The organism is Pseudoalteromonas sp. SCSIO 43210 (assembly GCF_054133285.1).
On record NZ_CP087225.1, the window covers coordinates 115,343 to 230,685 of the forward strand.

Below are 115,343 nucleotides of genomic sequence, written 5' to 3' on the forward strand. Positions count from 1 at the left end.
AATAAGTAATATATGTATTTCAATAATAGATACAAAAAAGCACGGAACGGTTAACCGTTCCGTGCTTTTTTATTACTTATTGTTACTTCATCAAGCAGCTAAAACAATAATAATTAATCTTTAAATTGTTTATGGCAATCTTTACAGCCTTTAGCCCATGCACCAAAAGCTTTACCGATTACGGCTTTATCGCCTGATTGAGCAGCTAACGCTAGCTTATCTGCATTTACTGCAAAAGCATTCGCTTTTTCAACGAAGGTTGCATTTTCAGCCCAAACAGCAGCAAGTGCAGCTGTGTCGCCTTTATCGGTTCCTTCGTAAAACGCTTCCCATGGCATTTTTGAAAGTGCAGCTGCGTTGTTAGCACGCTTTTTAAATTGCTCTGCGTCAAAAGGTACTTTGCCTTTTAGCATTGCACCCATATCGCTTATTTGTACTGAGATCATTGAAAATGCAGCTTGGCGATACTCAATTGCGTCACTTGGCTCTTTAAATGCAGAATTTGCCGATACACTAAATACACACGTTGCTAGCGCTATTGTTGCTAATACGTTTTTTAATTTCATGTTTGCCCCTGTTGGAAATTTTAATTATTAATTAAGTATATTGTATCTAACATCGTATTTATTCAAGCAAATGCGATGGGTTTAATTAAAATTTAATCGTTTATGTCTATGTCAGCAAATATCATCCCGCGACGCATGCTTCGAGTTGCTAAAAATACCTCGCCAAGTAAAGACATAAAGGCACATATAAGCAATGCCATTGCTGCAACAAAGCAGCAGGCAATTGTAACGCCTAAATTTATAGATTGAATATGTGATAAAAACAACAGCATAACAACGGCACATACAAGCAAAGCACTTAAAACACTCAAGCTAAAAGCGATATGTATACATCGAGAGCGCTTTAAAAGGGCGCGAAGTTCTGTAGCCAGTGATTTATTGAAATCTTCATCTGTACTTACCTTTAACCTGCGTTCTAATTGACGTGCCCTATCGGTAATTCGTGCTAAGCGATTAGATAAAACACCCAGTGTGGCAGCAATCCCGGTTATGAGAAATACAGGAGCCACTGCGGTTTGAATTACTTTAGCCATAGTTAAGATGTTAATCACTTCATTATTCATATTTGTCTCAAAAAGGTCGGTTTGTTTACACTTGTTTACAAATTTAGATTGAATTATTGTTACTTCAAATCAATTGCTTAGGCTTGTTTTCTGTCTTTGTGTAGACGCATTGTAATTTGTTTGTAATCAAGGTGTTGCTCAGGGTGGGTGTAAAGTTTTATATTCTAGTTACAAACCAATTACGATTGGTATAAGCACAATAATATAAAACTCGTCCCAGGGGAAATAATGTCTAAAAACATAATAAAAAGAACTGCAATAGCAACTGCAGTATCAAGTGCGTTTATTGCAACATTCGCAAGTGCAACAACTTTACCTACAGTTACTATTGCTCATCACCAAGCAGAGCAAGTTAAAGATACTGTTTCTGCACAGAAAGAACCATCAGCATATATGATCGTACTTCGTGCGACGACCTCTGTTGATGGATTTGTAAATGGTACTTATCAGGCATCAAACAACCGTGAAATTACGGCAAATATTGAGCAGCTTCAAGATACAATGACTTTAGAGCTCAATAGCTTAGATTTTGATGCGAAAGTAATTGGTAAAACTAAAATACTAGCACCAACACTAATTGTTCAAGCATCACCAGAAGCATTAGCTAAAATAGCAAAAGACTCACGTGTAGCTAAAGTATTACCTATGTTTGATAACGAGTTACATGTAGCTGCAACGTCGGACTATATTCATGCTAAACCTTTAATCGATGAGGGTATTGTAAGTGGTAAAGGCCAGCGAGTAGCTGTTTTAGATACAGGTATTGATTATACTCACAAAGCATTTGATGGCGCGGGTACTGTTGAGGCATATGATGCTGCTCAGGAAGATCCTGCCGCAGTTACTTGGCCACAAGGTATTGTAAAAGGTGGTTTCGATTTTATTCGCAATGATGCAGACCCAATTGAAAACGATCCTGTTGTTGTTATTCCTGATGTTGATGAGCCAACAAATCACGGTACATCTTCTTCACACTCAGTAAGTGGTATTGCACCTGATGTAGAGCTGTATGTTTACTCTGTTTGTGGTGGTGGTTGTCCAAGTGCGGCACAAGTTGCAGCATTAGAAGCTGCGATGGATCCTAATGGAGATGGTGACATTTCTGATCGTGTAGATGTAATGAATATGTCACTCGGTGGCGAGTTTGGTGATACATACACAGGTGGTGGTGCGCAGTATTTAATTCAACGCGCTGTTGATCTAGGTGTAAATATGGTTATCTCTGCTGGTAATGACGGCGATAACCCATTTCGTGTTGGTGGTCCAAGTACAACACCGAATGCACTATCTGTAGGCGCGATGACGCATCCAACAACTCAAGTTAGTATAGCTACTGGTACTGTTGCGGGTGTTGAAGGTAATATCCAAGGTTCAGGGTTTGGTTTGCAGGCTGACTATGCTATTTCAGGCGCTGATATTGACTTAGTTTACCCTGATGCTAACCAAAATGGTTGTGACGAGTTTGCCGCTGATGTTGATTTTACAGGTAAAGCTGTATTAATTGACCGTGGTGCATGTGCATTTACAGTTAAAGTACTTAATGCGCAGAAAAAAGGTGCTGAATTTGTACTGATTGCTAACAATACAGATGATGGTACCCCTGCACCAATGGGTGGCAGTGACGCTGCTGTTACGATTAAAAATGTAGGTATCAATTTTGCTGCAGGTGCTGCTTTAAAAGCGCAATTAGCGGCAGGTAATACGGCAACATTTGATATTGATGTAAAAGTTAAAACAACATCGGGAGCCGTAGCAACATTCTCTTCTCGTGGTCCTTCTATGGATGGTTTATTAAAGCCTGAAATTACAGCTCCAGGTACAAGTATTGAAGTAGCTGCAGCTGGTACGCAAACTGAGAATAACCCTGTATCTGGTACGTCTTTCTCTGGCCCTATAACTGCCGGTGCCGTTGCGATGATTCGCGAAGCTCACCCTGAGCGAAATGCATTTGAAATTAAAGCTACGATCATGAATGCAGCTGATCTAAATGTAACCAACGAGCCGCTAGCAACTAACCCTGACTCAAAGCTTGCTCCAATTAGTATGATTGGTTCAGGCTTAGTTGACGTAACTAAAGCAGTTAATTTACCAGTAGCTGCATGGGTTAATAATACACAATTTAATACTAAGCAAGCTGCGCTTTCTTTTGGTCTGGTGTCTATGACTGAAACAGAGTCGTTAACGCAGACTGTAACGGTTAAAAACTTTTCATCAGACGCTAAAACGTATGCACTTCGCACTGAAGCGCGTTACCAGAATGATGAAGATACAGCAGCAATTAGTTGGGATTTCCCTGCATCAGTAACAATTCCTGCAGGTCAGTCAATGAATTTTGACGTGGTACTAACTGTTGATCCTACAAAACTGCCAGTATGGGAATTAGAAAACCCGTTTAGTGCTGACGATATTGCAGCAAGAAGCGCAGCACTTACTTCAGTAGAGTTTGATGGTGCATTAGTATTTGATGATGCAAGTACAGATACAGATCATGATTTACACGTTGTGTATCACGTAATGCCAAAAGCAGCGACAGCGCTAAGTGTTTCATCTCAAATTATAGACAACGAGATGGCACTTATCGTTGAAAATAGTGGTCAAACAGAAATTACGCCGTTCGCAGAAACCATTATTGCAATGGGTACTGAAAAAACACGAGAAGAAGCTGAATTTAATATTATTTCGACTACTTTCTCTGCTTTTGCTGATGACTCTTGTGATTCGGGTATCTTTGTAACATCGTCTATCCAATTACGTGACCCATTAACTCATGTATTCCAAGCTGGCGTTAGACTTGAAATAGATACAGATAATGACGGCGTATATGATCAAATTATGCAAAACTATAACGACCGTGGTCGTCAAACTGCATTCCCAGGTCGTAGCCGTACAGTAATTGGAACAACAGATGGTGCGGGTAACGACTCTTTAGCATGGGTTACTCCGATGTTTCATTCAGCGGGTGAGAACACGGTTACATTCTCTGCGTGTACAAACTTATTTAACGTAGATGCTTCGCTAATTGGCGAGCAAATGAACTTTAAAGCTTCAGTAGGTAGCCCTGCTTATCAAACGGGTGTGTTTTCTGAAACAGACAGCGTTGAAGGTTCAACGTTATTTGGTACTTCTCCTACTGTAGCATTAACGTCATTAGAGACAGGCGAAGTGGTTTCATCACTTAAACCTGGTGAAAAAGCGATTGTTGAAGCTAGCGGTCCATTTGCATTATCGCAAACATCTGGCCTGGGTGTTGTTAAAGCAATGGCAAGTGCTGATTTAGAGCTTCCTGCAATTGAAGCTCCAATGTTAGTTGGTGGTGAATTTACAGTTTCTGAAGATGCAGAAAATGGCACAGTTGTTGGTAAATTAACAATTACGGAGTCTGATTTTGACTTAGACGTTTCGGAGTACTTCGTTCAGTCTAATACCAATATTGGTCTAGGTGTTGATGAGCAAGGTCAAGTAGTTGTTGTAAATACAGAGTTATTAGTTGGAAATTCATCAGCTGAAATTCAAGTTGTGGCAATTGATGTACGCGGTAATGTTTCTGAACCTGTAATGGTTAACGTTAACGTTAGCGTTGCTGAAGTGGTAGTACCTCCAGTTGTTGAGACTAAGAAGAAAAGCTCTTCTGGTTCTCTTGCATGGTTAACATTACTAGTAGCGCCGTTTGCATTTATGCGTCGTCGTAAACAAAAGTAATTTTATAACTTAACTGTTATATAAAGGGAGCTTCGGCTCCCTTTTTACATGGCTTCTCAAATTAAATAACGACAAATTCTAATTTTAGATATATTTATACCAATCTGCTTAATTAAATGAGCTACTTTGAGTTAAGAAAATCCTGTCGATAACAAGGCAAAAATTTCGTTATTTAGTTGTTCTATATCAGAAATTTTTAACACAGTTAGCGTCAGGTTTAATCTCTCAAATTGATTAAGTTGGTATTACTTAATAAAAATTAAATACAACAAGGACTTTGACTGATGAAACGTACTCCATTCGCACTTGCTGCATTATCGCTAGCTATTTTAAGTGGCTGTAATCAAGCCCCAGAAGAGACTCAAAAAAGTAATACACAAGTTAAAACGGTTCAAGTAGTCCAAGCTGCAGCCCCTATTGCTAAAAAAGTGCCTCATGAGATGACTATTCATGGGGATACGCGTATAGATGATTACTATTGGTTACGTGATGACGAACGTAAAGCGCCAGAGGTGATTAACTATTTAGAAGCTGAAAATACATACACAGATGCAATGCTTGCACATACTAAAACGCTGCAAAGTGAATTGTTTGAGGAGCTAAAAGGGCGTATTCAAAAAGACGATGATTCAGTCCCAGTTAAAAGCGGTGATTATTTTTACTCAACGCAGACACGTGGCGATAACGAGTACACTACTTATTTACGCAGCAGCGATTTTGCAGGTAACGATCAGCAAGTTATTTTAGATGTAAATGAGCTTGCTAAAGGCCATGATTATTATGCGGTAAGTGGCTTAGATGTAAGCCCGAATGGCAATTTAATGGCTTATGGCGAAGATACTGTTAGTCGTCGTATTTATAGTATAAAAATAAAAGATTTAACAACCGGTAAATTACTCGAAGACACACTTGAGGGCACTAACGGTGGCATTGTGTGGGCAAACGATAATAAAACGGTTTACTACATTAAAAAAGATTTACAAACTCTACTAGGTTATCAAGTTTATCGTCATACATTAGGTACACCACAAGCTGATGATGAGCTAATTTACGAAGAAACTGATACCAGTTACTACATGGGTATGAGTAAAAGTAAAGATGAGTCAGAGATTTATATTTGGCACAGCAGCACGGCTGCATCAGGTGTGTCGGTATTGAGCGCTGATGATGCTAAGGCAATGCCTAAGCGTTTAATTGAGCGCGAAGTAGGGCTTGAATATGAAATATCTAAACTAGGGAATACTTACTATATTGTAACTAACTTAGATGCTGTAAATTTTCAGTTGATGAAAGTGGATATTGATAGAGCAGGCGACAAAGCAAATTGGCAAAGTGTGATCCCAGCGCGCGACGGTATTAAACTCGAAGGCATTGATTTATTTAATGACTACTTAGTTTACCAAGAGCGTGAAATGGGTCAGTCAAAACTTATTGCGCGTGATTTAAAAACAGGTAAAGAGTTACCACTGAGCTTTAACGATAGCGCTTATACAATTGGTACTTATGGCAATAATGATATAGATAGCAGCACGTTACGTGTTTACTACACAAGCATGACAACGCCTGATTCATCATACGATGTAAATTTAGCAACAGGCAACAAAACATTACTTAAACAACAAACTGTATTGGGCGACTTTAGTGCTGACAACTATGCCTCAGAGCGCATTTTTGTAACTGCACGTGACGGTATAAAAGTACCGGTAAGTTTGGTTTATCGTAAAGATGCGTTTAAAAAAGACGGTACAAATCCATTGCTGCAGTACGGTTATGGTTCGTACGGGGCAACGATGGATCCAACGTTCTCCAGCTCACGCTTGAGCTTGTTAGACCGTGGCTTTGTATTTGCAATTGCCCATGTACGTGGCTCGCAAATGCTAGGTCGTCCTTGGTACGAAGACGGCAAGCTTCTTACTAAAAAGAATACGTTTAATGACTTTGTTGATGTAACCAAAGCATTGGTTTCTCAAAAGTATGGCGCAAAAGATGAAATATTTGCGTTAGGTGGCAGTGCTGGTGGCTTATTAATGGGCGCAGTAGCAAACCAAGCGCCTGAGCTTTATAAAGGCATGGTTGCTGCGGTACCGTTTGTTGATGTAGTAACCACGATGCTTGATGCGAGTATTCCGCTTACAACAAATGAATATGGCGAATGGGGTAATCCGAACGAAAAAGCGTATTACGATTACATGCTATCTTACTCGCCATACGACCAAGTATCTAAGCAAGCATATCCTAATATGCTAGTAACGACTGGCTTGCACGATTCACAAGTTCAATACTTTGAGCCAGCTAAATGGGTTGCTAAGCTGCGTGACTATAAAACTGATGACAATAAATTATTGTTTAAAATAGATATGGAAGCAGGGCACGGTGGTGCATCGGGTCGCTTTAAGCGCTTAGAAGATACCGCGCTAAACTATGCATTTATGCTTGATTTAGCGGGTATTAAAAAGTAGTTAATTTATATATTTAAAATAAATAAAAATGTAAGGTGCTTTTTAAGAAAGCACCTTTTTTTGTGGCAAATTAAAGCTAAACATAGTGCCTTTGCCAATTTCACTTTGCACGTATATTTCGCTATCCATCAGTTTCAATAACCCCCGACATATAGCTAGCCCTAAACCACCTTGCTGACGCCCCTCTTTATTAGAATTACTTGCTTGATAGTGAGGATTAAAAATAGCACTCAGTTCATCTTGTTTTATTCCAACGCCAGTATCTGAAACATGCACAAATAGCTGATTGTCGCCACTGCGCTTTACATGTACTGCAATGCTACCACCGCTAGGCGTATGCCTAATAGCGTTATCAATTAAGTTACTTAATACGCGTTCTAATTTTGCGATATCGGCTACAACAGGGAAATCACAAATTGCAGGTTCTACCGATAAATGAATACCCTTTTTATTTACAGCTAAGCTAAATTTAGCAATGCAGTCATAAATTAACTCGCCTAAATTAAAGGTTTCTTTATTTATGTTTATTTCGCCATTTTCTAAATGGGCAAGTTCAAATATTTGTTCTATGAGTAATTTTAATTGTCCGCAATTATTAAGCGACACTTGTAAGTATTCTTGTTGTTCTTTTTGACTTAATTGCTCACCAGATTGATTTAAAACCTCTAAAAATCCTTGCAGTGATGCAAGTGGTGTACGTAGGTCGTGCGATAAGTGAGTGAGTAACTCTTTGCGTTGTTTATCGCCCTCTTCAAGTGCTTTAAATTGCTCATTAATACGGGTAAGCATTGCTTGAATGCTGCGACCCAAACTATGTACTTCATTGCTTTTTTGTGTTGAATAGTTACTTAATTTTGTATCTGTAAGGCTGTAATTGGCCGCTTCAATATTGCTTACATCACGGGCTAAACGCTGTATTGGATTGGTGAAAAAACGCAGTAAAATTAGCATTGCAATGAGTAAAAAGGCTAAAGCGGAGCCAAGCCATAAAGCGGCTAGCCATAGCCTGTCATTATTTTTTATAGTATTGAGGGAGGTATCGTAGGCTTCACCGCCAATAATTACATATAGGTAACCTTGTAACTTGTTGTGATTAAATACAGGCGCAACCGAAAATATTTTTTTTTGGTCTTTATTGCGCGGATTATCACCATAGATAGGTGCTGCTTTAGGGTCATTAATGAGCTTTTTTAAAGGCGCTAAATCGATATAGTTACGCTTAACTTTTCCTGGCTTTGCTGAGTAAGTAAGAATTTTTCCGGTTTCGTCTACAAAATAAAATTCAAACGCAGGGCCTAATAGCATTAAAGTATGAAAAAGGTTTTCGAGCGCTTTATAGTCGTAAACACCTTCTTTTATCAATGGGTTATCTTGTACTAAATGCTCAGCTAATGCTAAATGCAGATTTTGCTCACCATGGTGTTTTGAAGTAAGTTCTAATTGTTTGCTCCAGCCATAAACAAGTGCACAAATAAAACAAAATATAACAACTAACGATATGGCTAATTTTTGGTACAAAGATAATTTCATAATAGGAGTCTTAATTTAGTTGGCTAGGGTTTAGTTTATAACCCACGCCCCAAACTGTTTCTATAATGGGCACTTTCTGGTGCTCTTCTAGCTTGGCGCGTAAGCGGTTTATGTGCGAATTAACTGTGTGCTCGTAACCACTATGTTGATATCCCCATACTTTATCGAGTAATTGTTGGCGACTAAAAACATGATTAGGGTGGCGTGCAAAATAAACAAGTAAATCAAATTCGGTGGCGGTAAGGTTGAGTGCTTGCTTGCCTAAATAAACTTGGTGCGAACTGAACTCAATGTGGAGTGACCCTACGTTTAGCGTTTGTTCGCTATCAACGGGTGAGTTATCGTTATTCTGACTGGCAAGTAATTGTGCTCTGTGGCGCAGTTGGGTCTTTACTCTGGCTTGTAACTCACGCGCAAAAAAAGGTTTACAAATATAATCATCTGCGCCCATTTCAAGACCAATCACTCTGTCCATATCGCTACTGAGCGCGGTCAGTAAAATCACAGAAGTAGTAGGATAATGTTCTTTTATTTTCCGGCATAAACTCAAACCATCCATTTGCGGTAAGTTTATATCGAGTAAAATGAGTCCGTAGGGGTGCTTAGCTATTTTTTTTAAAGCAAGCTCGGCACTCACAACATGATCAACATGTAAGTTAAGTGAAGTAAGCTGCGTGGTAATTAATTTACCTATTTCTCTGTCGTCTTCTACTACTAATAATTTTTCGTGACGCATGTATAACCTCGTAAAAAGGGGGGCATCCGTGCTCCCTTACTTCCCCATTACAAGCTGGTATGTCAACGCGTAAATATCGTTAATATTAATTACTGAGTTCGAGTAATGACAACTTTCGCCAATGGATTATCAAATTTATGTTCAGGGCTTAGCACTGAACTTGATAGCCCGTCTTCATTAGTAACTACACCAGGGTGTCTTGCTACAAAATCAACATCATCGCGGGCTTCATTAAAGCCTTCGCCGCCATCCACAGGACCCGGTAATGTACCAGCTGCTTCTGTATTTGCTTCCGTACCTGCATCATAAGCAACGGTGGTGCGCATAATAGACTCACCAACGGCTAATGTAGATACATCTACAGCACTAAGACCGGTAAACCCATCATTTGTATTCACCATCATAGTGGCAAGCGATAGTTTTAGTACTTCAAGCGTGTCGGTAGTAATTGTGATTGTGGTATTTGCACCAGGTCCAACTGGGCCTTCACTCGATGCATTAGCAATACCATTTTCAAATGTAAGGAGTTGGCTGTTATCCCCGCCTTCAGCCATTGTTTCTAATGCCACTGATGAAGGACTGCCTATTTGCCATAGCGTACCTTCATGGTGTGCAATAACGGCAACTGGTGAAAATGGTTGACCAGCAGTTAAATTACTTACAGTAACGTTAAATTCATAGCTGGTAGCTGTCGGTGCTGGTGTTGGTGCAACTACTTGATCAGGCTCGTTGCTATCATTGTCGCCACATGCTGCAAGAGTAGTTGCAAGCGCTAGTATTAAAGCGCTTTTTTTAAAGTTTTTAAAAGATGACATTATAGCGCTCCTACTTAACCGTAACGGTTAGTTTTGCTACTGGGTTTAACCATCTGTGCACTGTATTGCTTAAGTCACTATTACCAGCGGTTAGATCGTCATCACCTAAGTTACCAGGATGAATATGAATATTAATATTGCTATCGGTGCTTGTTAAACCAGCACCACCGGTACCAGCATTACCACCAGGAGCAGCTGGAATACCAGGCGTACCTGGTGCACCTGAACCTTCTACTACAAGTTCATTATTTTGTTCAGTACCTGCATCGTAAGCATTTAAAAACACAGTATACGTTCCAGCTTCGGTTGGAATTTTCCAGCTATCAAGACCGACAAAACCGTCATTTGTAGGAAGTAGCATTGCGGCAACAGAAAGGTATTCGTTACCATCAGATGTCGTTAGGGTTGCCATTGCAGATACTGTTGGCGCAAGTAGACCTTCAGCCGGGTTTGCAGCCATATCACTACCTGCGGCAGTTGCTTGTGCAACTAGTTCTGCAATATTTCCGCCCTCAGCCATTGTTTGTAATGCGGTAGAGGCTTCCGTTGCTACTTCGAACAGTTTATCTTCACTGTCGTGAGCAGTTATTAATACGGGTGTAAAATGGATGCCTTGAGTTAAGTTGGTTATTTTTAAATCTAACTCTGCGGCCATAGTTGATTGGCTAGCTGCCGCTAAAAGAGTTGCAATTGTTAATGTAGAAGCTTTCATTATTATTTCCTGTAAGTGATGATTCGAGTTAAGTATTGAATAATCGTCTCCAGAAACTCTCACAAACTTATCACTTTTTTATCACAAGATTTTACGTTGTGATTTTTTGCTAATACAGCAGTTGATTTATGGACATTTGTTTAATTAAAAGGCAACATACATGAAACAAAAAGGAGAGTATTATGGAAGAAAATCAACAGGTTGAACCAGTTAATAAAGATGACCGTACGTGGGCTATGCTATGTCATTTAAGTGCATTAGCTGGATTTATTGTGCCGTTTGGCTCAATAATTGGGCCATTAATTGTGTGGTTAATTAAAAAAGATGAAATGCCAGTTGTTGACGTGCACGGTAAAAAGGCGCTTAACTTTCAAATAACGATGGCAATTGCATATGTAGTTTGTTTTTTACTGATGTTTGTAGCAGTAGGCTTAATATTACTACCTTTAGTGGCAATTTTTGGGTTTGTAATGGTTGTACTGGCGAGTATTAAAGCTAACGAAGGAAAAGAGTTTAATTATCCGTTTAGTTTAAATTTGATAAAATAAACACACAGTTTATTTTTATACCCATTGCATTAAATTAGTGATCTATTATAGCGATGAGAAAATAGCTCAATAACAAGGCTAAAATTATGATACATAGTTGTTCTATATAAATAATTTAAACGTAGTTAGTGAGTTATTTAATACGCTAGAATGATCATGTTTTTAATAAAATTGGTATTATAAACCCAGCTATAGGCTGGGTTTTTACGTTTAGCTATAAGGGCATTATGCTTTATCTCACGTTATTTATTAGCGCATTTATATCTGCCACATTATTGCCCAGCTCTTCTGAGGTGATAATGGTGGGAATGATTGCCCAAGGTAAAGTTAATTTATGGCTTATGTGGTGCGTAGCAACACTTGGAAATGTATTGGGAAGCTGCGTTAATTACTGGTTAGGCACGCAGGTACTGCGTTTTAAAGATAAAAAGTGGTTTCCTGTATCGCAAAAAGGGCTTGATAGCGCACAAAAACAATTTAATAAATATGGTGTATATAGTTTGTTATTTGCTTGGTTACCGGTTGTGGGAGATCCATTAACAGTAATTGGAGGCATATTTAAAGTACGGTTTAGTGCTTTTTTGTTGCTAGTAATGCTAGGCAAAGGCGCGCGCTATTTAGCGGTTATCGCCCTTGCCGTTGGATTCGAAAAACTCATTTAGATACAAAAGTTATTTCGCCCAATCAAGTGTTAACGACACTGAGTCGGCAAAACGCAGTGCATGCGGTTTATCAACACGTGCTTTAGCGTAATGAACACTTGGGTGCGAGTGACAAACCGCAAGAATTTCAGCAACTAATTTCTCGAGCAGTAAAAAGTGCCCTTGCTCTACTAAACTAATCACTTCTTTGGTGATCACTTTATAATTTAGTGCTTGGTCTACTTCATCCGTTTTACAGGCATCATCAGCAGGGTAGTGAATCTCCAGATTGATCACTACGTCTTGCTTTTTTTCACGCTCATCGGGGTTAAAGCCAATAAATGTACGCAGTCGCAAATTAGTAACGTTAATAATTGCATTAGCCATAGGTTAACCTTTTATAAGCTGCAAAAATTCGTTACGCGTTTTAGGATCGCTTCTAAAGTTACCTAACATTACTGATGTACGCATGCTTGAATTTTGCTTTTCTACACCACGCATCATCATACACATGTGTTTTGCCTCAACAATAACGCCTACGCCCTTAGCGCCTGTCACTTCTTCAACTGCTTTAGCGATTTGATGCGTTAGCTGTTCTTGAATTTGAAAACGGCGTGAAAACATATCAACAATACGGGCAAATTTAGACAAGCCTAATACTTTACCGTTTGGTATATAAGCAATATGGCAACGGCCAATAAAAGGCAGTAAATGATGTTCACACATAGAGTAAAGCTCTATGTCTTGCACTAACACCATGTCGTCAGCATCAGACGTAAATACCGCTTTATTAGTTATTTCATCAAGTGTTTGACGATACCCCTGCGTTAAATATTCCATTGCTTTTGCAGCACGTTTCGGCGTATCAAGTAAGCCTTCGCGGTTAGCATCTTCGCCTACTGCGGTGATGATTTTTTGGTAACTTTCTTTTAATTCATTATGCATAAATATCTCAGTTTATTTAGCTTATTTACTTTAAATGACGACCGCCATCTACAGGCAAAGAGCGCCCTGTGATGTATTGGCTTTGTAATAGTAAATCAATGCTATTGATAATTTCTTGGCATCCGGGTTCAATGCCCATTAATGATTTTTTAAGGGTCTTAGCTCGATATTGCTCATCGTCATGTTCATTAAAAATAATGAGCGATGGAGCAACCGCATTCACTTTTATGTTTGGCGCATATTTAGCGCTAAACGATTTAGTTAGGTTGTCGAGTGCTGCTTTACTTGCTGCGTAAGCTAAATGTTTAGGGCTGCCTGTTTCAACTACATAATCAGTAAGATGTATTATATCGGCAGGTACTTTTTCATTTTGCTGATGTTTTAAAAGCAGCTCTGCGCACATTAAATTAATTAAATACGGTGTTTTGGCATGTATACGCATCATATTATCAAACAGTGCTGCAAAGTCAGGGTTGTTAGCTTCGCAGTCCCAGCTTGATGCGTTATGTACAATAGCGCGCAGCGATGTTGTATGCATATTAAGCGTATTTATAAATGCACTAATACCGTCATCGGTACTAAAGTCAGCATAAATACATACAGCGCCTTGTTGCTCTAATTTATCAACAGCGTCGTGACGAGTACGATACGTAATAATAACAGCCTGCCCTTCGGCTATATAATGCTGAGCTAGCGCTAAACCAATACGTTGGCCTGCGCCGGTAATTAAAATGGGCGATGTCATATAATGCAGTGTTCTCTTTGGCGGGTAATTAATAAATATTAGCGTGTTAATTTAGTAAAATATACGCAGTCTCTTGATCTGTCGATCAAAAAAGCAATTAATCATTAATGGTATTAATTGCTTTATTTTATTTACTAAAACATTAATCGTAAATTGTCGGAATTGGTTGGCGCTTATGTTGTGTACGCGTGTAAATACTCACAAGTTTTTGTTCAACATCATTAGACACAGGTTTACCTTCTAAAAAGTCATCAATTTGCTCATAGCTTAAACCAAGTGCTTCTTCATCTGTTAAGCCTGGGCGGTCACTTTCTAAATCAGCTGTAGGTGCTTTATCTACTAATAAAGCTGGCGCACCTAGTGCAGTTGCAAGCGCACGAACTTGGCGTTTTGATAAACCAAAAAGCGGCGCTAAATCGCATGCACCATCACCAAATTTGGTATAAAAACCAGTAATGTTTTCAGCACTATGATCAGTACCTACGACTAAACCTTGGCAAAAACCTGCAATTTCATACTGAGCAGCCATACGTTGGCGTGCTTTAACGTTGCCTTTAATAAAATCTATCTGAGCTTGCTCAGGAAGGGCTTCGCCGCTACCAACTATAGCTGCAAGCGCTTGCTCATGCAGCGCATCGGCTGCCGGTTGTACGTTAACGGTCATACGTTTACTTGGCTGAATAAAATCAACCGCCATTTGGGCTTCGTCTTCATCGGCTTGTACGCCATAAGGCAAGCGAACAGCAATAAATTGATACTTATCAGTGTCTAGCTCTTCATTTAGCTGGTTGACTGCTAATTGGCACAAACGTCCACAAGTTGATGAGTCAACGCCACCACTTATACCGAGCACTAACGACCTTGAGTAAGCTGCCACTAAGCGTGCTTTTATAAAATTAACTCGACGGATTATTTCTGCGTTTATATCAATTGTTGGCTGAACTTTCATTTCAGCCATAATTTCGGCGCGCATGGCCAGCTCCTATAGTCTTATATAAACTTATTATGTGATTAAGCGTTTAATAATTAAAGCCCTAAATGGGCTTTAATCTGACGTAGTTCTGTTTTTAGTTGCTCAACTTCTGCGAGTAGTTCGTCTAACTCACTATTTTTAAGTGCATTAACTTTTGGCTCATGAGTATTATTTGTTAAGTTAGTTTGCTGGTCTGCGAGCTGATGTATATAGCGACTTTCTCGCTTACCAGGTTCTCGTTCTAACTTTATTACGTAATCATTTTCAATAAGCTCATTTAGTGCACTCTCTACTTCGTTTACATTATTAAACTCAGCAAGTCGAGTACTTCGAGTTCTCAGCTCTCCTGGTGTCTGTGCGCCGCGTAATAGCAGTAAACAAACAATAGCGCGCTGTTGCTGTGAAAATTGTAAATTACTAAATTCAGTATTACAAAAACGATGGTCGTATTTATTTACGCGACCAGAAAGGCCTTCGTCTATTGTAACCAAACGCAGTTCGATTAGTTCATCAAGTATATTTTGTACGTCGTTTTCAGTGAAATTTACAACAGGATCGCGATTAGACTTTTGATTACATGCATTTGTAAGGCCATTTAACGATAGCGGATAATGCTCTGGCGTCGTACTTTGCTTTTCTAGTAAGCAACCAATAACACGTTGTTGATTTGCTGATAACTGCATAAATAATCTCAAATTAGTAAGCGTATTTTATTAGCTTACACTTTTATTGGGTATCAAGCCATTGGCTAAGTTTAGGTTGTAAAGCGGCTAGATCGAGAGGTTTACTCAAATAGTCGTCCATTCCAGCGGCAAGGCATTTATCTTTATCGCCCTGCATAGCATTTGCGGTTAAGGCTATTATAGTAATATTTTTATTATGCTTACCTGCATCGCCTTTTCTTATCGCTTGTGTTGCCTGATAACCGTCTATTTCTGGCATCTGGCAGTCCATTAAAATAAGCTCATAAGGCTCGCCTTGCTTTGTATTGAGCTTAACAATTGCCTCAAACCCATTTTGTGCAATATCAAAGCTCACTCCAGCCTGTTTTAATAACGCTGAGGCGACTACTTGGTTTACTTTATTATCTTCCACTAATAAAATTTGTGGTTGAGAAAAGTTAGTGGCGACCATTTTTGTGAGTTTGTTTTGCAACTGAGCTTGCTTTTGTTGTAGTTCTATAAACTGATCATTAGTGAGTGAATCAAATAAATCAGAAGGCGTTAGCGGTTTGAAAATCATACAATCAATCTTTATCGCTAGCTTTGATTCCTCTTTTGAGTAGCTCATAGGTGCCATTATTACTAATTTACAGCCTTGTATATTTATAAATCCTTTTAGAGCAGCAATGCATTCTGGCGACGCTTTTTCAAAAAAGTAGTAATCAATTAAAATGGCATCAGTATTTTGAACCTCATTATGTGAGTAATTCAATATTTTTTGATAGTCATTGATGCAATCTACACTAGCGCCCCAAACAGAGAGCTGCTTACTTGCTGTATTAGCATTTAAGCTGCATTCATCAATTATTAAAATATGCTTATCTTTAATTAAATGACTCGGTAGATCTTGCTCTTTACTGAGTCGAGGTTGTATCTTTATTGTGAAAGAAAAAGTGCTGCCTTGGCCTTTCACGCTGGTTACACTAACCTCTCCGTTCATGAGTTCACAAAGCTGTTTTACTATCGCAAGGCCTAATCCTGTACCACCAAACTGACGCGTTGTTGAGGCATCTGCCTGTGTAAAGGAGTTAAACAATGTCGCTTGTTTTTTAAAGTCGATACCAATACCAGTATCAATAATAGAGCATTGTAAAAATGAACCGTTGGTTGTGTCATTTATTTTTGCCACAATTATTACTTCACCATTTAAGGTGAATTTAACAGCGTTACCGATCAAGTTATTTAAAATTTGACGTAGCCTGTTTGGGTCGCTAATTATTTCGCTGACTGTAATTTGAGTGGCATCTAAAATAAGCTTGGTATTGTTTTGCTCTACTTTTAAGGCGAACGATTCAACCACCTCACCTAATAATTTAGGTAAGTTAAATTGTACATTGTCGATATCGAGTTTACCGGCTTCTATTTTTGAAAAGTCTAAAATGTCATTAATTATATTAAGTAATGATTGAGCAGATGATTGGGCTAACTCTATATGGTGTTCTTGTTGTTGATCTAATTTTGTTTGCTTTATTATATTTAACATTCCGAGCACGCCGTTCATTGGGGTGCGAATTTCGTGACTCATACTCGCTAAAAACTCACTTTTTGCGGCAACTGCTTGTTCTGCTGTTTCTTTAGCCGTTACTAGCTCTTGTTCAGTTTCAATACGTTGCTGGCTAGAATGTAGGCTACCTATCAATGCGGCGACAGCGATTAAAAAACTTTCCTCATTTTTAGTCCAATTACGTTTAATTCTACATTGCTCAGCACAAATAATACCCAATACACCACTGCCTGCAGGTATAATTACACACAGCATAGATTTGATCTCTAACGGCAGTAAATAATGTGTGGAGAGAGGCGCTAAGGTTGAATTTTGTAAAACATCAGAAGCATTAAATACAGCTTGATGGTCAATAGTATTAAAAAAGTCTGGGAGGTTTTTCCTAAGCCAAAGTAACTCTATTTTATCTGCTGAGTTCAATTCACTGTGCACGGCAAATGGAATTAGTTGGCTTTTGCCTTTATCAAAAAACCGTATGCTGGCGCGCTCAATTTGAAATGCTTGGCAAATAGATTGTGTAATTATGTCCTTGGATTGGCTTAGCTGGCCGTTTAAAATTAATTTATTTATAGTAAGCGAGGCTAAAATTTCGTTATGCAACGCTATAGAGCTACTTTCTAATTCAACTTTTTTTCGGGTATCTATATTCTGTAATGATCCAAAAATTCTTACACATCGTCCGTTTTTTTGCTCTGCCTCACCATGCACAAGCACCCAAATTGACTCTCCTTCTGCATTCATTACCTCCAGCTCAACTTCGTATTTTTCGCCGTGTTTTATAGCACGTTCAATCAAAGGTTTAATGGTTTCTCTGCTCGTGCCTTTTTTAAAGTAGCTCAAATCTATTGGCCACTTAGGTTGGGTATTTAATGGGTATTTGAATATTTTTTTGGTCATATCTGACCAATACACTTGCTGAGTTTCTAAATTAAATGACCATGCGCCGATTTGTGCTAAATCACTCATTGTTTCGAGCATTTTCTCGTTTTGTTGTTGGCGATTAAGCATTTTTAAAAAGAATAAAAACGCCCAAGTCAGTAATCCACAAATAATAATAATAGCCAAACGCAATGGCCAAATAGCTGAATGAGGCGGATTCCAACCGAGCTTTGGGGTAACGTATAGTTGCCAGCTTCCACCTTGGAAGTTCAAAGTGAATTCAAGAGGGTTTTGTTCAATAATATTTGAGTTCCCATAAAAAAACTCCCCTTTTTTACCTAAACCATTGCGACCTTGTATGGCAACGAGATACTCCTTTTCAAGTTCATAGATTCCAGAGTTGGTATAAATTTTTTGAATATCGAGCACAACTGATAACAAACCCCAAAATTCATTTTTAGGAGGGGTGTATACAGGGACTCTGGCTATTAATGCCTCACCTCCTTGCACTAAAGTGAGTGGCCCAGCCATGATGATCGTGTTTGTGTCGCGGGCTCTAATTGCATCTGCACGTTGATTTTTGTTATTTAAAAAATTAAGACCTATCGCTTTTTCATTTCCTTTTAAAGGATAAGTCATTTGAATAACCATATTTGGGGCGCCGCCAATATTACGCAGTTCTTTTGAGGTATTAAAAAGAGGGGCGGCAATCTGTGCAAAGCGTTCTTGCTCTAAGTTTGGTTCTACGGCTACAGCAACACCTAAGCCACGCACTAGTTGGATATTAGAAACTAAAGTCGATTCAAGCTGGGCGCGATAGGTGCTTACTTCGGAGAGGATTTGCAATCGATGGGCGTCTTTTGCTCGATTATAGTTAATACGCTCAAGTACCACACAAACCAATACAGTTAATGTAAGCGATAGCCAAAAGGTCAGCTTAAAGTTATGAACATTCGTTTTTTTATTATTAATCGATGGTGGCATTAGCTGCATGTTGGCGTTAATTAAGGCAAATTAACTATAGCTAATTTATTACGAAAATGAAAACAGCGCTAGAGCCTGTTGGTCTTTCGAGGTTAAAAAATTAATCTTGAAAGGTCAACATGCCCTTAAATACGCCGTTTATTTTTTATAATTAGTTGTTTAACTAGTTACGCATCGCTCACTTCACGCGCCCAATGATTTTGCTTTGCTACATGTAGCTTGCGGTAACCATCAAGTAGTGCCGCATGCTTTTTAAAGCCTTCAAGCGATAAACCTGGGAAAGTTAAACCGTTAAACTGCTTTTCACCTTCGGCAATTTCTATAGCCAGGGCTACATTATTAGCACCAAACATTAAGCCTAATGCATCTTGGTAATCGGCGTATTCGCGCTCGTCATCGTATTTAATTTCAAGAATCGCTTTTAAACAGCGGAAGTGGCGCATTGCCTCTTCGTTTACTTGGCCTGTATGAAGTATCCAGTCAACCCAATCAATGGCTTCTTCGCTGCCTGCAGCTAAACATAGGTGCGCTTTAAGCTCACCTATGCGCAGTGTGTGCCATGGCGTGTCGGCATCGGTTGCAAGGCCAATAAATTCTGCGGCGCGGATAATATCGCTGTGACCTGCTTCTTCAAGGCTGTCGTAAATGTCCATCCATTGCTCTGCATCGTACTGATCAAGCGATAAGAAGGTTTCGCGGAATTTAGCGCCTTCGTTGTTGTTGCGCCAAATAAGCTCATCAACAGGGTAAATGTCTGACATGCCCGGTACTAAAATACGACATGCGTATACGTTTAGATGCGTGTAATCCATGATGTAGATATCATGATCCATGCTGTGAATTAGGTCTGTACAGAAGTTATATTCTTGCTCTGTTGTGCCGCTAAAGTCCCAATGGACAAATTCAAAGTCAGGTTTTGCACGGAAGAAATCATGCGAAATCAAACCACTTGAATCAATAAAGTGCAGTTCAATGTTCTCTGGTGTTGCTACTTCGTCGTTATCAAAGGTAGCAGGTTGGAATACATCTAGCTGATCAAGACGACGACCTTGTAGTAACTCAGTCACGGTACGTTCAAGCGCAACTTCAAATGATGGGTGAGCACCAAAAGAAGCAAATACAGAACCATCTGTTGGGTTAATAAGCGTTACGCTCATTACAGGGTATTTGCCCCCAAGTGATGCATCGGCAATACGTAAATGAAAGCCATGGCTGCGAAGTTCTTCACACGCTTCGTGAATTTTAGGGTATTGCTTAACAACGTCTTCAGGCACGATTGGTAAACAAATACCTTCGGCGATGATGCGGTTTTTAATCGCGCGTTCAAATACTTCTGATAAACCTTGTACGCGCGCTTCAAATTTCGTGTTACCAGCGCTCATACCGTTAGATACAAAAATATTACCAATAACGTTTACCGGGATGTATACGTCTTGGTTATCGCGTTGGCGAGTGTAGGGCAGGGTACAAATGCCACGATCAATATTGCCTGAGTTAAAATCAAAAAGGTGTGATGCGTTAAGTTCGCGCTCTGGGTCAAAGTAATCCCATAAGCTTTCATCCATAATACCTTGTGGTACTTCATCGCCTTCAACTTTAAACCATTTTTCACTTGGGTAATGAGTAAATTCGCCATTAGCAAATTCTTCACCTAGATAAAAGTCTGCAAAAAAGTAGTTACAGCTTAAACGCTCAAAGTATTCACCGAGTGCTGAGGCAATAGAGGCTTTGTCGGTTGCGCCTTTACCATTGGTAAACATAACACCGCAGTCGCTGTCTTTTATATGAACCGAATAACAGTTAGCTACAGGGTTAAGCCAAAGCGCTTCTTCAACATTAATGTTTAGGGCTTTAAGCTTGTTTTGCATGGTAGAGATTGACGATTCTAGGTCGCGGTCTTTACCTTTGATAAATGTTTTTTCAGTCATATTGATCTCAACTAGTTCTGCACGATGTGTGGAGCTGACATTATCGTGGATTTTGATGTTTATTTCACCCTTTGCGAGCAAGAACATTATTATTTAATAAAACTGTGGTTATTATATGCTCTCAACGCTTGGTGAAAATTATCAAAGGAAAGGCCGATGTTTAAATTAATCAAATGGTTACTGTTATTGACTGTTATTTTAGGGTTGGCGAGTACCGCTGTTGTTTATGGGGTACTTAGTTTAAGTTTACCCGCTCTTGATGGAAACGGACGCAGTAACGCGGTAGTAGAGCCTGTAAAAATTTCGCGCGATGCACTAGGGCAAGCAGTAATAAACGCCAATAGCCGAAACGACGCTGCCTATGGCTTAGGTTATGCGCATGGGCAAGACCGATTTTTTCAAATGGATTTACTAAGGCGTAATGCCGCAGGTGAGTTAAGTGAATTATTTGGCCAAGCAGCGCTGGGGCTCGACAAAAAAATGCGTTTTCATCAATTGCGTAAACGCAGCCAAATTATTTTACAAACGCTGCCAGAGGCAGATAAGCAATTACTTAAAAGTTACGCTCAAGGTGTAAACGAAGGTTTAGCGCAAGTAGGGTATTCGAGCTTTGAGTATTTACTAACCGGTGCAACACAAAAGCCATGGCAAAGTGAAGACAGCCTACTTGTGATATTTAGCATGTACCTAGATTTACAAAGCGCCACATTTGAGCGCGACCAAGCACTCATTCAAATTGAGCAAGCGTATACAAAGCAAATGGTTGATTTTTTAACGCAACCAAGTAAGTACCAAGCCGCGCTTAATGGCAGTAGATTAGCGCCTTATAGCGGCGGCATACCTACTTTGCCCACTCAAACACAACACACAGTTAAAAGTATTGAAGCCAATCAAGAGCGCGGCAGTAATAACTGGGCAGTCACGGGAACGCTTACTAAAACAGGCGCAGGTATGGTGTCGGATGATATGCATTTATCGATGGCAGTGCCTGTAATTTGGTACAGAGCGCAATTAACTTATATACAAAATGGTGAGCAAACTCAGGTAACCGGTGTATCGCTGCCAGGCGCACCTGCCATTGTAGTGGGCACAAACAATAATATTGCATGGGGATTTACGAATGGCTATTTAGATACAGCCGATTGGATTGCCTTAAATGATGACAGTAAAACATGGCAAGTTGACGAACTTATTGCATTACCCGATGGGGAGGTTGAAAACTATTCATTAATACTCAGTGAATACGGACCTGTAAAATACATTAACAAAAAACCTTATGCACTTAGCTGGGCTGCACATCAATCTTATGCCGTTAATATGCAGCTAGTGAAGTTAGAACAAGCCAAAACAGTAGATGATGCACTTGCTGTAGCAAGCGATGTGGGCATTCCGGTGCAAAATTTAATGGTGGTAGACAGCCAAGGTAGCGCCGCGTGGAAAAATATCGGTGGTATACCGGCTCGTAAAACACCAAGTGAGCTTGGCGTAAATGCCGATGATTACAGCGTGCTTTGGCAGCAAAACGAATTACAACGGCCCTTTGTTAAAAATCCACAAAGTGGGCGATTATGGACTGGTAATTCTCGCGTGGTATCGGCTGAGGATGACGCGCGTTTTGGTAATGGTGGTTATGCACTCGGTGCGCGTTCAAGTCAAATTCGCGATAGATTATTTGAAAAACAAACATTTGCTGAGAGCGACTTTTACGCATTACAACTTGATAATCAAGCTCGCTTTTTAATGCCTTGGCATGCTCTGCTATTAAAGCAATTAAAAACCGATACAACTAAAAATCAGCAATATATAACAGCACTCGAAAATTGGCAGCGATGTGCATGTTCAAACTCCATAGGGTATACCTTGGTTAAGCGCTACCGCGATGAAGTGATTAATATTTTATTTAGTAATATGGAAGACGAATTAAATAAACAACAAGGCACACTTAAATACGTAAAACGAGATTTAGAGCCCGCAGTTTGGCAGCTTATTAACAACAAACCCAACACATGGATAAACCCACAATTTAAGAGCTGGGATGCACAATTACACGGTGCATTTAGCCAAACTATCACTAAGCTTACAGAACAATTTGGCAATAACGTACAAAGCTGGCAGTGGGGCAAGGTAAATGAGTTAGTGATAGAGCATCCATTTGCAAAGCAAATGCCGTTACTTGCTAAGTTATTAAATATGCCTACAGCTACGGGTTTTGGTGATAGTTACATGCCTGCTGTACAAGGGCGTAGTTTTGGCGCATCGCAACGCTTTATTGCTCAACCTGGGCATTTAGAGCATGCAATTATGGCTATTCCTGGTGGGCAATCGGGGCATCCATTATCTGAATTTTATAGAGCGGGTTTTAGTGATTACGTTGAGGGCAAACATACACCTTTATTGCCGCAAGAATTAATACATCAAATAGTAATAGAGCCTGCGCAATGAACTAAAGTATAGCTAAACACGTTCTATATAATTACTAATAAAACAACAGAGAACTAAAATGAAAAAAATATTACCCGCATTAATAACAGGTTTATTACTAAGTACAGCAGTGCAAGCAGATGAAGGTCCAGTAACAGCACAAAAATTAAGTGACCATGTATACGTACTATTTGGGCAAGGCGGTAATATTGCAGCAAGTGTAGGCGATGATGGCATATATATTATTGATGATCAGTTTGCCAAGTTATCAGACGACATCAAAAAAACCATTAGCGATTTAAAACCAGGTAGCGCAGAGTTTGTTATTAATACGCACCATCATGGCGATCATACCGGTGGCAACGAGAACTTTGCTAAAGCGGGCGCGCACGTTATAGCGCACGACAACGTACATAAACGCTTAAAAGAAAAGCATGGAGAAGGGTCCGATTTTTTACCCCGCATTAGCTTTGGTCACGATTTAAAACTGCATTTTAATAACGAACACGCCCATGTGGTGCATTATGAACATGCACACACCGATGGCGACTCAGTTATCTTTTTCAGTAACGACAACATAGTGCACATGGGCGACATTTACTTTAATTTTGGCAGTTTACCGTTTGTTGATGTAGATAGCGGCGGCAGCGTTGATGGTATTTTAGCGGCAGTAGACGATGTAGTTAAACAAATTGACGACAACACTAAAGTAATACCAGGACACGGTAAGGTAAGTGACCGTTCAGGACTGATAGCGTATGGTAAGCTAGTTCAAAACGCGAAAGACGTAATGCTAAAAGCAATGCAAAATAATGCAAGCTTAGAGCAAGTACTTAAAGCCGATCCATTGGCTGAGCTGAATCTTGAATACGCAGGCTGGTTACCAAAAGAGAAAGTAACCACACTTTTTTATCGCAGCTTAAAGTAGTACATCTAAAGTAAAAAACATGATACAAAGCTGAGTGTATTCTTGATTTAATCGAGCGTGCATTCGGCTTTTATTTTCTTATGCCTAAAGGAGTTGTGTATGTCGGCAGAAAAAACCCATCTTGAAATTTGTAACTTAACCAGAGAGCAATATCCGCAAATTAAGACCTTGATGGATCAAGCGTATCCCGACTTAGGTGGTGCGTGGCCAAGTCATACCATTTTTAGGTTAATAGACCAATTTCCTGAAGGGCAAATAGGTATTGTAGATGACGGCGTGCTGGTGGGCTTAGCGCTGAGCGTACAAGTTGATTACACACGTTTTTCAAACCCGCATACATACGAAGACATTGCAGATGGTCACGACCGTGTATTTAGCGATACCGACGGCGATGCACTATACGGCTTAGATGTTGCCATTAGCGAAACTCACAGAGGCATGCGTTTAGGTCGTCGCCTTTATGATGCCCGTAAAGAACTGTGCCGCCAATATAACCTACGCGCTATTTTAGCGGGTGGTCGTATTCCACGTTATTACAATCACAGCAGTGAAATGACGCCAATGGAATACATTGCAAAAGTAGATCAGAGAGAGCTATACGATCCTATTTTAAGCTTTCAGCTATCTAACGATTTTCAGGTAAAGCGTTTGCTTAAAAAGTACTTACCAGAGGATCAAGAGTCAGTTGGTTACGCCACTTTACTTGAGTGGAATAACATTATGTATGAGCCAACCGACACGGTACTTGAGTCAACTAAATCGATAGTGCGCGTAGGTGCAGTGCAATGGCAAATGCGTTGTGTTGAATCGGTTGAAGAAATGCTAAAGCAGGTTGAATACTTTGTAGATACCGTATCTGACTACAAAAGTGATTTTATACTCTTCCCTGAGTTTTTTAACGCGCCATTAATGGGCTTAGGAAATCAAAGCAACCAAACTGAAGCAATTCGTTATTTAGCTGAATATACCGAAACATTTAAAAACGCGATGTCGCGTATGGCAATAGAATACAACGCCAATATTATTACCGGCTCTATGCCACTTGCCGAAGATGATAAAATTTATAACGTGAGTTATTTATGCCACCGCAGCGGTAAAATAGACGAGCAACGTAAAATACATATTACCCCGCATGAGCAAAACGATTGGGTTATTCAAGGCGGCGATAAAATTGCCGTGTTTGATACCGATGCCGGTCGTGTAGGTATTCAAATTTGTTATGACGTAGAGTTTCCTGAGCTTTCACGCATATTGGCCAAACAAGGTTTAGATATTTTGTTTGTGCCATTTTGGACCGATACCAAAAATAGTTATTTACGTGTGCGCCATTGTGCACAAGCGCGTGCAATAGAAAACGAATGTTATGTGGTTATTGCAGGCTCGGTAGGTAACTTACCACAAGTAGAAAGCCTTGATGTGCAGTATTCGCAATCAGCTGTATTAACGCCATCGGACTTTTCGTTCCCGCACGATGCAACACTTAACGAAGCCACGCCAAACACCGAAATGCTATTATTTAGCGATCTTGATATGGATAAACTTAAAATTCTTCACAGCGAAGGCACTGTGCGTAACTTAAAAGATCGCCGCGAAGATTTATACGAAGTTATTTTGAAAAAGAGAGACGTTTAATGGCGTGGGTGTACTTAATTATTGCTGGGTTACTTGAAATTGGCTGGCCGATAGGTTTAAAAATTTCGCAAAACGATGATACTCGCTGGCAGGGTATAGCAATAGCTGTGGCATTTATGGTCGCTAGTGGCTTTATGTTGTGGCTTGCGCAAAAGCAAATATCAATGGGCACATCATACGCCGTATGGACAGGTATTGGCGCTGCAGGTACGTTTTTGGTGGGGATATTGTTTTATAACGATGCCGCTACATTTGGTCGTATTGCGGGAGTATTAATGATTATTAGTGGTGTGATAACACTAAAAATCAGCTCTTAGAATCAGTTCTTAAAGCTATAAAAAATTATAACAGCGCAGGTATAAAAGCCTGCGCTTTTTTATGCCCTTAATTCGGCAACATAACCAAAACAGCGGCAATGGCTATGAGGATTAAGCCTGCGGTGTCTTGCTTTTTAAGCGGTTGTTTTAGCCAAAGCACAGCAATTAGCATGGTAAAAAACACTTCAACCTGTCCAAGTGTTTTAACGTAAGCAACGTGCTGTAAGCTCATTGCACTAAACCAGCCAATAGAACCGACACAACTAAAAACACTAATTGCGGCTGTAGTGCCTTTGTATTGCCAGAGTTTACTAAGTGTTTGCGGCTCTTTTAATAATAAATAGCCCAGTAGTATTAGTGTTTGTAGGCTAATTACAAACAGCAAAACCCAAGCAGCTGAGTGAGGAAATAGTAATCCTGAGTTTAAGCTCGCTTCACGTACCCACAGCGAGGTAAGTGCAAAGCAAGTACCACAAGCCAGTCCTAGTAATGCTGTTTTAGCATTAAAGTGTTTAACGCTTGTTATGCCGCTGAGTAGCAATACGGCAATAGCGCCAAAAAACACACCAAGCCAACCGAGTAAAGAAAGTGCCGAGCCAAAAAATAATACGCCTAAAATGGCAGCTACTAACGCCTCGCTTTTGGCAAGCCCAGCACCTACGGCGTAATTATTCATTTTAAATAGCTTAACCATTAAACCAGTGGCAAGTATTTGCATCACACTTGCGCCTACAATAAATGCCCAAAAGGCATTATTAAACGTAGGCATGGCGGTATCTTGATATTGATACAAACCATATAAATACACGCCAGCAATAGGGCCTGCGATAATAAAGCGGGAGAGGGTTACGCCAGCAACACTCACATCGTTACTTAATTTACTTTGCAGGGCATTACGCCATGCTTGCATGAAGGCGGCTAAAAAAGTGAAAAATATCCAGGTCATGGTCGTCATCGTTAAAATGTAAGGCAGTAAAGTTAACAAGCTTTGAGAAGTAAAGCGATGCATTAACCGTGATGTTGAATATTCATCATCTGCGACATTATGTCGCACAAGATTGAAGATAAATTTAGTTATAGTAAGCCTGATGTTATTGCTAGCCGCTAGAGTTTGCCATAAAACGCATCTGGCGGCTTTTTTACATTGGTTGTGTTATTTTATCTAATTAACAATAACTCAGAATACCACTATGACTATTTTAATTGTTTGTGCTTTATTGGCTGTACTAATGCCATACATTGCTAGAATCCCTGCCGTAATTGAGTTAAATAAACTCGGCGGATACGATAATAAACATCCTCGACAACAACAAACTCAATTAATCGGTTTGGGAGCACGTGCTTTGGCAGCTCATCAAAATTGCTTTGAGTCGCTAGCTGTTTTTGCGGTCGCGCTTGCGGTAGTTTTAGGTACTAACAATGCAAATGCAGTGACTGAAACCCTTGCCATGACACATATTATTGCACGTGTTTTATTTTGTGTTTTTTATTACTTAAATCTTGATATTATTCGCTCAATTATGTGGTTTATTGGTTTGGGGTCAGCCATTGCCATGATTGTGGTGAGCTTATAACTTTATAGCGTAAAACCACAAAGCAAGCAGCCTAAAAGGGCGCTTGCTTTGTAGTCTTGAAAAATCTAATAAAGTTAGTGCGATACTTTAATTCGCTCTATTAAATCGGTATTAGCAACTTCATTGTTTATTGCAAAATCGAGCTGTACAAGTACGTTTTGATAACCCATTGATGAGGGTTTATATTGCCACTGTCTTAGCGCCTTTTTAGCTTCACGGTCAAATATGGCTTCAGGCTTTGCACTAACAACAGAAACATTAGCGGTTTCACCATTGGGAGTTATATCGTACTTTAATACCACTGAGCCACTGATGCCTTGTTGAGCTGCTTGTTTTGGATAAAGGGGTTCAATACGCATTGTCGGTGAAATGTGATCCTCTTTAGTCATTGCCTCTGGTTGCTTTGCAATCGCCAATCCACTTAGCATACTTGCTGCTACAAGTAATAAGCCACCTTTAGCAAACTTTGAATGTTTTCCGCTGTTTTTTATATTAGTAAGTCGTTGTAACATCGTTTTTTTATCTCCGTAGTGTGAATAAGCCATAAGTCCTGTGGGCGCATTTGCCGCACAGCTTATTAAGGCTTTGCTGTATAAAATGTGTTGTTGTGTGGTTTTATTGGCAAGTACCCGTTCATCACAAGTTAGCTCTTGTAGTCGGCGCACGCTTGCGTAACAAAACCAAGCTAGTGGGTTAAACCAAAGTAAAATAGTAGGCAGTAATATAAGTGCGTTTGTTAGGTTGTCTTTGCGTTTAATGTGTACGTTTTCGTGCTCTAAAATAAGCGCTAATGTGGCTTTATCGAATTGCGCATTATAGTTACTCGGTAACACTAGCTTGCTGTTTAAAATCCCGATCACCATTGGCGTGGCCACATATTGGCTGGTATAGGCATTAACACCAGCGGTAAGAGTGCCTTCAAATTGGGTTAACTCAGTTAACTGCAGGCTTTTAACAAAACGGGTATGTGTAATAAAACTAGCTATTAATAACCCTGCGGTAATAAGTAGATACATGAGCGCCCAGCTAATACCTACCTCGTTTGTAAAAGATTGGTTGGGGGTGATTAAGTAGTGACTAATATTACTGTTTTGCAGTGGTTTAATTGCGTTTGGTAAATTAGCAATAACCAATGCTGCAGGTAATAGCCATGCTAATTTATATACAAATCGCGAGCCAAGGGCTTTTAAACCAAATCGCTCGAGTAAAATAAATCCACAAAACAAAATACTTAATAGTAGTTGCTGCTCAATCAACCAATTAAAACCAGTTTGAATAACCATGTTAATCCCTTACTTTTGGTTTTTTTCCCAGTCATCTATAACTTTTTTAAGCTCGTTTATATCTTGCTGAGAAAGCTGCTCCGATTTAGCAAAGCCACTTACAAGTGGCGCAATACGCCCACTAAAAAATCGCTCAATAAAGTTTTGGCTTTCTTTTAGGGTGTAGTCGGCGCGCTCCATACAGGGAGTATAAATATATTGGCGACCTTCTTTTTCAAATGTAAGTGCGCCTTTTTTTACTAGTCGACCTAGCAGGGTTTTAATGGTTTTTTCGTGCCATTGCTTATCGTCGCTTAAGCGCTCAATTATTTGGCTCGCGGTGGCGGGGTAGTTAATCCAAAGTGCGTCGAGCACGTCAAACTCTGCTTTTGATAACTCAATCATGCTATTGCCTACAAATGTAATCTTTAATTAAAGACTACACCTGTAATCTATAATTGCAAGTTTATTTTTAACTTTTTGAGATGTAGTTAAGTGACTTGGTATTAGATTTTTGAAATGTCGGTTTTATTAATTTGTATATATTGGTTTTCAGGTAGGTTTAGTTTTGAAAGGGTGAGGTCACTAAATTGCGATCTATATAAATCAATAACTTTGTATCCGCAGTAATGCGCCATTTTACGTATTTGCCTGTTTAGCCCTTGTTTTAAAACAATACTAAACTGATTACTGGCTATTTTATTTACTTCACAAGGCAGGGTTATGTGTTTATCAACGGGTACGCCTGCTGCCATTTTGTCACAAAAAGCATCGTCTAAAGGCTTATTTACGGTGACTAAATAATGTTTAGGCTGGTGGAAATCAGGATGTATTAGTTGGTTACAAAAATCCCCATCGTTGGTCAAAATAAGCAAACCACGAGAGTCTTTATCTAATCGACCAATAGGGTAAACACGGGTAAGTGTAGGCAAATGGTGAATAAGGCTGGCAGGGTCATCAATATTTAATTTGCAGTCAATGCCTACCGGCTTGTGATACGCAAAATAAACTAAATCGGCCGCGCCTTTAATTTCTTTTTCGTTCACTATTATTGTGTCTTGCTCATCAACGTGATCAATATGATTCGCTGGGCGATTATTTACAGTCACCACACCTTCATCAATTAAACGCGATGCTTGTTTACGAGAGCAAATACCTGCATGGGCAATATATTTAGCGAGTCGGATTTTTGTGCTCATAACGTGTGACGCCAGCGGCTAATAAAAATTTGATCGCGATTATAGCAAAGCTGCGTATCTATGAGGTTACTTTTAAAAAAGGTGGTTGTTATGGGTATGAAATTCTCAGAATTAAAAAAACATGAGCCATTACAAAAGGTGGTTGCGCATTCTCTTGAAATGGCATTATACCAAGTCTCTGTAATTATAAATAATGTCGAATACTATGTGACAGAGGAAAATGGTGAGTTTATAAAAGCACTAAGCCCACTGCATATTCAAAAGCGTTTTGAAAAAATAGCCTATGCACAAATGATGCTACGCCATACAAGTGCTTACGATGAAATGTGCGGTCAACCCGAAAAAACAGCCAGTAATATGCTTGAAGTCCCATTTGGAAAAAATAATCTGTTTTGATTGAGCTAGTTTGCTAGTATCAGCTCTTTAAGGGCGGCACATGTATCAATTAACAGCAGATAATACTGATGCGTTAAACGTAGCGCTTCGCGCGTAAATGGTTGAATTTAACGCCCAGCATTTTGATGCGCAAAGAGTGCCATTAGGTTATAAATTTACTGATGAGCAAGGCGAGCTTGTTGCCGGTATTAGTGGGTGTGTGTTTGGTAATTGGCTAATGATTAACTGGCTTTGGTGTAGCGATATTGCGCGAGGTAAAGGGCTTGCAGATAAATTGCTAACGGCACTTGAGCAAGCTGCTATTGAGCTAGGAGCAACAACTGCTCAGCTTGACACACTTGATTTTCAAGCAAAACCTTTTTACGAAAAGCGCGGTTATAGTGTTAAGTATCAACTTAATAATTATCCACGCTCAGGTACGCGTTACTTTATGGAAAAGCCACTTTGATTTTTTGCTGATTATTTTGCTTTTAGTGGCTTGCCTTCAAAGGTAATACCTAAAAAAGGTGTTGTCTCTGGTGCTAACATAAACGTGCGAATGTTTATGTGATCATCCCCTTTAGGGTTTTGCAGTACGTCTTCTCGGTAAAACTTACCAAAACAATCCAACGTATTTTGTTTACTTAAATCGTTTAATTTAGCAAACGCAAAAATTTTACACGAGCCGTTGTTCTCACTCGCAGCGCTAAGTAATCCATGGTTATTAAAGCCACATGCAGTAAAGTCGTAATTTGCTTCTATCACCGCCATTGTATCGGTAAATTGAATGCTTTTTGGGTTTTCAGCAAGTGCTTTTAAATAGTTATTTAGTGTCATGTGTTACCTTTGGATTTTTAATTATTTAGCGCTCAACTCTAGCTCATCTGTTTGCTGATTTATATTGAATTTAAATCGCGATAAAAAGTTCATTCCTAGCAAACCTTGCCCACGAGTGTTTTCAATGCTCAACACTTCAAAACCATAAATAATTTGCGAGCCCACTTTAAACGATTCAATTTGATAACGCTTTACAACAATTTGGCCGTTAGCTGTGTTGACTGTTACATCGCCTAAATATAAAGGTTGTGGCGAAATTTGCTCAATTATACTTGTAGGTAGTGAGGTTACGCTTGCGCCTGTATCAATCATTAGTTCGGTTGATACATTATTATTTATTTCGGTGTTTATTAAGTAGTGCGCGCCGTAAGGCGTTAAAGCAACGAAGTCGTCTTGCGATTGTGCTTTATTGATCATAGCTTGCAGTGTTTGCACTTGGCTTTTCAGATTGTGCTGGTTTGGCATTCGATCGAGGGTTGCTTGTGCGCTAATTAAATCGCCTTGCTGATAGTAGGCATACGCAAGCGGATATAAAAACTGTGCGTTATCGCTTTTATAGTCGAGCCAAATTTGTGTTTGCTCAATAATAGCTTGCCAATTTTGTTGCTCAGTTAATGTGTGTAATTCGTTTTGAGTGAGCGTATTTAAACGTGTATTTACGTTACTTTGCTGATCAGCAGGCAGTAATGAATTAAGCTCAAATAAAGCAATAATGGCATTTTGTGTTTGCTCGCTATTTATTAAATACTCAACCTGTAAATTAAGTAACTCTACGTTATAAGGGTTGTTATTTAATAGCGCATTGAGAAATGATTCGCTAAGTAATAAATTGCTATTTAGCCATGTTTTAAGCTGCACTAGCCATGATGAATAAAGGTTTATTGCGATTTCTGGATTGCTGCTTTTGAGTTGTTGATAGCTACTAAGTGCGGCTTCAAATTGGTGTTTTTTAAACTGCTGCTTTGCCGTATTTAATAGCGTATTTTGCTGTTTAGGCGATATGCTTTTTTCAGCACCTTGCGTTTTTTGTACTTGAGTTAACGCAGGCTGCGGCCATAATAAATAAGCGTTAAGGCTAAGTGAGCCAATTAATAGCAAGGTGATTAGCTTGGTATAGTGGCTCATTGTGACCTCTTATTTAATGCAATTGGTATTATTTAATAAAGTGCGTTAGGGCATGAATATTGGCTATTTCAATATCAGCTAGCCCTTTATAAGCATAATTGGCGTCTTGATCGTTTAACCATACCGATTGGCAACCGGCATTATTTGCGCCTTGTACGTCGGTATCTAGGCTATCGCCAATGTGTAAAATTTCACTTTTAGCAACGTTTAAGTGCTCGGCAGCTTTATCAAATAAGGTGCTGTGAGGTTTTGCTTTACCGTGCATACCGGCTTGTAACACGAGCGAAAATTTATTGTGTAAGTTAAAGCGTTCAATTTCAACATTACCATTAGTTATAGCAACCAGCGTAAAGTGCTGGGCTAAGTTATCTAGCAGCTTTAGTACGTCATCGGTTACCACTATTTTACTGCGCGCATCGGCAAAGGCGTTGTAGGCAGCATCGGCATGATGCTCTACCTCTTCCTCATTCAAATCTAGTTTAGAAAGGGCTAAGCGCAATGTATGTTGGCGCCATTTAGTGACGTTATCAGCAAGTTCAGGTAACTGTAATACGGCCTCATTGCGGCATTGTTGCCAGTATTTTGGGCCTTGGGCTAAGTAGCTAGGGAGCGCATTTAAATAATCTTGCTGCGCTTTAACCGCTGCTTTTATAATGGGGTGATTGTTGTAAAGAGTGTCGTCTAAATCAAAGCTCATGACAGAAAATGGCTTAATAGCACGATTAAATCGGATCATTTTTATTTACCTAATCAGTTCGTTTTTTTGCACGAGGGTGAGTGTTGTCGTACACCTTGGCTAAATGTTGAAAATCTAAATGCGTATACACTTGTGTAGCCGACAAACTGCTGTGCCCTAGTAACTCTTGCACGGCGCGTAAATCACCAGATGATTCTAAAATATGTGACGCGAACGAGTGGCGCAGCTTATGCGGGTGAACCTGCGAGCTAATGCCTTGTTTTATTCCCCACTCTTGCATGCGTAGGCGTACTTGGCGAATCGAAATACGGTTTTTTTGGCTACTTAAGAATACTGCTATTTCATCGGGCTTTGCAAACTGAGGGCGTATTGTGAGCCATTTTTTTAATGCGTCTAACGCTTTTTTGCCCACCGGAATTAACCGCTCTTTATTGCCTTTACCACGCACTAAAATTTCGCCATTGGCAGCGCTAATATCTTGCATGTTAGCGCCAACTAACTCGCTTATACGCAGCCCTGATGAATACATCAACTCCATCATTGCTTTATCTCTAATAGCGAGAGGTTCGTCGTCGGGTATTTCGAGCAAGCGTGCCATTTGATCTACATCGAGGTTTTTAGGTAAAGGCTTTGCAAACTTAGGGCCTTTTATACCCACTGCCGGATTATGGTAATGCGATTGCTCGGCAATGTTTTTTGCTTTTAAAAACTTATACAAACTGCGAATGCAGCTGAGCTTTAAGCTAATAGTACGGCCACTTAATTGTTTTGAACGCAGTGCCATGCTGTAGCGGCGAATATGCTCGCCTTGCACGCCAAACCAGTCATCACATAATTTGTTAAAATAAAGAGCTGCAAAGCTAAGCTGGCTTACGTATTGATTAACTGTGTGCGCTGAATATTGTTTTTCAAACTTTAAATAGTCGCTAAATAGCATTATGGGTGTGCGCCAATTGTCGCTTAATTGGGTAATGTTAGGCGCGTCTTCACTCATGCTAGTTCAAGTAAGCGTAGTTGTAATGAACGTACAAAATCGAGAGCAAATAAATTATCTTGTGTGGGCTCAAAATGGTTAGCATTATTGCTACCAAAAGCCAATATGGCGATTGGGTTTACAGCCTCTCCAATTAAGTAAATAGCCGTTGATTGTGTTGTTTCATTAAATAACAACAGGCTTTCTTGTTGATCTATGCGGCCTAAATAATGGCTTGAATTAGTTAGGCGGTGAGCAATCAGTTCATCATAATTTTTGTTGTACTTTAATAATTTACAATTGCTTATTGTTGGGTTTGTGCAAATAATATTTTGTAAGTTACTTGCTAATGTATTGAAGTCGTAGTTACTCCAAAGCTGGCGATGACATTGACTAAATAAGCGATAAACAAACTCGTTTTGAGTAGCGTGTTGGCTCATGGTCTCTATTTGGTTTTTTAAAAGCGTATTACGCTCGCGTAGCTGGCGTTGTTGAATATGTACTAGCGATGTTGCACCTTGAGTTTGCTGCTGCAGTTCAAGTTGGACTAGTAGTTCTGGATGCTGAATTAAAAAATCAGGGTGTTGCTGCAAGTAATCAATAACTTGCTCTTTATTTAGCTCGGTCATAGCGCGACTTGTCCATCGAATACATGCTCTGCTGGGCCTGTCATACGTACTGGGTGACCTTCGCCACTCCAGCGCACTTGCAAACTTCCACCTGGCAAATCGACTTGAACGGTTGTTGATAATTTATTTTGAATATGACCAATAACCATTGCGGCACATGCGCCAGTACCACACGCTAGGGTTTCGTTAACGCCGCGCTCCCAAACTCTTAATTTAATGTGCTCTTGCGATACAACCTGCATAAAGCCAATGTTCGCTTTTTGCGGAAAGCGTTCATGGTTTTCAAGCAATGGACCCAATATATCAACTTGGGCGGTAGTGATATCGTCAACTTCCAGCACACAATGCGGATTACCCATAGATACCGCGCCACTAAATACCGTGTGCTCTTGCGTTCTAATAATATAAGTAAGCTCACGCTTGCTGGCTTTTAAAGGGATTTTACTTGGCTCAAAGTTAGGGTGGCCCATGTTAACCGTTACTTGACCGTCTTTTTCTATGTAGAGCGTTAAGTTGCCCGACTTGGTCGATACACTAATTTTGTGCTTGTTAGTAAGGCCTTTCATACGTACAAAACGGGCAAAACAGCGTGCGCCGTTGCCGCATTGCTCTACTTCGGTACCGTCGGCATTAAAAATTCGATAATGAAAGTCGAGATCGGGAGAGTACGGCGCTTCAACCATCAGTAATTGGTCAAAGCCAATGCCAAAATGGCGATCTGCCAGTTTTTTGATTTGATCTCGCGACAAAAAAACATTTTGTGTAATGTTATCAATCACAACAAAGTCGTTGCCTAAGCCGTGCATTTTGGAAAAATTAACTAACATAGCGCTCTAATTCGGTTTTGCTCTGTGCTAATCATGCCACAGAGCAGCTAGTAGACAAAAACGTTTATGGTAAAACTTTCTCACCTTGATAAAGGCTTTCAATAGTTTCGCGTTCGCGAATAAGATGATGCTGCTGACCATCTACCATTATTTCTGCAACACGCGGGCGCGAGTTGTAGTTTGAGCTCATGGTAAAGCCATATGCCCCCGCACTTCTTTGTGCGAGTAAATCGCCTTGTTTTAGGGCAAGTTCGCGGTCTTTTCCTAAAAAGTCGCCGGTTTCGCACACCGGCCCCACAATATCAAAGTTGTGAGTAGGTGTTTCGTCATCGCGCACGGATACCGGAATGATTTTTTGCCACGCTTGATAAAGCGCAGGGCGAAGCATATCGTTCATACCAGCATCGACAATGGCAAAAAATTTGTCTTGGTTTTGTTTAATAAATTCAACTTGAGTAACTAAAATACCTGCGTTAGCTGCAATAGCGCGCCCTGGTTCAAAAATTAGTTCAAGGTGTTTGTAATTAGCTAAGCGCTCGGTAACTTGCGCTGCATATTCACTTGGGTGCGGTGGTTGCTCGTTGTTGTACGGTACGCCTAAACCGCCACCAATATCTAAATGAGTTAGCTCAATACCGTTAGTTTTTAGCTCATCAATAAGCGCCATTAGTTTATCAAGGGCTTCTAAAAAAGGTCTGACTTGCGTTAATTGAGAGCCAATATGACAATCGACACCAATTACTTTTAAACCAGGTAAAGCCGCTGCTTGTTGATAAACACTCACTGCTGTTTGAATATCAATACCAAATTTATTCTCTTTTAAACCGGTAGAAATATACGGATGTGTTTTTGCATCTATATCGGGGTTTACGCGAATAGAAATAGGCGCTTCTAGGTTAAGCTCGCAAGCCACTTCAGAAATACGTTCAAGCTCAGAGGCAGATTCAACGTTAAAACATTTAATACCCAGCTTTAATGCATACGCTATTTCGTCAGACGTTTTAGCCACGCCTGAAAAAACCACTTTAGAGGCGTCGCCACCTGCTTTAATTACACGCGCAAGTTCGCCTTTGGATACAATATCGAAACCCGAACCTAAGCGCGCTAATATATTAAGTACGGCAATATTTGAGTTTGCTTTTACAGCGTAACATACTAGGCTTTTGTGATTTTTAGTGGCGTTAGCAAACGCTAAGTAATGGCGCTCAAATGTAGCACGCGAGTAAACATAACATGGCGTACCGTATTGCTGCGCTATGCTTGCCACACTGACGTCTTCGGCAAATAATTGGTTGTTTTTGTAATTAAAATAATCCATTTATTGCTCCTGACTTTGCTGTGCTTTGGCTTGCTCTGCGGTAGTGGCTGGCTGAGCTGTATTTTGAGGTTGGTTTTGCTCTGTTTGTGGCTCTGGTAAATATAACGGACCGCTTTGTCCGCAGCCAGCTAAGGCGCTTAACAGTACAGTGCTTATTAATAGTCTTTTTAATTGTAAGGTATGTGTCGCTTTCATTAGATTAATACGGTTGCTGGCTTTATAATCGCAGAGTAACAGAATATCTAAAAAATGCAGCTATTCGCGGATGATTTTATTCCTGTTACACTAGCTGCACATTTTTAAAGCTAAAACGTACCCAATATTAGGCGGCTCGCCTGCAAAGGAAATAACAATGACTGAACACGAATATCACCAATTAGCCGAAGCTCTTATGTTCACTATTGAAGAGCAGGTTGATGATTGCGAAGCTGATTTAGACTACGAATCGGCACAAGGTATTTTAGAAATTATTTTTCCTGATAAAAGTAAAATAGTGATCAATAAGCAAGCACCTCTTCATCAAGTATGGGTTGCAACTAAGTTTAACGGACATCATTTTGAAATGCGTGATGGGTTATGGATTGATAACCGCTCTGGCGCTGAATTTTGGGCATTTATTAATGAAGCGTCAACGCGCCAAGCTGGCCAAGAAGTTAAATGGCAATCAACACTATGAGTTTAGAATTTGTAGAATACCCAGCCCAAGGTGAGCACAAAGCGACCGTTATTTGGTTACATGGCTTAGGCGACTCTGGTGATGGTTTTGCACCAGTAGCACCGCAATTAAACCTACCAAGCGAGCTTGGTATACGGTTTATTTTTCCGCATGCGCCAGTGCAACCGGTCACCATAAATGGTGGTATGGAAATGCGCTCTTGGTACGATATTAAATCTATAGAGTTAGATAAACGCGCTGATGAGCAAGGTGTGAGAGATTCGGCTGCTAAAGTAGAAGAATTAATCAACACAGAAATAGCAAATGGCATACCTGCTAATAAAATTATTTTAGCTGGTTTTTCTCAAGGTGGTGTTGTGTCGCTGCATTTAGCGCCGCGCTTTGAGCAAAAGCTTGGCGGTGTTATGGCGCTTTCTACTTATATGTGTGTGCCACAAAAATTTGCTGATGAAGCAAAACATACCGATTTAAATGTATTTATGGCGCATGGTAGTCAAGATAATGTTGTACCTTATAGCGCAGGTAAAAGTGCGTTTGAAGTATTAACAGCACATAACATGGATGTAAGCTGGCAAGAATATCCGATGGCTCATCAAGTTTGCGCAGAAGAACTGCAAGCTATTCGCCAATGGTTGGTTGCTCGTTTAAGTTAATTTTGGAATCGCTGAGGTCAATATGAGTCAAAAAATAGTTATTAAAGCAAATGTTAAACGCGAACTACAAGAGAGCTTACCAACGGTAAGCTACGAGTGGAATTGGCGTCGTATTGTGAGTATTGCTATGTTGGTATTAATGACCTCTGCAGCTGTTGTGTATGGTTTAACAACGTCAGTCAGTGCAGAGCAAGGCGAGCATCCAAATGAGCAAGAGCACTTTTTAAGTTTTAGTAATAACGCAGAGAACCAGACAAGCGATGAAGTAACGGATGTTGAGCCAGAATTATCGGTAAACAATATCCCTGATGAGTCTGTGGAGATAACGCAGACGAGTATCGAACCGTTGTCAGCTGCGCAAAACGAAAATCAAAAAAACATCTCAAGTAAAACACTAGGCGAAGTCGAACTTGTAAATAATAATACGGTTTTATTAGCTAACAACGATATTGTTACTGATCAAAGCGAAAGCATTAATATAGAGTTAAACTCAAATATTGATAATGAAGTACAAGAAGAAATCGCAGAAGCTCAAAATGAAGCTGAGCTAGCCAATCAGAGCGACTTACTCTTAGAGCTAGAAAACGATGATGGCGCATTGAGTGGCACGGAAGGTTTTTCGCCTACCGCGCAAGTTGCAAGTGTGGCATTGGGCGCGCAAATAGACACGGGTAAAATTAGCCGTGCAGTACTTACTCGAAAAGTAAGCCGACGTGAGCCTACTAATGTGTTTGCTGCTGACATTCGTTTAAGTCAGTTTGAGGAGTCATTATCATTTTTTAGTGAACTTAAAGGCTTACAAGGTCAGCAGGTAAAGCATGTGTGGTCTTTTGAGGGCACTACGATGGCTGAAATTTCGCTCAATGTAACCTCTACTCGCTACAGAACATACTCAACGAAAAATATTATGGCCACGCAAACAGGTCACTGGCGTGTAGATGTCGTTGATGGGCAAGGTAACTTGATAGCTCAAAAAGAATTTAGAATTTTAGCAGACTAAAACTAGCTAAACGCAGTAATTAATTGGATACCCTTATGACAGAAAAAACAAAATTAGTACGTATCGCAACGCGTAAAAGCGCCTTAGCACTTTGGCAGGCCGAATTTGTGAAAGCAGAGCTTGAGCGTTTTCATGCAGATGTGTGCGTAGAATTAGTCCCTATGTCGACGCAAGGGGATATAATTTTAGATACGCCATTGGCTAAAATTGGCGGTAAAGGCTTATTTGTTAAAGAGCTAGAGCAAGCTATGTTAGATGGTCGCGCTGATATTGCTGTGCATTCTATGAAAGACGTGCCAGTAGAGTTCCCAGAAGGATTGGAACTACATACTATTTGTGAGCGTGAGGATCCGCGTGATGCGTTTGTATCAAATAACTTTGCTAATTTAGGCGAGTTACCACAGGGCGCTATTGTTGGTACTTCGAGCTTACGTCGTCAGTGTCAAATTAAAGCGCTTCGCCCTGATTTAGATATTCGTGATTTACGCGGCAATGTAAATACGCGTTTAGGTAAATTAGATGACGGCCAATACGATGCTATTATTTTAGCGGCAGCGGGGCTTATTCGCTTAGAAATGGAGTCGCGTATTGCTGATTACATTGAGCCAGAAGTGTCATTACCAGCAAATGGTCAAGGTGCTGTAGGTATTGAGTGTCGTATTGATGATGAAGTAACAAAAGCATTACTTGCACCACTTGAGCATACACAAACACGTATTCGCGTAAACGCAGAGCGCTCTATGAACCGCTATTTAGAAGGTGGCTGCCAAGTTCCTATTGGTGCTTATGCATTAGTTGATGGCGAGCAAGTACATTTACGTGGTTTAGTTGGCGCTGTGGATGGCAGTGAAATTTTACGTGACGAAGTAACAGGTCATGTAAATGACGCAGAAAAATTAGGTATTGAGCTTGCTAAAAAATTACTAGCTCAAGGTGCAGATAAAATATTAGCTGAAGTTTATAGAGACGCATAAATGACACATATTCTGATAACTCGGCCCGAAGGAAAAGGCGCAGCCCTTGCTCAGCAACTTGAGCAGGCGGGTTATCAGGCGTCTTTGTTTCCGGTATTAAAAATAACGCATTTAACACCCTCTAGCACTGAACTTAGTCCGCTGTTAAATGCAGATAAAGTAATATTTATATCGCAAGATGCAGTTAGTGCACTTTCGCAATTAAAACCCGATATAAATACTAAAGCTCAATTTTATGCGGTTGGGCAACAAACAGCCGACATTATATATGAGCAATTTGGTGTACGCGCAGCATTACCAAAACAGTATGATTCAGAAGGGTTGCTTGCGCTTAAATCACTCGCAGAGGTTGATGGCAGCAATATAGTGTTAGTTAAGGGGCAAGGTGGCCGCCCTGAGTTAGCTAAAACGCTCAAAGAGCGCGGTGCTTTTTTAAATAATTGTGTTGTGTACAAACGTGAACCCACAGAGAGTATTCTCCCTAACTGGACAGACCACTGGAAAAGCCAGAATGTACACGGTATAGTCATAACAAGTAATGCTGCAGTTGATGCTATATTTAAAAGCCTTGCTGCACACCAACTACAATGGTTACAACAGTGCCAATTTTATGTTGCCAGCGAGCGGATAGCCGCTTATTTAAAGCTGCAACAAGTAAGCTTGGCTAATATACATATTGCAGCAGGGGCTAGCGATGATGCTATGTTTACCTGCATAAATCAGCAAGGTAGCAACATGAGCGAACAGTCAAAGCCAGTTACGGCAGAAAAAGCCACACCAACAACAGCTAACACAGCCTCAGCTAAATCAACAAAGCAAGAGCCTGCAGCTACAAAAAATACGGCAGACAAAAATAAACAAAAGGTAAGTAAGGTTGCAGCACTTGCGCTTTTGATTTCGTTAATTGTGGCCTCTGGTGTTGGATACGAGTTTTATCAAAAACTAAATGCTGGTAAGGCGCAAAACCTAGCCGTTAATGAGTTAAGCGAGCAAAATAAGTTACTCGTTCAAGAGCTGCAAGCACTTAAATCGGCGCAATCTAATTTACAGCAAGCGCTGTTTAATAGTGAGAAAAAAATTGCCACAGCCCTCAGTGAAAGTACAGCTCAAAATCAGCAAGAATTGAAAGCCGCTTTGCAAAAGGCGCAGCAACAAGGCTCGTCTCTAAACCCACAAGAAGTAACCAGTTTACAACGTATGGCTGAGTTTAAACTATGGGCTGAAAAAGATTACCAAGGCACTAATGCTGTTTTAAAACGCTTAGATGGATTACTTAGTGAGCATCCAGGAACAGTTGAAGTTCGCCAAGCTATTATGCAAGACATACAAACACTTGATAGCCTTAAACCTGTTGCAACAGAGGCTATTTATTTACAGCTAAACAGTGTACTAAGCAGTATTGACGACTTAGTTTTTAATGCAGTTAATTTGCCAGAAGAAGTTACCGAAGTAGATGAAAATGTATTAAGTGAAGACATAAATGATTGGCAGCAGAATTTAAATAACAGCTGGGGTCGCTTCTTAGACAGCTTTTTAACACTTCACCATCGAGAAGGAGGAGTAGTTGCTCCATTTCTTGATGAGCAAGAGCGTCACCTCGTTAATCAACGTATTAAGCTTTATATTACTCAGGCACAAGATGCGTTACTTAGTAAACAAGCTAGCATTTACTTTAGTACTTTAAGTGAAGCAAAACGCTTAGTTGATGAGTATTTTAAGAAAGACGATAACGCTACACAAAGGGTTTTAAAATCAATAGCTAGTCTTGAAAAAGAATCACTTAACTTTAACCCTAAAGTAACACTTCAAAGTACACAGCAGGTTAAGGAGTGGGTGCAATGATAGGGCTAATAATACTGGTTATTGCGTTAGTACTTGTTATTGGTGTAGCTCCTTACGTTATAAATGAGAAAGGTTATGTCCTTTTCTCATTTAATAACTATACAGTTGAGGGCACTATGATTGCTTTTTGCGGTACAGTGATTGTTATTACTGCGATCGTATTTATTACATATAAGCTAATCCGCTACTTATTATCGATTTATCATAATACTAAACATGGCTTTTTTGCACGTAATCAAGAGCGCAAACAAGCAGCTATTGAGCAGGCTCTGTGGAGTGCTATTAACGATGATTATGAGCATGTAGAGCAGGCTTTATCGGGTAATAGTGTGCCAGATAAGTTTGAAGATATTCGCTTAGCATTACTTGCAAAAGCAGCGCTTGCTAATAATCAAACAGATAAAGCACTTGAGCGTTTATTTGAAATAAGCCCTGAGCATCAACTAAAAGTCGCGAAACTTTGGCTAGCAAGTGGCGATAGTAGCGCAATTGAATCGCAGATGCGTGTAAGCGCCGAATCTAAAAAAGCTACTGCGCTTGAGTTAAAGCTGTATACCGAAGTGTTGGTGCAACAGCAGCACTTTAGTGCTTTAGAAGACATTTTACCAAGATTGTTGCGCAAAAAGGTGTTTTCAAGCGAGCAGTGGACATGTGTTTTTAATGCTTACTTTTCAGCTCTGCCAATTGAAGAAATTACACATAAATATAAACAGCTTCCTAAAAAGCTACAAGCTTATGCGCATACTGCTTATTTAGCGAAAATGGCAGCGATAGGTCAGCTAGCTGTAATTGAGGGCGACTTGATAAAAATGGTTAAACACAACGAACAGCACAATCAACTTGCCCATATCTTAAATGGCGCAGCCAATGCTGATGCAATCAAGTTGCAGACCTGCATTCAAGAGCGCCTTAAAAAAGATGAAAGTAATAATGCTTTATTACTAGCACTTGCTTGCCTTGCCAATGCACAAGGTGACTATGATTTAGCCGCAAGGGTATTTGATAAAGCGTTGAACTCTGAAAATAAAAAACAGTACGCGGAACAAGCTGCGCTAAGCTATAGTAAAAGTGCACAAACTGAGAAAGCACTGGTTTTGTATCAATGAGCTTAAATATGAAAAACTAAACTAAACTAAACTAAATGTAAGTACAGGTATAGGAGCTGAGTATTGAAAAATTTATTCGTATTAACTTTCAGCCTAGCCAGTGCTTACTTTTTAACTGGATTTGCTAGTAATCTTCTTCTTTCTATTGATGGTTATGCCGTTGCTTCATGGCCTCCTTCGGGCATTGCATTGGCTGGACTTTTACTGTGGAATCGTAGAGCTTTACCTGGCATCATTATTGGTGCGTTATTAACAAATATAGTTAACCTCGATAGCGCATCTGATATCTTCAATTGGCAAATTGCCATTCAAGCCTTGTTAGTTACTACAGCGTCTGTGTTGCAAGCATGGATAGGCGCTCAATTTATTACAAAAGTTATAAAAGCCCCCCTTGATCTCTCTTCTTTAAAGCATTGTATACAAAGCTTATTTATAGCTGGTCCAGTGTGTTGTGTTCTGGCTGCAGGAGTCGGTACGTTTTTATTAGTTAGTAATCACGTAATACCAGCACATGGCGCTATTGATAATTTTATCGCATGGTGGATAGGTGATAGCGTTGGAGTATTAATTTTTACTCCGCTGGTGCTTGCTGGGTTTAACTATCAACAAGTTCAAAATAGGCTGCAGGTTATTATTCCTTCTCTAATGATATATATCATTATTAGTGCAGGATTTTATACTGCGTCTAATTTTAAAAAAGAAAAAGAAATACAAAAACAAGAGCTTAAAATATTGTCTGTTCAAGATGCTATAAGCCAACGAATTGATGAAGTGTCAGCCCATCTAAGCTTGCTAGCAACATTTTTTGCAAGTAGTGATGAGGTGACTTTTGATGAATTTAAGCTATTCACTTCTAAACAGCTTAGTTATAGTCAAGAAATTGTTGCATTTGAATGGGTACCTTACATTTCAGCAGAGCAATTAGCCGATTTTGAACGCTCAGAAAACACTCAATACATTGATGATTACTATGTAAAAGAAAGATGGTCAGAAGGGGTATGGGAGCCAGTAAGTTCACGTGACTTTTATTACCCTGTACTTTATGCATACCCATTGATTGGTAATGTAAGTGTTATTGGTTTTGACTTAGCCTCAAATAAAGGGAGGGCGGCAGCATTACACAAAGCAAAAATTTTAAATGAGCTAGTGCTGAGTGAGCCAATCGATTTAGTACAAAATACGCAAGAAAAAGGTGTGTTATTTTTGCACCCTGTTTTTGGAAACTCCACTACTGAAGATGACTTTAAAGGGTTTGTTGTTGCAGTAGTAAGCCTTAAAAAATTATCGCAATCGTTATTATTTGATCAAAATAACCTCGTTGCAGCTAGCTTTTTAGATGTGACTTTACCCAATCAAAAACAGAGTATTTACACAGCCGATACTCATTCTTTTGAACTATTAAAAGAATACCAATTACTTATTGGCAAGCGGATCTGGCAAGTGCAATTACATGAGCCTGTAGTTAGAACATCATGGTTAATGTATTGGCTTGCACAAATAGTAGGTATGCTATTTGTGTGGTTATTAATAACTTTTTTGATTTCGGTTACTGGTACAAATATACAAATTCGTGAGCAAGTGGCAAAACAAACTCGTGTTTTACGTCAAGAAAAGCAAAAAGCTGATGAAGCAAGCCATATTAAAAGCCAGTTTTTAGCTAATATGAGTCATGAGGTGCGCACACCTATTAATGGTATAAAAGGACTGCATTATTTAGCGCTGCAGCAAAATGATTGGCCACAGGCTCGAACTTATATAGAGCAAGCGGATGGTGCGCTTGGTGTGTTACTGAGGGTATTAAACGATGTACTCGATTTCTCTAAGATGGAAGCTGGCAAACTTGATTTAGTACAAGAACCCATTAATGTGGGTCGCTTAGTGGATGAAGTGACGAATTTAATGCAATTTGAAGTAGATGTTAAGTCACTGGAATTGCATCTCGATTACGATAAAACAACAAACTTAACTATTCATACCGATCCTATTCGTTTAAAACAAATACTTTTAAATTTACTTAATAATGCAGTTAAATTTACAGCGCAAGGCTGCATAACACTTAAAGTATGGCAATCAAAAAAGATGACTTATTTTAGTGTTAACGATACGGGTATTGGTATTAGTGAAGCAGCTCAAAAACAGTTGTTTAAACCTTTTTCTCAAGCCGATAGTTCTACTTCTCGACAATATGGTGGCACAGGACTAGGTTTGAGTATTTGCAAAAAACTGGTTGAGTTGATGGGAGGGGCTATTGATTTAGCTAGCCACGAGGGTAAAGGCTCTACTTTTACATTTAGTGTGCCGTTGAATTCCCCCCTACCAAAAGCAGAGCAGGTACAGCAACAATATAATGAGATAGATGTTGAGAGCTTATCGTTTACTGATTATAAGCTGCTTTTAGTTGAGGACAATTCTTTAAATCAACATGTTGCTAGTGCAATATTAAAGACCAAGGGGTGTGTAGCTGATATTGCGAGTGATGGGTTTGAAGCAATAAAAATGTTGACTACCAATAGTTATGACATTGTGCTGATGGATATTCAAATGCCAAATATGGATGGTTTACAGGCAACCAAAGTTATCCGTAATGATTTAGGGCTGATTGATTTACCTATTATTGGTTTGTCTGCCAACGCGCATGATGATGATGTTAAAAAAGCAGTTGCTTGTGGAATGGATAACTATATAACCAAGCCAATTGATGCTAATACGCTATTTAAAACACTGTGGCATCATTTATCACATAAATAAGTTACGTTATTTTTGCTCGAAAAGCAGACATATGACCGCTTAAACTTACCGCAAACCATATAGACTTGAAAAATAACTATATCTGCGTATCATGCGCGCAAATTTAACTAAACTGGGTTGCTATTATGATCAATAGAAAATTACCTTTGCTAGATATTCACCGCCATTTAGACGGTAATGTACGTGCGCAAACCATATTAGAACTTGGTCGTCAGTTTAATATAGAGTTACCTGCAGATAATGTTGAGGCACTCATTCCTCATGTTCAAGTTATTGATCCTGAGCCAAATCTTATGGCTTTTTTACAAAAGTTAGATTGGGGTGTTGCAGTACTTGGCGACTACGATGCGTGTAGGCGCATAGCGATTGAAAACATTGAAGATGCTCAAGCCCAAGGCCTTGATTACGTAGAGCTTCGTTTTAGCCCTTACTATATGGCACAAAGCCAAGGTTTACACCCGCAAGGGGTTGTAGAAGCGGTTGTTGATGGTATTAAATCAGCAACAAAAGGCGCAAACATAAAAGCGAATTTAATTGGTATTTTATCGCGTACTTATGGCGTAAAAACATGCCAGAAAGAGCTTGATGCATTACTCGCATTTAAAAATGATTTAGTAGCGGTTGATTTAGCCGGTGACGAAATTGGCTTCCCGGGTGAGTTGTTTGTAGCGCACTTTAAACAAGTACGAAATGCCTATTTAGCATCGACTATTCATGCTGGAGAAGCCCTTGGTGCTCCGAGTATTTGGCAAGCAATTAATGAATTAGGGGCGAGCCGAATAGGGCATGGCGTTAAAGCCATTGAAGATCCAAAGCTCATGGATTACTTACGCGATAATCGCATTGGTATTGAGTCATGCTTAACAAGTAATATTCAAACCAGTACAGTGAGCGACCTAGCTAAGCATCCACTTAAGCAGTTTTTAGATCACGGTATTTTAGCGTGTATTAATACTGATGATCCTGCTGTTGAAGGGATTGAAATTGAGTATGAATATGCAGTTGCAGCACCTCAAGCTGGTTTATCTCAAGCTGATATGGAAAAAGCCCAAGCAAATGCATTAGAAATAGCATTTTTAAGCGATGGCGATAAAAAAGAACTTTCGGCAATCGTTAGCGCACGTTAATTTAAGAGTATTAAAAATGCCGCTTTATATAAGCGGCATTTTGTTATCTGCAATTTAGTGTGTTTGGCAGCTCATGTAATTATCGTACAGTGCTTTAAGTACATCTGCCCGGCTGATCATACCGATTACTTTAATGCCATCTACAACTGGGTAGTTTTTTGGTTTACCAGGCTGCATTTTTTCAGCAAGCTCAATAATATTTGTATCACCATCTATAGTAACGACTCCTGTTTGCATAAGCTGCGATACTTTTACTATACCATCACAAAAATAACTGCTTTGCATAAGTGGCTTTAAAAGCTCTTGTTCGGAAATAAATCCGACTAGGCATTTATCTTTATCGAATACTGGTGCACCAAGCAGTTTAAATTTTTGTAGTTCTGCTATAGCGGTGGTCATTTCTGTATCTGGTGTTATGTTTGGTAACTTGCGTTGCATAAAATCTTTTACTTTTGTATTTAGCATTTGGGTCTCTCCCGCTGATGTTCTATACAAAGTATGGTTTATAGATAGGGATTTAGGAAATTGTTTATACTGATGAGATTGATAGATTTTAACTATTGAATTTTTGTTATTATAAAAATAAAGGCACTAGGTGCCTTTATTTATAAGTAAAAGTTAATTTTAATTACTTTATAAATGCGAATGCGTCGGCGTACATGTTTTCACGAATTGCACCATGGGTAATAAAGTCATCGCGGACAATACCTATCATGTCAAAACGACCCGCCATATAAATATCATATGGGGCAAGTGATACGATATCTTGCATTACGGCTTTGTGTACATAGCCAGTATGACCTTGCCAATTAGCAGATGGGTTTTCTACCACAGGGATAAACTCAAAGTTTTTATGGCTATCGGCCCATGTTTGCATTTCTGTGTGCGCGTATAAAGCTGATTCTTCTTTTACACCCCAGTAAAATAATACAGGACGGTCGCACTTAATTTCAGCTAAGTGATCAGCCATTGATTTTGCGTATGAAAAACCAGTACCGCCGGCGAGTAAAATAATAGGGCGCTCACATTGCAGGCGCAACTGTGAAATACCTAGGCCAGCTTCAATGTCTACTAACTGCCCTGTGGTATGGGCATTTCGTAAATGTTCTAACGATTGCATTGCATAAGAATCGGCACCAGATGCGCCAATATGCAGTTCTATTGCATCGCACTGTGAAGGGCGGCTAGCAATAGAAAAAGCACGTTTGTCTTTTTCGCCTAATACGAGTTGCATGTATTGGCCAGCTTCAAAGGTCACAGGTTGTTGTGGCTTTAAAATTACTTTATGAACAAATTCTGTAAGTGGGCTGATAGCTACAACTTCAGCTTTTAATGTTTGCATTTTTTACCTTTTAGCAGCGCTTTTAACAGCAGATACGCAATCGAATGACTCGATTCTAGCATATCTGCAGGGTTATTTTATAGCCTGTTATGTACTTACATATAAACACTTAAACAATATTAAGGCTTTCCCAAATATCATCTACGCGGTCTTTGGTGTCTTTATCCATAACAATAGGCTCGCCCCATTCGCGGGTGGTTTCGCCAGGCCATTTATTGGTAGCATCCATTCCCATTTTTGAACCAAGGCCAGAGACTGGCGATGCAAAATCGAGATAATCAATAGGTGTGTTCTCTATTAATGTTGTATCACGCGCTGGATCCATTCGGGTTGTTATAGCCCAAATAACATCTTCCCAATCACGGGCATTAATATCGTCATCGCACACAATTACAAACTTGGTATACATAAACTGACGTAAGAACGACCAAACCCCCATCATCACGCGCTTGGCATGGCCAGGATATTGTTTTTTCATTGTTACAATCGCCATACGGTACGAGCATCCTTCTGGCGGAAGGTAAAAGTCGACAATTTCAGGAAATTGCTTTTGTAATATAGGCACAAACACTTCATTAAGTGCTACACCTAAAATCGCAGGCTCATCAGGCGGTCGGCCAGTAAATGTACTGTGATAAATAGGGTCTTTACGATGCGTTAAGTGAGTGACCGTCATTACTGGAAAGTCATCTACTTCATTATAGTAACCGGTATGGTCACCATAAGGGCCTTCTGGCGCCATTTCACCAGGCATTATGTAACCTTCAAGTACTATTTCTGCACTGGCAGGGACTTGTAGGTCATTTGAAATAGATTTTACAACTTCGGTTCTGCTACCACGTAATAAGCCAGCGAATGCATATTCGCTTAGAGTGTCAGGTACAGGCGTTACAGCACCTAATATAGTGGCAGGATCGGCACCGAGTGCTACCGATACAGGGTAGGGTTGCCCTGGGTTTTCTTTACACCATTCTTGAAAATCAAGCGCGCCACCACGATGTGACAACCAACGCATAATTATTTTATTTTTTCCTAATAATTGCTGGCGATAAATACCCAGATTTTGGCGTTTTTTATATGGGCCTTTAGTGACCGTAAGGCCCCAAGTAATTAATGGCGCTGCATCACCTGGCCAGCAATGCTGAATGGGCAACTTAGTTAAATCGACATCATCACCTTCTAAAACTACTTGTTGGCAAGGCGCTTTTTTAACTTCTTTTGCTGGCATATTAAGCACTTGCTTAAAAATAGGTATAGCGCCTAGAGCTTCTTTAATGCCTTTTGGTGGCTCAGGCTCTTTTAAAAAAGCGAGCAGTTTACCGACTTCACGTAGCTCGCTAACTTCTGTTTGGCCCATTCCCATAGCAACGCGCTTTGGTGTACCAAATAAGTTGGTAAGCACCGGCATATCGTAGCCTTTTGGATTTTCGAATAATAACGCAGGACCTTTTGCACGCAATGTGCGATCAGATATTTCGGTCATTTCAAGATACGGGTCGATTTCTTGGGTGATACGTTTAAGTTCGCCTTTTTTCTCAAGTAAATCGATAAAATCACGTAGATCTTTATATTTCATTGTGGGCCGCTATTAAGCTAAAGAGTTGAAGTATTATACCCATTTCATGCAAGGCAAGTCATTACTTGTGCTTAAAACTTAAAGCGCTCTACGGCACTCGTTAGAGAGTGTGCAAGTTGATTTACGTCTTCACTTTCGCTTGCTAGGGTTGTCGCGTTTTTGGCATTTAAGGTGGCTTGCTCTGTTACCTTTGCCATTATTTTTTGGATGTCGTTACTATTAGTTAGCTGTTCATGAGAGGCCTTTGCTATTTGTTCGCTCATTTGATTAACCGATAGTAATGTGCTTTTTATACGCTCTACAGCTTTATTTAGTTCAGCACTATTTTCAACACATTTTTTGGCTTGTTGTTGGCCATCATTAATTTCACTTTGTGTTGTTTTAGTATGCTGTTGTAATGTTTGGATCATGGTATTTATTTCGCTTGTTGAGCTTTGTGTACGCGCAGCTAGTGAGCGAACTTCATCAGCGACAACTGCAAATCCTCGTCCATTTTCACCAGCTCTTGCCGCTTCTATTGCAGCATTGAGCGCAAGCAAGTTTGTTTGCTCAGCAATACTACTAATAGTCTCTACAATGGCACCAATGAGTTCGGTAAATTCAGCAAGCTCTTTTGTGCTACTAACTGCCTTATCTAAACGGCTTAATAGTGCCTCAATACTTTGGCTATTTTGATTGGCTATTTGGTTAACGTCATTAGCAAACTGTGAGGCGTTAGTTATTTCATTTGATGTGCTATCAGCTTGTTCGTACACGACTTGTGAATTATCTAGCATACTTTGTGCAAGCGCAGTTGCTTGTGCGCTCCGCTCTAGCTGTAGTTGGGCTACAATGGTCATTTGCTGGCCTTTTTCACTGGTTTGAATCGCTGATTTGTCCAGTTCATGTGCATCGTTACTAATTGCTTTTATTAAATGGCTTAAGTCGTCACTAAGTTTATTAATATTGTTAAGTAAAGTGCCAAACTCATCTTTACTGCGTGGATGGCTGCGCTTAGAAAAGTCACCTGAGGCTATGCAAGCTAAATCACGATTTACTTTATTAAGGGGCTTTAGCATTGCATTGGTGGTAAAAATTGAAATTATGATCACCAGTATAATCAGTACAAGGGCGATTATAATTACCGAGCTTGAGCCCATATTAATGGCTGATTTGGCATTATTTTGAAGGGTGTTAAATCGTTCATCAGCAAGTTTATTAAGTTTAAGTAATTGGTTTTCTGTGTTTATAAATTCTTGTTGAAAGCGTTCAAATTTTTGTTGCGCCGTTGTTTTGTTTTCAATCGTTTTCTTTTGTTTTACGTAAATACCATTTGGCGCATTTAAGAGAACCCTTAAATCGTTGAACTCAATAGTAAGTTGGCCGATGTTTAGATCATTACTGAAAGGTGTCGCCTGCTGCTCTAGGTAAGTAAAGTTAGGCTGAATATTATCGAGTAAAAACAAAGTATCTTGTTGGTGATTACTTAAGTCGCTAGTACTTGTAGTTTGAGTGATGCTTTTAACATTGTTACTTAAATTAAATAGTAGATCATCAATACGTGTTGCCGTACCAAACATAGAATCGAGTAGAGGCTGTTGTGTTGAGGGTACTTCTAATAGCTCTATATCAAGCAAACGATTACTTAAGCTACTCAATTGCTCAATGAATTCTTTAATAAGTGATAGGGCCGAGTTTTGTGCTTTAAATCGTTGTTCCTTTGCACTAAACATTGCAGTACTTATTTTGCTTAGTTGATTAAAGTTATCAGTTGTTGCTGCAAGTAAAGCTTGCATATTTTGCTGCTGAAACAGTTGAGATTCAAGCGCATTAAGCATTGTTAGAAATTGCTCTTGCTCTGCGTATGCTTGGTCTTTATTTCGTAATAGTGAATCTGGTTTGGTCTGGCTGTAAGCAACAGCATTAAATTTAGTTATGGAAAGAAGTGAAAGCCTTAAATCTTTACTAACTTGTTGTACTGGAACGGCTAAGGTTTCTATACGTGAAGTAGTAATACTAATTTGGTTTAACGACCAATAAAAAAACACACAGCTAGTCAGCATTAACAGCCCTATGGCAGAAAAAGCTAAGATTATTTTATGTTTTATAGCAATAGAGCGCATAACTTCATCAACAAAATTAACACTTTATTTAGTGTAGCAGTGTTTTTTAGATGTTGTTAATTGGTGGCTAATTAATAATGCATTGCTGCTTTTTCCCTGAAATTATAAGCATGGCGTGATTATCTTTACCCCAAAACAGTACATTTTCGTTTATGTACTTATTCCCTGATGCACTTTTTTCATGATTAATTAAATGCGTTTCGTTGTTAAAAGTAAGCTCAGCATATTTATCGTTGATAATACTTAGTGTTAGTTTTTTTTTACCACATAGATAGGTAGTATTTACTTGCTGTTCGCTACATGCGATTAAGCTAAGTAAGCTGACTATAATTGCTATATTTATTTTCACTCTTACCTCCATCTACGTTCAAAATGATCATCTTTGGGAAGCCCTGCCCTTAATTCTAATTAGAGATTAACAAAATTAAATTAACCGTTGGTGAAAGTAATGCTTTACGTTATGTTTATAGCAATATTTTTTGAGCTCGGAAGCTTTATGGCTGGTACTAACCTTTTAACATTATTAGACGATATAACCACTTTGCTCGATGACATTGCGACAATGAGTAAAGTAGCAACAAAAAAAACAGCGGGTGTATTAGGCGATGACTTAGCGCTCAATGCACAGCAGGTTACAGGTGTAGCAGCAGAGCGTGAATTACCGGTTGTTTGGGCTGTGGCAAAGGGCTCATTTTTAAATAAAGCGATACTCGTACCCGCTGCTTTATTAATAAGCGTATGGCTGCCTTGGTTAATAACACCGCTTTTAATGATGGGTGGTTTGTTTTTATGTTTTGAGGGAGCTGAAAAAGTATTTGCTAAGTTTTTGCCTCATAACAGTGAAGCGGTAGACGAAGATGAAAAGTTAGATTTAGTTGAGTACGAAAAACAAAAAATAAAAGGGGCAATAAGAACCGACTTTATTCTTTCTGCCGAAATTATTGTGATTACTTTAGGTACTGTGGCAGGTGCTACATTGCTTAATCAAGCTTTAGTGCTTTGTGTTATCGCAATTATAATGACTATTGGTGTTTATGGCTTAGTGGCAGGTATTGTAAAACTGGATGATGCCGGGCTTTATTTACTCAACCAATCAAAGGTAACAGCTAATAAATTTAAAGAATTACTTGGGAAAGGCTTACTCGCAGCAGCGCCTAGGTTGATGCAGTTTTTAGCATTTGCGGGCACCATCGCGATGTTTTTAGTAGGTGGCGGGATTTTAGTACATGGTGTTGAGTTACTACATCATACTCAAGTCGATGTAACAAACTATGCCCAATCTGTTGCTGGCGGTACAGGAGAAGTATTAGCTCCTCTATTGTTTGATGGTTTGCTAGGCGTGATTGCTGGCTTAGTTGTTGTGCTTATACATGTAGGTTATACAAAGTTATTTAAAAAATAGCAGACACATTTAGTTATCATTTTCGTTACATTTCATAAGGCTTTATATATTATGACTTCTTGTTGTTAATACAGGGAATTATGATGAATTTTCTTTTAAGATGTAACTTGTTAGTACTTCTGTTATTTGTAAGCTTTTTTAGCTTCTCAAAGCAGCCCCAAATCCCCGTGGAGTACTTCAGTAAAAATAAAGAGTTTAATCACGCTACTATTTCTCCAGGCGGCGAGTATTTAGCGGTTATAAATAAAGTTGCAGGTAAAAATGCGCTTGTTATTTTTGATACTGAAAACTTTAAAATGCTTCATGCAGTTGCCTTTGAAGGAAATGCTCAAGTTGGTGATTATCATTGGGTTAATAATGAACGAGTTGTTGTTACTAAAGAGTATTTAAAAGGGTGGCAAGACCACCCTGAATATCATGGTGAGATATTTGGCGTAAATGCTAATGGAGCTAGAGGTAAATATCTAATTGGTTACCATGGTGAAATGCAAACAGGTACACGCCTTAAAAGGCAGACTCCTTTATACGGAACTTCATTTGTATTAGACCCCTTAGTTACTAACAAAAGAAAAATGTTAGTAGTTACCTATCCTTGGACCTCGAGTAATGAGCCGCATACTATTGTCTATGAAGTAGATGTATATACGGGCAAAAGGAAGCAAGTTACTTTGTCTCCATCACGTATGGCTGAATTTTTAACTGATCATGATGGTAATGTTCGAGTTTCAGTATCTACAGATAATTATATAGATGCAAAAATACATACCAAGGCAAAAGATGGCGGTGACTGGGAGAAATTAAATTTAGGAGAGGTTAGTTATGGCGATATTAGACTAAAAGCTTTTGATAAGTCTGGTGACAGCATTTATATGACTGCTTCTGTTGGTGGAGAGGCTGAAGGGTTATATAAACTAAATTTAAATACTAAGGAAATTGAATTAGTTCATCAAGAACAATATGTATCTCCAAAAAGAGTGTGGGTTGATGAAGTTTCAAAAGAATTATTTGCAATAGAAAGTGAGTTAGGTTATCCAAACTATGCTTTTATAGATAAAGACTCTCATAAAAGTGTTCGTTTAAAGTCTTTGATAGAAGCATTGCAAGGCGACCAAGTGCAGTTATTCAGTAGCACCTCTAATGGCGATATTAATGTTATTTACGCATCAAGTGATACCAACCCTGGTAAATATTACTTATACGATGGGGTACAAAATAAGCTAAGAATATTATTTTCAGCGCGTGGCTGGCTGAACGAAAATGAGCTTTCAAAGACAAAACCTATTCAATATAAAACTCGGGATGGTTTAACTATTTATGGGTATTTAACTGTTCCTAATGGTCTTGAAGATAAAAACTTACCTCTAGTTGTAATGCCTCATGGCGGTCCACATGGCCCTCGTGATTATTGGGGGTATGATTCTGAGGTACAGTTATTAGCAAGTAGGGGAATGGCTGTACTAAGAGTTAATTTTAGAGGTTCAGGTGGGTTTGGTCGAAACTTCGAAGAAGCAGGTTACCAAAAGTGGGGTTCTGATATTCAGTTTGATATTATTGATGGTGTTAATTTTTTAATTTCTAATGGAACGGTAAACAAAAACAACATTTGTATAATGGGATCAAGCTTTGGTGCTTATTCAGCTTTGCAGAGCGCCATTTTAGAGCCAGACATGTTTAAGTGTGCAATTGGAACAGTTGGTATTTATGACCTACCGCTAATGTTTGAAGAAGGTGATATTTCAGGGCGTAGTACAGGACAAAACTATCTTGAAAACGTTTTAGGCACTGATGAAACGCTTTTGAAGGCATTTTCACCTAGCTATAATATAGATAAGCTTAAAGCAGCTGTGTTCATAGTTCACGCAGGTGAAGATGCACGAGCCCCTATTGAACAAGCCGAATCATTAATTGCTGCATTGAAAAAAGCTAACCATCCTTATAAGTACGTGTTATTGGAGGATGAGGGCCATGGTTTTTACAAAGAAGAACACAGAACTGCTTACTACAAACAAGTAATTAATTTTTTAGATAAACATTTAGAGTTATAAAATATTAAAGCAGCAAGTAACATACTTGCTGCTTTATTCACAGCTAGCTATTTTACAAAGAGATTCCAATTCAAATTGTGCTTTAGTATTTTTTTGCTTAATAGCCTTTTTGTACCAATAAATAGCCTGCTGTTGATCCTGATCTATTCCCTGACCATCACGATACATTTGCGCTAAATTTAATTGCCCCCATTGAGAGCCCGCTTCAGCAGCTTGTTTAAAGCTATTAAATGCTTCAACAAACAAACCATCTTTAAAATAAATAATGCCTTGTTGATTGTTTTTATCGAGCTTTAAGCCTTTATATAGTGGCTTAGGTTTGGGAGGATGCATCACAAACCCACCATAAAGGATGTTGGCATAGGGGCGCAGCACGTCGTAAATAGCTTCGTCGTTGTAAAGGCGTGCTACTTCATCACGAGGGAGGGTGATTGTTTTAGTGGAAAAGTAATTGTCTTGAATTAGCTGGCTAGTACGCATTGCCAAAGTAATACTATTATTACGTTTATAGCTGTAGTTGCTTATCTGAAAGGTAATAAATTGTTCGTCAAAATTTAAAACTTGAGCAATTTTTAAATTGGTTAGGGTCCAGGGCTCGTGTGTAAATTTGTCGGCGTGTACTAAGTAGGTATCATATATTTTAGGCGTATTTAAATAGCCTTCCTTTCGAGTCTCGCTATTAAGGTGCTGTTGATAAAAAAATAAAACAATCCAAAGTAATAAAAATACACCAATAAAGTATTTAGGTAGGCTTAGTTTTTCTATTAACGGTAGTTGCGATATTTTAACCGGTTCGCTTTTTCCGCATTGATAGCACTCGCGTTTATAGCTTAATTTTAAGGCAAGCATAGGTAAAATGCTAAATCGTAAATAGCGGCTTTTATTTACTAAATGGTAGGCGTCGCTTTGACAATGAGGGCAGCGTGTTGTTTGTGCAAAATGTGGAAATGATTCACTCGTGTTGAAAAGTAACATAAAGCACGCTCCTTGTTTAATTACCTAAAGGTAAAACAAGAAGCGTGTTAGTTAAAGCCACAAACTGTAAGTAAGTATGTCTGTTATTACTTATTTTGAGCTTTAGGCTTAATTGTTGTTTTTGCATCAGCAGCCATTAGAGCAAATACAGCGTATGCAGCGGTATTTTGACGAAGCTTAGCAGGTGTTACTTTATCAAGTGTATCGTCAGCTGTATGGTGGTAATCAAAGTAATCTGTTCCATCTTGAGCAAGTTCAAAAATAGGTGCTGAGGTTGCTGCTTTAAGTGGAATTAGATCAGGGCCACCATTCGCTTGGTTTTTACCAATATGCTCAATATTTAACGGCGAAAGTTCTTTTGCAATAGCACGCACTACAGGAAGTGACTCTGCGCTTACGTTCGATTCAAAAGCATATACAACATCGGCGCCAAAATCAGACTCAGCTGCTGCAACAATATTGCTTAGCTCGTTTTTATGCTCTGCAAAATAAGCTTTTGCACCCCAAAGACCTAGCTCTTCAGCTGCAAAAAGTACCACACGAATACTGCGCTTAGGACGCTTTACATCGCTAATATGTTTAGCGGCTGCCATTGTTAGCGCAACGCCTGCACCGTCATCTAGTGCGCCAGTCCCTAAGTCCCAAGAATCTAAATGCCCGCCAATTAATACATATTGCTCAGGGTTTTCGGTACCATTAAATTGGCCAATAACGTTATAACCTGTGCCTTCACCAAGGCTTTCGGTTTGCACATTAATATTTACCGATACGTCTTTATCTAAAGCAATGAGTCGTGCTATTTGATCGGCATCTGGATTAGCAATGGTTACATTAGGTATTTTTGTAACACCTTCTTTGTAGTAACTACCGCCAGTGTGTGCAAAACGATGATGACCAGTACTTACCGAGCGCATCATGTAGGCAACAGCCCCTTTTTTAGACGCTTCTATAGCGCCTGTGCCACGTGCTTTTACAGCAGGTCCGTAACCATTCCCGTCTATATCGCGGTTCATGCGGTAATTAATATACGCAATTTTACCTTTTAGGCTATTTGCTGGTGCTGCAATTAACTCATCAAGTGTTTCGAACAAGACTACTGATGCTGTGATCCCACCTTTAGGCGTGCTTATACTGTTACCTAATGCAGTTAAATGTAGAGGTTGCTCGCTTGGTGTTAGTATTTTTCCGCTTTCGCTATAACGGCGCCATTCAGGAAAAGTCGCTTCTTCAAGCCATACTTTATCAAAACCAAGCTCATTAAATTTAGCTTTAGCCCATGCCACTGCTTTTTTATCATTTTCAGTACCAGGTAAGCGAGGTCCTACTTCAGTTGTTAATGACTCTAGTAATTTATAGCTTAAATCACTATTTAGAGCAGAGGTGCGCACTTCATTGACTTGTTGTAATTGCTTTTGGGTAAATTCGGCGTTGTTAGCGTTTGCAGCCATACTGCTAGTAAGCAGCAGTGCGGTAATTAATTTTTTCATTTGGGTAAGCCTTTTTAATAATTAGCGCTATTAGAACATGTAACAAACATGATAAAAAATAGATGAGATGAATAGGCTTTGTAATAGGTTTAATGCTGTTAGGTATAAACGTTTAGATATAAAAAAAGCCCGCATAAATTTACGCGGGCTATCTTTTAACACTGTTATTTAAGGTATTTAATTAAAAGCTAAATTGCGCAGCTAAACGAAGATTTGTACCCTCGCCAACAGTTACATTACTCGTGCCGCCACCACCTAAATAGCTTTTATCAAATAAGTTTTCGATGTTAAGGCGTAAGTTAATATCGGTATTGCTTAAGTTAAACTTATAAGTGGCGCCAACATCAACACGTGTATATGCATCTTTAGTAATTGTATTATCGCTATCTGCAAAGCGCTCGCCTTCGTAAAAAGCGCCAGCGTTAATGGCAATGGCGTCGTTTAATTCATAACGAGTCCACAGAGATGCCGACCATTTTGGTGCATCGGTAGGGCGCTTACCTTCCAATACTTCATCGCGTTCAAAGTTAGCATCTAGATACATAGTTGATGCCATAACAAATAAGCGGTCAGTAGCAGCACCTTGTGCGCTTACTTCAACACCTTTATGGCGTTGTTCACCCACTTGGTTTGTTTCACTTGTGAATGAGCCAATAGGTGTCTCAAGCTGTTCGCTAACAAGTGTGCCTTCTTTACTAATATCAAAAAGTGCACCTGTAAGCAGTAAACGGTCATCAAATAATTGCCATTTAATACCAATCTCTCTTTGCTCTGAGGTAATGGCATCTAGCTTCATGCCATTATTTACATCGGTTTCATCAATCAGAGTTTCACTACCTTGAGGCTCAAAACCTTCTGAGTAACTAGCATATATAGTTGCCGAAGTATTTGGATGATAAAGCACACCTACCTTTGGTACAAATGACTCGTTATCTGCACCTTCTCGTGTTTGTTTATCGTAACGGCCACCTAGCGATAATTGCCATTGTGGTGAGAACGAAATTAAGTCCTGAACGTAAATACCGTAATAGTCGTATTCAGTTTCGCTTACTGTATCATCTGTTTTATAACTTACAGATGGGCGTGATGGTTCTGCTTGTCCTGCAGAAAAATCAAAGTAGTCAGCAGAAGTACGGCGTTGCCCGTAGTAGTAATCTAGCGAGTTTGCGCCAATTAAAAACTGATGCTGTAAGCTACCTGTTTTAAATTCCCCAATAAAATCAATAAATGCAGTTTTAAATTGCCAATCGTCAAAACGGTCGTAAGGACGAGATTCATAGCTGTCACCTTCAGCAAAGCCACTAGGCATGCGAGGTGCTGACTCAAAGCGTTGGCGCTCAAACGTTTGTTCGTTATAGCCAAGTTTTACTTGCCAGTTATCGGTTAAAAATACTTCTAGGTCTACACCTAGGTTTTCTACGGTAATATCGGTAAACGCCCAAGACATATCACGGATTGTTTTATCGCTACCAATTACATTAGCATTATCATCTATCCATGCACCAGTATCTAAACCTGCTTCGTCATCTGTGCGGTCGTAATGCACACGGACTAATGCGTTATCGCTAATATCGTAATCTACAACTAAAGCACCTAAAAAGCGGTCACGCTCACGGTTTTCACCATTTTGGTATTCACGCCAGTAGTCAACGTCTTGCTTTACTAAAATCCCGCGAGCACGTAAATCTTCTGATTCAGTTAATGCACCTGCAGCATCAACCATAAAGCGCGTTGACCCATGCTGATCTACATCGGCACTGGCATTAAATAATGTTTGTGCTGTAGGCTTTTTAGTTACCATGTTAACCAAGCCACCTGGGCCTGACTGACCATATAAAATGCTTGATGGGCCTTTAATTACTTCAACTTGTTGCAAAATTTCGATTGGTTGCTGATAGTGCGACCAATGCTGATGACCGTCGCGTAAATAACCTGTCGATGAGCTCAGCTCAAAGCCGCGTAAGTTAAATACTTCACGATTTCGTTGTTGTGAGCCTGCAGTTAAGCTTGCGTCATTTGTGAGTACTTCGCCAAGTGTAGTGGCAAGCTGTTCGCTAATAATAGTGTCGGTTATTACAGTGACAGATTGTGCAGTTTCAAGTAATGAAGCTGATGTTCTCATTGCGCCATTAGCGTTATCTACTTTGTAATCGTTAAAGTAGCTTCCCTTTACTTCTATGCGTTCAAGGTCGGTAGTGTTTGCATATGTGCTTGTTGTAATGCTTGCTAATAGTGCTATGTAAATAGAATTCAGTTTCATTAATTGCTTCCAGCGCAGGTATGTAAAAAACAATCGCGATCTTAATGCAAACTACTATCATTTTCAACACCTTTCATTAACATGTTTTATAATGTGTTTGTTAATGGTTGCCAATTACGAATTCTGCTATTATAAGCTGCATATTAGTGGGGCTTTCTCCCATGTTATTTTATTGCTATGGAACTTACTGTGACTTCAACTGCTTTTTCATCTTTGGCTTTACCGGCTGGACTCGTTGATAACTTATCAACACTTGGCTATGCCCACATGACACCTGTACAAGCGCAAAGTTTGCCGCCTGTACTTGCTGGTAAAGACATCATTGCTCAGGCAAAAACCGGTTCAGGTAAAACTGCTGCGTTTAGCTTGGGTGTGTTAGCTAAATTAAACGTAAAACGCTTTCGTATTCAATCTTTAGTCTTGTGTCCGACTCGCGAACTTGCCGAGCAGGTTGCGGTAGAAATGCGTAAATTAGCGCGCGGCATTCATAACATTAAAATATTGACGTTATGTGGTGGTGTTTCAATTGGCCCGCAAATAGGTTCACTTGAACATGGTGCGCATATTATTGTTGGCACGCCAGGGCGTGTTGATGACCATATTCGTAAAGGTACTTTACGTTTAGATGATGTGGAAACATTGGTGCTTGATGAAGCCGATCAAATGCTTGATATGGGTTTTCAAGACACACTTGATGCAATTATTGAGCGTATTCCACAAAATCGTCAAACATTGTTATTTAGTGCTACATTCCCAAGAGCCATTGAAGCAATTGCTAAGCGTGTACTTAAAAACCCAGAAATGGTTAAAGTAGAAGAAGAGCAAGCCAAAAGCACAATTAAGCAGTACTTCTACAAAATGGATAACAATAAGCAGCGCTACCCAACGCTTAAATTATTGCTACTTAAATTTACGCCACAAAGCTGTGTTGTATTTTGTAATACCAAAGTAGAAACACAACAAGTGTGTGATGATTTAGCTGACGAAGGCTTCAGCGCTGTTGCATTGCACGGTGATTTAGAACAACGCGATCGTGAACGTACGCTAATTCACTTTGCAAATAAAAGTGCTTCAATACTTGTTGCCACCGATGTTGCAGCGCGTGGTTTAGATATTGATGATATGGACATGGTTATTAACTACCATTTAGCACACGACACGCAAACACATGTACATCGTGTTGGTCGTACAGGTCGCGCTGGTAAAAAGGGCATTGCATGTTCGATTTATGGTGAAGCCGAAGCGTTTAAAATTGCACAAATAGGCGAACATTACGAACGTGATATTACGCCTGAGCAAATGCCGCCGTTTAATTTATTAGATAAGCCGCCGTACCGACCTGAAATGGTTACTTTGATGATTGATTCAGGTAAAAAGCAAAAAGTGCGTGCAGGCGATATTCTTGGTGCTCTAACAGGTAAGGATGGGGTTGCAGGTCGTCAAGTAGGTAAAATTAACGTACTTGATAACGTAGCATTTGTTGCTGTTGAACGTAACTCATCAAAACCAGCACTTCGTAAATTAACTGAAGGCAACATTAAGGGGCGTAAAATACGCGCTCGTCGCCTTACTCGTTAATTTATATTTGAATGAATGTACTAACGAGCAGCTGCTTTTAGTTGCTCGTATTCTCCTTTTACTTTTTTAAATTTTATTTCGCAGCCGCTAGGCTTGTCGGGATGATTTTTGAGAGCTTGTTGCCGCCAGCGTTTTTGTAGCTCTTTAAGGGTAAAGTTAGTTGGCAGTTCCCATTTAGCAGTGAGCTCATCATAATTTTCTTTTGTTAACGTTACTGTTGTATCTGCATGTTTTACCTTCTCCCAAAAACTAGTCAAGAGTGCATCTACTTCTTGTGCTGAGGCATCGTAATTTTCCCAGTTTAGATAATAGTCCTTCAAATTTGTTTTAATTGTTAGTGGGAACTCACGCTCTTTTTCTAAAAGTTCTATATGCAAAGCTGAAACTAACAATGTTTGTGGATGAAGCTGAGTTTGAAGTTGATACAGTGCATTCATGATGAGAAAGTTGCGCTTAAATAAATCACGATCAGGATTTTTATCAAGTGATTTAATTGCACCACTATTTATAAGTTCTGATGCTAGAATATGAACTTGCCAAACTTGCTTTGTTAATATTAAATCAAATATCTGGTCAATCAGTGGGTTAAGCATTGTTTACGCCCTAGTAATTGGTGTATCTTCGATAAAGATTACATTGTTATAAGTAACAATCTGAAGGATTAAAATTATGCGAGGCAAGTTTAAGTGCCTTTTATTCATTGTATGTAGTGCGCTAGCTCCACCGAGCTGTGCACAAAATGCTACTTTGTTACTTGACGAGTTTAAACAACAACAGCAATGGAGTGCAAAGCTTCAATCTGGTAATACATTGCTGGAAATGCAGGCAACCACCGCTAAAGATCGTGCTTTAGTGTATTCAGAGTTGGGTAACTTAGCATTTTCTAACGGCCAATATCCTGATGCATTACACTATTTTAAACTACTCGAAAAAGAAACATCCCTCTCATTTTTACCTACAGAAAATTTTCGCGCAATAAAAATGCAAGGGGTGATACTGTTTTATCAAGGCTTATTTCAGCAGGCTATTGTTGAATATAGTCGTGCATTGGTTATTGCTGAAAATAACAATGAAAAGCTTGAACAAGCTAATATATTAAATAATATAGGTTTAGCCTATTTTGATATGCATAATTTAAAGCTCACTCTTGATTATTATTTAAAAGTACAAAGCCTCTATGAAACTGAAGGTAGCGATCAGGATAAGGCTGATATTTTGCTTAATATCGCTGGAGTTTATGTGCGGTTATCGCGCTATGACAGTGCATTCGCTATCTATAAAGATGTTCTTCAAGTTTACCAAAAGCTAGGAGATCAAAGTGGTATTGCCCAAGTATATAACAATATGGGTGTGGCTTCTTTTGAAAGTAATCAATTCGACTTAGCACTACATTACTACGAGTTAGCACTGCATTATTATTTATCTGTTAATGACTATAACCACTTATCAACTCAGTACACCAATTTAGCGAATATTAACTTAATATTAAATAAAGTGGATGTTGCCTATGAACAAGCAAGATTAGGTGAGAAATTTGCACTTAAAATTTCAAATCAAAGTTTGGAGCTTAATGCGCTATATGCTTTGGGAAAGGTACAATTTGTAAAAGGGGAACTCGATAAAGCTAAAGTGAGCTTGGAGCGTTCAACAGCGCTTGCCCACGAGTATAAAAGTGAGCGGATGATCCGAAATGGTTTAGGCACCAAGTCATTACTTGAAGCAAGCCAAGGTAATTACTCTAGTGCAATGATCCTTCATGAAAAGTTTATAGGTGAACTAAGACTATTGAGAAGCGATAGTATTATTAATGCATTGGCTGCATTGCAGGATCAATTCAAAGCAACTCAATTAAACCAAGAAATAAAGCAACTTAAGCAAGATCGCAAAGTACAAGAATTAAAAATGGCTCAGCGCTCTCAGCTCACTTTGTTTGTTTTTGTATTGTTATTCTTGGTTGTTGTGACTGGTGTGGCACTATATCGGCGTGGTGCAGAAAAGCGGGCGAAACATCACCTAGCTGAGCAGGTTGAGCAGCGTACAGCTGAATTGCAAGCAGTGGCGCAAGAATTAAGAGAAGCTAATGATGTAAAAAGTCAGTTTTTAGCAAATATTAGTCATGAAATTCGCACTCCTCTGACCGCAATTTTAGGCCAAACTGATGATTTAATTAACGGACTGTATGAACCTGAGCAACTTCAAGATGAATTAGAGATAATTCAACGCCATAGTGATCATTTAAAGAGTTTAATTAATGATGTGCTCGATTTAAGTAAAATAGAAGCAAACAGATTAGAGCTCAGTATTTCTTGTTTTGATATTGTGCAGTTAATAAATGATGTACACGCTATGTTTATTACTCAAGCGACAGCAAAAAACCTACGCCTTATTTTAGACAATCAAGTGGGTAATGAGTTTTACACTAAGCTGGATTTAATACGCGTAAAACAAATTCTTATAAATTTATGCGCTAATGCGATCAAGTTTACCCATTCAGGCCAAGTAGTGATTGTTCTAAATAAGACAGAACAAGGAGTCGTATTGGTCATTAAAGACACCGGAATCGGTATGAACTCAACACAATTAAAACTGATTTTCGAGTGCTTTAGCCAAGCTGATAACAGTATTAGTCGCCGATTTGGTGGTACGGGGTTAGGTTTGAGTTTGTCGCAGCAATTAGCCTCTATGATGGGAGGTTATATTAGTGTGCAAAGCGAATATAAGAAAGGCAGTCAGTTCTCATTCTTTTTACCGTGTGTAAAAGTTTCGAAAGAGCAGGGTCTTGCCGAATTACAAGCTCCAGTTTTAAAAGACAAGCAGTTAAGTGGGAGGGTTTTACTTGCTGAAGATCACCCTGATAATCGAAGGCTAATAAGTCGTTATTTACGCTCAATAGGACTCGAAGTTATTGCAGTTGAAAATGGTGAACAAGCCGTTGAACAATGCTTGCAAGAAGATCCAGATATAGTCTTACTCGATATACAAATGCCAGTGATGGATGGACGAGCTGCCTTTCAATTATTACAACAATGCGGTTTTCAACGTCCTATTTTTGCTTTAACTGCGAATGCAATGAGCCATGAGGTGGATGATTATTTAACACTAGGGTTCAGCGGATATCTAGCCAAACCTATCGATAAAGATTTATTTTATAAAACGTTAACTCAGTATCTTGGTTACACTAAAACGCCACAACAAGTTGAACAAAGTGATATTGATATGAGTGACTTGGTTATTAGTTTTAAGCAGAGTTTTACTTTAGAAAATGAGACTATAACACAGCACTTTATATGTGAAGATTTTGAAGCATTACAAAAAGATAGTCATCGTATTTTAGGTGCAGCGCAAATGTTTGGGCTGGATGAAATAGCGCAAGCAGCTAAAGATCTAGACAGAGCTTTATTACAAAAAGAAGATAATAGGAATAAGCAACATATCAAAGAGTTAGTGTTTAACCTGCAAGCTATTCTTCGAAAATACATGAAGGTTAACACATAAGTCAAATTGTTATTTATGGTATTAAAAAAGCGCCAAAAGGCGCTTTTTATTTTGAGTTTGGACGCTTCTTATTGACGTCTCATCGAATCAAAGAACTCATCGTTGGTTTTGCTCATTGATAGTTTATCGATTAAAAATTCCATCGCATCAATTTCTGACATGTCATGAACAATTTTACGTAAAATCCAAAGCTTCTGTAGCTCATCTGGCTTAGTTAGTAATTCTTCACGACGAGTACCTGAGCGGTTAAAGTCGATAGCAGGGAATACACGTCTTTCCGCAATTTTACGGTTAAGGTGCAGTTCCATGTTACCAGTACCTTTAAACTCTTCGTAGATAACTTCATCCATTTTAGAGCCAGTGTCGATAAGCGCTGTAGCTATGATTGTTAAGCTACCGCCTTCCTCAACGTTACGTGCAGCACCAAAGAAACGCTTAGGTTTATGAAGTGCGTTAGCATCAACACCACCAGTAAGTACTTTTCCTGATGAAGGAATAACGGTGTTATAAGCACGTGCTAAACGAGTGATTGAATCTAATAAGATAACAACATCTTTTTTATGCTCAACTAAACGTTTTGCTTTTTCGATAACCATTTCGGCAACTTGTACGTGACGAGAAGCGGGTTCATCGAATGTAGAGGCAATAACTTCGCCTTTAACTAAGCGCTGCATTTCTGTTACTTCTTCCGGACGCTCATCAATTAACAATACCATAAGCGTTGCATCTGGATGATTGTGTGTAATCGATTGCGCGATATTTTGTAGTAGCATTGTTTTACCCGCTTTTGGCGGAGCCACTAACAAACCACGTTGACCGCGGCCAATTGGCGATGCTAAATCAAGTACACGGGCTGTAATATCTTCTTTACTGCCGTTACCGCGTTCCATACGAAAACGTTCGTTAGCATGTAACGGAGTCAGATTTTCGAAAAGAATTTTAGTACGAGAGTTTTCAGGTTTATCAAAGTTAACTTCATTTACTTTAAGTAAAGCAAAGTAGCGTTCACCGTCTTTCGGTGGACGGATAAGACCTGAGATTGAATCGCCAGTACGCATGCTGAAGCGGCGAATTTGGCTAGGTGAAACATAAATGTCATCTGGCCCAGCTAAGTAAGAGGCTTCTGATGATCTTAAAAAGCCGAAACCATCTTGTAAAATCTCTAATACACCGCCGCCGAAGATGTTCTCTCCGCCTTTGGCATGTGATTTAAGAATAGCAAAAATAATGTCCTGCTTTCTTAAACGGGCTACGTTTTCGAGCCCCATGGACTCAGCTTGGTTTACAAGTTCTTTTATAGACTTGTCTTTTAATTCGCGTAAATGCATATTGGTGGGTTCTTTATTACAGTTGTCATACTCAAAATCGCTTTGATCGTTGAGTGAGGTTTGTTGAATATAACTAAGGATTAGTTGGCTTTATAAACTAGCAGTTCACTGGCGAAGCGTCCAGTCTTTATACAAAATAAATTCAAAAAAGGGCAAAAAGCCCTTTTTTATAGTTCTAGCTTACAGTTAGATGTTGTTTTCTAAAAACTCGATAAGCTGAGTTTTTGAAAGGGCACCTACTTTCGTTGCTGCAACTTGGCCGTCTTTAAAAAGAAGCAAAGTAGGGATACCACGAATACCAAATTTTGGCGGTGTGCCCGCATTTTGGTCAATATTTAATTTAGCAACAGTTACACGGCTGTCGTATTCATCAGCAACTTCGTGAAGAATAGGGGCGATCATCTTACAAGGTCCACACCATTCAGCCCAGAAATCTACTAGTACTGGTTTGTCAGATTGTAATACGTCAGCTTCAAAGCTATCGTCAGTAATTTGGATTATTTTCTCGCTCATTGCGCTCTCCGATTTAGTTAGGCGAAATATTTAGTGCGTATTTAAACACTCTTGTTTCTTATTGCAAGTTTAAACGTTATGCTTAAACGCTATGACTAAGACACATTTAACCGATAAAAAGTTTTCAGACTTTGCTATCGCACCGGAAGTGGTTGCCGGTTTAACCGAGAATGGGTTTGAATATTGCACACCTATTCAAGCAAAATGCCTACCTTTTATTTGTGATGGACGCGATATCGCGGGCCAAGCTCAAACTGGTACAGGCAAAACGTTGGCATTTTTAACTGCCACGTGCCATCGGTTATTACAATCTAGCAAAGCACCTAGTAAACATCCAAGAGCCCTGATCATGGCCCCTACTCGGGAGCTTGCGATTCAGATACACAAAGATGCTAAAATTTTAGCGCCGCACTGTAATCTTAACTTAGGTTTAGTATATGGTGGCGAAGATTACGAAAAACAACGTGCACAACTAGAAAAAGGCGTTGATATTTTAATTGGTACTACAGGTCGCCTAATTGATCTGTATAAGCAAGGCTGTTACACCCTTAATGAAATTGAGGTTGTCGTGCTTGACGAAGCTGATCGTATGTTCGATTTAGGTTTCATAAAAGATATTCGTTATATGTTTCATCGTATGCCGGATACATCAAAACGTTTAAACTTATTATTCTCTGCCACATTATCGTATCGCGTACAAGAATTAGCGTTTGAGCACATGACAAACCCAGAACATGTTCAAATTGAACCTGATGTTAAAACGGGTAAACGCATCCAAGAAGAGCTATTTCATCCTTCGCAAGAAGATAAAATTAAGCTGTTATTAACCTTAATTGAAGAAGAATGGCCGGAAAAAGCAATTGTATTTGCAAATACAAAACACAGTTGTGAAACCGTTTATGCTTGGCTTAAGTCAGACGGTCATCGTGTGGGCATGCTTACTGGTGATGTTAATCAGAAAAAACGCCAAACTATATTAGCGCAATTTAGTAAAGGTGAATTGGACTTTTTAGTAGCAACTGATGTTGCAGCACGCGGTCTTCATATTCCAGAAGTAAGTCATGTATTTAACTTTGATTTACCGGACGATTGTGAAGATTATGTTCACCGTATTGGTCGTACTGGCCGCGCTGGTGCATCAGGCCATGCAATTAGCTTTGCGTGTGAGCAATATGCATATAACCTGCATGAAATTGAAGAATATATAGAGCACAGCATTCCTTTATCGCATTACGATAAAACTGCATTGCTAGATGATTTAACTCAGCCTATTATTCAAAGAAAGCGCAACTATTCAACAGGTCCACGTAGCCGTAGTAATAACAGCGGACGTCGCCCAAATAATAGTTACCAAAAAGGACGGTCGTAAGCGATCGTTTGTATAAGCAGTAGTAACTAGAGGTTTTTGAACGGTGGGGCAACTTAAACCGCAAAAAAATGTTTATGCAGTTATTGATTTAGGCTCAAATAGCTTTCATATGCTTATTGTTAAATCAATCGCTGGTGGCCTACAAACAATAGGTCGCGTTAAACGAAAAGTTAGATTAGCCGCAGGACTTGATACAAAAAATGTATTGAGTTCTGAAGCAATGCAGCGAGGCTGGGAATGCCTTGCTCTTTTTGCTGAGCGCTTACAGGATATCCCCAAAAAAAATATCACCATAGTTGCAACTGCAACACTGCGTTTAGCAACGAATGCTGATGTTTTCAAAATTAAAGCAGAAAAAATTCTTGGTCATAATATCAATGTAATTAGCGGAGAAGTAGAAGCGCGCACAATTTATAAAGGTGTTGCTCATACTTCATCATGCACGGGCAAACAGCTTGTTATTGATATCGGTGGTGCTAGTACCGAGGTTGTTATCGGCAAAGGTTTTGAAGCACTGCACTATAAAAGCCTCAATATGGGGTGTGTAACCTATCTTGAACGCTACTTTAAAGATTGCCAATTAAGTGATAGTAACTTTAATACGGCAATAAAAGCAGCGCGCACTGTCATTGACGAAATATCTCCCGAATATAAAGCCGCTAGTTGGAAAGTTGCTTCAGGTGCTTCTGGTACAGTCCAAGCAATTCAAGAAATAATGGTCGCGCAAAATCTTGACGACTTACTTACGCTTGAAAAGCTTAACACGATAAAAAATCAAGCCATTGCATTTAGCACTATAGCCGCATTAGACCTTCCAGGGCTAAGTGAAGACCGCCGCTTGGTATTTGTATCCGGACTCGCTATCTTAATTGCGTTATTTGAATCTCTTGAAATAGAGAGCATGGGATTAGCGGGTGGAGCTCTGCGTGAAGGTGTTTTATATAGTATGGTGCCAGAGCTTCATAATAACAATATTCGTAAACGCACAGTTGATGGGTTTATGAGTCGTTATCATGTTGATCAAAAACAAGCGTGTCGAGTTTCAAGCTTGGCAATGCAGTTAGCGCTGAGTATTGATAAAGATTGGCCAATTGAAAGCTTAAATGGGTTACCACTATTAAAAGCGGTAGCGCAGCTTCATGAGATTGGATTACTAATAGAGTATAAGCAGTACCATAAACATACCGCTTATATTTTGGAAAATACCGATATGCCTGGTTTTTCACAGTCAGAGCATAAATTAATAGTAGCGGTAGCAGATGCACATCGATCTGATTTTCCAAAAGGTTGTTTTAATTCACTCGGCGTAAATAGTCTATTAGCGCAATATATAGTGAGATTACTACGAATAGCAGTCATTTTATCAATGCGCAGACAAGATGATGTACTGCCTAAGTTTGAGTTAACTGCTAAAAATGAAGTCTTAGACCTTAAGTTTGAAAGTAACTGGTTAAAAGATCATCCATTAATGGCCAGTGAGCTGCAACAAGAGTCTAAACAGCAAGGAAAACTTGGCTGGAAGCTCATAGTAAACTAATTAAAAAGGCCCATCAGGGCCTTTTTAGTGTTTAAAGTAACCATTTCGATGTAAATATGTGCGAACAGCACATTATTTCAAGTTTTCTTCAAAAAAGGGTTGATCTGTTTTCGGATCTCCCTATAATGCGACCCCACTGAGACGGGAAACAGCAACGCATAGCGAAGCATGAACAACTCAGAGTGTTAAGTAAAACTTAGATTGAATCTTTTTAGAAAGTTTAAATTTAAGTGTTGACAAAAAAATAGGAAAGCGTAATATGCGCAGCCCTAGCGAGGTAAAGTTCAACTTTATAATCGCAACGTTCTTTAACAATATAAAGCAATCATCTGTGTGGGCACTCGTACAGATTGAGTTCTAACAGCCAAACTACTTCGGTAGCGAGGCAAACAAATTAGAGTCTCAATTGAAAACTGAGTGACCAACAGAATAGTTATTTCGGTAATTATTCGGCACAGTCAATTCAATATCGAAAGATATTAAAAAATTCAGAATTCATTGAGCTGTCGAAAGACATAAAACTTTTTAATTGAAGAGTTTGATCATGGCTCAGATTGAACGCTGGCGGCAGGCCTAACACATGCAAGTCGAGCGGTAACAGAAAGTAGCTTGCTACTTTGCTGACGAGCGGCGGACGGGTGAGTAATGCTTGGGAACATGCCTTGAGGTGGGGGACAACAGTTGGAAACGACTGCTAATACCGCATAATGTCTACGGACCAAAGGGGGCTTCGGCTCTCGCCTTTAGATTGGCCCAAGTGGGATTAGCTAGTTGGTGAGGTAATGGCTCACCAAGGCGACGATCCCTAGCTGGTTTGAGAGGATGATCAGCCACACTGGGACTGAGACACGGCCCAGACTCCTACGGGAGGCAGCAGTGGGGAATATTGCACAATGGGCGCAAGCCTGATGCAGCCATGCCGCGTGTGTGAAGAAGGCCTTCGGGTTGTAAAGCACTTTCAGTCAGGAGGAAAGGTTAGTAGTTAATACCTGCTAGCTGTGACGTTACTGACAGAAGAAGCACCGGCTAACTCCGTGCCAGCAGCCGCGGTAATACGGAGGGTGCGAGCGTTAATCGGAATTACTGGGCGTAAAGCGTACGCAGGCGGTTTGTTAAGCGAGATGTGAAAGCCCCGGGCTCAACCTGGGAACTGCATTTCGAACTGGCAAACTAGAGTGTGATAGAGGGTGGTAGAATTTCAGGTGTAGCGGTGAAATGCGTAGAGATCTGAAGGAATACCGATGGCGAAGGCAGCCACCTGGGTCAACACTGACGCTCATGTACGAAAGCGTGGGGAGCAAACGGGATTAGATACCCCGGTAGTCCACGCCGTAAACGATGTCTACTAGAAGCTCGGAGCCTCGGTTCTGTTTTTCAAAGCTAACGCATTAAGTAGACCGCCTGGGGAGTACGGCCGCAAGGTTAAAACTCAAATGAATTGACGGGGGCCCGCACAAGCGGTGGAGCATGTGGTTTAATTCGATGCAACGCGAAGAACCTTACCTACACTTGACATACAGAGAACTTACCAGAGATGGTTTGGTGCCTTCGGGAACTCTGATACAGGTGCTGCATGGCTGTCGTCAGCTCGTGTTGTGAGATGTTGGGTTAAGTCCCGCAACGAGCGCAACCCCTATCCTTAGTTGCTAGCAGGTAATGCTGAGAACTCTAAGGAGACTGCCGGTGATAAACCGGAGGAAGGTGGGGACGACGTCAAGTCATCATGGCCCTTACGTGTAGGGCTACACACGTGCTACAATGGCGCATACAGAGTGCTGCGAACTCGCGAGAGTAAGCGAATCACTTAAAGTGCGTCGTAGTCCGGATTGGAGTCTGCAACTCGACTCCATGAAGTCGGAATCGCTAGTAATCGCGTATCAGAATGACGCGGTGAATACGTTCCCGGGCCTTGTACACACCGCCCGTCACACCATGGGAGTGGGTTGCTCCAGAAGTAGATAGTCTAACCCTCGGGAGGACGTTTACCACGGAGTGATTCATGACTGGGGTGAAGTCGTAACAAGGTAGCCCTAGGGGAACCTGGGGCTGGATCACCTCCTTATACGATTTAGAACTTATTTGTTCGTAGTGTCCACACAGATGATTGTTAATTAGTGCTTGTTCTTCGGAATAACTAATTAATATGCTCTTTAAAAATTTGGAAAAGCTGATAATAAAATTCTGATAGATAACATTGTTATTTATCAAGAGTTTTCAAAAGTAAAAAAACAATGGTAGCAGTACCATTGAGTGCCATTTAGTTAACTCTTATGAGTTGATTGATTGGTATCTACTTTAGTATTCAATATTGACTTCTGGCGAAGTTAAACTGTCACAAAACAAAGACCCGTTTGGGTTGTATGGTTAAGTGACTAAGCGTACACGGTGGATGCCTTGGCAGTTGGAGGCGATGAAGGACGTATTAACTTGCGATAAGCCTAGTCAAGCTAGTAAAAAGCGCTTGAGACTAGGATTTCCGAATGGGGAAACCCACCTGCTTGCAGGTATCGTTAACTGAATACATAGGTTAACGAGGCGAACGCGGAGAACTGAAACATCTAAGTACCCGTAGGAAAAGAAATCAACCGAGATTCCGAAAGTAGCGGCGAGCGAAATCGGAACAGCCCTTAAGCTTATTATGTGTTAATGGAAGGCTGCTGGAAAGCGCCACGATACAGGGTGATAGTCCCGTACATGAAAAGACATTTTAAGTGAAATCGAGTAGGTCGGAGCACGTGAAACTTTGACTGAATATAGGTGGACCATCATCTAAGGCTAAATACTCCCAACTGACCGATAGTGAACCAGTACCGTGAGGGAAAGGCGAAAAGAACCCCTGTGAGGGGAGTGAAATAGAACCTGAAACCGTGTACGTACAAGCAGTAGGAGCCCACTTGTTGGGTGACTGCGTACCTTTTGTATAATGGGTCAGCGACTTATATTTTGTAGCGAGGTTAACCGAATAGGGTAGCCGTAGGGAAACCGAGTCTTAACTGGGCGACTAGTTGCAAGGTATAGACCCGAAACCCGGTGATCTAGCCATGGGCAGGTTGAAGGTTGAGTAACATCAACTGGAGGACCGAACCCACTAACGTTGAAAAGTTAGGGGATGACCTGTGGCTAGGAGTGAAAGGCTAATCAAACCGGGAGATAGCTGGTTCTCCCCGAAATCTATTTAGGTAGAGCCTCGGACGAATACTTACGGGGGTAGAGCACTGTTAAGGCTAGGGGGTCATCCCGACTTACCAACCCTTTGCAAACTCCGAATACCGTAAAGTAATATCCGGGAGACACACGGCGGGTGCTAACGTCCGTCGTGAAGAGGGAAACAACCCAGACCGCCAGCTAAGGTCCCAAAGTCATAGTTAAGTGGGAAACGATGTGGAAAGGCCCAGACAGCCAGGAGGTTGGCTTAGAAGCAGCCATCCTTTAAAGAAAGCGTAATAGCTCACTGGTCGAGTCGGTCTGCGCGGAAGATGTAACGGGGCTAAACTATGCACCGAAGCTGCGGATTCAGAATTTATTCTGAGTGGTAGGGGAGCGTTCTGTAAGCGGTTGAAGGTGTACCGGGAGGTATGCTGGACGTATCAGAAGTGCGAATGCTGACATGAGTAACGATAATGGGAGTGAAAAACTCCCACGCCGGAAGACCAAGGGTTCCTATCCCATGTTAATCAGGGTAGGGTAAGTCGACCCCTAAGGCGAGGCCGAAAGGCGTAGTCGATGGGAAACAGATTAATATTTCTGTACTCGATATAATTGCGATGGGGGGACGGAGCAGGCTAAGCAAGCATAGCGTTGGTAGTCTATGTGAAAGTGAGTAGGGCGTTTGTTTAGGTAAATCCGGACGAACACTAAACCTGAGACACGAGACGAGTCACTACGGTGATGAAGTTGCTGATGCCATACTTCCAGGAAAAGCCTCTAAGCTTCAGATTATATGGAATCGTACCCCAAACCGACACAGGTGGTCAGGTAGAGAATACTAAGGCGCTTGAGAGAACTCGGGTGAAGGAACTAGGCAAAATCGTACCGTAACTTCGGGAGAAGGTACGCTCCTATCTGTGATGAGACTTGCTCTCTAAGCGGACGGGAGCCGCAGTGACCAGGTGGCTGGGACTGTTTATTAAAAACACAGCACTGTGCAAAATCGCAAGATGACGTATACGGTGTGACACCTGCCCGGTGCCGGAAGGTTAATTGATGGGGTTATCCTTAGGGAGAAGCTCTTGATCGAAGCCCCGGTAAACGGCGGCCGTAACTATAACGGTCCTAAGGTAGCGAAATTCCTTGTCGGGTAAGTTCCGACCTGCACGAATGGTGTAACCATGGCCACGCTGTCTCCACCCGAGACTCAGTGAAATTGAAATCGCAGTGAAGATGCTGTGTACCCGCGGCTAGACGGAAAGACCCCGTGAACCTTTACTACAGCTTGGCACTGAACATTGAACCTACATGTGTAGGATAGGTGGGAGACTTTGAAGCAGCGACGCTAGTTGTTGTGGAGTCAACCTTGAAATACCACCCTTGTAGTTTTGATGTTCTAACGTTGGCCCCTGAATCGGGGTTATGGACAGTGCCTGGTGGGTAGTTTGACTGGGGCGGTCTCCTCCTAAAGAGTAACGGAGGAGCACGAAGGTTGGCTAAGTACGGTCGGACATCGTACGGTTAGTGTAATGGTAGAAGCCAGCTTAACTGCGAGACAGACACGTCGAGCAGGTACGAAAGTAGGTCATAGTGATCCGGTGGTTCTGAATGGAAGGGCCATCGCTCAACGGATAAAAGGTACTCCGGGGATAACAGGCTGATACCGCCCAAGAGTTCATATCGACGGCGGTGTTTGGCACCTCGATGTCGGCTCATCACATCCTGGGGCTGAAGTCGGTCCCAAGGGTATGGCTGTTCGCCATTTAAAGTGGTACGCGAGCTGGGTTTAGAACGTCGTGAGACAGTTCGGTCCCTATCTGCCGTGGGCGTTTGAGAATTGAGAGGGGTTGCTCCTAGTACGAGAGGACCGGAGTGAACGAACCGCTGGTGTTCGGGTTGTCATGCCAATGGCATTGCCCGGTAGCTACGTTCGGAACTGATAAGCGCTGAAAGCATCTAAGCGCGAAGCAGGCCTCGAGATGAGTTCTCACTAGACTTTTAAAGTCTCTGAAGGGCCGTTGAAGACTACAACGTTGATAGGCAAGATGTGGAAGTGGTGTGAGCCATTAAGCTAACTTGTACTAATTACCCGTGAGGCTTAACCATACAACGCCAAACGCGTTTTATGTGATAGTGAAACACGCGAAGAAGTTAATATAACTAAAGTAGATATTACTTAAAGAAAGACTTAAAAAATATTATCAGATATTTTCCAAATTCAGTTAGTGCGCAGAAATACGTATTAACGCCCAAATTTGCTTGGTGACAATAGCGTTTTGGACCCACCTGATTCCATGCCGAACTCAGTAGTGAAACGAAACAGCGCCGATGATAGTGTAGCATTTGCTATGTGAAAGTAGGACATTACCAGGCTTCAAATTAAAGAAACCCGTTGCAGCAATGTGACGGGTTTTTTGCTGTCTGGGATTTAGTAAATAGCCAAGAGTCCATGCCGAACTCAGTAGTGAAGTCAAAGCTTCGACCGATGATAGTGTAGCATTTGTTATGTGACTTTCTACCGCTGTGGGCACTACGACATTACCAGGCTTCAAATTGTAGAGAGCCCGACTAGAAATAGTCGGGCTTTTTTACGTCTGCAGAAAAGTGAAATATGGGGGAGTAACGAACATTACATACTCGATTCTTCTCCAATTCATCTAAATGTACAAGTTGAGCGGAATAGCTCATTATTCCAGTACTAAAGTTAATAACCAAATTTAAAGGTTATTTAAAATAGTCCGTAAGCTTGGGTTTCTTCACTTTCGGATTCTTCTATTTGGGTTGGTTTAAATATCACGCTTGGATCAATTAACACACTGTGCTTTTGTGAAAGCTTGATTAATCCTCGCATCATATTTTTAGTTTGTGGGTCTAGATCAAAACCAACCTCAGTGAGCTTATCCAGTGGCCTTATGTCTTCTTTTTTATAGTCGATATTGTCTTCGACTTTATCTACTAATAAACCAACATGTGGATTTAATCCGTCTTTGGTGGTGAAAACAATAATAGGTTTATAGTCTAAGGTTATTTGCTCTTTAGCTGATTCAAATAAACGCTCAAGCTGAATTAGACTATTACGCTTAATTTTGTCGAGCAGAGCTGATACTTGTTTATGATCACTTTGATTATGGGCTGCTATGGCTGCCTTTGCTGTCTCTAGTAATGATTGGAAAGGCTCGTCAAGCCGAGAGATTGTTAATTTTAAATCTTCATTGTCGGTGTTGAATTCTTTGTAAAACAAAACAAAATCTTGTAGTTCTGCGTCATTATTTGAAATAGAAGCCGAGCTATTTAATACGTTACTTTGAAGGGTATTAAACCAGTTTAATAGTTTGTCTTGCCATATTCTTAGTTGTTTTAGTACATGCGCATTACTTTGTTCGGTTGAGATATTATTTAAAATAATACCTAAATCAAAAACAGGTGTTGGTGTATCCATATAATCTTTAACACCAATAAAGCTTTTATTATTGTTTGGTAAAGTTGTTAGATTATTGTCAAAGCGCTCAGTTAATAAAATATCGAGTATTTTTAGCGAAATTGTTTTGCAGCCCACTTTAAAGTTTATTAATTCCATGCCTTTATCTTAATTTACCTATTAATGCTTTAAGGATAGAACAAATTAAATAAATAGCTTAAAGATGGATAAAATTTAACAGAGATAGGGCAGCTAGAAATTATTAGATGGTGTTAGTGAGGTTTTTTATGGCACGTTTAAATTGATTTTCAAGCTGCTTTTTTCCTAATAAACCTAAGTGTTGAATCACTTTTTCATTACTTTCATTTTGAAGTACTAATTTTATTAAAAGTTGTTTATCCGACTCTGTTAATTGAGATATATAAGAAGGTGACTGACTCAGTAACTGCCAAAGAGTTGCAGAGATACTAAATTGAGTGAAGTTACTTTTAGTGAGCAGCGCTAATCGCTCGTGAGTCTCTAGGCTTATTAACTCGTCGCTAAATCCTTCAATTATAATATTCACGAGTTGCCAATCTAGTGTTTTAAAGTGTGTTAAAAGAGCATAAAAGAAATCGTTTTTAAACTGCTTTTTTAGGGGGTGAAGAATTGCACTTTTGTCACTTAAGCATTTAACCACAAGCGCCGAATGTTCAGCGGTGCTTTTATCGCGTTGATAACCTAATTTTACAGTATCAAACCCTAGGTTTTGCCAAAAATTAAGTAACTGCGCTGTTGCGCCAAAGCTTGCACCAAGCCAACTACATTGGCTTTTTACCTGCGACTCGCAATAACTAAGTAACGTTTTACCAAGTCCTATATTGTGGGAGCTCGGATCAATCGCTATTCGTACAACGCGAGCGCTCAGTTGTGTTAAACAGTCATTATTAAAGCTAAGTTGTGAGAGTGCTTGCGCCATTAAATGTCCTTGCGGACGGCGCTCTCCACTTATAACCTGTAGGGCAAGGTCTTCACTCAAACCACCTTCTATGGCGATTAAGCATACGCCAACTAATTGATTATTAATTTTGCTAATAAATAGCCGTTGCGATGGTGCGTCTAGTAGTTGGCGTAAGTCGTTGACACTACTTTGATAGTGAGCCAGTGCAAGTAGGGCAATAACTTGTTGCAGTAAAGGCTCATTGTTTACAAGGGATTGCTGAGTTATTTCGCTATGTACTGGCTGCTCTAATTGATCACTACTTAACTCTATATATTGTGCATCGAGTGCTAGTAGTGTGCGAATGTGTTGCTCAAGAGGATCGTGTTTAGCAAAGCGCAGGGGCTCATCAAGCGTTACAGCTTTAGAGGCTTTATAGTGTGCTTTAATATAGTTACTAAAGCGAATGGTATAACCCCTACCATTGCCTTCATACCCAACCAGAGTGCTTGCAAATACTATACGAGGGTAATTAGCTAGCATTTGTAGTAATAACGGAACAGGGATTGCTGCAGCTTCATCAACGAGTAGTAAATCGCATTCAGGTAATGCATTTAATAACGCATCAGGTGCAACGTAGTGCAAGTTGGCGAGCTGTTTATGTTCAGCGTTGTATTGAAGGCTTAACTCTTGGGCTAAATGTTTAAAGCTGCTATGGGTCGCTTTAAATTGAGTGCTGCTAATAATTACTTTTTTATCAGCTAATTTTGCGGCTGCTAAGCCAAGTGCTGCCGACTTACCTCTACCTCTATCGGCATTAATGAGTAAAGGCCTGTTGGCACGGCCGTTAGCTACTTTTATTATTTGCTCAATACAGTTTTGCTGTGGCTCATAATCAATTTTATTATGCATTACATAGCTAGCGTTATTACTAATACAGCCATTTTTTTCACTAAAGTGAAAAGCGGGCAACGGTTTAATAATAGTCGCGAAACGCTGATTAAATATGCTGTAGTCAATGCTCTGACCGTGTGATTGCACTGTACTTAATGCTGGATCTTGCCAAGAGGCTAAATCATCTAGTTCAGGCAGTAATAAAAACAGTATACCGCCTGCTTTAACGGTGCCGGCAAGTGCTGCAAGTTTATCAGGGTGCAAACCACTAAAACCATTGTAAACAGCATGAGCAAATTCTTGCCCTAAAATTTGGTGAGTGCGAGTAGGCCAGTACGAATTTTTAATCGCGCACTGCTTTGATACAACAAGTGTATTGTTTTCATCTATTAATGAGTTAAGTATTTCATAACACCAAGCTGGGCTGCCAGTTATTAACACTAGCTGACGATGATACGCGCCAGCTAATTGTTGCTCTAACTCATTTTGGTGTGCTTTATACCGCTTGTAATCGTGCATAGGCCGTTACTAACCATTTACTGCCAAGGTCGTCAAAGTTTACTTGTACGCGAGATTGCGCGCCACTGCCTTCGTAATTAAGTACGGTACCAATACCAAACTTAGCATGCAAAACTCGTTGTCCTAAGTTAAAGCCACTGTCTTCAAATGCGGCATGACTAACTGATGCGCTAAAACGTCCGGCGGCAGGTGGGCGAGAAACCTGTGTTTTAATACGGATTTCTTCTACGCAGTCCTCAGGTATTTCGCGTAAAAAGCGTGATGGGCTATGGTATTTTTCTTGCCCGTATAAGCGGCGACTCTCAGCATGGCTAATGTATAACTTATCCATTGCTCGTGTCATGCCTACATAACAAAGGCGGCGCTCTTCTTCTAAGCGGCCAGACTCTTCGTTGCTTTGCTGAGAAGGGAACATGCCTTCTTCTACGCCCACCATAAACACTAACGGAAACTCTAAGCCTTTAGCTGAGTGAAGCGTCATCATTTGTACGGCGTCTTCGTGTTCTTCAGCTTGTCCTTCACCTGACTCAAGTGACGTATGGGCTAAAAAGCCTTGTAAAGGCGAGCTGTATTCTTCGTCTTCAGGAAGTTCGTACTGGTCACATGCGCTAATTAGTTCTTCTAAGTTTTCTACGCGAGCACGGCCTTTTTCACCTTTTTCAGCTTGGTACATTGCCATCAAGCCTGAGGTTTGAATTGTGTACTTGGCTTGCTCATGCAAAGTTAGATCGCTAATTTTATCTTCTATTTGTTCAACGAGTTCTACAAACTTACTTACTGCACCAGAAGCACGACCAGATAAATGCTGTTGTTCTACAATTGCTTTTGCGGCATACCAAAGTGGTAACGATTCTGCTCGTGCACAGTCGCGTATATGGCTCAATGTTTTATCACCAATACCGCGTGCTGGCGTATTAATTACACGCTCAAATGCGGCATCGTCTTGACGATTACCCACTAGACGTAAGTACGACAACGCATCTTTAATTTCTTGTCGTTCGAAGAATCGCATACCACCATAAATACGGTATTTTAAGCCTTCTTGTAGCATGGCCTCCTCAAGTACACGAGATTGCGCGTTACTACGGTATAAAATTGCGGCATCTTGCAAGGCATTTCCTGCATTTAACCAGCTTCGTAGCTTGCTACTCACAAAGCGTGCTTCGTCTAACTCATTAAATGCTGCATAAATAGAGATTGGCTCGCCATCGTTACCGTCGGTCCACAAGCTTTTACCCATACGTTCTGAGTTATTCTGAATCAATGCGTTGGACGCTTTCAAAATAGTCGCGGTTGAACGGTAGTTTTGTTCAAGGCGAATGGTTTCTGCACTGAAGTCAGTTAAAAAACGTTTAATGTTTTCGATTTTAGCACCACGCCAACCATAAATGCTTTGGTCATCGTCGCCTACAATCATAATGCTGTTAGTATCGCCAGCAAGTAACTTTAACCAAGCATATTGAATGGTATTTGTATCTTGGAACTCGTCTACGAGCATATGTGCAAAGCGTTGCTGGTAATGACGTAGTAACGTAGGGTTATTTTTTAATACTTCGTAGCTGCGTAGTAATATTTCAGCAAAATCAACTAGGCCCGCTCTATCACAGGCTTCTTGATAGGCGGCGTAAACACGCAGCATCATTTGCTCGTTAATATCGTATGCTTGAATATCTTTAGGGCGAAGTGCTTCATCTTTTTTGGCGCTAATGTACCAGCCAAATTGTTTAGCAGGCCATTTTTTATCATCGATATTCATCGATTTTAATAAGCGCTTGATCATCCGAAGTTGATCGTCAGAATCTAAAATTTGAAAGGCTTCAGGTAAGTTAGCTTCACGGTGATGAGCACGTAAAATACGATGCGACAAACCATGGAACGTACCAATCCACATACCACCTACAGGGGCTTTTAGTGTTTCTTCAACGCGGCTGCGCATTTCTTTAGCCGCTTTATTAGTAAAGGTTACGGCAAAAATACTGTAAGCAGATGCTTGCTCAACTTGCATAAGCCACGCAATACGATGAACTAACACTCGTGTTTTACCAGACCCAGCACCTGCTAACACCAGCATGTTTTGTAGTGGGGCTGCAACGGCATCGCGTTGTTTGTCATTTAAGCCATCGAGTAATTGTGAAACGTCCATCGTTACGCCTTTTTAATCAATATTGTGGGCAGTATAACAGGTGTTTTTGTTAGGCTAAATAAAATACTGTTTTTATAAACAGCTATTTATAAAATAGCCTTAAAAACGAGTAACTTGATAATTTTTTGAACAAACAAAAAAGCGTAAACGCACAATAAAAATTGCTAATTTGACCTAAAGTTAGCAAAATTTACTAACTCTCTAAATCTAGGCTAATTTAACTATTTGATTTGTAAGCTTTAATAAATTGGCATAGAGTGTGTAAGTAAATAATTATAAAATCAAATAAATACAGAGGTTAGTATGGCAGATCAAGGTTCTGGCGGTAACGTAATCGCAGCATTATGTAATATATTTTTTCCTGGCTTAGGGCAGTTAGTGCAAGGGCGTATTTTAGCGGCTATATTTTTTGCACTCGCTATTATAATAAGTTACGCACTAATTTATGTGCTTGTAGGCTTTGTACTTGTGCCTATTATTTACTTATGGTCGATTATTGACGCAGCGCGTTATAGATCGCGAAGTTAACGGTTTTAAAGTTGAGTAAAATAGCGCCCATGTGGCGCTATTTTACTTTATATGTCCTGTGGTTTACGGGCGTTTACGTATATAATTACGCAATTAAAGATTTACAGGCAAACCCTATGGAATATCAATTTATTCGTGACCCTATTAGTGGGCTACGTATTAAAATAAGCAGTGAACACGCTATTATTGGTCGCTGGCTAAACGAAGAAATAGGCAAAGACAAAGTAGCCATGGTGCAAGCGCTTATTTCATCGGTGAGCTCAAGCTATGAGCCGTTAACGCTAAAAGGCCAAGAAATAGATTTAATATTAACCAAAGACGAAGCACTGTTTGAAGCCCATGCGCTTTATCAAGACAGCGAAGACCTAATAGCGTATCAAGATGACGATTTAGCGCTTGAAGAAAATGGTTTAAGTAGTGGTTGTGGCTTTGAAGATTTCATTGATTTAATTGATTCTTGGCGTGAGTTTACGACGTCACGATAAACATAACCAGCACACTAATGAAATATACAGCAATGCACAATCAGCATTTTATCTGTATTATTACACCAACGAAATTACGCCAACCAGAACGACAGGAATTGATATGTCTGCTAATTTAAACAAGCTAGTAGTGATGCTAGAAATGCAAAACGCCATGAACACTAAAGTACATGAGCAATGGTTTACTCAAGGATTCGAATGGTACCGCGCTATTTGGGTTGAGTGCGCTGAAATGCTGGATCATCATGGTTGGAAATGGTGGAAAAAACAAACACCAGATACTGAACAAGTTATTTTAGAGTTGGTTGATATTTTTCATTTTGGTCTATCGCTTAGAATTGACGGCAAAACTAGCTACGAAGACTTAGCAAAGCAACTTGAAGCTGAACTTAGTAATGCTCAACAAGCGGATGACTTTAAACAAACGCTAGAAATATTAGCGGCTTCTGCTGTTGCAGATAAAACGTTTAATGCCGCTGCCTTTGCCGGCTGTATGGCGCAAATGGGTATGGATATTGATGATTTATATCGCGGCTACGTAGGTAAAAATACGTTAAACTTTTTCCGCCAAGATCACGGTTACAAAGATGGTAGCTATATTAAAGAATGGAACGGGCAAGAAGATAACGAGCATTTAGTTGAAGTAGTTAAAAGCCTTGATACAGAACATGCAGATTTTGCAAAGTTAGTATACCAAGGCCTTGAAGCGCGTTACCCAAAAATCTAGCCCACGTAAACTGCGTTAAATAATCTTACGATAGTCGGTAACACTCAGGTAATCGGCTATTTCATTATGTGGTTGTTGGCTATCAGGGTTAGCAACTGCAAGTAAGTGCTCAATGCCGTATTCTCGTGCGGCATTCAAAACCGGCACACTGTCATCTACAAACAAAGTGCGCTGCTTATTAAACCCTAAGTCTTTTTGTACTTGGTGCCACAAACTTTGTTGCTCTTTACTTACTCCATATTCATGAGTAGACACTACGCCATCTAGGTAGTTATCAATCGCTGTATGCTCAAATTTAAGCATGACACTCTCAGGGTGGGCGTTGGTAAGTAAAATTAACTCTTTGCCTGCTTTTTTAAGCTCAGTTAAAAAATGAGGTACGTCTTCGCGCATTTTAATTAAATGCTGAGACTCTCGTTTAAGCTCCATTATAGGCAAGCTTAATTGCTGCTCCCAATAATCTAAACAATACCACTGTATTTGACCGCTCACAGCCTGATAGCGTTTTAAAATATCTGCTTTAGCTGCATCTAGGCTAATGCCTCTTGCTAATGCGTGTTGCGCAGGGATAACGTTAAGCCAAAAATGACTGTCGTAATGTAAATCGAGTAATGTTCCATCCATATCGAGCAAAACGGTATCGATTTTTGACCAATTTAACATAGGAATTTCAACTTATAAGGTTTATTATTGAACTAACTGCCATGATAGCAAATTAACGCCAATGACACAGAAAAAGCACCCAACACCACCACAAATCCTCAGTAACAATGTTGTCGCTAAAAGCCGCCTGTTTACTGTGGAGTCTTTAGAGCTAAAGTTTTCTAATAACGAAGAGCGCCAGTATGAGCGAATTCGCGGCGGTGGCCGGGGAGCAGTGATGATTGTTCCGTTAAGTGCAGATAATGAGTTACTACTTGTACGTGAATACTGTGCGGGCACAAACAATTACCAGTTAGGTTTTCCTAAAGGCTTAATTGATCCGGGCGAAACCCCAGAGCAAGCTGCTAACAGAGAGCTTAAAGAAGAAATTGGCTTTGGTGCTGAGTATTTTAAACCATTAAGAACAGTAACAATGGCGCCAAGTTACTTTAATGCCACAATGCATATTTTATTTGCTAAGCAATTATACCCTCAAACCCTTATTGGTGACGAACCTGAGCCGCTTGTTGTTGTTAAGTGGCCATTAACTCAGTGGCAGTCATTATTAGAGCAAGAAGATTTTACCGAAGCACGCAGTGTTGCAGCTTTGCTATTATTAGATAAGTATTTAGCGTCTGGAGCTGCCGATGAATAAATTAATCGAACCGTGTATTGAATTAGCTGAGCGTGCTGGCGATGCAATTATGGCCATTTATAAAAAAGGCGATATTGGCCAACAAGAGAAATCAGATAACACGCCTGTTACCAAAGCTGATTTAGCAGCAAATGACGTACTGGTTGCTGGATTAAAAGTCTTAGCGCCCGATATTCCTATTATGTCGGAAGAAACACCTATACCAGCACTCGCTGACAGACAAAACTGGCAGCGTTATTGGTTGCTCGATCCGATGGATGGTACAGGCGAATTTATATTAGAAAGTGGCGACTTTGCAGTAAACATTGCATTGATTGAAAATAACCACCCAGTGCTAGGGGTTATTCATTGGCCTGCCAAAAGTGTGACTTATTTTGCTACAGCTAAAAATGGTGCTTTTAAACGTGAAAACTCAATTGATAAGCAAATATCTGTAGCGCCACCAGAGAACTTAACGCTTGCAGTGAGCCGCCGCCAAAAAATAGAAGCGGTGAGCCAGTATTTAAATAGTCAGTTTACAACGATTGCTGTTGGCTCCTGTTCTTTAAAAGCTTGTATCGTTGCAGAAGGCAAAGCAGATTGCTTTTTAAGAATTGGCCCAACGGGTGAGTGGGATACAGGTGCTTCGCAAGTTATTATTGAGGAAGCCGGTGGCTGTATTACCGATGCAGAATTTAACCCGTTAACGTACAACCAGCGCGAGAGCACTGAAAACCCTGACTTTATAGTAATGGGACATCCTGATTGGGAATGGCAAAAAATGATAAATCCACACCAAAGATTGAGCGCAGAATAGCGCTTTGGTTGCTTTTTGTTCACTTGAACAACATTAAGTAGTTTAAGCCTTGCATTATATGTTTATTCCTATATAGTAGCGCTCTCTTCAAGGCAGGCTCGTAAATATTACGAAAATGTTTTAAAGAAATTACAGGCGCGGGATGGAGCAGTCTGGTAGCTCGTCGGGCTCATAACCCGAAGGTCGTCGGTTCAAATCCGGCTCCCGCAACCAATATTTTTATTGAAATTTGGTGCAATAGGTAGTTTTAAAAGGTCGTCGGTTCATTCTTCACCTTCACAACTCCCGCAACCAATTTCCTTAGGGATTGAGGTTACTGTAAACTCTAACTTAAGAGATAAAATAAAGTAGTCGATAGACTTAAAATATACAGGCGCGGGATGGAGCAGTCTGGTAGCTCGTCGGGCTCATAACCCGAAGGTCGTCGGTTCAAATCCGGCTCCCGCAACCAATTTTTTATAAAGATTTAGTGCAGTAGGTAGCTTAAAAAGGTCGTCGGTTCACTTTCCACCTTCCCAGCTCTCGCAATAAATTTTTAATTGGAAGCCAAGTTGTAATGTAAGCAACTGAAAACAAGTCTACAAATTTCAGGCGCGGGATGGAGCAGTCTGGTAGCTCGTCGGGCTCATAACCCGAAGGTCGTCGGTTCAAATCCGGCTCCCGCAACCACTGAAATTAAATATCTAAAAAATTAAAACAAAATCGCACTCTTTATTGAGTGATTTTTTGCGTTTGGAGTTTAATAAATTATTATAAATTTAAATCCACTGTTACTGCGTAAAACACTTTGCACAAGTAAGCGAAGGTCGTCGGTTCGCTTTTTACAAACTCAAGCTCCCGCAACCACTGAAATTAAATATCTAAAAAATTAAAACAAAATCGCACTCTTTATTGAGTGATTTTTTGCGTCTGAAGTTTGGTAAAATTCTTTATATTCTGCTTTATTTAATGACTTTCCTCTAATACCTGTAGCCTTTAACAAATAAATTTTTTAAAAGAGAATTTTATGTTAAAACGGTTAAAATATTTTAAGTAACAATACACATGACAGAACTTTATCACTGGTTTGATTTAATAGGCATTGCGGTGTTTGCTGTATCGGGCACTTTATTAGCGTACGAGAAAAAAATGGATGGCTTTGGAGTCGTAGTTTTAGCTACGGTAACCGCAATTGGTGGTGGTACAGTACGAGACCTAATTTTAGACGCTCCTGTGTTTTGGTTACACGATCAAAGTTACTTTTTAGCCATACTCGCTTCAGTATTTGTTACAACACGCCTTATAAATAAGCAAAAGCCGATACCTCATTATATTTTACAAACAGCGGATGCGTTTGGCTTAGCTTTTTTTGCAGTAATGGGGGCGCAAAAAGCGCAACTTGCTGGTATGCCTGATATGACAGCGGTAATAATGGGTGTAATTACAGGCTGCTTTGGTGGATTAATTCGAGATGTACTTGCCCGTGAAATCCCTATGTTATTAAAAGGTGAGCTTTACGCTATTACCTGCATAGCGGGAGGCACTGTTTATACACTTAGTATTGGTATTTCGTTAGCAACCGAAGTGGCAATGATATTAGGTATGTTAATGACCTTATTACTTCGTTTAGCTGCAATAAAGTGGCAAATCACATTACACGTTTTTAAATATCCTGACTAAACTGGTGTAATCACACCATTTACTAGGATAAGGAATGTCTTTAGCTCGTATATTTTCTCGTGCCCAAGTGGGTATAAGCGCCCCTGAAGTTATTGTAGAAGTTCACCTAGGAAATGGTTTACCCGCTTTTCATATTGTAGGCCTGCCCGAAGCGTCAGTTAAAGAGTCGAAAGATAGAGTGCGTAGTGCGCTCGAAAACTCTCAATTTGGCTTCCCCGATCAACGAATAACCGTAAATTTAGCCCCTGCTGATTTGCCAAAAGATGGCGGGCGGTTTGATCTTGCAATTGCTGTGGGTATTTTAGTCGCCTCTGGACAAATAGTGTGTCCTGATATTCATAAATACGAGTTTTATGGTGAGCTTGCACTTAATGGTGAGGTGCGTGGTGTGAATGCTATTTTACCTTCGGTACTTGCTGCAAAAGAGCAAGATCGCTGCTGCTTTTTACCCTTTGCAAATGACAGTCTAGCAAGCCTAGTTAATGGCGTTAAACGCAAAGCCGTCAGTTCTATTCAAGAAGTGTGGGGGGACTTACTTAATCAACAACCTTTGCCATTGAATATAGAGTACCCCGACTGCACGCAAGCCCCTGACTTTTTGCTCGATTTAAGCGATGTGAAAGGTCAGCCTGGCGCAAAGCGAGTATTAGAAATCGCCGCAGCTGGCGGGCATAATTTACTTTTTTTAGGCCCCCCAGGCACTGGTAAATCAATGTTGGCCCAGCGAATGGCAACTATAATGCCTACTATGTCGGACGATGAAGCTATTTCGACTGCTGCGCTTTACTCTATTATTGGGCAATCTATAGATTTAACTAATTGGCGACAGCGGCCATTTCGTAACCCGCATCATACGTGCTCAGCGGTTGCTTTGGTTGGTGGCTCATCAAACCCTAAACCGGGTGAAATTTCATTGGCACATAATGGAGTGCTTTTCTTAGACGAATTACCAGAGTTTGAGCGTAAGGTGCTTGATTCACTGCGTGAGCCGATGGAGACTGGTACGGTTACTATTTCACGTGCAGCTAGGCAAATGGAGTTCCCAGCGCAGTTTCAGCTTATAACCGCATTAAACCCAAGTCCAACAGGGAGCCATACTGATAAGCGAGCAACTCCCGATCAAGTTATGCGTTATTTATCGCGCGTGTCGGGGCCTTTTATTGACCGTATTGATTTACAAATAGAGCTTCCTCGGTTAACGAGTGTTGAATTACAAAGCACTCAGCCGGAGGAAAGTAGCGCTGAGGTTAGAGTAAGAGTTGAAGCGGCTTATTACCTACAGTTAAAACGCCAAGGTAAGGTTAATGCGAGGCTTAATAATAAAGAAATGAGTGTGCACTGCGTATTAGCGCCTGCAGAGTTGCAGTTCTTAGCCAGAGCAAGCGAGAAGCTGTCTTTATCGCCACGTTCTTATCATCGAGTGATAAAAGTGGCGCGTACTATTAGTGATTTAAAAGGCGCTGAAAATATTAGTATAAATGAGCTTAAAGAGGCACTTAATTACCGTGCTTTTGAGCGCCTTATTGCGCAATTGACTAAGTATTAAATAGAAAGCATATAACCTTTACCGCGTACGGTAACAATGCGTTTCTGATCTTTTTCGTCATTTAACTTTTTACGTAAACGACCAATAAGTACATCAACAGTGCGATCATTTGGGCTCCAATCTGGCTGGCCTATTTCTTCTGATATTTTTTCGCGGGAAGTTGCTTTACCTGCATTACTAATTAAACAAATCAGCACTTTATGCTCGGCTTCAGTTAAGCGTGATTCAACGCCCGCAGCAGTAATTAATGTGCGGTTATCGGGATGAAGCTTAAAGTCAGCATACTCTATAAACTCTTCGCTTTCGTCGTCTTCTAGGTTAACGGCAACACGCTTATAGAGTGCGCGCATGCGTAGCTCCAACTCAAGTAAATCGACGGGCTTACAAATATAGTCGTCAGCACCTTGAGCAAGACCAGCAATGCGATCGGCTTGGGAGTCACGACTCGATAATACAATAACGCCAATATCGGTCAGTGTGTTTAATTCTTTTGCGAGCTGAAGACCATCGCGCTTAGGTAAAACAATGTCAATTATGGCTAATGATATAGCACCGCGCAGGTTTACTCGCTGCTTTACAATGCTAAGTGCATCAGCGCCAGTGGGGTCGATCTCTATTGTAAATTCGGTATCTGCAAAGTGATTTTGGATGCGTTTAACGAGTAATTCATCGTCTTCAACCAATAAAACATTAATAGCCATAGTACTTTATTTTGAATGCTTATAGCCTTATATGGTAGCACCATTAGGTAAATGCTGAGAAGGGTGTTTAGTAGTTTTAGGTAACTTAATATTTCAAAAGAGAGAAAGGCGTTATGAGAGGATGAGATTAGCACCTTTAAACTAATTCAAAGGTGCTAAATAATTAATACTGCTATTAATAAATCTGTATTAAGTCGTTATTTTTAAGGTCCAGGCTCAGTCATTTTTATACATGGAGTCCCACCATTGAGGCTCGTCTTTTAGTTTTTTATCAAAATATGCGAGCATGGTGTTCCACCAATTAAATCGTTTATCGCGTGCAAAAATTTGGTGGTCGGCGCCTTTGTATTCTATTAACTCTACGTCTTTATTAAGCAGTTTAAGCGCAGTGTACATTGTTAAGCTCTCGCCAACAGGTACATTGGTATCGCTATCACCATGAAGAAGTAGCATAGGTGTTGTTACTTTGTCGGCATGAAATACAGGACTATGTTGGCTGTACAGCTCAGAGTTGTTCCACGGGAAGCTATTTTTTGATGCTTCGCCAGAATATAAGTAACCCCACCAACCTTCACCCCAATACGAGGTAATATTAGAAATACCCGCATGAGCTATTGAAGCACTAAATATATCGGTTTTAGTTGCTAATAACATGGTCATGAAGCCACCGTACGATGCCCCTAAATTCCCTATTTTTTTACTATCAACATAGTTGTATTTATTTAAAAAGGCTTGTGTGCCTTCGATAATATCGTCTGCGGTGTAGTCGCCCCAGGCATTAACATGCTGCGCTGAAAACTTTTGTCCAAACCCTGTTGCGCCAGTAGGTTGCACAACATAAACAACGTAGCCATTTTCTGCCCATAAGTTAAACGGGTAACGACCTGTAAAACCACGCGTAACTGGTGAAGTACCGCCGTAATAATACACGAGCGCCGGGTGCTTTTTAGTTTTATCTAAATTGCTCGGAATGTAAACACGGCCAGTTATTTCAACACCATGTTTATTTTTAAAATTAAACTCTTCTAATGTAGGGAGTTGTGTATTTGCATAGCTACTTGGTTTTGAATCCCATATTAAATCTGTTTTATTTTTACTTACGTTAAGGCGCTTTAGTTGTTGTGGCGCTAAAGCGTTAGTGCCACTTAATAAAATTTCGGTATTACGGTCGTGTGAGTAACTAAATTTTTCAACAATATCCAATCCTGTATTTAACTTTTTAAAGCGCTGTTTACTTAAATCAAATAGGTAAAGTGGTTGAGTGTCTTGCTCTGTTACTTTAATGAGCGCATCGCCGTTTTCTAAAACGTGCAGTTGGCCAATAGCAGAATCGAATTGTTTACTAAGTGCTTTTACGTTTTTACCGCCTTCAGTAAGTAGGTAAAGTTGCCCGTCGTAGTTATTAGCAAGCATTGCTTTTGGTAGAGCTCTACCTGCGCCATTTTTAAAGTCAGGGCCTGCAACTACATAAATATCTTTATTTGTGTATTTGGCTAAATTAAACGTTTTGAATTTACCAAGCGATGAAAGCTTGTTTGATTTTAAATCGAGTTCGACTAACTCTGTTTCAGGGTGGGTTGATGCTTGCATTGCCATTACTGGGCGGCTCATTAATATTTTGCCACGGTTACTATTTGAATCTTCAAGGCTGTAAGAAAGAGGACCTTGGCTAAGTGCTTTTGTTAAACCACTTTTAGTATCAAGCATATAAATTTGGCTGGTGGTACGTGCATACGACCAGCGATCTTGTAGACCTTTATAGTGCTTGGTTAAGCTGTTAGTGCTCTCAGGTGATTTAGACCAGCTAAACAAAAGACTGGTGTCGTTATAAAAGGTAAAGCCATTGGCTCCTTCTAAATCGTTTGCTAATGTTTTTATTGAGAAGTTTTTACGGTTAAGTTGTTTAAGCTCACCATTTAACAAATACACTAAATATTGGTTATCTGGACTCCAAATAATGTTACTTGGTTGGCCTGCTTCGAAGCGATAAAGCGTTTGATTATCTGAATCTTTAAGTACAGTAACTGTATTTGCTTGGTTTTGTGTTTTATCGCTATAAGTGCGAGTAGTAGTAACGTACTGCTTAGCATTAGGTGCGAGTGATAATTGGCTGATCGTAGGGGCATCAAACAATTGTTTTGCAGATAAGCGTTTTGTTTGTGAGGCGCTAAGCGTAATTTTATCAACCTCGCTTTTAGGTGCAAAATCAAGCATTACGTCGTGCCAATTAGCTACTTGTTGGACTACTATTAAAATAGAGTGAGTACTGTTATTTAAAGCTAACTTATAGCTGTTTTTATCGCCTGTTTGTAGTTCGCCATTAATAAATAACTGACCTTGTTCAATCCCTTTTAAGGTAAGCGTACCTTGTGTAAAGCGGGTTGTTTCAATATTAAATTTTAGTGCCTGTAACCCACCTAAAGTGAGCGCATTGATTTTATTAAACGGCTGCCAGTTTTGTTTTTTCCCAAATACAGAAAAACTATCTGTGTCTGCTTGTAGTTGCGGCAATAGGTTGTTAATAATCGCACTGCCATGAGGTGTTTGAAAAGGCTTTAACTGCATATCTTCGGCAAGTGGGCCGATAAACTGAATTTTTGATTTATCCAATGGTGCAGCTATTGCAGCAAAGCTTAAGCTGCTAAGCGTTAAAAGAGCAGCTGCGTACTTAAATAGCTTATTTTGATGACACCATGGTGCGCTAAATTTCATTATTATGCCTATTATTATTGGAAGTTTGGCCAAATATAGCATGTATTGTTACCATGCTCACATATCCAATATAGAGGAGAGAAAGTGACTTTACTGATAGTTTATATGGTAGTGGCGATTGTTATTTCGTTTTTATGTTCTGTGATGGAGGCTGTGTTATTAAGTATTTCGCCCAGCTATGTTGCATCACTTAGGAAAGAGCACCCTGAGCTGGCTAAACAGCTCGAAAAGCTTAAAAACAATATAGATCAGCCTTTAGCTGCTATTTTAACTTTAAATACGGTTGCCCATACTGCGGGTGCTGCAGGGGTTGGCGCACAAGCGGCTGTCGTGTTTTCCGATGCGGCTGTAGGTATTGCATCAGCTATTATGACATTCCTCGTATTAATCCTTTCTGAAATTATTCCTAAAACCTTGGGGGCTAATTACTGGCGAGCTCTAACGCCAAGTGTGACCTATTCATTACGCTTTTTAGTTATATCCTTAAAGCCTTTTGTATGGTTTGCACAAAAGCTCACTAACCTGATGAGGCCAGAGCACAACGAAGCGTATTACATCCGTCAAGAAATAGAGGCTATGGCTGATATAGGCACTGAATCAGGGGCGCTTCATCAAGATGAGTCTGAAATAATTCGTAACCTATTGCACTTTAGACATGCAAAGTTATGCGATTTAATGACACCTCGTACGGTCATTTTTAAAGTTCATAAAGATTTGACGGTTAATCAGTATTTAAACGATCACGGCTCGTCATCATTTTCTCGTATATTGGTATTTGATAAAGACAGCGACGATATTGTAGGGTTTGTGCATAAAAACGATATTATGCTGGCATTTCACCGTTTAGGTACTGATTACAAAATTAGCAAATTGATTAAGCCCATTTATACGGTGCCAACCTCTCAGAATGTATCGTCGTTACTGCAAACTCTTTTAACAAAGCGCACACATATATGCTTAGTTGTTGATGAGTACGGTGACGTGCAAGGTATTGTAACGCTAGAGGATATGATTGAAGCTTTAATGGGGCTAGAGATTGTAGATGAGCGTGACCAATCAACTAATATGCGAGCAGTAGCTAAGCAACGTTGGCACAAACGCTTAGCAAGTAGTGCGCATATAGTCAGTGAAGAAGATAAGCACACTCGGGGTGATAATTAGCTAACAGGCCCCGAGTAAATATTAGTACCGCTTTAAGCGGGGCTGCCATCAGTTCTTAGCCAATTTTTAGCCCAATCTATAAATTCATTTTTGGATTTAGGAGAGCTATATAGAAAGCCTTGTATGGTTAAGTCTTTTTTATAGTGTTTTAGATAGGCAAGCTCTTCTGGTCGTTCAACACCCTCGGCTACTAAATCTAAATGCTCTTTGTTAGTGATATTAATCAATGAACTAACAATAACCTGAGAAAATAAGTCAGTTTCTATATTACTAATGAGGGAGCGATCTATTTTAATTTCAGTAAAGGGTAGGTTTCTGAGTTGGTTTATATTAGTAAAACCAACACCAAAGTCGTCAAGCGACACTCCAAAACCATGCATTCTTAATCTGTTTAATGTTTCAAGCTGTGCGAGGCTTGAGAGTGCATGCTGTTCTGTTATTTCAATAATAATGTTACTAGGAGTGAGTTGATTAAGCTCTAAAATTAGCAGTAATTTATTTGGACAATTTAGATCATCAAGTTGGATAGGTGATAAGTTAAATGCCATTTTAAAATCGTGACCGAGCTGTGCTTTTATATTTGAAAATTCGCTGGTGGCCTTTTCAAAAAGAGAGAATGTAATTTGATTAATTAAATTGTACTGCTCAGCAAGGCTAATAAAGCGATTTGGTAAAATAATGCTACCATCCTTACTTGATACAATCCGCGCCAGTATTTCAACACTCTCTATTTTATTATTAATCGCATTAACTTTAGGTTGATAAAAGGGTGTTACCTCATCATTTTTTAATGCCTTAATAAGTTCACTTTTTGAGATCAGGCTCTCTCTTAATAAAGTGTGGCTATTTAATTTTGCTACTTTGGTAAGTAATTTTCTCATTTGGGATAGTTGAACAGGTTTTGGTATATTACCAATCAGGTGTGCGTTGTGTTGTTTTGCCAGATCAGCTGCTAGGCTAATTACTTTATGGTCCATTTCAGACACAATAATAATTCCGCCTTGATAATTTAATGCTCCAAGATGTCGTATTAATTCCATTCCATCCATTTCAGGCATATTGAGATCGGTGAAAACAGCGTCAAAGCGGTTTATGTCATTGGCTACTTTTTCGAGTGCCTCGGCAGCACTTAAGCAGGTAACAACCTTTTCAGACATATCTAATTCACTGAGTATGGCTTCCATAATTATCAAAATTGCCTTTGAATCATCAACGACTAAAATATTTGGTACCATTTTTTTCATTGTTATCCCTTTCAATATAAGGCGTATTATTACTATAAAAGTAGTAGTATTTTTTACGTTTGTCAGTTTTAAATAATTTTATTTAAAAAGTTACTAACTACCGTTACTCGTGTTTTTTAGCCGATTCGGTATACTAACGCCATTGTTTTAAACGGTTTTAATTATGATAAGAATAGATCTTACTTTAGCTGAACAGCCTTTTTCATTTATGGTTTCAGGGCAAAAGATTATACAAGTTTTTCATGCTCAACAAGCCATTACCTTTGATAATCCTCGTGAAAACTATTATCAATTTACTTACGACAACAAAGTAATAGGTATTGATACAGAGGCAGTGGAAGAGCAAAGCATTTCGCTATTTGTAGATGAGCAATTTGCAACACAACTTGCGTTACCTGCCCCGGTAAATGCAGCACCTAAAAAAGGCTTTTTAGGATTAGCAGCATTAGGTTTTAAGCTTTTTAAAAGTGCCAAGGTAATTAAAGTAGTGCTTGCAGGGGCTTCTGTTGCAGGCTATGCGTGGTTATTTAGTATCGAATTTGCACTAATGCTAATTGGTTGTTTAGTCGTACATGAGTACGGACATGTGCGCGCAATGAAATACTTTGGCATAAAAACCAAGGGCATTTACCTAATCCCATTTGTGGGCGGGCTCGCTGTTAGTGACGATAAAATAACAACGCGTTGGCAAGATGTAGTTATATCACTAATGGGGCCTGCATTTGGTTTAATTACTTCTGTATTGGGCGTGGTTTTATATTATGCCACAGAGATGGAAATATTTGCCGGTGTGGCGGTGCTTAGTGCGTTATTAAATTTATTTAACTTGTTACCTATTTTACCGCTTGATGGTGGGCATGTATTAAAAAGTATCAGTTTTTCAATGCGTTCATGGATTGGTTTGAGCGTATGTTTACTCGGGGTACTATTTGGCTTATGGCTGAGTTACACATTTGGTTTGATGTTACTGGTATTCTTTTTGTTTGTCGGTGCGCTGGAGATTGTATTTGAATGGCGAGGCCGTCACTATTCACATTTGATGCCGCTAGATAAATATGGCCAAGGCTTTTCAGCTGTTATGTATGCAGTTGTAGTGGCTGGGCATGTAGCTGTAATGATGCATTTTGCCGACTCGGAGAATCCAATATTAAGCCTACCGATGACTATTTTATCGAGTTGATAATTTACGATTAAAGAAATATCTCAGTAAGCTGTATACGTAGACAATACAAAAGGGTACCTATTGTCTACGTATAATTAAGCACTATCTTTAAACGGCTTTGTACTTCTTCAACGAGTAAGTCTGGCTGAAACTTAGATAAGAATGCATTACACCCTACTTTTTCTACCATAGCTTCGTTAAAACTACCACTTAAAGATGTGTTAAGAACAACATAGAGATTTTTAAGCCTGCTATCATTACGTATTTCATGGGTTAAGCGATAGCCATCCATTGAAGGCATTTCTGCATCTGTAATTACCATTAAGAGCTCTTTTTCGACATCTCGCCCTTCATCAGCCCAGCCTCTAAGCATGTTAAGAGCTTCTAAGCCATTACTTGCAGGCACAATCTCAATGCCCAGTTGTGACAGCGTATCGCTTACTTGTTTACGTGCAGTGGGTGAGTCATCGGCGTGAAGTATTTTACGTCCTGCAAACTCATTGACGATACCTTGATCAAGTACTCCCTCTGAAATATCTACTTCATATTCAACTATTTCGGCAAGCACTTTTTCTACATCAATAATTTCAACGAGCTGTTCTTGGCCATCGCGCTTTATTTTAGTGAGGGCTGTTAAGTAATGATTTTTACCAACAGAGCTAGGCGGAGGCATAATATCTGACCATGTCATATTGACGATTTGATCAACTTTGCCAATTAAAAAGCCTTGTACGCTTCTATTGTATTCAGTGATAACTAAGTTACAGTCTTCGGCGTATTTTACTGCGGACATAGAAATAGCCTGCCGTAAATCGATTACAGGTATAGATTCACCTCTAATATTCGCAACTCCGGTTATTTTGGAATGAGAATGGGGAATTTTGCTTAAATGTGGCAATTTTACCACTTCCTTTATTTTAAACACATTGAGTGCAAATAAATGCCGGCTATGTAAATAAAAAAGTAACAACTCTAAGCGGTTTTCACCAACCAACTGAGTACGTTGATCAACCGAAGCTAAAACACCAACCATAATGAACTTATCTAATCTAATTATTTTATAACTATAGTCTACTATTTTTTAACTTCATAGCTCAGTTATTATTTTTCGATTACAGCTAGTTGTTGCTATGGTGGTATAATTTGCAGTACCGTACTACAGAGTAATTTTACTAATCTATTAGCAATAACTATGCATCATATTTTTAAACGTTTTATCGTGTTATTACGCAGTCATATAGAGCAAGTGAGTTGGCAATCTGTTGCGATTGTTACCTTTATGCATATTATTATTACGTGGTGCTTATTAGTGATCGCAAATGAAAAAGCCTTGATACCCCCAAGTACTTTTTTTTACTATTACGTAATAACAACATCAACGGTAGGTTATGGTGATTTTAGCCCAACGACAGAACTTGGCCGTTGGGTGGTAGCATTAGTACAGATCCCATTTGGTTTAGCTTTATTTGGTGTCCTGCTTGGAAAAACAGGGCAAACAGTTACTTATTTAATTAGGCGCGCTATGACTGGTGATAAAAGTTTTGCACACAGTATTAACCATATTATTATTTTTGGTTGGCACGACACTCGTACAAAAAAGATGATTGATTACATTTTGGCTGACAGGAAGCGAACTGACCGCCGTATTTTACTCGCGGTAACAGAGCAAATGGATCACCCTTTTTTAACTAACGAACATGTTGATTTTGCACATCTAACCAGTTTTACAAATTTATCCGAACTTGAGCGTGTTGCAATAAGTCGTGCCGATAAAGTCATTATTGATGGGCAAGATGACGATCAAACATTTACTACTGCACTGCGTATAAGCCGTTTAGTTAAAGATGATTGCCATATCAGTGCTCATTTCTTAGATGAGACAAAAATAGATATGCTGTTAGAGCATTGTCAAAATGTAGAGTGTAGCAGTGCTAAATCGGCAGAAATACTTGTACGTTCAATGCAAGATCCAGGTTCTAGCCGTGTACAAGAGGAGCTGCTTTCTACACTCCATGGTGATACGCAATTTAGTTTGGCAATACCTAAAGACTGTAAAGATATGAAATTTGGCACTTTGTTTCATCATTTTAAGCTTGAACATGATGCAATATTATTAGGCGTTGCACACAATTTGAGTGCGCAAAATATGGATTTAAACCCACCGCTTGATTACAAAGTAAGTGAAGGTGATATTTTGCACTACATATCTGTAGAGCGAGTATTAAGTAGTGAAGTTGATTGGACAAGTTTGGAACGATAGTTAGCGTACCCAAGGCGATGAAAAAGGCTCTTTTATCAGTGTCGTGACTTTTTGTGACACAGGTTACTTCTTTGCTTTGGATTGCGCCTAAAGACCGAAAGAATAAAGCTAAGTGCTAACCATCTTCACTATTTGCAGCCAGTCATGTTCTGTGACTGGCATAACAGATAATCGCCCTGCTTTTTTTAGTGCTAACTCAGTAATTGAATCATTCGCTTTTATATCTTTAAGACTCACCAATTTTTTTAGATGGCTTTGATAGGTTACTTCAACGACAACCCAACGAGGATTTTCGCTGGTGGCTTTAGCATCGTAATAATCACTACTTAAATCAAATTGAGTGGGATCTGGGTAGGCTTCTTTTGTAACTATAGCAATACCCGCTACACCCACTTGTTTACAGCTTGAATGATAAATCATCACCAAGTCGCCAATTTTAACGCCATCACGCATAAAGTTCCGCGCTTGGTAATTACGTACGCCTTCCCAAAGCGTGGTTTGTTTTGGAGCGTTTTTTAAATCATCTAATGAAAACGCATCGGGTTCAGTTTTAAAAAGCCAGTAAGCCATAACAGTATTCCTAACATATATTTACTTCCCACTATTGTATAGTATCATTTGAATATCAGGGTAATGAGGAAGAAATGATGAGCCAAGTATTAGATGATTTATTGTCGTTGTTAACACTTGAAGAAATTGAGCAAGGTTTATATCGAGGGCAAAGCCAAGATTTAGGCTTTGGTGCTGTGTTTGGCGGTCAAGTTATGGGGCAGGCGCTTTCTGCTGCTAAAGAAACTCTACCTGAAGGGCGAATAGTTCATTCATTACATTCTTACTTTTTACGCCCAGGCGATCCAGCTAAACCGATTGTTTATGATGTCGAAACTATTCGAGATGGGAAGAGTTTTAGTACACGCCGAGTAAAAGCGATTCAGTACGGTAAGCCTATTTTTTACATGACTGCGTCGTTTCAGGGTGAAGAAAATGGTTTGTCGCATCAAGCGACGATGCCTGATGTTCCCGCACCTGAAGAACTACGTTCATCGCTTGAGTTTTACCAAGATAACGCTTCGCATATCCCTGAAGTCATCCGTAATAAGTTTACGCGTGAAATGCCAATTGAAATGCGACCTGTGACATTTCATAACCCGTTTAAGCCAGAAGTTATGGAGCCAGTAAAACATATTTGGTTTAAAGCCAATGGTGAAATGCCGGACGATCAGCGTATCCATAATTACTTATTAGCGTATGCGTCTGATTTTGAGTTTTTACCAACTGCATTACAACCTCATGGTGTATCGTTTATGCAGCCAAATATGCAAGTAGCTACTATTGATCATGCAATGTGGTTTCATCGCCCATTTAGAATGGATGATTGGATTTTGTATTCAATTGATAGCCCAAGTGCGAGCAATGGTTGTGGTTTAGTTCGCGGGCAGTTTTTTGATCGCCAAGGCAACTTGGTTGCCTCAACAATGCAAGAAGGGGTTATGCGCCAGCGCTAACCCCTTCTGTAAATGCATTGTTAGTTACACTGGTCTTGTACTATATCGCTGATTGACTGCCAGACGCGTGCTGGCAGTAATGTTTTAAGGTGTGCGTAGGTTTCACATAGTTGTGTGCTACCTACTAAGCCCTCTTCACCTTCTGTTATTAATGACTCTCCACGTAAGTTATCGATAAAGCTAACAAGTACTTTTTTGTCAAAAAACTCAGGTGTTTTAATGCCATGCAGTGTGCCTAAACGTTGCGCGAGCACTTGGCTTTCTCTTTCAAGTTCTGCTTTTTCAATGCCATCACTTGTTTGAATAAAACCAATTACAATAGCGTATCGTTGCAGAGTGAAGCTAAGTGCTCGTCCAAGCATTTCAAGCTTAGCTAGGCAGTCATTACTGTTCGTTATATGAATGTTATCGCCATCAAACTCAATTAAATTTTGATCAGCAAAGTTAGCTAAAATTCGTGTTATATAGTTTTCATCAAGAGGCTGTAAGTACCATTCTTTAGCAAATAGCGGATAAAATGTTTTTACAAGTTGCTGGCATTGAGTAATCGTAGTGCTGTGTTGTTTAAATAGGTGCAGTGCAATTAAACTTGGTACTGCGAATAAGTGCAAAATATTGTTTCTATAGTAATTAAATAAAACTTTTTCTTTATCACTAATTGTGATTATTTCACCAAATTCATCACTAATAACTTCAAACTTATTAAGCTTTAATGCATGTGTTAGTAATTGCTCTGGTGTTTCGTCAGGCGCTGTTACTTTATCGCTATAACTGGCATCGCGTTGTAAGCGCAGGTAAAAATCAAGTTGTGCTAAAAGTTTTGGCTTACTCAATGCTTGTTTATCGTTAACGAGTAAAATCATCGCCAATAAGTTAACAGCATTAAGTGCTGCTGCATTATTAATTTTAATCATTACTTGATCAGCAAGTTGAGTTACTTGTGTGCCTAACCATTGTGGCTTTTGTACATCGGTAGGATGTATTGAATCACGCCAATCGGGTTGGTTGTCGTTTAAATATTGATTAATTGAAATTGGATCACCAAAGTTTAGATAACCACGACCATAGTTTTTAAGGTTTTTAATCGCCTTAAAAATACCGAAAATAGATTCGCCTTTTTTATCTTTACCATCCAGCTCTTTAAGGTAAGTGTTTATTTCCATTACGTGCTCGTAGCCAATGTACACAGGAACAATAGATATTGGTCTGTCTATTCCGCGAAGCATCGCTTGTAAGGTCATTGAAAGCATACCTGTTTTAGGCGGAAGTAAGCGCCCAGTTCGGCTTCGACCGCCCTCCGTGTAAAACTTAACAGAGTAACCTTTAATAAACAGTTGGCTTAAATACTCTTTGAAGATGGCAGAATAAAGCTTATTACCTGCAAATGAGCGACGAATAAAAAATGCCCCCGAGCGTCTAAATATCCCGCCGGCAGGGAAAAAGTTAAGATTAATACCTGCAGCTATATGTGGCGGTACTAAACCTAAATGATATATTGAGTAAGTAAGGAGCAAGTAGTCCATATGACTGCGATGACAAGGCATGTAGATTATTTCATGGCCTTTATTAGTCAATTCATGAAGTTGTTCTGTGTGTTTAATATTAATACCGTTATAAAGCTTATTCCACAACCACGTTAAAAATCGCTCAGCTACACGTATCATTGCTTCTGAATAATTAGCGGCTATTTCGTCAAGTAACTTGAGTGCATTTTGACGAGCTTCAGTTTGGCTAATATTTTTAGCTTTAGCTTCATCTAGGATTGCTTTTTTAATTGTAGGGGACGCTAATAAAGAATTAAATAATTGTTCACGAGATGGCATTTTGGGGCCAGTAGCTGCGAGCTTTTGACGTTTAAAGTGAACGCGAGCGACACGCAGTAATTTGTGTGGTAACTCACTTACATCGGCTTTCTCGTTTACCAAAAGCGATAAGTCGAGAGGTTGACTAAAGCGAATAAAGTTATCACGTCCTGAAAACAACACGACAAAAAACTTTCTAAACCAACTAGGTGTTACCGAGTGTGTAATTAATGTGCGTAAACCTGGTTTTTCTTTACCCGGATCGCGGCCCCATAAAATTGTAACAGGTACAACTTGTACGTTCTGTTGACCACTATTAATTAAGTGTTCAATAATCTGCTTACCTTGAGCTAAAGCATTTGTTGGTTTAGCTTTGTCGCCAAATAATGGTGGTGGATTTTTGATTCCAATAAAACGATCTAAATGCTGAGAGCCTAATACTTGCTCTTCAATTGGGCTTGGCAAACCATGTTTTTTACACACATGTGTGAGTGCCGCTAAATCAAATCGTGAATTTAAACGCACTATATAAAATGTAGGGTATTCTGGGTTTAGATCATACTGCTCAATGGGGTTCTCTGGCAGCACTTTACTTCGTACTAGTAAGCGGCTAAATCCAGCAGACAAAACATTTAAACAATAATTAAAAATACGCATCGACTCACCATATTGAGAGTATTAAAGGCAAAATTAGCGCAATAGGATACCATAATATCCAAAAATTCTTTAGTTTGCGCTATTGAGTAGTTAACTTATTAATTGACTAATAGTAGAGGTATTAGTTCAAGTATAGCCAGTGAGTATGTACGGGCGCTTATTTAATCAAATTAGTGGTCATTGTATTGTTTCTAAATAGTTGTTGCATTTATCACCAATACCTCTATAATACGCAGGCTTTCAAAATTCCCTAGGGAACTAGAAAGGATAAATTAAGCTTGGATTTCAAGCTAATAAACAGGAGTTCCGATTTGGAACTCAACGTAGATATAATCAAACAGCCGACATCTTAAGTTTTAAGATTGTTTCGGTCGTTTTTTTATGCTCTTTTAAATGCTCTTTATATTGAGGTTAAGAATGTCAAATCAACGCATTCGTATTCGCCTAAAAGCTTTTGACCACCGTTTGATTGACCAATCAACGGCAGAAATCGTGGAAACTGCGAAACGCACTGGCGCACAAGTACGTGGTCCAATCCCACTACCTACACGCTTTGAACGTTTTACTGTACTAACTTCACCGCACGTTAATAAAGATGCGCGTGATCAGTACGAGATCCGCACCCATAAACGTCTGATAGACATCGTAGAACCAACTGACAAGACTGTAGACGCGCTTATGCGTTTAGATCTTGCTGCTGGTGTTGATGTTCAAATCAGCCTGGGTTAATCGAAAGATTAGAGAGGTTTTAGGAAAATGGCATTAGGTCTAGTCGGTCGTAAAGTGGGTATGACACGAATCTTCACTGAAGATGGTGTATCTATCCCTGTGACAGTTATTGAAGCGACACCTAACCGCATTGCTCAGATCAAATCTGACGCAACAGACGGTTATAACGCGCTTCAAGTAACCGCAGGCACTAAAAAAGCAAGTCGTGTAAACAAAGCTAAAGCGGGTCATTTCGCTAAAGCTGGTGTTGAAGCGGGTCGCGGTCTGTGGGAATTCCGCCTTAACGGTGGTGAAGGCGATTTTGAAGTAGGCGCAGAGCTTACTGTTGAATTATTCAACGAAATCAACAAGGTTGACGTAACCGGTACTTCTAAAGGTAAAGGTTTCCAAGGTGGTGTTAAGCGCTGGAATTTCAGCATGCAAGACGCTACACATGGTAACTCTCTATCTCACCGTGCTCCTGGTTCAATCGGTCAAAACCAATCACCTGGTAAGGTGTTTAAAGGTAAGAAAATGGCCGGTCATATGGGTGCTGAGCGTGTAACGACTCAAAACTTAGAACTAGTTCGCGTTGACGCTGAGCGTAATTTGCTTTTAGTTAAGGGTGCAGTACCTGGAGCTATTGGCGGTGACGTTATCGTTAAACCAGCTGTTAAAGCATAAGTCCTGGAGATTTAGTGATGGAATTAGCAATTAAAGACGCTTCTGGCGGTCTTGAAGTTTCTGAAGCTACTTTTGGACGTGAGTTTAACGAAGCATTAGTACACCAAGTAGTTGTTGCATACGCAGCAGGTGCTCGTCAAGGTACTCGTGCTCAGAAGACACGTTCTGAAGTAAGCGGTGGTGGTAAAAAACCATGGGCTCAAAAAGGTACTGGCCGTGCACGTGCCGGTACAATCCGTAGCCCAATTTGGCGTTCAGGTGGCGTTAGCTTTGCAGCTAAACCACAAGACCACAGCCAAAAAGTAAACCGTAAAATGTACCGTGGTGCGATTAAAAGCATCTTATCTGAATTAGTTCGTCAAGAGCGTTTAATCGTTGTTGAAAGTTTTGCTCTAGCAGCACCAAAAACTAAAGAACTAGTTGCTAAGCTTAAAGAACTTGAGCTTAAAGATGTTCTTATCGTGACTGAAGAAGTAGATGAAAATCTTTTCTTATCGGCACGTAACCTTTATAAGGTTGACACGCGTGATGTAGCTGGTATCGATCCTGTAAGCTTAATTGCTTTCGATAAGGTACTTATTACAGCCGCTGCTGTTAAGCAACTTGAGGAGGCGCTAGCATGATTCGCGAAGAACGTCTTTTAAAAGTGATCCTTGCTCCACATATCTCTGAAAAAAGCACTATTGCTGCTGAAGAAAACAACACTATTGTTTTCAAAGTAGTAAATGACGCAACTAAAGCTGAAATTAAAGTAGCAGTTGAGAAGCTTTTTGAAGTAGAAGTAACTGGTGTTCGCACACTTAACGTTAAGGGTAAAACAAAACGTACTGGCGCACGTTTCGGTCGTCGTAGCGACTGGAAGAAAGCTTACGTTACTCTTAAAGAAGGCAGCGAGCTAGACTTTGTCGGCGGCGCCGAGTAATAAGGGGATAGAATTATGGCACTTCAAAAGTGTAAGCCTACTTCTGCGGGCCGTCGTCACCTAGTTAAAGTGGTTAACCCAGATCTACATAAGGGTAAGCCATACGCACCACTTTTAGAGAAAAACTCTAAATCAGGTGGTCGTAATAACAATGGTCGTATTACGGTTCGTCATATCGGTGGTGGTCATAAACAACATTACCGTTTAATCGATTTTAAACGTACTAAAGATGGCATTCCAGCCACTGTTGAACGTTTAGAATACGATCCAAATCGTAGCGCAAACATCGCTCTTGTATTATATGCAGACGGTGAGCGTCGTTACATTATCGCACCAAAAGGCTTAAAAGCTGGCGATGCAATCCAGTCTGGTGTTGATGCACCAATCAAACCTGGTAATGCATTACCAATGCGTAATATGCCTGTAGGTTCGACTGTTCACAACGTAGAATTAAAACCAGGTAAAGGTGCTCAAATCGCACGTTCTGCTGGTGCATACGTTCAAATCCTTGCTCGTGATGGTCAGTATGTAACATTACGTCTTCGTTCAGGCGAAGTTCGTAAAGTTGAATCTGATTGTCGTGCGACTCTAGGTGAAGTAGGCAATGCTGAGCATATGCTTCGTTCACTTGGTAAAGCAGGTGCAAATCGCTGGCGTGGTATTCGTCCGACAGTTCGTGGTGTTGCCATGAACCCGGTAGATCACCCACACGGTGGTGGTGAAGGTCGTACATCTGGTGGTCGTCATCCTGTGTCTCCATGGGGTAAGCCGACTAAAGGTGCGAAGACGCGTAAGAACAAGCGTACGGATAAATTTATAGTACGTCGTCGTACTAAGTAATATTGAGGAATAGCCATGCCACGCTCTCTCAAGAAGGGTCCTTTTATAGACCTACACTTGCTGAAGAAGGTAGAGAAAGCTTTGGAAAGCGGTGAGAAAAAGCCAATTAAAACTTGGAGCCGTCGTTCAATGATCATACCTAACATGATCGGATTGACCATTGCTGTCCATAATGGTCGCCAGCACGTACCAGTTTTCGTTTCTGACGAAATGATCGGTCACAAACTAGGTGAATTTGCACCAACTCGCACTTACCGTGGCCATGCTGCGGATAAGAAAGCGAAGAAACGATAAGAGGGGAAGATAAATGCAAGCATTAGCTAAACATAAATTCGCCTCTGGTTCGGCGCAAAAAGCACGTCTAGTTGCAGATCAGATCCGCGGGTTACCTGTCGATCGCGCACTAGAAATCCTGGCGTACAGCCCTAAGAAAGCCGCTGTATTAGTTAAGAAAGTACTTGAGTCTGCTATTGCTAACGCAGAGCATAACGAAGGTGCTGACATTGATGAGCTTCGCATAACAACGATCTTTGTGGACGATGGTCCTACAATGAAGCGTATTATGCCTCGTGCTAAAGGACGCGCAGACCGCATCCTTAAGCGTACAAGCCATATCACTGTTATGGTTTCAGATAGCTAGGAGTATAAGTAATGGGACAAAAAGTTCATCCTACTGGTATTCGCCTAGGTATATCTAAACCTTGGGTTTCTACCTGGTACGCGAGTTCAAAAGATTTCTCTGCACAGCTTTTTGGCGATCACAAAGTTCGTACATTCCTTACTAAGGAATTGAAAACGGCTTCTGTGTCTAAAATCGTTATTGAGCGTCCAGCAAAATCAATCCGTGTAACAATTCATACGGCTCGTCCGGGTGTTGTTATCGGTAAAAAAGGCGAAGACGTAGAAAAATTACGTCAAGCGGTAACTAAAATCGCTGGTGTACCTGCTCAGATTAATATCTCTGAAGTACGTAAACCAGAACTAGATGCACAACTAGTAGCAGACGGCATTGCCTCTCAACTAGAACGTCGTGTTATGTTCCGTCGCGCTATGAAGCGTTCGGTACAAAATGCAATGCGCATCGGTTCTAAAGGGATTAAAGTTGAAGTTAGCGGTCGTCTTGGCGGCGCTGAAATCGCACGTTCAGAATGGTATCGTGAAGGTCGTGTACCTCTACATACTCTTCGTGCTGATATCGATTACGCAACTTCTGAAGCCTTAACCACTTATGGTATCATTGGTGTTAAAGTTTGGATCTTCAAAGGCGAAGTTATTGGTGGTTTACCACTAGTACAAGAGCAAGAGAAGCCAGCTAAACGCGCACCAAAGAAAGCCAAGAAAAGTGCTAAGTAGAGGTAGCGAGTAATGTTACAGCCAAAACGTACAAAATTCCGTAAAATGCACAAAGGCCGCAACCGCGGTTTAGCGCAAAACGGTAACAAAGTAAGCTTCGGTACTTTCGGATTGAAAGCAACTGGCCGTGGCCGTATGACTGCTCGTCAAATCGAAGCAGCTCGTCGTGCTATGACGCGTCACGTGAAACGTCAAGGTAAAATCTGGATTCGTGTCTTCCCTGACAAACCGATTACAGAAAAACCTCTTGAAGTTCGTATGGGTAAAGGTAAAGGTTCTGTTGAATATTGGGTTGCTGAAATTCAGCCTGGTAAAGTACTTTACGAAATGGAAGGTGTTTCAGAAGAGCTTGCTCGTGAAGCGTTTGACCTTGCTGCTCGTAAACTGCCATTCAAAACAACTTTCGTAACTCGGACGGTAATGTGATGAAAGCTAGCGAACTAAAAGACAAAAGCGTAGAAGAGCTTAATGCTGAACTTCTAGGACTACTTCGTGAGCAATTTAATATGCGCATGCAAGCTAGCACTGGTCAGTTGGCTCAGACACACACGCTAAGAACAGTACGCCGCGATATCGCGCGTGTAAAAACAGTTATTAACCAGAAGGCAGGTCAATAATGAGCGATAAAATTCGTACTCTTCAAGGCCGTGTAATCAGCGACAAGATGGAAAAATCTTTCACTATCGCTATCGCACGTTATGTGAAGCACCCAATCTATGGGAAATTCATTAAACGTACGACTAAGTTACACGTACATGACGAAAATAACACAGCAAAAGCGGGTGACGTAGTTACTATCCGTGAATGCGCACCAATTTCTAAGAATAAATCTTGGACTTTAGTAGACGTTATTTCTAGTCCAAAACTAGCTTAATTTTTTAATTAAATTAGTTTTGTAAAAAAGCCCCGGCATTAGCTGGGGCTTTTTGTGTTTAAGGCACTGTCAATTTTAAAAGTCATAATTCCAACTGGCATAAATCTTTGAGCAATTTAACGAGTTAAATTACGACTATAACGTCGTTAAAATTTTTATTTAGAACAACTAGATAAAATTTTTGCCTAGTTCTAGCTTAATTTTCTTAATGTTAAATAGACCCCATATATAAGTAGATTGGTATAATCTGGGTCGAATAATTACGAAATCTGAAACTAAAAGAGTGTCGCGAATCGTAAAGCATTGAGTTGTTCGCATCATATAAACCACGTCACGGATAGATATTAAATGTAGTTAAAATATTTGTAATTGATTTTATACTTTCTTTTTTAGAAAAAGTTTATATAGAAGCAGACTTATTAATAGCGTAACAAAAACATATAACGGGGAATACCAATAAAATACGATTTTCTAATCGGCCAGCATCTCGTTGCTCTCTATATATTTTCGCCTTGCCTAAAGCTGAAAATTCAACCTCGAAAGATAAACACGCCCTAGTTTTTATATAAGTTAACCTAAACTCTGGATAATAAATTTATCTCGAGCAGCTACTTTCAGCGCTAACTGCGTTGAATTTACCTACAATAGGCAGCTATTGGCGCGTAAATTCGTCTTGTTTTCACTGAAAATCTCTAGCTAGAGAAATAAATTTAAATATCACCATGATTCAATACGTTAGTAAATCTCTTAACCAGAGTTCAGGTTAAGTTATTTAAAGTGCTTTACCTCAACTTAACTTGAGCTTTTATGATGTGTTTTTTATTTTAGTAATAAGTGATATGTATACCATTCAAAGTTATTTATTAAGCTTAGGGATTACTCAATACCAGCCATCTATCGAGCAGATACAAAATATTGTGAAATTAGTTCAGCACTCTTTTAAATCACCGAATATATTTACGATAAACGCTCTAGATTGGGCTAATAACAATAAGCGAAAACCATTTACGAGTGCTGAACTTACGTTGCTTTCAGGACTATTGGTTAACGTTGGTTATAAGTTATCAATGTATTCAGCCAAGCAAGTTGTTGTAGTGCATAATCGGCAAAGTCTACTTATTACTTTTGGAGAAAGCGGTTTTAGTACTAAGGATGGCAGTAATGTGGTCTTTCAATAGTGGGTAATAAAAAAGCCTCAGAAAATGCTGAGGCTCTTACTTTGTTTATTCGCTCTTACCAAATCATCTCTACAAATTCAGGATGGTCGATATATGGATTACGATTACCTTGAAATTCATAAGCGGCTTGGTTGCGATCTAACTCCATTTGGCTCACAGGATCACTGTTATGCCAGTTGAGCAGCATGGCTACAACCCAGCTTTCAAATACTTGGTTGCGTGAACCGTTAAGTACTGCGTTGCTTGAGGTAGTTATATTTTGCCAAGAGCCAATTACATTTTCGTAGCGTGTTGCCATATAAAAATAAGCGCGTGCAAAGTCACCTTTAAATTCATCAATTGGCTCAAATACAGTACCTGAGTAATTTAATGAGCTTGTAGCTGAACCTAATTTGCTGCCGTTAGTGGATGTAAATGAAGCACTTGATACTTCACCAAATGGATAGTTACTACGCTTTGAGTTTACATAACCATCGGTTGCGTAAATATGGTGAACATCTGAGTTCATAGGTTCAATAGTGCCGCCAAACCAACTTTTCGGGAATGAATGCTCACGGTTGTAACAGCCGCCTTCTCCACTATAGTTACCGCACTGATCGCTCACGGCTGTATAGTTATAGCTGTCTGAACCGTTTGGCTTTTCGCTATACATATCTAAAATACTATTATCGTTTTCAAAGTATTTATCACGTGCTGATGAATCATAAAAATTCCAAATCGCCGAATAACCCTGTGCATTATGATCTTTAGTAATATTATAAAGCTCAGTTTTCAGCGCATAGCCAGTTAAGCCCTGTGTCGTTACATAATAACCAGTGGGTGTTGGATTAGTTCCGCCAGAGCCATCACCAGGTTCTGTGCCAGAATTTCCTAACTCAAAAGCTGAGCTGTCTGTATTGCTAAAGCTCGCACCGCTGGCAAGAGTGATAGAGCCTTGCTTAAGTGTATAGCTACCATTACCAGTAGAGCAACACATGCCATCACCATAACTATCACTAATTACAAGCGTGTATGCCCCATCAGTTAAGCATATTTGTTCATCATACTGAGTGTTTGACTCATAACCACCACCGTTAGCAATTGAACTACCTTGACTATTATTAATAGACCAACTTGTTTCGCTGCCATAATTATCGGTATTAAGCGTTAGGGTAAGGCTATTGTCAGAACAGCTTGTTGATGAGCCACCATCGCTATTTGGTAAAAAATTATCTACGTAGACAATTTCGCTACCGTCAAATCCACTAACATCATAAAAACGCAGACCCACGTTAATTGTTTTGCTGCTACTTGCTGTGTAGCTATGGCTGATTTTTTGCCATTGATTCGTTTGCGCCTCATTTGAATAGCCTTGGTAACCATCGACATACAAACGGGCTTTAATTTTACCTTCCGTATGGTAAATATCAGCAGAAAAATCGTAAGTTTGACCTGCTTCAACAGCAATTTGCTGTAGTAAATCCGTGTTACTTTGCGAACCAGTTGTTACATTTACAGCAGCAGAGCTACTACCGCTTTTCACTGCGCTAGTTGAGCGTGATAAGTTAATACCGCTATCTATAGTAGTCCATGATGCAGGTGTATTTCCTGACCACTGTTCAAAGCTACCATTAGCTACATTGGCCATTACTGGCAGTGAGCCGAGTAATAAAGCCGTACTAAGTAGTTTGTTTTTATATGTCCCGTATGACATGAGTATTCCTATTTTTTATTTTGAATGAAGAATATACCTTATATTAGTTTGGTTACAAAATTGTTAATTTAAAATTCGATAAAAAGCAATAATAAATCTTTAATCTGTTTTTGAAGGTGTTTTTAAAAATTAATAACTAAATGGAATATCAAAGCAGATTCTATTCTTTTTTTATCTATGCAGACCCCGTTATCCTACATACTTAGAAAACCTCAACAGATACACTCTGGATGAGGTAAAACTCATTTTTTAACAATACATAAAGTGTATTGTGTTTAATTTTCAGGGTTATGGGGAATCGATTCATGTTGTTAGGTCAACTAAATGCTGCGGCAAGTCCGCTATCGCAAGAGCAAGTACAGAAGCTGCAAGGTTTAGTGGCTGAACTTAATCCAATTCAACAAGCGTGGGTAAGTGGTTACTTAGCTGCTAATGCTAATTCAGCTGCGCTAGGAGCTCCTATTTCAGGCGCACAGGCTAATGGCGATTCTGCAGCACTAACTATTTTATATGGTTCGCAAACGGGTAATGCAAAAGGTGTCGCTACCAAAATGAAAGAGCAGGCCGAATCACGAGGCCTAGCAGTTAAATTGGTTAGCATGTCTGATTACAAACCAACAGCCCTGAAAAAAGAAAAGTTTTTAACTGTCGTTGTGTCTACTTATGGTGAGGGTGAGCCTCCTGAAGACGGTGAAACACTACATGAATTTTTAGCCACTAAAAAAGCGCCAAAACTAGACAATGTAAAAATAGCCGTTATTGGTTTGGGTGATTCTAGCTATGAGTTTTTCTGTCAAACAGCAAAAGACTTTGAAGAGCGCTTAAATAAACTTGGTGCACAAACTATATATCAACGTGCTGATTTAGATGTAGATTACGAAGATGAAGCTGCAACATGGATCGCCGGTGCACTTGATGCATTTGAGCCAGATTTAAAAGCGCAACAAGATGCCGCCGGCGGTCAAGCTTTAGCTATGCCTTTTGGTTCACCAACTACCGCTTCAAGCCAATATACAAAACAAAATCCATTTGAAGCAGAGCTTTTAACAGTTCAAAAAATTACCGGTCGCGACTCAACTAAAGATGTACGCCACGTTGAAATTTCACTTGAAGGTTCAGACATTACTTATACACCAGGTGATTCATTAGGTGTGTACTTTTTAAATGACGATGTATTAGTTGATGAAGTACTTACACTCACTCAAATAGATGCAGCAAGCATTGTAAAAGTAGGTGATGAAGAGCTAAGCGTACGCGGCGCACTTATTGAAAAACTAGAGCTGACTCAGTCATACCCAGGTTTTGTAGAAAAATACGCAACAGCAACAGGTACGCCTGAATTATTAAAGCTTGTGGAAGATAAAGCTGCAATGCGTGCGTATATTGAACCTCGCCAGATATTTGATGTAATTCGCCAAAATCCAGCAAAAATTGATGCGCAAACATTAGTCGATTGCTTACGTAAGCTGCAAGCTCGCTTGTACTCAATTGCATCTAGTCAAGCAGAGGTTGAAGACGAAGTGCATTTAACTCTAGGCTTAGTTGAGTTTGATGCGTTTGATAGTGAGCACTTAGGTGGTTGTTCGGGTTACTTAACTCGCCGAGCTGAAGAAGGCTGTAAAGTTAAAGTATTTAGCGAACATAACGATAACTTCCGCCTACCAACTAACGATGATACACCGGTGATCATGGTTGGCCCAGGTACGGGCATTGCGCCGTTCCGTGCATTTTTACAAGAGCGTGATGCGCGTGAAGCACAAGGTAAAAATTGGTTGTTTTTTGGTAACCCACATTTCACTCAAGACTTTTTATACCAAGTAGAAATACAGGGTTATTTAAAATCGGGCCTACTTAATAAAGTAGATGTTGCATTTAGCCGCGACCAAGCCGAAAAAGTATACGTGCAAGACAAGTTGCGCAGTAACAGTAAAGACGTGTTTGAATGGTTAGAAGCTGGCGCTCATTTTTACATTTGTGGTGATGCAAATCGCATGGCAAAAGATGTACACAGCGCCTTGGTCGATATCATCAAAGAAAACACAGGCAAGAGCGATGAAGACGCAGAGCAATACTTAAAAGATTTGCGTAGCGCAAACCGCTATCAGAAAGACGTGTATTAATCACGTTTCTTATTTTATTTAACAGCTAACAGCCGTCACTGTAACAAATTTAGGATTTAAAATGAGCGAACAAGATAAAAACGTAAAGCTTTCTGATAACGAGCGTTTGAAAAGAGAAAGTAACTTTTTACGTGGCACCATAGAACAAGATTTAAAAGACGAAATTACCGGTGGCTTTACCGCTGATAACTTTCAGCTAATACGTTTTCACGGTATGTACCAACAAGATGACCGTGATATACGTGGTGAGCGTGCTAAGCAAAAGCTAGAGCCCCTACATAATGTAATGTTACGTGCACGTATGCCTGGCGGTATTATTAAGCCAGAGCAGTGGTTGGCAATTGATAAGTTTGCAGATGACAAAACAAGCTACGGCAGCATCCGTTTAACAACGCGTCAAACGTTTCAGTTTCATGGTGTGCTAAAGCCAAACATCAAAGGCATGCACCAAATGCTTGATAGCGTGGGCATAGACTCTATTGCTACCGCAGGTGATGTTAACCGTAATGTGCTTTGTACTACTAACCCAGTTGAGTCTGAGCTACATCAAGAGGCTTACGATTGGGCTACAAAGATTTCTGAACATTTATTACCAAAAACAAAAGCGTATGCCGAAATTTGGTTAAATGGAGAAAAAGCGCAAACTACAGAAGAGCCAATTTTAGGATCTAACTATTTACCGCGTAAGTTTAAAACAACGGTAACAATTCCGCCTAATAACGAAGTTGATATACACGCTAACGATTTAAACTTTGTGGCTATTGCTGATAACGGCAAGCTTGTTGGTTTTAACGTATTAGTGGGCGGTGGCCTTGCCATGACGCACGGCGATACAGCAACTTATCCGCGTAAAGCCGATGACTTTGGTTTTATACCGCTAGAAGATACCTTAAAAATTGCAGAGCATGTTGTATCTGTGCAGCGCGATTGGGGTAATCGTTCAAATCGTAAAAATGCAAAAACTAAATACACATTAGACCGTGTAGGCGTTGATGTATTTAAAGCTGAAGTAGAAGCGCGTTCAGGCGTTACGTTTGCGCCAAGTCGCCCGTTTGAGTTTACTCATCGTGGCGATCGTATTGGTTGGGTTGAAGGCATTGATGGTAAGCACCACTTAACATTATTTATTCAAAGCGGTCGTATTTTAGACTACCCAGGCAAGCCGCTTAAAACAGGTTGTCGTAAAATCGCTGAAATTCACCAAGGTGATATGCGCATGACGGCTAATCAAAACTTAATTATTGCCGGTGTGCCTGCTGATCAAAAAGCGGCAATTGAAGAAATCGCCCGTAGTCATGGCTTAATTGATGACACAGATTCGCAGCAGCGTAAAAATTCAATGGCGTGTGTTTCACTACCAACGTGTCCACTTGCAATGGCCGAAGCAGAGCGCTACTTACCAAGCCTAGTAGAAAAAACGGAAGCATTACTTGCAAAGCACGGTATACCAGATGACAGCATTATTATGCGCGTTGTAGGTTGCCCGAACGGCTGTGGCCGCGCAATGCTTGCTGAAGCTGGTTTAGTAGGTAAAGGTCCTGGTAAGTACAACGTTTACTTGGGTGGTAATTTAGAAGGCACGCGTATTCCTAAATTGTACCTTGAGAACGTAGGCGAAGATGTTTACCTAGACGCATTCGATAAGCTAATTGGCCAGTGGGCTAAAGAGCGCAATGACGGTGAGTGTTTTGGTGACTTTGTTATTCGCAAAGGCATTGTTGCTGAAGTAAAAGTATCAGTAACCGATTTTCACGCTTAATTAAATACCAGCGCTAAGCGCTGGTGAGGTTTGGAATTTACCATGAGTGAATTTAAAAACATTTTACAGCTAGATAAACAAAGCCAAGCGGCTATGTTAGCTGATGCTAATGGTTTACTAGCAAATATGAGCGCAGAGCAGCGCGTTGCGTGGGCGCTTGATAACTTACCTGATACGGCCTTTTTATCATCTAGCTTTGGTATTCAAGCAGCGGTAATGCTGCATCTAATGACTTCACAGCGTCCTGATATTCCTGTTGTATTAACCGATACAGGTTATTTGTTTCCTGAAACGTATCAGTTTATTGAGCAAATGAGCGAGCGCTTATCACTTAATTTAAAAGTGTATAGAGCACAGCTTAGTCCTGCATGGCAGGAGGCTAAATTTGGTAAATTATGGGAGCAAGGCGAAGGTGGAATTAAGCAATATAATCAGCTTAATAAAGTAGAGCCAATGACCCGTGCGTTAAAAGAAATAGAAGCGGGTACTTGGTTTAGTGGCCTAAGACGCGATCAATCATCTACACGTGCAGATAAACAGTTTGTAGAAATTAGTCGTGGCACAGTTAAAGTGTACCCGATTATTGAATGGTCGAATCGCGATGTGTATCAGTATCTTACTAAGCATGACTTACCTTATCACCCATTATGGGAGCAAGGTTATGTGTCGATGGGAGATGTACACACTACGCGTAAATTAGAGCCGGGTATGACAGAAGAAGAAACTCGTTTCTTTGGTTTAAATCGTGAGTGTGGGTTACACATTGATGGCGATGGTATTTAACGCGGCACACGTATAGCTAAATCGAAAATAAAAATGCAGCTTCGGCTGCTTTTTTATTGTGAAAAAATTGCCGGATTAAGTATTTTTAATTAGACTCAAAGGATAAAGGATTAATTTAAAGCAGGAACGCTATGAAATACTTTGCCTATTTAGCAATATCAATCATGACTATTGCGCTCATATCTTTATTTTATTTAAAAAAGCCCGATGGTAAAACATGGCTTTCAGTGTCATCAATGAGTGACAAGTCGCACCATATTAAAGAAAAAATAGTGACACTCACCGATAATGCTGTACATAACGTAAAGCAAGCAAGCGAAAAAATAGTGAGCTCTACAGCCTCAAATAGTAAAATTTTTAAATGGCAAGATGACACAGGTCAATGGCATTTTTCAGACACGCCAAATCCGCATGCAAAAAGCATTGAGGTTAAACTCAATCCAAAAGATATTACAGTTATTGCCGCAGAAGATACGTCTATTTTAAATAACACTCCAAAAGTATCAAGTATGTCAGCAGCATCAGAAACAATAAGTATTTTAGATCCTGATTCTGTTCAAAAGTTATTTGAAGATGCAGGGAGCGTACAAGATAAACTTGAAAAACGTAACAAAGAAATTAATAGCTTAAGCGGTCTATAATAAAGCTAAGGTTTTTATAGGCACGTCGCGATAACGTTTCTCGGCTTCCATGAATAATATGGTTAAATATATCTTTGTCGAAGTGGCAATAGTACCCCTATAGCAATATATGCAGCCGCGACCATTATCCTCTTAATATCATGCTCGACAGTAAAGTAGCTCGATACAATTAATGTATGGCCAGTCACAAAAAGGCCTCCCTTTATTAAAAGGGAGGCCTTTGTTATTTTTAAAACATACTTTGCTTAATTGAGCATATTACGCAGTACATATTGTAAAATGCCGCCGTGTTTGTAGTAATCCCACTC

General features: G+C 39.9%; 100 protein-coding genes, 3 tRNA genes and 3 rRNA genes (1 of these 106 cut by a window edge). 58 read left to right on the top strand and 48 right to left on the bottom strand.

Going from position 1 to position 115,343, the window contains the following annotated elements:
• Window positions 1-113: 113 nt before the first annotated feature.
• On the bottom strand, window positions 114-566 hold the full coding sequence (locus tag LOS73_RS00475) for a c-type cytochrome (protein WP_033028899.1): 453 nt from the start codon (window positions 564-566) through the stop codon (window positions 114-116).
• A 92-nt stretch (window positions 567-658) separates the two neighbouring features.
• Window positions 659-1,129, bottom strand: a complete 471-nt coding sequence (locus tag LOS73_RS00480; protein WP_007377300.1) for a DUF2721 domain-containing protein — start codon at window positions 1,127-1,129, stop codon at window positions 659-661.
• Window positions 1,130-1,357: 228 nt separating this feature from the next.
• Here LOS73_RS00480 and LOS73_RS00485 point away from each other — a divergent pair, with 228 nt between their 5' ends.
• Complete coding sequence (locus tag LOS73_RS00485) at window positions 1,358-4,828, top strand: S8 family serine peptidase (RefSeq protein WP_457934306.1); 3,471 nt, start codon at window positions 1,358-1,360, stop codon at window positions 4,826-4,828.
• Window positions 4,829-5,112: 284 nt separating this feature from the next.
• On the top strand, window positions 5,113-7,287 hold the full coding sequence (locus tag LOS73_RS00490) for a S9 family peptidase (RefSeq protein ID WP_457934307.1): 2,175 nt from the start codon (window positions 5,113-5,115) through the stop codon (window positions 7,285-7,287).
• Between the two features lie 42 nt (window positions 7,288-7,329).
• Here LOS73_RS00490 and LOS73_RS00495 read toward each other — a convergent pair whose 3' ends face one another.
• The 4 genes from LOS73_RS00495 to LOS73_RS00510 form a co-directional block, all read right to left on the bottom strand.
• Window positions 7,330-8,817, bottom strand: coding sequence for a sensor histidine kinase (locus LOS73_RS00495; RefSeq protein ID WP_457934308.1), 1,488 nt, complete (start codon window positions 8,815-8,817; stop codon window positions 7,330-7,332).
• Between the two features lie 10 nt (window positions 8,818-8,827).
• Window positions 8,828-9,553, bottom strand: a complete 726-nt coding sequence (locus tag LOS73_RS00500) for a response regulator transcription factor (RefSeq protein WP_342865561.1) — start codon at window positions 9,551-9,553, stop codon at window positions 8,828-8,830.
• Between the two features lie 89 nt (window positions 9,554-9,642).
• Entirely contained in the window at window positions 9,643-10,368 is a 726-nt protein-coding gene (locus tag LOS73_RS00505) for a spondin domain-containing protein (protein ID WP_007377305.1), read from the bottom strand.
• A gap of 10 nt (window positions 10,369-10,378) precedes the next feature.
• Entirely contained in the window at window positions 10,379-11,080 is a 702-nt protein-coding gene (locus tag LOS73_RS00510) for a spondin domain-containing protein (protein ID WP_007377306.1), read from the bottom strand.
• 182 nt (window positions 11,081-11,262) lie between these two features.
• Between LOS73_RS00510 and LOS73_RS00515 the strand changes: the two genes are divergently transcribed.
• Window positions 11,263-11,628 (top strand): DUF4870 domain-containing protein, encoded by a 366-nt coding sequence (locus tag LOS73_RS00515; RefSeq protein WP_007377307.1) that lies wholly within the window; start codon window positions 11,263-11,265, stop codon window positions 11,626-11,628.
• 227 nt (window positions 11,629-11,855) lie between these two features.
• Entirely contained in the window at window positions 11,856-12,290 is a 435-nt protein-coding gene (locus tag LOS73_RS00520) for a YqaA family protein (RefSeq protein ID WP_033023727.1), read from the top strand.
• Between the two features lie 9 nt (window positions 12,291-12,299).
• Here LOS73_RS00520 and folX read toward each other — a convergent pair whose 3' ends face one another.
• The 7 genes from folX to ycaO all read right to left on the bottom strand — a co-directional run bounded on the left by folX (window position 12,300) and on the right by ycaO (window position 20,949).
• A complete protein-coding gene (folX, locus tag LOS73_RS00525; protein WP_007377309.1) occupies window positions 12,300-12,656 on the bottom strand; it encodes a dihydroneopterin triphosphate 2'-epimerase in 357 nt (118 codons plus the stop codon).
• Window positions 12,657-12,659: 3 nt separating this feature from the next.
• Window positions 12,660-13,214: a GTP cyclohydrolase I FolE gene (gene folE / locus LOS73_RS00530; RefSeq protein ID WP_007377310.1), complete on the bottom strand. Its 555-nt coding sequence runs from the start codon at window positions 13,212-13,214 to the stop codon at window positions 12,660-12,662.
• Between the two features lie 25 nt (window positions 13,215-13,239).
• Window positions 13,240-13,959, bottom strand: coding sequence for a dihydromonapterin reductase (gene folM / locus LOS73_RS00535; protein WP_457934309.1), 720 nt, complete (start codon window positions 13,957-13,959; stop codon window positions 13,240-13,242).
• 142 nt (window positions 13,960-14,101) lie between these two features.
• Entirely contained in the window at window positions 14,102-14,932 is an 831-nt protein-coding gene (gene nadE, locus LOS73_RS00540) for an ammonia-dependent NAD(+) synthetase (protein WP_342865562.1), read from the bottom strand.
• Between the two features lie 53 nt (window positions 14,933-14,985).
• Window positions 14,986-15,615 carry a YceH family protein gene (locus LOS73_RS00545; RefSeq protein WP_007377313.1) on the bottom strand — a complete coding sequence of 210 codons (630 nt, stop codon included), beginning with the start codon at window positions 15,613-15,615 and terminating at the stop codon, window positions 14,986-14,988.
• Between the two features lie 43 nt (window positions 15,616-15,658).
• Entirely contained in the window at window positions 15,659-19,021 is a 3,363-nt protein-coding gene (locus tag LOS73_RS00550; RefSeq protein ID WP_457934310.1) for an ATP-binding protein, read from the bottom strand.
• A gap of 167 nt (window positions 19,022-19,188) precedes the next feature.
• Window positions 19,189-20,949 carry a 30S ribosomal protein S12 methylthiotransferase accessory factor YcaO gene (gene ycaO, locus LOS73_RS00555; RefSeq protein WP_337119601.1) on the bottom strand — a complete coding sequence of 587 codons (1,761 nt, stop codon included), beginning with the start codon at window positions 20,947-20,949 and terminating at the stop codon, window positions 19,189-19,191.
• Between the two features lie 156 nt (window positions 20,950-21,105).
• Between ycaO and LOS73_RS00560 the strand changes: the two genes are divergently transcribed.
• The 4 genes from LOS73_RS00560 to LOS73_RS00575 all read left to right on the top strand — a co-directional run bounded on the left by LOS73_RS00560 (window position 21,106) and on the right by LOS73_RS00575 (window position 26,247).
• Window positions 21,106-23,391 carry a penicillin acylase family protein gene (locus LOS73_RS00560; protein WP_457934311.1) on the top strand — a complete coding sequence of 762 codons (2,286 nt, stop codon included), beginning with the start codon at window positions 21,106-21,108 and terminating at the stop codon, window positions 23,389-23,391.
• Window positions 23,392-23,449: 58 nt separating this feature from the next.
• Window positions 23,450-24,298 (top strand): MBL fold metallo-hydrolase, encoded by an 849-nt coding sequence (locus tag LOS73_RS00565; RefSeq protein ID WP_007377317.1) that lies wholly within the window; start codon window positions 23,450-23,452, stop codon window positions 24,296-24,298.
• A 99-nt stretch (window positions 24,299-24,397) separates the two neighbouring features.
• Window positions 24,398-25,930 (top strand): bifunctional GNAT family N-acetyltransferase/carbon-nitrogen hydrolase family protein, encoded by a 1,533-nt coding sequence (locus tag LOS73_RS00570; RefSeq protein ID WP_008136135.1) that lies wholly within the window; start codon window positions 24,398-24,400, stop codon window positions 25,928-25,930.
• Window positions 25,930-26,247 (top strand): DMT family transporter, encoded by a 318-nt coding sequence (locus LOS73_RS00575; RefSeq protein ID WP_007377319.1) that lies wholly within the window; start codon window positions 25,930-25,932, stop codon window positions 26,245-26,247. Before LOS73_RS00570 ends, LOS73_RS00575 begins: the two co-directional genes overlap by 1 nt.
• Window positions 26,248-26,314: 67 nt before the next feature.
• Here LOS73_RS00575 and LOS73_RS00580 read toward each other — a convergent pair whose 3' ends face one another.
• Window positions 26,315-27,193 carry an EamA family transporter gene (locus LOS73_RS00580; protein WP_373462530.1) on the bottom strand — a complete coding sequence of 293 codons (879 nt, stop codon included), beginning with the start codon at window positions 27,191-27,193 and terminating at the stop codon, window positions 26,315-26,317.
• A gap of 244 nt (window positions 27,194-27,437) precedes the next feature.
• Here LOS73_RS00580 and LOS73_RS00585 point away from each other — a divergent pair, with 244 nt between their 5' ends.
• Window positions 27,438-27,821 carry an MAPEG family protein gene (locus tag LOS73_RS00585; RefSeq protein WP_149605518.1) on the top strand — a complete coding sequence of 128 codons (384 nt, stop codon included), beginning with the start codon at window positions 27,438-27,440 and terminating at the stop codon, window positions 27,819-27,821.
• A gap of 74 nt (window positions 27,822-27,895) precedes the next feature.
• Here the strand turns inward: LOS73_RS00585 and LOS73_RS00590 are convergent, their stop codons facing one another.
• From LOS73_RS00590 to LOS73_RS00600, 3 genes are all read right to left on the bottom strand, one after another.
• Window positions 27,896-29,104, bottom strand: a complete 1,209-nt coding sequence (locus LOS73_RS00590; RefSeq protein ID WP_457934312.1) for a TonB family protein — start codon at window positions 29,102-29,104, stop codon at window positions 27,896-27,898.
• Between the two features lie 9 nt (window positions 29,105-29,113).
• Window positions 29,114-29,488, bottom strand: coding sequence for a BlaI/MecI/CopY family transcriptional regulator (locus LOS73_RS00595; protein WP_007377323.1), 375 nt, complete (start codon window positions 29,486-29,488; stop codon window positions 29,114-29,116).
• Window positions 29,489-29,589: 101 nt separating this feature from the next.
• Complete coding sequence (locus LOS73_RS00600; protein ID WP_007377324.1) at window positions 29,590-30,282, bottom strand: pseudouridine synthase; 693 nt, start codon at window positions 30,280-30,282, stop codon at window positions 29,590-29,592.
• A 90-nt stretch (window positions 30,283-30,372) separates the two neighbouring features.
• On the opposite strand from LOS73_RS00600, the gene LOS73_RS00605 reads away from it, so the two are divergent.
• Together LOS73_RS00605 and LOS73_RS00610 are read left to right on the top strand one after the other, a co-directional pair.
• Window positions 30,373-30,678: a DUF6482 family protein gene (locus LOS73_RS00605; protein ID WP_007377325.1), complete on the top strand. Its 306-nt coding sequence runs from the start codon at window positions 30,373-30,375 to the stop codon at window positions 30,676-30,678.
• A 97-nt stretch (window positions 30,679-30,775) separates the two neighbouring features.
• Window positions 30,776-31,126 (top strand): GNAT family N-acetyltransferase, encoded by a 351-nt coding sequence (locus LOS73_RS00610; protein ID WP_457934313.1) that lies wholly within the window; start codon window positions 30,776-30,778, stop codon window positions 31,124-31,126.
• Window positions 31,127-31,137: 11 nt separating this feature from the next.
• Here the strand turns inward: LOS73_RS00610 and LOS73_RS00615 are convergent, their stop codons facing one another.
• From LOS73_RS00615 to lptM, 8 genes are all read right to left on the bottom strand, one after another.
• Window positions 31,138-31,494: a HopJ type III effector protein gene (locus tag LOS73_RS00615; RefSeq protein WP_007377327.1), complete on the bottom strand. Its 357-nt coding sequence runs from the start codon at window positions 31,492-31,494 to the stop codon at window positions 31,138-31,140.
• Between the two features lie 21 nt (window positions 31,495-31,515).
• Complete coding sequence (locus LOS73_RS00620) at window positions 31,516-32,619, bottom strand: retroviral-like aspartic protease family protein (RefSeq protein WP_007377328.1); 1,104 nt, start codon at window positions 32,617-32,619, stop codon at window positions 31,516-31,518.
• A 28-nt stretch (window positions 32,620-32,647) separates the two neighbouring features.
• Window positions 32,648-33,355, bottom strand: coding sequence for an HAD-IA family hydrolase (locus LOS73_RS00625; protein ID WP_007377329.1), 708 nt, complete (start codon window positions 33,353-33,355; stop codon window positions 32,648-32,650).
• Between the two features lie 10 nt (window positions 33,356-33,365).
• On the bottom strand, window positions 33,366-34,310 hold the full coding sequence (locus LOS73_RS00630) for a tyrosine recombinase XerC (protein WP_007377330.1): 945 nt from the start codon (window positions 34,308-34,310) through the stop codon (window positions 33,366-33,368).
• Window positions 34,307-34,918 (bottom strand): DUF484 family protein, encoded by a 612-nt coding sequence (locus tag LOS73_RS00635; protein ID WP_007377331.1) that lies wholly within the window; start codon window positions 34,916-34,918, stop codon window positions 34,307-34,309. The genes LOS73_RS00630 and LOS73_RS00635 overlap by 4 nt, the downstream gene beginning before the upstream one ends.
• Window positions 34,915-35,745: a diaminopimelate epimerase gene (gene dapF, locus LOS73_RS00640; RefSeq protein WP_007377332.1), complete on the bottom strand. Its 831-nt coding sequence runs from the start codon at window positions 35,743-35,745 to the stop codon at window positions 34,915-34,917. Before dapF ends, LOS73_RS00635 begins: the two co-directional genes overlap by 4 nt.
• Window positions 35,746-35,809: 64 nt before the next feature.
• Window positions 35,810-37,063 carry a diaminopimelate decarboxylase gene (gene lysA, locus LOS73_RS00645; protein ID WP_033028907.1) on the bottom strand — a complete coding sequence of 418 codons (1,254 nt, stop codon included), beginning with the start codon at window positions 37,061-37,063 and terminating at the stop codon, window positions 35,810-35,812.
• The gene (lptM, locus tag LOS73_RS00650; protein ID WP_007377334.1) at window positions 37,064-37,258 is read right to left on the bottom strand and encodes an LPS translocon maturation chaperone LptM; all 195 of its coding nucleotides are present in this window, start codon (window positions 37,256-37,258) and stop codon (window positions 37,064-37,066) included.
• Window positions 37,259-37,415: 157 nt separating this feature from the next.
• Here lptM and cyaY point away from each other — a divergent pair, with 157 nt between their 5' ends.
• From cyaY to add, 8 genes are all read left to right on the top strand, one after another.
• Window positions 37,416-37,739 (top strand): iron donor protein CyaY, encoded by a 324-nt coding sequence (cyaY, locus tag LOS73_RS00655; protein ID WP_007377335.1) that lies wholly within the window; start codon window positions 37,416-37,418, stop codon window positions 37,737-37,739.
• Window positions 37,736-38,392, top strand: coding sequence for an alpha/beta hydrolase (locus LOS73_RS00660; RefSeq protein ID WP_007377336.1), 657 nt, complete (start codon window positions 37,736-37,738; stop codon window positions 38,390-38,392). The genes cyaY and LOS73_RS00660 overlap by 4 nt, the downstream gene beginning before the upstream one ends.
• 22 nt (window positions 38,393-38,414) lie before the next feature.
• Entirely contained in the window at window positions 38,415-39,392 is a 978-nt protein-coding gene (locus tag LOS73_RS00665; protein ID WP_007377337.1) for a DUF2914 domain-containing protein, read from the top strand.
• 35 nt (window positions 39,393-39,427) lie between these two features.
• Window positions 39,428-40,366, top strand: a complete 939-nt coding sequence (hemC, locus tag LOS73_RS00670; protein ID WP_007377338.1) for a hydroxymethylbilane synthase — start codon at window positions 39,428-39,430, stop codon at window positions 40,364-40,366.
• Entirely contained in the window at window positions 40,367-42,208 is a 1,842-nt protein-coding gene (locus tag LOS73_RS00675) for a uroporphyrinogen-III C-methyltransferase (RefSeq protein ID WP_457934314.1), read from the top strand.
• A complete protein-coding gene (locus tag LOS73_RS00680) occupies window positions 42,205-43,314 on the top strand; it encodes a heme biosynthesis HemY N-terminal domain-containing protein (protein WP_007377340.1) in 1,110 nt (369 codons plus the stop codon). The genes LOS73_RS00675 and LOS73_RS00680 overlap by 4 nt, the downstream gene beginning before the upstream one ends.
• 63 nt (window positions 43,315-43,377) lie before the next feature.
• A complete protein-coding gene (locus tag LOS73_RS00685) occupies window positions 43,378-46,062 on the top strand; it encodes a CHASE domain-containing protein (protein ID WP_007377341.1) in 2,685 nt (894 codons plus the stop codon).
• A gap of 125 nt (window positions 46,063-46,187) precedes the next feature.
• Window positions 46,188-47,189, top strand: a complete 1,002-nt coding sequence (add, locus tag LOS73_RS00690) for an adenosine deaminase (RefSeq protein WP_008136170.1) — start codon at window positions 46,188-46,190, stop codon at window positions 47,187-47,189.
• A gap of 54 nt (window positions 47,190-47,243) precedes the next feature.
• On the opposite strand, the gene LOS73_RS00695 is transcribed toward add, so the two are convergent.
• The 5 genes from LOS73_RS00695 to LOS73_RS00715 all read right to left on the bottom strand — a co-directional run bounded on the left by LOS73_RS00695 (window position 47,244) and on the right by LOS73_RS00715 (window position 52,558).
• Window positions 47,244-47,654 carry a CBS domain-containing protein gene (locus LOS73_RS00695; protein ID WP_149605504.1) on the bottom strand — a complete coding sequence of 137 codons (411 nt, stop codon included), beginning with the start codon at window positions 47,652-47,654 and terminating at the stop codon, window positions 47,244-47,246.
• A gap of 163 nt (window positions 47,655-47,817) precedes the next feature.
• On the bottom strand, window positions 47,818-48,531 hold the full coding sequence (gene fre / locus LOS73_RS00700) for an NAD(P)H-flavin reductase (protein ID WP_008136172.1): 714 nt from the start codon (window positions 48,529-48,531) through the stop codon (window positions 47,818-47,820).
• A 109-nt stretch (window positions 48,532-48,640) separates the two neighbouring features.
• The gene (gene ubiD / locus LOS73_RS00705) at window positions 48,641-50,107 is read right to left on the bottom strand and encodes a 4-hydroxy-3-polyprenylbenzoate decarboxylase (RefSeq protein WP_007377345.1); all 1,467 of its coding nucleotides are present in this window, start codon (window positions 50,105-50,107) and stop codon (window positions 48,641-48,643) included.
• 71 nt (window positions 50,108-50,178) lie between these two features.
• Window positions 50,179-52,209, bottom strand: a complete 2,031-nt coding sequence (locus tag LOS73_RS00710) for a methyl-accepting chemotaxis protein (RefSeq protein WP_457934315.1) — start codon at window positions 52,207-52,209, stop codon at window positions 50,179-50,181.
• Window positions 52,210-52,276: 67 nt separating this feature from the next.
• Window positions 52,277-52,558: an MliC family protein gene (locus tag LOS73_RS00715; RefSeq protein ID WP_457934316.1), complete on the bottom strand. Its 282-nt coding sequence runs from the start codon at window positions 52,556-52,558 to the stop codon at window positions 52,277-52,279.
• Between the two features lie 147 nt (window positions 52,559-52,705).
• Here LOS73_RS00715 and LOS73_RS00720 point away from each other — a divergent pair, with 147 nt between their 5' ends.
• Complete coding sequence (locus LOS73_RS00720; protein WP_024595166.1) at window positions 52,706-53,611, top strand: DUF808 domain-containing protein; 906 nt, start codon at window positions 52,706-52,708, stop codon at window positions 53,609-53,611.
• Window positions 53,612-53,673: 62 nt separating this feature from the next.
• Window positions 53,674-55,656: an alpha/beta hydrolase family protein gene (locus LOS73_RS00725; RefSeq protein ID WP_457934317.1), complete on the top strand. Its 1,983-nt coding sequence runs from the start codon at window positions 53,674-53,676 to the stop codon at window positions 55,654-55,656.
• Window positions 55,657-55,689: 33 nt separating this feature from the next.
• On the opposite strand, the gene LOS73_RS00730 is transcribed toward LOS73_RS00725, so the two are convergent.
• From LOS73_RS00730 to LOS73_RS00740, 3 genes are all read right to left on the bottom strand, one after another.
• Complete coding sequence (locus LOS73_RS00730) at window positions 55,690-56,631, bottom strand: tetratricopeptide repeat protein (protein ID WP_278380187.1); 942 nt, start codon at window positions 56,629-56,631, stop codon at window positions 55,690-55,692.
• Window positions 56,632-56,717: 86 nt separating this feature from the next.
• Window positions 56,718-58,118, bottom strand: coding sequence for a M20/M25/M40 family metallo-hydrolase (locus LOS73_RS00735; protein WP_278380186.1), 1,401 nt, complete (start codon window positions 58,116-58,118; stop codon window positions 56,718-56,720).
• Window positions 58,119-58,299: 181 nt separating this feature from the next.
• Window positions 58,300-60,378 carry a TonB-dependent siderophore receptor gene (locus LOS73_RS00740; RefSeq protein WP_278380184.1) on the bottom strand — a complete coding sequence of 693 codons (2,079 nt, stop codon included), beginning with the start codon at window positions 60,376-60,378 and terminating at the stop codon, window positions 58,300-58,302.
• A gap of 189 nt (window positions 60,379-60,567) precedes the next feature.
• Here LOS73_RS00740 and dbpA point away from each other — a divergent pair, with 189 nt between their 5' ends.
• Complete coding sequence (dbpA, locus tag LOS73_RS00745; protein WP_457934318.1) at window positions 60,568-61,956, top strand: ATP-dependent RNA helicase DbpA; 1,389 nt, start codon at window positions 60,568-60,570, stop codon at window positions 61,954-61,956.
• 20 nt (window positions 61,957-61,976) lie between these two features.
• Here dbpA and LOS73_RS00750 read toward each other — a convergent pair whose 3' ends face one another.
• Window positions 61,977-62,549: a DNA-J related domain-containing protein gene (locus LOS73_RS00750; RefSeq protein ID WP_457934319.1), complete on the bottom strand. Its 573-nt coding sequence runs from the start codon at window positions 62,547-62,549 to the stop codon at window positions 61,977-61,979.
• A gap of 76 nt (window positions 62,550-62,625) precedes the next feature.
• Between LOS73_RS00750 and LOS73_RS00755 the strand changes: the two genes are divergently transcribed.
• Entirely contained in the window at window positions 62,626-65,451 is a 2,826-nt protein-coding gene (locus LOS73_RS00755; RefSeq protein WP_457934320.1) for an ATP-binding protein, read from the top strand.
• 68 nt (window positions 65,452-65,519) lie between these two features.
• Here LOS73_RS00755 and rho read toward each other — a convergent pair whose 3' ends face one another.
• Together rho and trxA are read right to left on the bottom strand one after the other, a co-directional pair.
• Window positions 65,520-66,779: a transcription termination factor Rho gene (gene rho / locus LOS73_RS00760; RefSeq protein WP_007377355.1), complete on the bottom strand. Its 1,260-nt coding sequence runs from the start codon at window positions 66,777-66,779 to the stop codon at window positions 65,520-65,522.
• 186 nt (window positions 66,780-66,965) lie between these two features.
• On the bottom strand, window positions 66,966-67,292 hold the full coding sequence (gene trxA / locus LOS73_RS00765) for a thioredoxin TrxA (RefSeq protein ID WP_002960942.1): 327 nt from the start codon (window positions 67,290-67,292) through the stop codon (window positions 66,966-66,968).
• A gap of 91 nt (window positions 67,293-67,383) precedes the next feature.
• On the opposite strand from trxA, the gene rhlB reads away from it, so the two are divergent.
• The 5 genes from rhlB (at window position 67,384) to rrf (ending at window position 75,718) form a co-directional block, all read left to right on the top strand.
• Window positions 67,384-68,661, top strand: coding sequence for an ATP-dependent RNA helicase RhlB (rhlB, locus tag LOS73_RS00770; RefSeq protein WP_007377356.1), 1,278 nt, complete (start codon window positions 67,384-67,386; stop codon window positions 68,659-68,661).
• Window positions 68,662-68,704: 43 nt separating this feature from the next.
• Window positions 68,705-70,198, top strand: a complete 1,494-nt coding sequence (gene gppA, locus LOS73_RS00775) for a guanosine-5'-triphosphate,3'-diphosphate diphosphatase (protein ID WP_457934321.1) — start codon at window positions 68,705-68,707, stop codon at window positions 70,196-70,198.
• A 526-nt stretch (window positions 70,199-70,724) separates the two neighbouring features.
• Window positions 70,725-72,260 (top strand): 16S ribosomal RNA (locus LOS73_RS00780).
• Window positions 72,261-72,560: 300 nt separating this feature from the next.
• Window positions 72,561-75,451: ribosomal RNA gene (locus LOS73_RS00785) — 23S ribosomal RNA — on the top strand.
• A 152-nt stretch (window positions 75,452-75,603) separates the two neighbouring features.
• A 5S ribosomal RNA gene (gene rrf / locus LOS73_RS00790) occupies window positions 75,604-75,718 on the top strand.
• The 16S, 23S and 5S rRNA genes sit together here, the layout of an rRNA operon.
• Before the next feature lie 355 nt (window positions 75,719-76,073).
• On the opposite strand, the gene LOS73_RS00795 is transcribed toward rrf, so the two are convergent.
• The 3 genes from LOS73_RS00795 to uvrD form a co-directional block, all read right to left on the bottom strand.
• Window positions 76,074-76,922, bottom strand: a complete 849-nt coding sequence (locus LOS73_RS00795; RefSeq protein ID WP_457934322.1) for a chemotaxis protein — start codon at window positions 76,920-76,922, stop codon at window positions 76,074-76,076.
• A 103-nt stretch (window positions 76,923-77,025) separates the two neighbouring features.
• On the bottom strand, window positions 77,026-79,095 hold the full coding sequence (locus LOS73_RS00800) for a GNAT family N-acetyltransferase (RefSeq protein ID WP_457934323.1): 2,070 nt from the start codon (window positions 79,093-79,095) through the stop codon (window positions 77,026-77,028).
• A complete protein-coding gene (gene uvrD, locus LOS73_RS00805) occupies window positions 79,073-81,238 on the bottom strand; it encodes a DNA helicase II (protein ID WP_008166456.1) in 2,166 nt (721 codons plus the stop codon). Before uvrD ends, LOS73_RS00800 begins: the two co-directional genes overlap by 23 nt.
• 303 nt (window positions 81,239-81,541) lie before the next feature.
• Between uvrD and LOS73_RS00810 the strand changes: the two genes are divergently transcribed.
• From LOS73_RS00810 to LOS73_RS00820, 3 genes are all read left to right on the top strand, one after another.
• The gene (locus tag LOS73_RS00810; protein WP_002963009.1) at window positions 81,542-81,766 is read left to right on the top strand and encodes a hypothetical protein; all 225 of its coding nucleotides are present in this window, start codon (window positions 81,542-81,544) and stop codon (window positions 81,764-81,766) included.
• 116 nt (window positions 81,767-81,882) lie between these two features.
• On the top strand, window positions 81,883-82,251 hold the full coding sequence (locus LOS73_RS00815; protein WP_457934324.1) for a YacL family protein: 369 nt from the start codon (window positions 81,883-81,885) through the stop codon (window positions 82,249-82,251).
• Window positions 82,252-82,354: 103 nt separating this feature from the next.
• Complete coding sequence (locus tag LOS73_RS00820) at window positions 82,355-82,978, top strand: dUTP diphosphatase (protein ID WP_002963012.1); 624 nt, start codon at window positions 82,355-82,357, stop codon at window positions 82,976-82,978.
• A gap of 15 nt (window positions 82,979-82,993) precedes the next feature.
• Here LOS73_RS00820 and yrfG read toward each other — a convergent pair whose 3' ends face one another.
• Window positions 82,994-83,641, bottom strand: a complete 648-nt coding sequence (gene yrfG / locus LOS73_RS00825; RefSeq protein ID WP_007378908.1) for a GMP/IMP nucleotidase — start codon at window positions 83,639-83,641, stop codon at window positions 82,994-82,996.
• 61 nt (window positions 83,642-83,702) lie between these two features.
• On the opposite strand from yrfG, the gene nudE reads away from it, so the two are divergent.
• The 7 genes from nudE (at window position 83,703) to LOS73_RS00860 (ending at window position 88,276) form a co-directional block, all read left to right on the top strand.
• Window positions 83,703-84,275 carry an ADP compounds hydrolase NudE gene (gene nudE, locus LOS73_RS00830; RefSeq protein WP_007378907.1) on the top strand — a complete coding sequence of 191 codons (573 nt, stop codon included), beginning with the start codon at window positions 83,703-83,705 and terminating at the stop codon, window positions 84,273-84,275.
• Window positions 84,268-85,071, top strand: a complete 804-nt coding sequence (gene cysQ, locus LOS73_RS00835) for a 3'(2'),5'-bisphosphate nucleotidase CysQ (RefSeq protein WP_033029289.1) — start codon at window positions 84,268-84,270, stop codon at window positions 85,069-85,071. The genes nudE and cysQ overlap by 8 nt, the downstream gene beginning before the upstream one ends.
• 136 nt (window positions 85,072-85,207) lie before the next feature.
• A tRNA-Met gene (locus LOS73_RS00840) sits at window positions 85,208-85,284 on the top strand.
• Between the two features lie 161 nt (window positions 85,285-85,445).
• A tRNA-Met gene (locus LOS73_RS00845) sits at window positions 85,446-85,522 on the top strand.
• A gap of 141 nt (window positions 85,523-85,663) precedes the next feature.
• Window positions 85,664-85,740 (top strand) — tRNA-Met (locus tag LOS73_RS00850).
• A 375-nt stretch (window positions 85,741-86,115) separates the two neighbouring features.
• On the top strand, window positions 86,116-86,730 hold the full coding sequence (locus tag LOS73_RS00855) for a trimeric intracellular cation channel family protein (protein ID WP_007376180.1): 615 nt from the start codon (window positions 86,116-86,118) through the stop codon (window positions 86,728-86,730).
• Window positions 86,731-86,764: 34 nt separating this feature from the next.
• Window positions 86,765-88,276 carry a YifB family Mg chelatase-like AAA ATPase gene (locus LOS73_RS00860; protein ID WP_457934325.1) on the top strand — a complete coding sequence of 504 codons (1,512 nt, stop codon included), beginning with the start codon at window positions 86,765-86,767 and terminating at the stop codon, window positions 88,274-88,276.
• On the opposite strand, the gene LOS73_RS00865 is transcribed toward LOS73_RS00860, so the two are convergent.
• Together LOS73_RS00865 and LOS73_RS00870 are read right to left on the bottom strand one after the other, a co-directional pair.
• Complete coding sequence (locus LOS73_RS00865) at window positions 88,273-88,977, bottom strand: response regulator transcription factor (protein ID WP_007376182.1); 705 nt, start codon at window positions 88,975-88,977, stop codon at window positions 88,273-88,275. The two genes, LOS73_RS00860 and LOS73_RS00865, sit on opposite strands and share 4 nt — an antisense overlap.
• Window positions 88,978-89,193: 216 nt before the next feature.
• On the bottom strand, window positions 89,194-91,689 hold the full coding sequence (locus tag LOS73_RS00870; RefSeq protein WP_457934326.1) for a prolyl oligopeptidase family serine peptidase: 2,496 nt from the start codon (window positions 91,687-91,689) through the stop codon (window positions 89,194-89,196).
• An 84-nt stretch (window positions 91,690-91,773) separates the two neighbouring features.
• Between LOS73_RS00870 and LOS73_RS00875 the strand changes: the two genes are divergently transcribed.
• On the top strand, window positions 91,774-92,850 hold the full coding sequence (locus tag LOS73_RS00875) for a hemolysin family protein (protein ID WP_457934327.1): 1,077 nt from the start codon (window positions 91,774-91,776) through the stop codon (window positions 92,848-92,850).
• Between the two features lie 32 nt (window positions 92,851-92,882).
• Here LOS73_RS00875 and LOS73_RS00880 read toward each other — a convergent pair whose 3' ends face one another.
• Window positions 92,883-94,094: an EAL domain-containing protein gene (locus tag LOS73_RS00880; protein WP_457934328.1), complete on the bottom strand. Its 1,212-nt coding sequence runs from the start codon at window positions 94,092-94,094 to the stop codon at window positions 92,883-92,885.
• 163 nt (window positions 94,095-94,257) lie between these two features.
• Between LOS73_RS00880 and LOS73_RS00885 the strand changes: the two genes are divergently transcribed.
• Window positions 94,258-95,274 (top strand): metalloprotease, encoded by a 1,017-nt coding sequence (locus LOS73_RS00885; protein ID WP_457934329.1) that lies wholly within the window; start codon window positions 94,258-94,260, stop codon window positions 95,272-95,274.
• 67 nt (window positions 95,275-95,341) lie between these two features.
• Here the strand turns inward: LOS73_RS00885 and LOS73_RS00890 are convergent, their stop codons facing one another.
• Window positions 95,342-96,289 carry a chemotaxis protein CheV gene (locus LOS73_RS00890; protein ID WP_007376187.1) on the bottom strand — a complete coding sequence of 316 codons (948 nt, stop codon included), beginning with the start codon at window positions 96,287-96,289 and terminating at the stop codon, window positions 95,342-95,344.
• Between the two features lie 159 nt (window positions 96,290-96,448).
• Here LOS73_RS00890 and LOS73_RS00895 point away from each other — a divergent pair, with 159 nt between their 5' ends.
• Entirely contained in the window at window positions 96,449-97,516 is a 1,068-nt protein-coding gene (locus LOS73_RS00895; RefSeq protein ID WP_008134974.1) for a potassium channel family protein, read from the top strand.
• Between the two features lie 108 nt (window positions 97,517-97,624).
• Here the strand turns inward: LOS73_RS00895 and LOS73_RS00900 are convergent, their stop codons facing one another.
• Complete coding sequence (locus tag LOS73_RS00900; protein WP_007376189.1) at window positions 97,625-98,086, bottom strand: EVE domain-containing protein; 462 nt, start codon at window positions 98,084-98,086, stop codon at window positions 97,625-97,627.
• A gap of 77 nt (window positions 98,087-98,163) precedes the next feature.
• Here LOS73_RS00900 and tesB point away from each other — a divergent pair, with 77 nt between their 5' ends.
• A complete protein-coding gene (gene tesB / locus LOS73_RS00905; RefSeq protein WP_002957902.1) occupies window positions 98,164-99,021 on the top strand; it encodes an acyl-CoA thioesterase II in 858 nt (285 codons plus the stop codon).
• 20 nt (window positions 99,022-99,041) lie between these two features.
• Here tesB and plsB read toward each other — a convergent pair whose 3' ends face one another.
• Window positions 99,042-101,480 carry a glycerol-3-phosphate 1-O-acyltransferase PlsB gene (gene plsB / locus LOS73_RS00910; RefSeq protein WP_007376190.1) on the bottom strand — a complete coding sequence of 813 codons (2,439 nt, stop codon included), beginning with the start codon at window positions 101,478-101,480 and terminating at the stop codon, window positions 99,042-99,044.
• Window positions 101,481-101,897: 417 nt separating this feature from the next.
• On the opposite strand from plsB, the gene rpsJ reads away from it, so the two are divergent.
• From rpsJ to LOS73_RS00970, 12 genes are all read left to right on the top strand, one after another.
• The gene (gene rpsJ / locus LOS73_RS00915; RefSeq protein ID WP_002957900.1) at window positions 101,898-102,209 is read left to right on the top strand and encodes a 30S ribosomal protein S10; all 312 of its coding nucleotides are present in this window, start codon (window positions 101,898-101,900) and stop codon (window positions 102,207-102,209) included.
• A gap of 27 nt (window positions 102,210-102,236) precedes the next feature.
• A complete protein-coding gene (gene rplC, locus LOS73_RS00920) occupies window positions 102,237-102,872 on the top strand; it encodes a 50S ribosomal protein L3 (RefSeq protein ID WP_002957898.1) in 636 nt (211 codons plus the stop codon).
• Between the two features lie 17 nt (window positions 102,873-102,889).
• A complete protein-coding gene (gene rplD, locus LOS73_RS00925; protein ID WP_002957897.1) occupies window positions 102,890-103,495 on the top strand; it encodes a 50S ribosomal protein L4 in 606 nt (201 codons plus the stop codon).
• The gene (gene rplW / locus LOS73_RS00930) at window positions 103,492-103,794 is read left to right on the top strand and encodes a 50S ribosomal protein L23 (protein WP_002957896.1); all 303 of its coding nucleotides are present in this window, start codon (window positions 103,492-103,494) and stop codon (window positions 103,792-103,794) included. The genes rplD and rplW overlap by 4 nt, the downstream gene beginning before the upstream one ends.
• Window positions 103,795-103,809: 15 nt before the next feature.
• Window positions 103,810-104,634 carry a 50S ribosomal protein L2 gene (rplB, locus tag LOS73_RS00935; RefSeq protein WP_007376192.1) on the top strand — a complete coding sequence of 275 codons (825 nt, stop codon included), beginning with the start codon at window positions 103,810-103,812 and terminating at the stop codon, window positions 104,632-104,634.
• Window positions 104,635-104,649: 15 nt separating this feature from the next.
• On the top strand, window positions 104,650-104,928 hold the full coding sequence (rpsS, locus tag LOS73_RS00940) for a 30S ribosomal protein S19 (protein ID WP_004588689.1): 279 nt from the start codon (window positions 104,650-104,652) through the stop codon (window positions 104,926-104,928).
• 13 nt (window positions 104,929-104,941) lie between these two features.
• Window positions 104,942-105,274, top strand: a complete 333-nt coding sequence (gene rplV / locus LOS73_RS00945) for a 50S ribosomal protein L22 (protein ID WP_002957892.1) — start codon at window positions 104,942-104,944, stop codon at window positions 105,272-105,274.
• Between the two features lie 11 nt (window positions 105,275-105,285).
• On the top strand, window positions 105,286-105,987 hold the full coding sequence (gene rpsC / locus LOS73_RS00950) for a 30S ribosomal protein S3 (protein ID WP_002957891.1): 702 nt from the start codon (window positions 105,286-105,288) through the stop codon (window positions 105,985-105,987).
• Window positions 105,988-105,999: 12 nt separating this feature from the next.
• Complete coding sequence (gene rplP, locus LOS73_RS00955) at window positions 106,000-106,413, top strand: 50S ribosomal protein L16 (RefSeq protein WP_002957890.1); 414 nt, start codon at window positions 106,000-106,002, stop codon at window positions 106,411-106,413.
• Complete coding sequence (gene rpmC / locus LOS73_RS00960) at window positions 106,413-106,604, top strand: 50S ribosomal protein L29 (RefSeq protein WP_002957889.1); 192 nt, start codon at window positions 106,413-106,415, stop codon at window positions 106,602-106,604. Before rplP ends, rpmC begins: the two co-directional genes overlap by 1 nt.
• A complete protein-coding gene (gene rpsQ / locus LOS73_RS00965) occupies window positions 106,604-106,861 on the top strand; it encodes a 30S ribosomal protein S17 (RefSeq protein ID WP_007376193.1) in 258 nt (85 codons plus the stop codon). The genes rpmC and rpsQ overlap by 1 nt, the downstream gene beginning before the upstream one ends.
• Before the next feature lie 839 nt (window positions 106,862-107,700).
• Entirely contained in the window at window positions 107,701-108,039 is a 339-nt protein-coding gene (locus LOS73_RS00970) for a hypothetical protein (RefSeq protein WP_150115546.1), read from the top strand.
• Between the two features lie 55 nt (window positions 108,040-108,094).
• Here the strand turns inward: LOS73_RS00970 and LOS73_RS00975 are convergent, their stop codons facing one another.
• Entirely contained in the window at window positions 108,095-109,732 is a 1,638-nt protein-coding gene (locus LOS73_RS00975) for an endonuclease (protein ID WP_457934330.1), read from the bottom strand.
• A 305-nt stretch (window positions 109,733-110,037) separates the two neighbouring features.
• On the opposite strand from LOS73_RS00975, the gene LOS73_RS00980 reads away from it, so the two are divergent.
• The 4 genes from LOS73_RS00980 (at window position 110,038) to LOS73_RS00995 (ending at window position 115,035) form a co-directional block, all read left to right on the top strand.
• On the top strand, window positions 110,038-111,852 hold the full coding sequence (locus tag LOS73_RS00980) for an assimilatory sulfite reductase (NADPH) flavoprotein subunit (RefSeq protein ID WP_033039496.1): 1,815 nt from the start codon (window positions 110,038-110,040) through the stop codon (window positions 111,850-111,852).
• 61 nt (window positions 111,853-111,913) lie between these two features.
• Window positions 111,914-113,611, top strand: a complete 1,698-nt coding sequence (gene cysI / locus LOS73_RS00985) for an assimilatory sulfite reductase (NADPH) hemoprotein subunit (protein ID WP_457934331.1) — start codon at window positions 111,914-111,916, stop codon at window positions 113,609-113,611.
• 42 nt (window positions 113,612-113,653) lie between these two features.
• Window positions 113,654-114,394 carry a phosphoadenylyl-sulfate reductase gene (locus LOS73_RS00990; RefSeq protein WP_033029261.1) on the top strand — a complete coding sequence of 247 codons (741 nt, stop codon included), beginning with the start codon at window positions 113,654-113,656 and terminating at the stop codon, window positions 114,392-114,394.
• Window positions 114,395-114,525: 131 nt separating this feature from the next.
• Complete coding sequence (locus LOS73_RS00995) at window positions 114,526-115,035, top strand: DUF4124 domain-containing protein (RefSeq protein WP_337119580.1); 510 nt, start codon at window positions 114,526-114,528, stop codon at window positions 115,033-115,035.
• A 245-nt stretch (window positions 115,036-115,280) separates the two neighbouring features.
• On the opposite strand, the gene acnA is transcribed toward LOS73_RS00995, so the two are convergent.
• On the bottom strand, window positions 115,281-115,343 hold the 3' end of the coding sequence (acnA, locus tag LOS73_RS01000) for an aconitate hydratase AcnA (protein ID WP_457934332.1). 2,682 nt of this gene lie beyond the right edge of the window; 63 of the gene's 2,745 nt are visible here — the last part of the coding sequence; its start codon lies beyond the right edge, outside the window; it ends in the stop codon at window positions 115,281-115,283.

Bases quoted from the DNA above. Each gene is read 5' to 3' on its own strand.
- plsB (WP_007376190.1), bottom strand. From the start codon at position 101,480: ATGCGTATTTTTAATTATTGTTTAAATGTTTTGTCTGCTGGATTTAGC.
- LOS73_RS00505 (WP_007377305.1), bottom strand. From the start codon at position 10,368: ATGTCATCTTTTAAAAACTTTAAAAAAAGCGCTTTAATACTAGCGCTT.
- lptM (WP_007377334.1), bottom strand. From the start codon at position 37,258: ATGAAAGCGACACATACCTTACAATTAAAAAGACTATTAATAAGCACT.
- LOS73_RS00615 (WP_007377327.1), bottom strand. From the start codon at position 31,494: ATGACACTAAATAACTATTTAAAAGCACTTGCTGAAAACCCAAAAAGC.
- LOS73_RS00500 (WP_342865561.1), bottom strand. From the start codon at position 9,553: ATGCGTCACGAAAAATTATTAGTAGTAGAAGACGACAGAGAAATAGGT.
- LOS73_RS00605 (WP_007377325.1), top strand. From the start codon at position 30,373: ATGGGTATGAAATTCTCAGAATTAAAAAAACATGAGCCATTACAAAAG.
- LOS73_RS00890 (WP_007376187.1), bottom strand. From the start codon at position 96,289: ATGGTTGGTGTTTTAGCTTCGGTTGATCAACGTACTCAGTTGGTTGGT.
- LOS73_RS00795 (WP_457934322.1), bottom strand. From the start codon at position 76,922: ATGGAATTAATAAACTTTAAAGTGGGCTGCAAAACAATTTCGCTAAAA.
- LOS73_RS00730 (WP_278380187.1), bottom strand. From the start codon at position 56,631: ATGTTACTTTTCAACACGAGTGAATCATTTCCACATTTTGCACAAACA.
- LOS73_RS00975 (WP_457934330.1), bottom strand. From the start codon at position 109,732: ATGTCATACGGGACATATAAAAACAAACTACTTAGTACGGCTTTATTA.
- LOS73_RS00740 (WP_278380184.1), bottom strand. From the start codon at position 60,378: ATGAAACTGAATTCTATTTACATAGCACTATTAGCAAGCATTACAACA.
- rhlB (WP_007377356.1), top strand. From the start codon at position 67,384: ATGACTAAGACACATTTAACCGATAAAAAGTTTTCAGACTTTGCTATC.
- LOS73_RS00660 (WP_007377336.1), top strand. From the start codon at position 37,736: ATGAGTTTAGAATTTGTAGAATACCCAGCCCAAGGTGAGCACAAAGCG.
- lysA (WP_033028907.1), bottom strand. From the start codon at position 37,063: ATGGATTATTTTAATTACAAAAACAACCAATTATTTGCCGAAGACGTC.
- add (WP_008136170.1), top strand. From the start codon at position 46,188: ATGATCAATAGAAAATTACCTTTGCTAGATATTCACCGCCATTTAGAC.
- cysI (WP_457934331.1), top strand. From the start codon at position 111,914: ATGAGCGAACAAGATAAAAACGTAAAGCTTTCTGATAACGAGCGTTTG.
- ycaO (WP_337119601.1), bottom strand. From the start codon at position 20,949: ATGACTGAAAAAACATTTATCAAAGGTAAAGACCGCGACCTAGAATCG.
- LOS73_RS00755 (WP_457934320.1), top strand. From the start codon at position 62,626: ATGCGAGGCAAGTTTAAGTGCCTTTTATTCATTGTATGTAGTGCGCTA.
- LOS73_RS00515 (WP_007377307.1), top strand. From the start codon at position 11,263: ATGGAAGAAAATCAACAGGTTGAACCAGTTAATAAAGATGACCGTACG.
- LOS73_RS00490 (WP_457934307.1), top strand. From the start codon at position 5,113: ATGAAACGTACTCCATTCGCACTTGCTGCATTATCGCTAGCTATTTTA.
- folE (WP_007377310.1), bottom strand. From the start codon at position 13,214: ATGCATAATGAATTAAAAGAAAGTTACCAAAAAATCATCACCGCAGTA.
- rpsJ (WP_002957900.1), top strand. From the start codon at position 101,898: ATGTCAAATCAACGCATTCGTATTCGCCTAAAAGCTTTTGACCACCGT.
- LOS73_RS00665 (WP_007377337.1), top strand. From the start codon at position 38,415: ATGAGTCAAAAAATAGTTATTAAAGCAAATGTTAAACGCGAACTACAA.
- LOS73_RS00880 (WP_457934328.1), bottom strand. From the start codon at position 94,094: ATGAAAAAAATGGTACCAAATATTTTAGTCGTTGATGATTCAAAGGCA.
- LOS73_RS00865 (WP_007376182.1), bottom strand. From the start codon at position 88,977: ATGGCTATTAATGTTTTATTGGTTGAAGACGATGAATTACTCGTTAAA.
- rplB (WP_007376192.1), top strand. From the start codon at position 103,810: ATGGCACTTCAAAAGTGTAAGCCTACTTCTGCGGGCCGTCGTCACCTA.
- ubiD (WP_007377345.1), bottom strand. From the start codon at position 50,107: ATGAAATATAAAGATCTACGTGATTTTATCGATTTACTTGAGAAAAAA.
- LOS73_RS00565 (WP_007377317.1), top strand. From the start codon at position 23,450: ATGAAAAAAATATTACCCGCATTAATAACAGGTTTATTACTAAGTACA.
- LOS73_RS00995 (WP_337119580.1), top strand. From the start codon at position 114,526: ATGAAATACTTTGCCTATTTAGCAATATCAATCATGACTATTGCGCTC.
- LOS73_RS00900 (WP_007376189.1), bottom strand. From the start codon at position 98,086: ATGGCTTACTGGCTTTTTAAAACTGAACCCGATGCGTTTTCATTAGAT.
- cyaY (WP_007377335.1), top strand. From the start codon at position 37,416: ATGACTGAACACGAATATCACCAATTAGCCGAAGCTCTTATGTTCACT.
- nudE (WP_007378907.1), top strand. From the start codon at position 83,703: ATGACACAGAAAAAGCACCCAACACCACCACAAATCCTCAGTAACAAT.
- rpsS (WP_004588689.1), top strand. From the start codon at position 104,650: ATGCCACGCTCTCTCAAGAAGGGTCCTTTTATAGACCTACACTTGCTG.
- LOS73_RS00855 (WP_007376180.1), top strand. From the start codon at position 86,116: ATGACAGAACTTTATCACTGGTTTGATTTAATAGGCATTGCGGTGTTT.
- LOS73_RS00480 (WP_007377300.1), bottom strand. From the start codon at position 1,129: ATGAATAATGAAGTGATTAACATCTTAACTATGGCTAAAGTAATTCAA.
- LOS73_RS00695 (WP_149605504.1), bottom strand. From the start codon at position 47,654: ATGCTAAATACAAAAGTAAAAGATTTTATGCAACGCAAGTTACCAAAC.
- LOS73_RS00570 (WP_008136135.1), top strand. From the start codon at position 24,398: ATGTCGGCAGAAAAAACCCATCTTGAAATTTGTAACTTAACCAGAGAG.
- LOS73_RS00580 (WP_373462530.1), bottom strand. From the start codon at position 27,193: ATGACCTGGATATTTTTCACTTTTTTAGCCGCCTTCATGCAAGCATGG.
- trxA (WP_002960942.1), bottom strand. From the start codon at position 67,292: ATGAGCGAGAAAATAATCCAAATTACTGACGATAGCTTTGAAGCTGAC.
- LOS73_RS00735 (WP_278380186.1), bottom strand. From the start codon at position 58,118: ATGAAAAAATTAATTACCGCACTGCTGCTTACTAGCAGTATGGCTGCA.
- LOS73_RS00970 (WP_150115546.1), top strand. From the start codon at position 107,701: ATGTATACCATTCAAAGTTATTTATTAAGCTTAGGGATTACTCAATAC.
- LOS73_RS00815 (WP_457934324.1), top strand. From the start codon at position 81,883: ATGGAATATCAATTTATTCGTGACCCTATTAGTGGGCTACGTATTAAA.
- cysQ (WP_033029289.1), top strand. From the start codon at position 84,268: ATGAATAAATTAATCGAACCGTGTATTGAATTAGCTGAGCGTGCTGGC.
- LOS73_RS00710 (WP_457934315.1), bottom strand. From the start codon at position 52,209: ATGCGCTCTATTGCTATAAAACATAAAATAATCTTAGCTTTTTCTGCC.
- LOS73_RS00585 (WP_149605518.1), top strand. From the start codon at position 27,438: ATGACTATTTTAATTGTTTGTGCTTTATTGGCTGTACTAATGCCATAC.
- rpsQ (WP_007376193.1), top strand. From the start codon at position 106,604: ATGAGCGATAAAATTCGTACTCTTCAAGGCCGTGTAATCAGCGACAAG.
- dapF (WP_007377332.1), bottom strand. From the start codon at position 35,745: ATGTTAGTTAATTTTTCCAAAATGCACGGCTTAGGCAACGACTTTGTT.
- LOS73_RS00630 (WP_007377330.1), bottom strand. From the start codon at position 34,310: ATGAGTGAAGACGCGCCTAACATTACCCAATTAAGCGACAATTGGCGC.
- LOS73_RS00750 (WP_457934319.1), bottom strand. From the start codon at position 62,549: ATGCTTAACCCACTGATTGACCAGATATTTGATTTAATATTAACAAAG.
- LOS73_RS00800 (WP_457934323.1), bottom strand. From the start codon at position 79,095: ATGCACGATTACAAGCGGTATAAAGCACACCAAAATGAGTTAGAGCAA.
- LOS73_RS00820 (WP_002963012.1), top strand. From the start codon at position 82,355: ATGTCTGCTAATTTAAACAAGCTAGTAGTGATGCTAGAAATGCAAAAC.
- rplV (WP_002957892.1), top strand. From the start codon at position 104,942: ATGCAAGCATTAGCTAAACATAAATTCGCCTCTGGTTCGGCGCAAAAA.
- LOS73_RS00720 (WP_024595166.1), top strand. From the start codon at position 52,706: ATGGCTGGTACTAACCTTTTAACATTATTAGACGATATAACCACTTTG.
- uvrD (WP_008166456.1), bottom strand. From the start codon at position 81,238: ATGGACGTTTCACAATTACTCGATGGCTTAAATGACAAACAACGCGAT.
- rplD (WP_002957897.1), top strand. From the start codon at position 102,890: ATGGAATTAGCAATTAAAGACGCTTCTGGCGGTCTTGAAGTTTCTGAA.
- LOS73_RS00610 (WP_457934313.1), top strand. From the start codon at position 30,776: ATGGTTGAATTTAACGCCCAGCATTTTGATGCGCAAAGAGTGCCATTA.
- LOS73_RS00895 (WP_008134974.1), top strand. From the start codon at position 96,449: ATGCATCATATTTTTAAACGTTTTATCGTGTTATTACGCAGTCATATA.
- LOS73_RS00625 (WP_007377329.1), bottom strand. From the start codon at position 33,355: ATGATCCGATTTAATCGTGCTATTAAGCCATTTTCTGTCATGAGCTTT.
- LOS73_RS00810 (WP_002963009.1), top strand. From the start codon at position 81,542: ATGGCAGATCAAGGTTCTGGCGGTAACGTAATCGCAGCATTATGTAAT.
- rho (WP_007377355.1), bottom strand. From the start codon at position 66,779: ATGCATTTACGCGAATTAAAAGACAAGTCTATAAAAGAACTTGTAAAC.
- LOS73_RS00885 (WP_457934329.1), top strand. From the start codon at position 94,258: ATGATAAGAATAGATCTTACTTTAGCTGAACAGCCTTTTTCATTTATG.
- LOS73_RS00870 (WP_457934326.1), bottom strand. From the start codon at position 91,689: ATGAAATTTAGCGCACCATGGTGTCATCAAAATAAGCTATTTAAGTAC.
- LOS73_RS00680 (WP_007377340.1), top strand. From the start codon at position 42,205: ATGATAGGGCTAATAATACTGGTTATTGCGTTAGTACTTGTTATTGGT.
- nadE (WP_342865562.1), bottom strand. From the start codon at position 14,932: ATGCGCGCCGAAATTATGGCTGAAATGAAAGTTCAGCCAACAATTGAT.
- LOS73_RS00520 (WP_033023727.1), top strand. From the start codon at position 11,856: ATGCTTTATCTCACGTTATTTATTAGCGCATTTATATCTGCCACATTA.
- rplC (WP_002957898.1), top strand. From the start codon at position 102,237: ATGGCATTAGGTCTAGTCGGTCGTAAAGTGGGTATGACACGAATCTTC.
- LOS73_RS00980 (WP_033039496.1), top strand. From the start codon at position 110,038: ATGTTGTTAGGTCAACTAAATGCTGCGGCAAGTCCGCTATCGCAAGAG.
- LOS73_RS00560 (WP_457934311.1), top strand. From the start codon at position 21,106: ATGTTTAAATTAATCAAATGGTTACTGTTATTGACTGTTATTTTAGGG.
- LOS73_RS00675 (WP_457934314.1), top strand. From the start codon at position 40,367: ATGACACATATTCTGATAACTCGGCCCGAAGGAAAAGGCGCAGCCCTT.
- LOS73_RS00990 (WP_033029261.1), top strand. From the start codon at position 113,654: ATGAGTGAATTTAAAAACATTTTACAGCTAGATAAACAAAGCCAAGCG.
- tesB (WP_002957902.1), top strand. From the start codon at position 98,164: ATGAGCCAAGTATTAGATGATTTATTGTCGTTGTTAACACTTGAAGAA.
- rplW (WP_002957896.1), top strand. From the start codon at position 103,492: ATGATTCGCGAAGAACGTCTTTTAAAAGTGATCCTTGCTCCACATATC.
- LOS73_RS00545 (WP_007377313.1), bottom strand. From the start codon at position 15,615: ATGCAGTTATCAGCAAATCAACAACGTGTTATTGGTTGCTTACTAGAA.
- LOS73_RS00860 (WP_457934325.1), top strand. From the start codon at position 86,765: ATGTCTTTAGCTCGTATATTTTCTCGTGCCCAAGTGGGTATAAGCGCC.
- fre (WP_008136172.1), bottom strand. From the start codon at position 48,531: ATGCAAACATTAAAAGCTGAAGTTGTAGCTATCAGCCCACTTACAGAA.
- LOS73_RS00495 (WP_457934308.1), bottom strand. From the start codon at position 8,817: ATGAAATTATCTTTGTACCAAAAATTAGCCATATCGTTAGTTGTTATA.
- yrfG (WP_007378908.1), bottom strand. From the start codon at position 83,641: ATGTTAAATTGGTCAAAAATCGATACCGTTTTGCTCGATATGGATGGA.
- LOS73_RS00485 (WP_457934306.1), top strand. From the start codon at position 1,358: ATGTCTAAAAACATAATAAAAAGAACTGCAATAGCAACTGCAGTATCA.
- LOS73_RS00550 (WP_457934310.1), bottom strand. From the start codon at position 19,021: ATGCCACCATCGATTAATAATAAAAAAACGAATGTTCATAACTTTAAG.
- folX (WP_007377309.1), bottom strand. From the start codon at position 12,656: ATGGCTAATGCAATTATTAACGTTACTAATTTGCGACTGCGTACATTT.
- LOS73_RS00620 (WP_007377328.1), bottom strand. From the start codon at position 32,619: ATGAGCCACTATACCAAGCTAATCACCTTGCTATTAATTGGCTCACTT.
- hemC (WP_007377338.1), top strand. From the start codon at position 39,428: ATGACAGAAAAAACAAAATTAGTACGTATCGCAACGCGTAAAAGCGCC.
- rpsC (WP_002957891.1), top strand. From the start codon at position 105,286: ATGGGACAAAAAGTTCATCCTACTGGTATTCGCCTAGGTATATCTAAA.
- LOS73_RS00575 (WP_007377319.1), top strand. From the start codon at position 25,930: ATGGCGTGGGTGTACTTAATTATTGCTGGGTTACTTGAAATTGGCTGG.
- rpmC (WP_002957889.1), top strand. From the start codon at position 106,413: ATGAAAGCTAGCGAACTAAAAGACAAAAGCGTAGAAGAGCTTAATGCT.
- rplP (WP_002957890.1), top strand. From the start codon at position 106,000: ATGTTACAGCCAAAACGTACAAAATTCCGTAAAATGCACAAAGGCCGC.
- folM (WP_457934309.1), bottom strand. From the start codon at position 13,959: ATGACATCGCCCATTTTAATTACCGGCGCAGGCCAACGTATTGGTTTA.
- LOS73_RS00590 (WP_457934312.1), bottom strand. From the start codon at position 29,104: ATGGTTATTCAAACTGGTTTTAATTGGTTGATTGAGCAGCAACTACTA.
- LOS73_RS00600 (WP_007377324.1), bottom strand. From the start codon at position 30,282: ATGAGCACAAAAATCCGACTCGCTAAATATATTGCCCATGCAGGTATT.
- LOS73_RS00595 (WP_007377323.1), bottom strand. From the start codon at position 29,488: ATGATTGAGTTATCAAAAGCAGAGTTTGACGTGCTCGACGCACTTTGG.
- LOS73_RS00475 (WP_033028899.1), bottom strand. From the start codon at position 566: ATGAAATTAAAAAACGTATTAGCAACAATAGCGCTAGCAACGTGTGTA.
- LOS73_RS00510 (WP_007377306.1), bottom strand. From the start codon at position 11,080: ATGAAAGCTTCTACATTAACAATTGCAACTCTTTTAGCGGCAGCTAGC.
- LOS73_RS00635 (WP_007377331.1), bottom strand. From the start codon at position 34,918: ATGACCGAGCTAAATAAAGAGCAAGTTATTGATTACTTGCAGCAACAC.